This is a genomic window from Methylobrevis pamukkalensis (assembly GCF_001720135.1).
In the GTDB taxonomy this organism is placed as follows: Bacteria; Pseudomonadota; Alphaproteobacteria; order Rhizobiales; family Pleomorphomonadaceae; genus Methylobrevis; species Methylobrevis pamukkalensis.
The window spans coordinates 1-115,343 of sequence record NZ_MCRJ01000001.1 but is presented as its reverse complement, the minus strand read 5'-3'; the positions used below and the strand labels follow the sequence as shown (position 1 = coordinate 115,343).

93 protein-coding genes, 2 tRNA genes and 16 pseudogenes (1 of these 111 running past the window's edge) are annotated in these 115,343 nt (G+C 69.8%); 68 read left to right on the top strand and 43 right to left on the bottom strand.

Translation table 11 applies throughout. From position 1 onward, the window contains the following. The 6 genes and pseudogenes from A6302_RS00535 to A6302_RS00510 all read left to right on the top strand — a co-directional run. Positions 1-1,059: the 3' portion of a sensor histidine kinase gene (locus A6302_RS00535; RefSeq protein WP_069305387.1), read on the top strand. 789 nt of this gene lie to the left of the window's left edge; 1,059 of the gene's 1,848 nt are visible here — the last part of the coding sequence; its start codon lies beyond the left edge, outside the window; the stop codon is at positions 1,057-1,059. Next, entirely contained in the window at positions 1,052-2,431 is a 1,380-nt protein-coding gene (locus tag A6302_RS00530; RefSeq protein WP_069305386.1) for a sigma-54-dependent transcriptional regulator, read from the top strand. Before A6302_RS00535 ends, A6302_RS00530 begins: the two co-directional genes overlap by 8 nt. A gap of 539 nt (positions 2,432-2,970) precedes the next feature. Continuing rightward, positions 2,971-4,266 carry an oxalate/formate MFS antiporter gene (gene oxlT, locus A6302_RS00525; RefSeq protein WP_069305385.1) on the top strand — a complete coding sequence of 432 codons (1,296 nt, stop codon included), beginning with the start codon at positions 2,971-2,973 and terminating at the stop codon, positions 4,264-4,266. A 448-nt stretch (positions 4,267-4,714) separates the two neighbouring features. Then, positions 4,715-5,388 (top strand): annotated as a pseudogene (gene mtgA, locus A6302_RS00520) (monofunctional biosynthetic peptidoglycan transglycosylase). A 170-nt stretch (positions 5,389-5,558) separates the two neighbouring features. Then, on the top strand, positions 5,559-5,744 hold the full coding sequence (rpmF, locus tag A6302_RS00515; RefSeq protein ID WP_069305384.1) for a 50S ribosomal protein L32: 186 nt from the start codon (positions 5,559-5,561) through the stop codon (positions 5,742-5,744). A 167-nt stretch (positions 5,745-5,911) separates the two neighbouring features. Next, positions 5,912-6,331, top strand: coding sequence for a hypothetical protein (locus tag A6302_RS00510; protein ID WP_069305383.1), 420 nt, complete (start codon positions 5,912-5,914; stop codon positions 6,329-6,331). Between the two features lie 45 nt (positions 6,332-6,376). On the opposite strand, the gene A6302_RS00505 is transcribed toward A6302_RS00510, so the two are convergent. Together A6302_RS00505 and phaR are read right to left on the bottom strand one after the other, a co-directional pair. After that, complete coding sequence (locus A6302_RS00505) at positions 6,377-6,748, bottom strand: hypothetical protein (protein ID WP_141703342.1); 372 nt, start codon at positions 6,746-6,748, stop codon at positions 6,377-6,379. Positions 6,749-7,146: 398 nt separating this feature from the next. Then, the gene (phaR, locus tag A6302_RS00500) at positions 7,147-7,728 is read right to left on the bottom strand and encodes a polyhydroxyalkanoate synthesis repressor PhaR (protein ID WP_069305381.1); all 582 of its coding nucleotides are present in this window, start codon (positions 7,726-7,728) and stop codon (positions 7,147-7,149) included. A gap of 416 nt (positions 7,729-8,144) precedes the next feature. Between phaR and A6302_RS00495 the strand changes: the two are divergent. Both A6302_RS00495 and phbB read left to right on the top strand, forming a co-directional pair. Then, positions 8,145-9,315 (top strand): annotated as a pseudogene (locus A6302_RS00495) (acetyl-CoA C-acetyltransferase). Positions 9,316-9,466: 151 nt separating this feature from the next. Next, complete coding sequence (gene phbB / locus A6302_RS00490; RefSeq protein ID WP_069305380.1) at positions 9,467-10,192, top strand: acetoacetyl-CoA reductase; 726 nt, start codon at positions 9,467-9,469, stop codon at positions 10,190-10,192. Positions 10,193-10,283: 91 nt separating this feature from the next. On the opposite strand, the pseudogene A6302_RS00485 reads toward phbB, so the two are convergent. Beyond that, positions 10,284-11,763, bottom strand: a pseudogene (locus tag A6302_RS00485) (methyl-accepting chemotaxis protein). A 244-nt stretch (positions 11,764-12,007) separates the two neighbouring features. Here A6302_RS00485 and A6302_RS00480 point away from each other — a divergent pair. Further along, positions 12,008-13,057 (top strand): PAS domain-containing protein, encoded by a 1,050-nt coding sequence (locus A6302_RS00480; protein WP_083255371.1) that lies wholly within the window; start codon positions 12,008-12,010, stop codon positions 13,055-13,057. Between the two features lie 36 nt (positions 13,058-13,093). Here the strand turns inward: A6302_RS00480 and A6302_RS00475 are convergent, their stop codons facing one another. Then, complete coding sequence (locus A6302_RS00475) at positions 13,094-14,320, bottom strand: ATP-binding response regulator (RefSeq protein WP_069305378.1); 1,227 nt, start codon at positions 14,318-14,320, stop codon at positions 13,094-13,096. A gap of 257 nt (positions 14,321-14,577) precedes the next feature. On the opposite strand from A6302_RS00475, the gene A6302_RS00470 reads away from it, so the two are divergent. The 4 genes from A6302_RS00470 (at position 14,578) to A6302_RS00455 (ending at position 20,846) form a co-directional block, all read left to right on the top strand. Continuing rightward, positions 14,578-16,509, top strand: a complete 1,932-nt coding sequence (locus A6302_RS00470; protein WP_141703341.1) for an autotransporter assembly complex protein TamA — start codon at positions 14,578-14,580, stop codon at positions 16,507-16,509. Next, positions 16,506-17,480, top strand: a complete 975-nt coding sequence (locus tag A6302_RS00465) for a translocation/assembly module TamB domain-containing protein (RefSeq protein ID WP_069305376.1) — start codon at positions 16,506-16,508, stop codon at positions 17,478-17,480. Before A6302_RS00470 ends, A6302_RS00465 begins: the two co-directional genes overlap by 4 nt. 763 nt (positions 17,481-18,243) lie before the next feature. Further along, complete coding sequence (locus A6302_RS00460) at positions 18,244-19,464, top strand: translocation/assembly module TamB domain-containing protein (RefSeq protein ID WP_069305375.1); 1,221 nt, start codon at positions 18,244-18,246, stop codon at positions 19,462-19,464. Continuing rightward, the gene (locus A6302_RS00455) at positions 19,461-20,846 is read left to right on the top strand and encodes a translocation/assembly module TamB domain-containing protein (RefSeq protein ID WP_069305374.1); all 1,386 of its coding nucleotides are present in this window, start codon (positions 19,461-19,463) and stop codon (positions 20,844-20,846) included. Before A6302_RS00460 ends, A6302_RS00455 begins: the two co-directional genes overlap by 4 nt. A gap of 151 nt (positions 20,847-20,997) precedes the next feature. On the opposite strand, the gene A6302_RS00450 is transcribed toward A6302_RS00455, so the two are convergent. The 3 genes from A6302_RS00450 to A6302_RS20840 form a co-directional block, all read right to left on the bottom strand. Next, positions 20,998-21,082 (bottom strand) — tRNA-Leu (locus tag A6302_RS00450). Beyond that, positions 21,061-21,195: a hypothetical protein gene (locus A6302_RS25055; protein ID WP_280938793.1), complete on the bottom strand. Its 135-nt coding sequence runs from the start codon at positions 21,193-21,195 to the stop codon at positions 21,061-21,063. Before A6302_RS25055 ends, A6302_RS00450 begins: the two co-directional genes overlap by 22 nt. Next, on the bottom strand, positions 21,192-21,335 hold the full coding sequence (locus A6302_RS20840; protein ID WP_210183230.1) for a hypothetical protein: 144 nt from the start codon (positions 21,333-21,335) through the stop codon (positions 21,192-21,194). The genes A6302_RS25055 and A6302_RS20840 overlap by 4 nt, the downstream gene beginning before the upstream one ends. A gap of 110 nt (positions 21,336-21,445) precedes the next feature. Here A6302_RS20840 and A6302_RS00445 point away from each other — a divergent pair, with 110 nt between their 5' ends. Then, a complete protein-coding gene (locus A6302_RS00445; protein WP_069305373.1) occupies positions 21,446-22,255 on the top strand; it encodes a CE1 family esterase in 810 nt (269 codons plus the stop codon). Between the two features lie 52 nt (positions 22,256-22,307). Here A6302_RS00445 and A6302_RS00440 read toward each other — a convergent pair whose 3' ends face one another. The 4 genes from A6302_RS00440 to A6302_RS00425 all read right to left on the bottom strand — a co-directional run bounded on the left by A6302_RS00440 (position 22,308) and on the right by A6302_RS00425 (position 27,034). Then, positions 22,308-23,426 carry an OpgC family protein gene (locus A6302_RS00440; protein ID WP_245293838.1) on the bottom strand — a complete coding sequence of 373 codons (1,119 nt, stop codon included), beginning with the start codon at positions 23,424-23,426 and terminating at the stop codon, positions 22,308-22,310. Positions 23,427-23,466: 40 nt separating this feature from the next. Next, entirely contained in the window at positions 23,467-25,104 is a 1,638-nt protein-coding gene (locus tag A6302_RS00435; protein ID WP_210183224.1) for a thiamine pyrophosphate-binding protein, read from the bottom strand. A gap of 66 nt (positions 25,105-25,170) precedes the next feature. Continuing rightward, entirely contained in the window at positions 25,171-25,650 is a 480-nt protein-coding gene (locus tag A6302_RS00430; RefSeq protein ID WP_425349089.1) for a hypothetical protein, read from the bottom strand. Between the two features lie 52 nt (positions 25,651-25,702). Beyond that, on the bottom strand, positions 25,703-27,034 hold the full coding sequence (locus A6302_RS00425; protein WP_245293837.1) for a tetratricopeptide repeat protein: 1,332 nt from the start codon (positions 27,032-27,034) through the stop codon (positions 25,703-25,705). Between the two features lie 280 nt (positions 27,035-27,314). Here A6302_RS00425 and A6302_RS00420 point away from each other — a divergent pair, with 280 nt between their 5' ends. The 7 genes from A6302_RS00420 to A6302_RS00395 all read left to right on the top strand — a co-directional run bounded on the left by A6302_RS00420 (position 27,315) and on the right by A6302_RS00395 (position 30,885). Next, entirely contained in the window at positions 27,315-28,019 is a 705-nt protein-coding gene (locus A6302_RS00420; protein ID WP_069305369.1) for an SDR family NAD(P)-dependent oxidoreductase, read from the top strand. A 10-nt stretch (positions 28,020-28,029) separates the two neighbouring features. Next, positions 28,030-28,245 (top strand): hypothetical protein, encoded by a 216-nt coding sequence (locus tag A6302_RS00415; protein WP_069305368.1) that lies wholly within the window; start codon positions 28,030-28,032, stop codon positions 28,243-28,245. Between the two features lie 2 nt (positions 28,246-28,247). Further along, a complete protein-coding gene (locus tag A6302_RS22570; RefSeq protein ID WP_169833457.1) occupies positions 28,248-28,409 on the top strand; it encodes a hypothetical protein in 162 nt (53 codons plus the stop codon). Beyond that, entirely contained in the window at positions 28,406-29,482 is a 1,077-nt protein-coding gene (locus tag A6302_RS00410) for a Rieske (2Fe-2S) protein (RefSeq protein ID WP_069305367.1), read from the top strand. Before A6302_RS22570 ends, A6302_RS00410 begins: the two co-directional genes overlap by 4 nt. Before the next feature lie 163 nt (positions 29,483-29,645). Further along, the gene (locus tag A6302_RS00405) at positions 29,646-30,251 is read left to right on the top strand and encodes a hypothetical protein (protein WP_245293836.1); all 606 of its coding nucleotides are present in this window, start codon (positions 29,646-29,648) and stop codon (positions 30,249-30,251) included. After that, positions 30,248-30,457, top strand: a complete 210-nt coding sequence (locus tag A6302_RS00400) for a hypothetical protein (RefSeq protein WP_069305366.1) — start codon at positions 30,248-30,250, stop codon at positions 30,455-30,457. The genes A6302_RS00405 and A6302_RS00400 overlap by 4 nt, the downstream gene beginning before the upstream one ends. A gap of 14 nt (positions 30,458-30,471) precedes the next feature. Further along, complete coding sequence (locus A6302_RS00395) at positions 30,472-30,885, top strand: CopD family protein (protein ID WP_169833456.1); 414 nt, start codon at positions 30,472-30,474, stop codon at positions 30,883-30,885. Positions 30,886-30,939: 54 nt separating this feature from the next. On the opposite strand, the gene A6302_RS00390 is transcribed toward A6302_RS00395, so the two are convergent. The 3 genes from A6302_RS00390 to A6302_RS00380 all read right to left on the bottom strand — a co-directional run bounded on the left by A6302_RS00390 (position 30,940) and on the right by A6302_RS00380 (position 33,531). Beyond that, positions 30,940-31,575: an NrsF family protein gene (locus tag A6302_RS00390; RefSeq protein ID WP_069305365.1), complete on the bottom strand. Its 636-nt coding sequence runs from the start codon at positions 31,573-31,575 to the stop codon at positions 30,940-30,942. Then, positions 31,572-32,129: a sigma-70 family RNA polymerase sigma factor gene (locus A6302_RS00385; protein ID WP_069305418.1), complete on the bottom strand. Its 558-nt coding sequence runs from the start codon at positions 32,127-32,129 to the stop codon at positions 31,572-31,574. Before A6302_RS00385 ends, A6302_RS00390 begins: the two co-directional genes overlap by 4 nt. Positions 32,130-32,601: 472 nt before the next feature. Further along, positions 32,602-33,531, bottom strand: a complete 930-nt coding sequence (locus A6302_RS00380) for a LysR family transcriptional regulator (RefSeq protein ID WP_069305364.1) — start codon at positions 33,529-33,531, stop codon at positions 32,602-32,604. 243 nt (positions 33,532-33,774) lie between these two features. Between A6302_RS00380 and A6302_RS00375 the strand changes: the two are divergent. From A6302_RS00375 to A6302_RS25050, 4 genes and pseudogenes are all read left to right on the top strand, one after another. Continuing rightward, positions 33,775-34,976 (top strand): annotated as a pseudogene (locus A6302_RS00375) (MFS transporter). 101 nt (positions 34,977-35,077) lie between these two features. Continuing rightward, on the top strand, positions 35,078-36,142 hold the full coding sequence (locus A6302_RS00370; protein WP_069305363.1) for a siderophore-interacting protein: 1,065 nt from the start codon (positions 35,078-35,080) through the stop codon (positions 36,140-36,142). Between the two features lie 93 nt (positions 36,143-36,235). Then, positions 36,236-37,983 (top strand): annotated as a pseudogene (locus tag A6302_RS00365) (ABC transporter ATP-binding protein). A 133-nt stretch (positions 37,984-38,116) separates the two neighbouring features. After that, positions 38,117-38,761, top strand: a pseudogene (locus A6302_RS25050) (DedA family protein); the annotation flags it as partial. A 60-nt stretch (positions 38,762-38,821) separates the two neighbouring features. Here the strand turns inward: A6302_RS25050 and proB are convergent. From proB to rplU, 7 genes and pseudogenes are all read right to left on the bottom strand, one after another. Continuing rightward, a pseudogene (proB, locus tag A6302_RS00350) lies at positions 38,822-39,933 on the bottom strand (glutamate 5-kinase). A gap of 47 nt (positions 39,934-39,980) precedes the next feature. Continuing rightward, a complete protein-coding gene (gene obgE, locus A6302_RS00345; protein WP_069305360.1) occupies positions 39,981-41,024 on the bottom strand; it encodes a GTPase ObgE in 1,044 nt (347 codons plus the stop codon). Positions 41,025-41,185: 161 nt separating this feature from the next. Further along, positions 41,186-41,740 (bottom strand): GNAT family N-acetyltransferase, encoded by a 555-nt coding sequence (locus A6302_RS00340; protein ID WP_069305359.1) that lies wholly within the window; start codon positions 41,738-41,740, stop codon positions 41,186-41,188. A 142-nt stretch (positions 41,741-41,882) separates the two neighbouring features. After that, the gene (locus A6302_RS21825) at positions 41,883-42,170 is read right to left on the bottom strand and encodes a GNAT family N-acetyltransferase (protein WP_425349092.1); all 288 of its coding nucleotides are present in this window, start codon (positions 42,168-42,170) and stop codon (positions 41,883-41,885) included. Beyond that, entirely contained in the window at positions 42,113-42,571 is a 459-nt protein-coding gene (locus tag A6302_RS21820; RefSeq protein ID WP_141703338.1) for a GNAT family N-acetyltransferase, read from the bottom strand. The genes A6302_RS21825 and A6302_RS21820 overlap by 58 nt, the downstream gene beginning before the upstream one ends. 130 nt (positions 42,572-42,701) lie before the next feature. Continuing rightward, positions 42,702-42,977 (bottom strand): 50S ribosomal protein L27, encoded by a 276-nt coding sequence (gene rpmA, locus A6302_RS00325; protein WP_069305356.1) that lies wholly within the window; start codon positions 42,975-42,977, stop codon positions 42,702-42,704. 95 nt (positions 42,978-43,072) lie between these two features. Then, on the bottom strand, positions 43,073-43,387 hold the full coding sequence (gene rplU, locus A6302_RS00320; RefSeq protein WP_069305417.1) for a 50S ribosomal protein L21: 315 nt from the start codon (positions 43,385-43,387) through the stop codon (positions 43,073-43,075). Between the two features lie 452 nt (positions 43,388-43,839). On the opposite strand from rplU, the gene A6302_RS00315 reads away from it, so the two are divergent. The 13 genes and pseudogenes from A6302_RS00315 (at position 43,840) to pyc (ending at position 60,070) form a co-directional block, all read left to right on the top strand. Continuing rightward, positions 43,840-43,929: transfer RNA gene (locus A6302_RS00315), tRNA-Ser, on the top strand. Positions 43,930-44,080: 151 nt separating this feature from the next. Then, the gene (locus tag A6302_RS00310; protein WP_069305355.1) at positions 44,081-44,308 is read left to right on the top strand and encodes a hypothetical protein; all 228 of its coding nucleotides are present in this window, start codon (positions 44,081-44,083) and stop codon (positions 44,306-44,308) included. A gap of 325 nt (positions 44,309-44,633) precedes the next feature. Further along, positions 44,634-45,902, top strand: a complete 1,269-nt coding sequence (locus A6302_RS00305) for an ROK family transcriptional regulator (RefSeq protein WP_069305354.1) — start codon at positions 44,634-44,636, stop codon at positions 45,900-45,902. Further along, positions 45,886-47,462 (top strand): annotated as a pseudogene (locus tag A6302_RS00300) (sugar ABC transporter ATP-binding protein). Before A6302_RS00305 ends, A6302_RS00300 begins: the two are co-directional and overlap by 17 nt. Before the next feature lie 27 nt (positions 47,463-47,489). Then, positions 47,490-48,506 (top strand): ABC transporter permease subunit, encoded by a 1,017-nt coding sequence (locus A6302_RS00295; RefSeq protein ID WP_083255367.1) that lies wholly within the window; start codon positions 47,490-47,492, stop codon positions 48,504-48,506. A 123-nt stretch (positions 48,507-48,629) separates the two neighbouring features. Further along, a complete protein-coding gene (locus A6302_RS00290) occupies positions 48,630-49,568 on the top strand; it encodes an ABC transporter substrate-binding protein (RefSeq protein WP_069305353.1) in 939 nt (312 codons plus the stop codon). A 447-nt stretch (positions 49,569-50,015) separates the two neighbouring features. After that, positions 50,016-50,642 carry a bifunctional nicotinamidase/pyrazinamidase gene (gene pncA, locus A6302_RS00285; RefSeq protein WP_069305352.1) on the top strand — a complete coding sequence of 209 codons (627 nt, stop codon included), beginning with the start codon at positions 50,016-50,018 and terminating at the stop codon, positions 50,640-50,642. Between the two features lie 336 nt (positions 50,643-50,978). After that, the gene (locus A6302_RS00280; protein WP_069305415.1) at positions 50,979-52,535 is read left to right on the top strand and encodes an OpgD/OpgG family glucan biosynthesis protein; all 1,557 of its coding nucleotides are present in this window, start codon (positions 50,979-50,981) and stop codon (positions 52,533-52,535) included. After that, entirely contained in the window at positions 52,523-54,685 is a 2,163-nt protein-coding gene (mdoH, locus tag A6302_RS00275) for a glucans biosynthesis glucosyltransferase MdoH (protein WP_245293834.1), read from the top strand. Before A6302_RS00280 ends, mdoH begins: the two co-directional genes overlap by 13 nt. Positions 54,686-54,941: 256 nt before the next feature. Beyond that, positions 54,942-55,664, top strand: a complete 723-nt coding sequence (locus A6302_RS00270; protein ID WP_069305351.1) for an autoinducer binding domain-containing protein — start codon at positions 54,942-54,944, stop codon at positions 55,662-55,664. Between the two features lie 148 nt (positions 55,665-55,812). Then, entirely contained in the window at positions 55,813-56,499 is a 687-nt protein-coding gene (locus tag A6302_RS00265) for an acyl-homoserine-lactone synthase (protein WP_069305350.1), read from the top strand. Between the two features lie 125 nt (positions 56,500-56,624). Beyond that, entirely contained in the window at positions 56,625-57,095 is a 471-nt protein-coding gene (locus tag A6302_RS25950) for a biotin carboxylase N-terminal domain-containing protein (RefSeq protein WP_425349088.1), read from the top strand. Further along, positions 57,095-60,070, top strand: a complete 2,976-nt coding sequence (gene pyc / locus A6302_RS00260) for a pyruvate carboxylase (RefSeq protein ID WP_425349091.1) — start codon at positions 57,095-57,097, stop codon at positions 60,068-60,070. Before A6302_RS25950 ends, pyc begins: the two co-directional genes overlap by 1 nt. A 215-nt stretch (positions 60,071-60,285) precedes the next feature. Here the strand turns inward: pyc and A6302_RS00255 are convergent, their stop codons facing one another. Further along, positions 60,286-60,786, bottom strand: a complete 501-nt coding sequence (locus A6302_RS00255; RefSeq protein WP_245293833.1) for a TspO/MBR family protein — start codon at positions 60,784-60,786, stop codon at positions 60,286-60,288. A 325-nt stretch (positions 60,787-61,111) separates the two neighbouring features. Further along, a pseudogene (locus A6302_RS00250) lies at positions 61,112-62,787 on the bottom strand (acyl-CoA dehydrogenase family protein). A gap of 241 nt (positions 62,788-63,028) precedes the next feature. On the opposite strand from A6302_RS00250, the gene A6302_RS00245 reads away from it, so the two are divergent. Further along, positions 63,029-63,976 carry a YihY/virulence factor BrkB family protein gene (locus A6302_RS00245; protein ID WP_083255366.1) on the top strand — a complete coding sequence of 316 codons (948 nt, stop codon included), beginning with the start codon at positions 63,029-63,031 and terminating at the stop codon, positions 63,974-63,976. Between the two features lie 4 nt (positions 63,977-63,980). Here the strand turns inward: A6302_RS00245 and A6302_RS00240 are convergent, their stop codons facing one another. Beyond that, a complete protein-coding gene (locus A6302_RS00240) occupies positions 63,981-64,898 on the bottom strand; it encodes a DMT family transporter (protein ID WP_245293832.1) in 918 nt (305 codons plus the stop codon). 220 nt (positions 64,899-65,118) lie between these two features. After that, positions 65,119-67,098, bottom strand: coding sequence for a protein meaA (locus tag A6302_RS00235; RefSeq protein WP_245293831.1), 1,980 nt, complete (start codon positions 67,096-67,098; stop codon positions 65,119-65,121). 320 nt (positions 67,099-67,418) lie between these two features. Here A6302_RS00235 and ccrA point away from each other — a divergent pair. The 4 genes and pseudogenes from ccrA (at position 67,419) to A6302_RS00215 (ending at position 70,168) form a co-directional block, all read left to right on the top strand. Then, positions 67,419-68,695, top strand: a pseudogene (gene ccrA, locus A6302_RS00230) (crotonyl-CoA carboxylase/reductase). A gap of 347 nt (positions 68,696-69,042) precedes the next feature. Further along, the gene (locus tag A6302_RS00225) at positions 69,043-69,264 is read left to right on the top strand and encodes a SlyX family protein (RefSeq protein WP_069305348.1); all 222 of its coding nucleotides are present in this window, start codon (positions 69,043-69,045) and stop codon (positions 69,262-69,264) included. A 109-nt stretch (positions 69,265-69,373) separates the two neighbouring features. Then, on the top strand, positions 69,374-69,730 hold the full coding sequence (locus tag A6302_RS00220; RefSeq protein WP_069305347.1) for a hypothetical protein: 357 nt from the start codon (positions 69,374-69,376) through the stop codon (positions 69,728-69,730). Positions 69,731-69,805: 75 nt separating this feature from the next. Next, positions 69,806-70,168 carry a cupin domain-containing protein gene (locus A6302_RS00215; RefSeq protein ID WP_069305346.1) on the top strand — a complete coding sequence of 121 codons (363 nt, stop codon included), beginning with the start codon at positions 69,806-69,808 and terminating at the stop codon, positions 70,166-70,168. A gap of 25 nt (positions 70,169-70,193) precedes the next feature. Here the strand turns inward: A6302_RS00215 and A6302_RS00210 are convergent, their stop codons facing one another. After that, the gene (locus tag A6302_RS00210; protein WP_069305345.1) at positions 70,194-70,598 is read right to left on the bottom strand and encodes a DUF2177 family protein; all 405 of its coding nucleotides are present in this window, start codon (positions 70,596-70,598) and stop codon (positions 70,194-70,196) included. A 212-nt stretch (positions 70,599-70,810) separates the two neighbouring features. Between A6302_RS00210 and A6302_RS00205 the strand changes: the two genes are divergently transcribed. Continuing rightward, complete coding sequence (locus A6302_RS00205) at positions 70,811-71,419, top strand: cobalt-precorrin-6A reductase (RefSeq protein ID WP_342586177.1); 609 nt, start codon at positions 70,811-70,813, stop codon at positions 71,417-71,419. A gap of 29 nt (positions 71,420-71,448) precedes the next feature. Here A6302_RS00205 and cbiB read toward each other — a convergent pair whose 3' ends face one another. Beyond that, positions 71,449-72,426, bottom strand: a complete 978-nt coding sequence (gene cbiB, locus A6302_RS00200; RefSeq protein ID WP_069305344.1) for an adenosylcobinamide-phosphate synthase CbiB — start codon at positions 72,424-72,426, stop codon at positions 71,449-71,451. Between the two features lie 121 nt (positions 72,427-72,547). Further along, entirely contained in the window at positions 72,548-72,967 is a 420-nt protein-coding gene (locus tag A6302_RS00195) for a VOC family protein (RefSeq protein ID WP_069305411.1), read from the bottom strand. Positions 72,968-73,110: 143 nt separating this feature from the next. Between A6302_RS00195 and A6302_RS00190 the strand changes: the two genes are divergently transcribed. Then, a complete protein-coding gene (locus tag A6302_RS00190; RefSeq protein ID WP_069305343.1) occupies positions 73,111-73,899 on the top strand; it encodes an alpha/beta fold hydrolase in 789 nt (262 codons plus the stop codon). 364 nt (positions 73,900-74,263) lie between these two features. On the opposite strand, the gene A6302_RS25045 is transcribed toward A6302_RS00190, so the two are convergent. Both A6302_RS25045 and A6302_RS00185 read right to left on the bottom strand, forming a co-directional pair. Next, positions 74,264-74,635 carry an HAD-IC family P-type ATPase gene (locus tag A6302_RS25045; protein WP_342586176.1) on the bottom strand — a complete coding sequence of 124 codons (372 nt, stop codon included), beginning with the start codon at positions 74,633-74,635 and terminating at the stop codon, positions 74,264-74,266. Then, on the bottom strand, positions 74,581-76,506 hold the full coding sequence (locus A6302_RS00185) for a heavy metal translocating P-type ATPase (protein ID WP_342586175.1): 1,926 nt from the start codon (positions 76,504-76,506) through the stop codon (positions 74,581-74,583). The genes A6302_RS25045 and A6302_RS00185 overlap by 55 nt, the downstream gene beginning before the upstream one ends. A 246-nt stretch (positions 76,507-76,752) precedes the next feature. Here A6302_RS00185 and A6302_RS00180 point away from each other — a divergent pair, with 246 nt between their 5' ends. Then, positions 76,753-78,099: an 8-oxoguanine deaminase gene (locus A6302_RS00180; protein ID WP_069305342.1), complete on the top strand. Its 1,347-nt coding sequence runs from the start codon at positions 76,753-76,755 to the stop codon at positions 78,097-78,099. 253 nt (positions 78,100-78,352) lie between these two features. After that, positions 78,353-79,128: pseudogene (locus A6302_RS00175) on the top strand (creatininase family protein). Positions 79,129-79,571: 443 nt separating this feature from the next. Here the strand turns inward: A6302_RS00175 and A6302_RS00170 are convergent. After that, positions 79,572-80,738: a M20 aminoacylase family protein gene (locus A6302_RS00170; RefSeq protein ID WP_069305341.1), complete on the bottom strand. Its 1,167-nt coding sequence runs from the start codon at positions 80,736-80,738 to the stop codon at positions 79,572-79,574. Positions 80,739-80,989: 251 nt separating this feature from the next. Here A6302_RS00170 and A6302_RS00165 point away from each other — a divergent pair, with 251 nt between their 5' ends. From A6302_RS00165 to A6302_RS00100, 14 genes and pseudogenes are all read left to right on the top strand, one after another. After that, positions 80,990-81,562 (top strand): CAP domain-containing protein, encoded by a 573-nt coding sequence (locus tag A6302_RS00165; protein ID WP_083255365.1) that lies wholly within the window; start codon positions 80,990-80,992, stop codon positions 81,560-81,562. A 138-nt stretch (positions 81,563-81,700) separates the two neighbouring features. Continuing rightward, entirely contained in the window at positions 81,701-83,350 is a 1,650-nt protein-coding gene (locus tag A6302_RS00160; protein WP_069305340.1) for an AMP-binding protein, read from the top strand. A 146-nt stretch (positions 83,351-83,496) separates the two neighbouring features. Then, a pseudogene (locus tag A6302_RS00155) lies at positions 83,497-84,585 on the top strand (methyl-accepting chemotaxis protein); the annotation flags it as partial. A gap of 418 nt (positions 84,586-85,003) precedes the next feature. Continuing rightward, a pseudogene (locus A6302_RS00150) lies at positions 85,004-85,502 on the top strand (methyl-accepting chemotaxis protein). A gap of 121 nt (positions 85,503-85,623) precedes the next feature. Then, complete coding sequence (locus tag A6302_RS00145; protein WP_069305337.1) at positions 85,624-86,907, top strand: glutamate-5-semialdehyde dehydrogenase; 1,284 nt, start codon at positions 85,624-85,626, stop codon at positions 86,905-86,907. Between the two features lie 23 nt (positions 86,908-86,930). Continuing rightward, positions 86,931-87,572, top strand: a complete 642-nt coding sequence (locus tag A6302_RS00140; RefSeq protein ID WP_245293830.1) for a nicotinate-nucleotide adenylyltransferase — start codon at positions 86,931-86,933, stop codon at positions 87,570-87,572. A 147-nt stretch (positions 87,573-87,719) separates the two neighbouring features. Next, positions 87,720-88,103, top strand: a complete 384-nt coding sequence (gene rsfS / locus A6302_RS00135) for a ribosome silencing factor (RefSeq protein ID WP_069305408.1) — start codon at positions 87,720-87,722, stop codon at positions 88,101-88,103. A gap of 89 nt (positions 88,104-88,192) precedes the next feature. Next, positions 88,193-88,675, top strand: a complete 483-nt coding sequence (rlmH, locus tag A6302_RS00130) for a 23S rRNA (pseudouridine(1915)-N(3))-methyltransferase RlmH (protein WP_069305336.1) — start codon at positions 88,193-88,195, stop codon at positions 88,673-88,675. 88 nt (positions 88,676-88,763) lie between these two features. Further along, entirely contained in the window at positions 88,764-90,068 is a 1,305-nt protein-coding gene (locus A6302_RS00125; RefSeq protein WP_069305335.1) for a murein hydrolase activator EnvC family protein, read from the top strand. Next, entirely contained in the window at positions 90,065-91,393 is a 1,329-nt protein-coding gene (locus A6302_RS00120; RefSeq protein WP_245293828.1) for a S41 family peptidase, read from the top strand. The genes A6302_RS00125 and A6302_RS00120 overlap by 4 nt, the downstream gene beginning before the upstream one ends. Before the next feature lie 345 nt (positions 91,394-91,738). After that, the gene (locus tag A6302_RS00115; RefSeq protein ID WP_069305334.1) at positions 91,739-92,902 is read left to right on the top strand and encodes a divergent polysaccharide deacetylase family protein; all 1,164 of its coding nucleotides are present in this window, start codon (positions 91,739-91,741) and stop codon (positions 92,900-92,902) included. Between the two features lie 21 nt (positions 92,903-92,923). After that, complete coding sequence (locus A6302_RS00110; RefSeq protein ID WP_069305406.1) at positions 92,924-93,463, top strand: RNA pyrophosphohydrolase; 540 nt, start codon at positions 92,924-92,926, stop codon at positions 93,461-93,463. Beyond that, positions 93,460-94,035 carry an RNA pyrophosphohydrolase gene (locus A6302_RS00105; protein ID WP_083255363.1) on the top strand — a complete coding sequence of 192 codons (576 nt, stop codon included), beginning with the start codon at positions 93,460-93,462 and terminating at the stop codon, positions 94,033-94,035. Before A6302_RS00110 ends, A6302_RS00105 begins: the two co-directional genes overlap by 4 nt. 58 nt (positions 94,036-94,093) lie before the next feature. Beyond that, positions 94,094-95,371 (top strand): DUF2254 domain-containing protein, encoded by a 1,278-nt coding sequence (locus A6302_RS00100; protein ID WP_069305333.1) that lies wholly within the window; start codon positions 94,094-94,096, stop codon positions 95,369-95,371. A 158-nt stretch (positions 95,372-95,529) separates the two neighbouring features. Here the strand turns inward: A6302_RS00100 and A6302_RS00095 are convergent, their stop codons facing one another. The 6 genes and pseudogenes from A6302_RS00095 to A6302_RS00070 form a co-directional block, all read right to left on the bottom strand. Beyond that, positions 95,530-95,937 (bottom strand): F0F1 ATP synthase subunit epsilon, encoded by a 408-nt coding sequence (locus A6302_RS00095; protein ID WP_069305332.1) that lies wholly within the window; start codon positions 95,935-95,937, stop codon positions 95,530-95,532. A gap of 104 nt (positions 95,938-96,041) precedes the next feature. Beyond that, a pseudogene (gene atpD, locus A6302_RS00090) lies at positions 96,042-97,474 on the bottom strand (F0F1 ATP synthase subunit beta). Between the two features lie 102 nt (positions 97,475-97,576). After that, entirely contained in the window at positions 97,577-98,449 is an 873-nt protein-coding gene (locus tag A6302_RS00085; protein ID WP_069305331.1) for a F0F1 ATP synthase subunit gamma, read from the bottom strand. Between the two features lie 122 nt (positions 98,450-98,571). Beyond that, positions 98,572-100,100, bottom strand: a pseudogene (gene atpA, locus A6302_RS00080) (F0F1 ATP synthase subunit alpha). Beyond that, positions 100,100-100,660, bottom strand: coding sequence for a F0F1 ATP synthase subunit delta (locus A6302_RS00075; protein ID WP_069305330.1), 561 nt, complete (start codon positions 100,658-100,660; stop codon positions 100,100-100,102). Before A6302_RS00075 ends, atpA begins: the two are co-directional and overlap by 1 nt. A 465-nt stretch (positions 100,661-101,125) precedes the next feature. Beyond that, positions 101,126-103,328 (bottom strand): annotated as a pseudogene (locus A6302_RS00070) (primosomal protein N'). 412 nt (positions 103,329-103,740) lie between these two features. Between A6302_RS00070 and pdxY the strand changes: the two are divergent. The 3 genes from pdxY to A6302_RS00055 all read left to right on the top strand — a co-directional run bounded on the left by pdxY (position 103,741) and on the right by A6302_RS00055 (position 106,198). Next, positions 103,741-104,631: a pyridoxal kinase PdxY gene (pdxY, locus tag A6302_RS00065; protein WP_069305329.1), complete on the top strand. Its 891-nt coding sequence runs from the start codon at positions 103,741-103,743 to the stop codon at positions 104,629-104,631. 30 nt (positions 104,632-104,661) lie between these two features. After that, complete coding sequence (locus A6302_RS00060; RefSeq protein ID WP_069305328.1) at positions 104,662-105,384, top strand: DUF429 domain-containing protein; 723 nt, start codon at positions 104,662-104,664, stop codon at positions 105,382-105,384. Positions 105,385-105,544: 160 nt separating this feature from the next. Further along, a complete protein-coding gene (locus tag A6302_RS00055) occupies positions 105,545-106,198 on the top strand; it encodes a carbonic anhydrase (protein WP_069305327.1) in 654 nt (217 codons plus the stop codon). 34 nt (positions 106,199-106,232) lie between these two features. On the opposite strand, the gene A6302_RS00050 is transcribed toward A6302_RS00055, so the two are convergent. From A6302_RS00050 to ccmA, 6 genes are all read right to left on the bottom strand, one after another. After that, positions 106,233-106,775, bottom strand: coding sequence for an NUDIX hydrolase (locus tag A6302_RS00050; protein WP_069305326.1), 543 nt, complete (start codon positions 106,773-106,775; stop codon positions 106,233-106,235). Continuing rightward, entirely contained in the window at positions 106,772-107,467 is a 696-nt protein-coding gene (locus A6302_RS00045; RefSeq protein WP_083255361.1) for a DsbE family thiol:disulfide interchange protein, read from the bottom strand. Before A6302_RS00045 ends, A6302_RS00050 begins: the two co-directional genes overlap by 4 nt. After that, positions 107,464-107,694, bottom strand: a complete 231-nt coding sequence (gene ccmD / locus A6302_RS00040; RefSeq protein WP_069305325.1) for a heme exporter protein CcmD — start codon at positions 107,692-107,694, stop codon at positions 107,464-107,466. The genes A6302_RS00045 and ccmD overlap by 4 nt, the downstream gene beginning before the upstream one ends. After that, positions 107,691-108,428 (bottom strand): heme ABC transporter permease, encoded by a 738-nt coding sequence (locus A6302_RS00035; RefSeq protein WP_069305324.1) that lies wholly within the window; start codon positions 108,426-108,428, stop codon positions 107,691-107,693. The genes ccmD and A6302_RS00035 overlap by 4 nt, the downstream gene beginning before the upstream one ends. Positions 108,429-108,515: 87 nt before the next feature. Next, a complete protein-coding gene (gene ccmB / locus A6302_RS00030) occupies positions 108,516-109,184 on the bottom strand; it encodes a heme exporter protein CcmB (protein ID WP_069305323.1) in 669 nt (222 codons plus the stop codon). Further along, positions 109,181-109,900, bottom strand: coding sequence for a heme ABC exporter ATP-binding protein CcmA (ccmA, locus tag A6302_RS00025; RefSeq protein ID WP_245293827.1), 720 nt, complete (start codon positions 109,898-109,900; stop codon positions 109,181-109,183). Before ccmA ends, ccmB begins: the two co-directional genes overlap by 4 nt. Positions 109,901-110,311: 411 nt before the next feature. Here ccmA and acnA point away from each other — a divergent pair, with 411 nt between their 5' ends. From acnA to A6302_RS00005, 4 genes are all read left to right on the top strand, one after another. After that, on the top strand, positions 110,312-113,011 hold the full coding sequence (gene acnA, locus A6302_RS00020; RefSeq protein WP_069305321.1) for an aconitate hydratase AcnA: 2,700 nt from the start codon (positions 110,312-110,314) through the stop codon (positions 113,009-113,011). 427 nt (positions 113,012-113,438) lie between these two features. Beyond that, positions 113,439-113,936 (top strand): L,D-transpeptidase family protein, encoded by a 498-nt coding sequence (locus tag A6302_RS00015; RefSeq protein WP_169833455.1) that lies wholly within the window; start codon positions 113,439-113,441, stop codon positions 113,934-113,936. A 95-nt stretch (positions 113,937-114,031) separates the two neighbouring features. Continuing rightward, positions 114,032-114,871, top strand: coding sequence for a diaminopimelate epimerase (dapF, locus tag A6302_RS00010; protein WP_425349090.1), 840 nt, complete (start codon positions 114,032-114,034; stop codon positions 114,869-114,871). A gap of 76 nt (positions 114,872-114,947) precedes the next feature. After that, positions 114,948-115,268: a hypothetical protein gene (locus A6302_RS00005; RefSeq protein ID WP_069305319.1), complete on the top strand. Its 321-nt coding sequence runs from the start codon at positions 114,948-114,950 to the stop codon at positions 115,266-115,268. Positions 115,269-115,343 lie beyond the last annotated feature (75 nt).

The following is a 115,343-nucleotide window of genomic DNA, read 5'->3' as shown; positions in this document are numbered from 1 at the left end:
GAACCCGGCGGCACAAGCACCTATCTCGTCCAGCACACCCGCCTGTTCGAGCATGGCTGGACCGTGCGCCGCCTGACCGACGTCGGTCCGCTGCAGACCACCGAGCGCGACGGCGCGATCATCGGCGGCACCCTGGCCGCGCTCGCCGTGATGCTGGCGCTCTACGTCGGCCAGCGTCAGCGGGCGCTGTCGATTTCGCGCCGGGCCCAGGCCCGGCTGCAATGGGCGGTGGAGCTGCGCACCCGCGAGCTGCGCGAGGCCAACAAGACGCTGCATGCCGAGTTCACCGAGCAGCGCCGCATGGAAGCCCAGTTGCGCCAGATCCAGGGCGAACTGCTGCAGGCCGGCAAGATGGCGGCGCTCGGCCAGATGTCGGCCGCGCTCGCCCACGAGATCAACCAGCCGCTCACGGCCATTGCCACCTTCACCGCCAGCGCCCGGATCCTCGACACCCGCGGCGACCGCACGGCCGTGCGCGCCAATCTCGACGAGATCGCCGGGCTGACCGAGCGGATGGCGCGGATCACCAGCAACCTGAAACGGTTTGCCCGCAAGGGCCAGGGCGACCCGGCCGTGCCGCTGCACCTGCGCGACGCGGTCGATCGCGTGCTGATCCTCGTCGGGCCGCAGGCGCGCAGCGCCGGCATCGCCATCGAGAGCCGGATCGATGCCGACGCCGAAGTGATCGCGACCCCCGTGCTGCTCGAGCAGGTCATCCTCAACCTGCTCCAGAATGCCATGGATGCGCTGTCCGGCGCCCCGGACCCGCGCATCCGGATCGAGGCCGCGGCCCGCGGCGAGGAGGCCGTGCTGCGCATTGTCGACAACGGCGCCGGCATCGCCGAGGACGTCCTCGACCGCCTGTTCGAGCCCTTCTTCACCACCAAGCCGAGCGGGGTCGGCCTCGGCCTCGGCCTGTCGATCTCCCACGGCATCATCGAAAGCTTCGGCGGCAGGCTCACCGCCGCCAACCTTGCCGGGGGCGGCGCCGAAATGGTGATCGTGCTGCCCCGCCATGTCCGGCGGCCCACCCGGGCGGAGACGCTCGCCCATGCCTGACCTGAAGGAAAACGTCCCGATCCTGCTGGTCGACGACGAAGCGCCGATGCGCCAGGCCGTGGAGCAGTGGCTGCAGATCGCCGGCCACACGGTGGAGGCCTTTCCCGCCGCCGAGCCGGCGCTGGCCGCGATCCGCCACGACCATCCGGGCATTCTCGTCACCGACCTGCGCCTCGGCGGCATGGACGGCATGGAGCTGCTGCGCCGCACGCTGGCGATCGATCCCGACTTTCCGGTGGTGGTGATGACCGGCCACGGCGACGTGTCGACCGCCGTCGAGGCGATGCACATCGGTGCCTACGACTTCGTGGAAAAGCCGTTTTCGCCGGAGCGCTTCACCGACATCGTCCGCCGCGCCTGCGAGAAGCGCCGCCTGACCCTCGACAACCGCATGCTGCGCCGGGCCGTGGCCGAGGATTCGCTGGAATCGCGGATCATCGGCACCTCGCAGGCGGCCCGGTCGCTGCGCGCCGCCGTCGCCGAGGTCGCCGCCAGCGACGCCGCCGTGGTGCTCTACGGCGAGACCGGCGCCGGCAAGGACCTCGTTGCCCGCTGCATCCACGATTTCGGCCGCCGCGCCCGCCAGCAGTTCGTCGCCATCAACTGCGCGGCGATCCCCGAGACCATGGTCGAGAGCGAGTTGTTCGGCCACGAGGCCGGCGCGTTCACCAGCGCCGTCGCCCGCCGCATCGGCAAGTTCGAGCATGCCCACCGCGGCACCCTGTTCCTCGACGAGATCGAGAGCATGCCGGCCGCCGTGCAGGCCAAGCTGCTGCGCGCCCTGCAGGACCGCACCATCGAGCGCCTCGGCTCCAACCAGACGATCCAGGCCGACACCCGCACCATCGCGGCCAGCAAGGTCGACCTGCGCGTCGCCAGCGAGGACGGCCGCTTCCGCGCCGACCTCTACTACCGGCTCTGCGTCGTCGAACTGCACATCCCGCCGCTGCGCGAGCGGGCGGAGGACATCGTCCTCCTGTTCGAGCATTTTGCCGCCTCCAGCGCCGAACGCCACGGCCGCGAACCCCGCCCGCTGCGGGCCGCGACACTCTCGGCCCTGCGCGCCCATTCCTGGCCCGGCAACATCCGAGAACTGCGCAACGCCGCCGAGCGCTACGCTCTCGGCTTCGGCGAGGCGCTGGAACCGAGGCTCGCCACCCCCGCCTCACCCGCCAGCCGGCGCCTGTCGCTCGCCCGCGAACTGGAAGAGGCCGAGCGGCGGATCATCGAGCAGGCCCTCGCCGAATCCGGCGGCAACATCGCCGCGGTGATGGAGCGGCTCGACGTGCCGCGCCGCACCCTCAACGAGAAGATGGCCCGCCTCGGCATCGACCGCGCCGCCTTCGCCGCCGGCGAGAACGCCGGCCGCTGAGCCGCGCTCTCGGGGCTGGCGGCGGCACCCATGCCGGGCGCAGCTTCCGGTGCCCTTGCCGACGCCCGGTCGTCCCCCGCCCGGTCCGGCCGTCCCCGCGCCCCTGAGCTGCCGCCCGCCCCAGGTTGCCTTGCTGCAGGGACACCTCGCGCGCCTTCGCATGGCCCCATCGCATGGCTTGGACACACGACATGCGAGTGATGCATGACGCATGGGGCGACGACGCCGGGACCGCCGTCAGGGCGCCTCGCGCCCTTCGGCAAGATCACGCCGAGCGGACCTTCGCCGATCGGCGTGATTCCGCCGAGCCGGATTGTGGCTTTCTCCGGACATTCGGATGACGGAATTATTTTCTGCTTTCCGATCAATAGTTTGCTCAAAAATTTGCGCCCGCTCGCCGCTTGGCACGCAGCTTGCCATCAAGGGTCCACAGCTCGGAACAGCTACGGGAGAGCCCGCCGACCTCGCATATCAATCGATTCAAGTCTCAAGACACCAAGCCCACGAGAAGCCGAAGTTTTGAAATAAGGAAACGCTCAATGTCTGCTCAGATGTCTGCAGCGCCGGCGGTAGCCCCGTCGGCCAACCGCTGGATGCAACTCGTCGTCGGTGTGATCTGCATGGTCGCCGCCGCCAACATCCAGTACTCCTGGACCCTGTTCGTGCCCGAGATCCAGGCCGTCCACGGCTGGACCCGCGCCTCGATCCAGGTCGCCTTCACCATCTTCGTCGTCGTTCAGACCTGGGCCTCGCCCGTCGTCGGCTACTTCATCGACCGTTACGGCCCCCGCAACGTCGTCATGTTCGGCGGCCTGATGACCGGCGGTTCGTGGGTGCTCGACAGCTACGCCGGTTCGCTGACCGGCTTCTACGTCGCCTCGATCATCGGTGGCATCGGCGTCGGCTGCGTCTACTCGACCTGCATCAACAACGCCCTGAAGTGGTTCCCGGATCGCCGCGGTCTCGCGGTCGGCATCACCGCCGCCGGCTACGGCTCGGGCACCGCGCTCACCATCATCCCGATCGCGTCCGTGATCGCCGCCAGCGGCTACCAGACGGCCTTCTTCTGGTTCGGCCTGCTCCAGGGCGCCGTGATCCTGATCGCCGCCATCGGCCTCAAGGGCCCGCGCAAGGGTGAAGTGTCCTTCTCCTCGACCGTCATCCAGAGCCGCCGCGACTACACCCTGGGGGAAGCCCTCCAGACCAAGGTGTTCTGGGTCATGCTGGTCATGTTCACCTGCACCGTGACCGGTGGTCTGATGGCCGTCGCCCAGCTCGGCGTCATCGCCGAAGACCTCGGCGTCAAGGAGTTCGAGGTCAACCTCTACTTCTTCGCCATGGCCGCCCTGCCCTTCGCCCTCATGCTCGACCGCATCCTGAACGGCATCTCGCGTCCGCTGTTCGGCTGGGTGTCCGACCATATCGGCCGTGAAAAGACCATGTTCATCGCCTTCTCGCTCGAAGGCCTCGGCATCGTCGCGCTCGGCTACTTCGGCAGCAACCCCTGGGCGTTCATCATCCTCTCGGGCGTCGTGTTCCTGGCCTGGGGCGAGGTCTACAGCCTCTTCTCCGCCACGGCCGCCGACACCTTCGGCAGCGCCCACATCGGCAAGATCTACGGCGTCCTCTACTGCGCCAAGGGTATCGCCGCGCTCCTCGTCCCGATGGGCAACATCCTGATGGAAGCCACCGGCACCTGGAACTCGGTGCTCTACACCGTGGCCTGCATGGACATCCTCGCGGCGGTCCTCGCCATCACGGTGCTCCGTCCGATGCTGGTCAGGCATCACGAGAGCAACGGCGTGGTCTACAACTCCAAGGCCGCCCACGCCTGATCGGCGACTTCGCCGCCGGCGCCATCCACGGGGACGACGAAGCCCCCTGGATCGGCGCCGATGGCTCCCGCCTCGGAAGGGCAGCGGCACCTCGCCTCTGCCCTTCTGTCCCGGATGTCCATCTCCCCCGGACATCCGATCTCCGCCGGACGGGTTCTCTTGCGCGGGCCCGGACGGCACCCTCCCAGACTTGCGCCCCGTCCGGACCTCCGGTCGGGGTGCTTTTTTTGCGCGCCATCCTGCACCGGCAGGCCCTGCCTCCACGCCCCGGCGAACCGCACCCATGGGAAAGTGGCTTCGTATCCGCGAGCCCTGTTGCTATGGTTGCCCGAGCCTGGCCGACGGGCCGCCACACTGTCCGGGGACCCCATGCCGAGGCACGCCGCGTGGATGACGCCACCGATCCCTCCGACGTCCGCCCCGGCGCCCGCCCGGCGCGCGCCCGCTCCTGCTCAGGATCGTCTTCGGCGCGGCCAGGCTGCTGCTGCTCGCGGTCGTGGTCGTTGCGGCGCTGGTGCCGGTCTACGCGGTCGTGCCGCCGCCGGCCTCCACCCTGATGCTGCGCGACCTCGTGCTGGCCGGTGGCTACGAGCGTGACTGGGTGGCTTCGACGAGATCTCCCCCTATCTCGTGCGCGCCGTGATCATGAGCGAGGACGGCCGCTTCTGCGAGCACGGCGGCGTCGACTGGGACGCGCTCACGCTGGTGCTCGACGGCGCCGGCGACAGCGGTCCGGCGCGCGGGGCCAGCACGATCCCGATGCAGACCGTCAAGAACCTCTTCCTCTGGTCCTCGCGCTCCTATGTGCGCAAGGGGCTGGAGATCCCGCTGGCGCTCTACGCCGACCTCGTCTGGAGCAAGCGGCGGATGATCGAGATCTATCTCAACACCGCGGAATGGGGCGCCGGCATCTACGGCGCCGAGGCGGCGGCCCGGCACTATTTCGACAAGCCGGCCGCCAAGCTCAGCCGCAAGGAGGCCGCGCTGCTGGTCTCGGCGCTGCCGAATCCGTTCCTGCGCAACCCGGCCAAGCCCGGCCGCGGCCAGCGCTCGATCGCCCGCGTGATCGAGCGGCGCGAGCGCCAGTCGGGCGCCTATGTCGCCTGCGTCTTCGAGAGCTGAGCCGCCGGCTCGGCGTTTCTGCCGGCATTCGGCGGGATTTTCTCAAGATCGCTCTGGCCAAAACCGGCCGGGGACTGTATAAGCCGGCCCATTCACGTGAATATGCGCCTGCAACGTCCGCCCGTGACGATCAAGGTTCGGGCGTTGGACAGACGATGGAGTTTTGACCGATGGCAGTGCCGAAAAGGAAGACCTCGCCTTCGAAGCGTGGCATGCGCCGCTCTGCGGACGCGCTGAAGGCTCCGACCTACGTCGAGGACAAGACCTCGGGTGAACTGCGCCGTCCGCATCATGTCGATCTGAAGACCGGCATGTACCGCGGCCGCCAGATCCTGGAGCCGAAGGACGCCGTCTGAGGCGTATCCCTTCCGGCCCCGCGCAGGACTGAACGAAGGAAGGTCGGCCATCAGGTCGGCCTTTTTTCATGGAAGATCCGCCCGCGCTCCCCTCCAGAGCATCGGCTTTTCCGAAAACCGCAACCCCCGTTTCGGACCGATGCTCCAGCCCCCGCCGAGGCGCCGACATGATCGCCAACATTCCGCTGACGCTGATCCCGCTGGTCGTCTTCAACCTGTTCGCCTTCGATCTGGCCGGCCAGGCCGGCGGCGGCGATCCCTGGCTGGTGCCGCTGTTCACCATCGAGATGCTGTCGGGGGCGCGGTTCACGCCGACCTCGGGCGACATGATGATCGTTGCCGGCATCGTCTGCCTGTTCGTCGAGATCCTGAAGGCGACGCGGTTCGGCACCGGCGCGCTCGCCGACCACCTGATGTCGATGCTGGTGTTCGTGATGTATCTGGCGGAATTTCTCACCATCGCCGCCGCCGCCCACTCGGTGTTCGTGATCCTGACGGTGATCGCCTTCATCGACGTCGTCGCCGGATTCTCGATCTCGATCGCCGGCGCCCGCCGCGACGTCAGCTTCGGCGCCGACGACCGCTGAGCGCGGGCCTCGATCAGGGAGACTGGTCCGGGAGAAACGGTCCGCTCAGCAGCTGCGGGCGAGCAGGAAGCCGGGCTCGATGGCCGTGGAAAGCCGGCCGGCCCGGCCATAGGCTTCATTGGCGCGCGGCGCGACGGCGCCGTTGGCCCGGCTCGCGCGACGTTCGCCGCCGGCCGGCGTGGTCTCGCGGTTGGCGATCAGCTGGGCGATGAACGGGGCGCCGGCGCGGTAATGGCCGCTGCTCTCGCGCGGCGACACCGGCTCGAGCAGGACGATGTCCCGCCCCTCCGACATGGCCTCGCCCCGGGGCTCGTGGCGCTCGTCCCGGTCGGCGCCGCTGCCCGCCGACGCGGACGCCACCCGGCGCGGGGAGACCCGCGCGGTGCCTGTCCTGTCGATGGTTCGGCCGATGTCCAAGATCCGCATCCTCGTCGTCCCGTTCCGGGACACAAGCGCGCCGCGCCCTGCCCCTTGCCCGAGACTCAGCAAGTCGCGGGCCGCAGAGGCCCTCGCCTGGCTGTGCCACCGCGAAACGACGCAGGTCTTAACGAATGGTTAATGCTACGCCCTTCGCATTAACCTTTCAACGCCGGACAGGGCGGATCGGTCCCGGACATGACAATGCCGGGTTGGCGACCGTCGGAATTTGAAGAAAGGGGGGATCGAGCGCCGCCCCCCAGCGCTGCAAGGCGCGGAGAAGGCCCGCGAGCCGGAGATTTGGCGACCTGTAGACGCAGCCGGACCGAGGACCGGCAGGTGCGGCGCGCCGAAGCCGCCACCCTCCGCCAGCCCTCGCGAGTCCCTCGCCGGACCCCTCAGGCCTTTTCGGCGCCGAGCTTGTCCAGCCGGCGCTGCATGGCCTCGATCTGCTCCTTGAGACCGTCGATGTCGGCGCTGCGCGCTTCGGGCGCCTCGGCCGGCTTCGGGGCGCCCTCGCCCGTCTCGCCGGCGGCGAAGGGGATGAACATCCGCATGGCCTTCTCGAACATCTCGGCGTTGCGCCGCACCTGCTCTTCCATCGCCTCGAGGCCCGTGCCGCCGAAGGTGTGGGTCATCGTCTGGCGGAACTTCTCCTGCTCGCGGGTCAGCGAGGCGATCGACTGCTCCAGGTATCCCGGCACGAGCGTCTGCATGCTGTCGCCGTAAAAGCGGATCAACTGCCGCAGGAAAGTGACCGGCAGCAGGTTCTGCCCCTTGCCTTCCTGTTCGAAGATGATCTGGGTGAGCACCGAGCGGGTGATCTCCTCGCCGGACTTCGCATCGTGCACGATGAAGTCCTCGCCGCCCTTCACCATCTGGGCCAGATCCTCGAGGGTCACGTAGGTGCTGGTGCCGGTGTTGTAGAGACGCCGGTTCGCGTATTTCTTGATGATGGTTGGTGTGTCGTTCTTTGCCATTGAGATCGTCGTCCTCCCAGACCACGCGCGGACCGCATACCCGGTGCCCGGCGCTTGTCGCGCCGTGTGACCGTCCGCTGCCGTGCGCCGAAGGTCCTCCCCGACACGGCGCGGACGGCCGGAGCCGTCCCACACATCGGAAGACTAGGCGGTTTTCGCAGCCGCGACCACAGGTTTTCGCCCTGCAGCACGGGCCATCTGCGGTGCACGCGGCCCGAGGGGCAAAGGAGCGTCCGCAGGGGCGCGACCGCAGGTCGCGTCACGACGAAATGCCACCCTTCCCGCGGTTGACAGAGCCCGCGCGAAACTTCTCTAGTGCTGGTCAGGCATCGGTCCCGCATGGGCGGTGCACCGCCGGCTGCGGGCGGAACCAAGAGACGGGCGGGCGAGGCACACCGCCAGACCGGGAGAGCACCATGTCAGACATCGTCATCGTTTCGGCCACCCGCACGGCGGTCGGCTCCTTCAACGGCGCCTTCGCGAGCGTCGCCGCCCATGACCTTGGCGCCGCGGTGATCCGGGCCGTCCTCGACAAGGCCGGCGTCGAGGCGGCCGAGGTCGACGAGGTGATCCTCGGGCAGGTGCTCGTCGCCGGCCAGGGCCAGAACCCGGCGCGCCAGGCCGCGATCAACGCCGGCGTGCCGATCGAGGCCACCGCCTTCGGGCTCAACCAGCTCTGCGGCTCCGGCCTGCGCGCGGTCGCCCTCGGCATGCAGCAGATCGCCAGCGGCGACGCCTCGATCATCGTCGCCGGCGGCCAGGAGAGCATGTCGATGGCGCCCCATTGCGCGCATCTGCGCGGCGGCGTGAAGATGGGCGACTTCCAGATGGTCGACACCATGATCCGCGACGGCCTGTGGGACGCCTTCAACGGCTACCACATGGGCACCACCGCCGAGAACGTCGCCCGTGAATTCCAGATTACCCGCGACGAGCAGGACGCCTTCGCCGTCGCTCCCAGAACAAGGCCGAGGCCGCCCAGAAGGCCGGCCGGTTCAAGGACGAGATCACCCCCTTCACCATCAAGGGCCGCAAGGGCGACATCGTTGTCGACCAGGACGAATACATCCGCGCCGGCACGACCCTCGACACCGTCGCCAAGCTGCGGCCGGCCTTCTCCAAGGACGGCTCGGTCACCGCCGGCAACGCTCCGGCATCAACGACGGCGCCGCCGCCGTGGTACTGATGTCGGCCGCCGAGGCCGAGAAGCGCGGCCTCACCCCGCTCGCCCGCATCGCCTCGTGGGCGACCGCCGGCGTCGACCCGGCCGTGATGGGCACCGGCCCGATCCCTGCCTCGAAGAAGGCGCTGCAGAAGGCCGGCTGGTCCACCGACGACCTCGACCTCGTCGAGGCCAACGAGGCCTTCGCCGCCCAGGCCTGCGCGGTCAACAAGGGCCTCGGCTGGGACACCGGCAAGGTCAACGTCAACGGCGGCGCGATCGCCATCGGCCACCCGATCGGCGCCTCCGGCGCCCGCGTGCTGGTGACCCTGCTGCACGAGATGGCGCGGCGCGATGCGAAGAAGGGCCTTGCCACGCTCTGCATCGGCGGCGGCATGGGCGTCGCGCTCACCGTCGAACGCTGAGGCGCCTGACACGTCCCGCAGCCCGCGACCTGTCGTCCCGCCATCGCCTTCGGGACGACAGGTCGCGGCGCCCCGCGCCGCCGGGCAGATAAGAAGAAGACGGCAACCGCGCGCCGGGGGGCGCTGCGGCATCCAGAACAGGGAGAGAATCATGGGCATTGCAGTCGTCACCGGCGGCACGCGCGGCATCGGCGCGGCCATCTCGATCGGCCTCAGGGACGCCGGCCACACCGTGGCCGCCACCTTTGCCGGCAACGTGGAAAAGGCCGAGGCCTTCAGGGCCGAGACCGGCATCGCCGTCTACCAGTGGGACGTGGCCGACGCCGAGGCCTGCGCCACCGGTCTTGCCAAGGTCGAGGCGGAGCTCGGCCCGGTCGACATCCTCGTCAACAACGCCGGCATCACCCGCGACGCCATGTTCCACAAGCTGTCCTTCGACGCGTGGAAGGCGGTAATCTCCACCAACCTCGATTCCATGTTCACGATGACCAAGCCCGTGATCGAGGGCATGCGCGCCCGCAGCTTCGGCCGGATCGTCAACATCTCGTCGATCAACGGCCAGAAGGGCCAGATGGGCCAGACCAACTATTCGGCCGCCAAGGCCGGCGTGATCGGCTTCACCAAGGCGCTGGCCCAGGAAAGCGCCTTCAAGGGCATCACCGTCAACTGCATCTGCCCCGGCTACATCGACACCGACATGGTGGCGGCGGTGCCCGAGGAGGTGCTGAAGGGCATCATCAAGGGCATCCCGGTCGGCCGCCTCGGCAAGGCCGAGGAAATCGCCGCCCTCACCGTCTACCTCGCCTCCCCGGCGGCCGGCTTCATGACCGGCGCGGTGCTGACGATCAACGGCGGCCAGTATATCGCCAACGGCTGAAGGCGGACCCACGGCTTGAAACGAAAAGGACCCGGAGGCGACGTCCTCCGGGTCCCTTTTCGTCCTGCGGCGCGGGCCGGGACGACGCCGGTCAGGCGACCAGCGCCATCGACGCCTCGCGCACCCGGCGCGTCGCCGCGTCGACCTGCCCGGTCGAGTCCGCGATCGTGCCCATGTTGCGGGTCACCACGTCGACCCCGTGGGCGGCGGTGTGCATGTTCGACGACATGTCGCGGGTCACGGCCGACTGTTCCTCGACCGAGGCGGCGATGCTCGCCGAGATGTCGTTGATCTGCGAGATGGTCATCGCGATCGACTCGATCGCACCGACCGCCTCATCCGTGGTCGTCTGCACCGCGCCGATCTGGGCGCGGATCTCCTCGGTCGCCTTCGACGTCTGCGAGGCGAGGCTCTTCACCTCGCTGGCAACCACCGCGAAGCCCTTGCCGGCCTCGCCGCGCGCGCCGCCTCGATGGTGGCGTTGAGCGCCAGCAGGTTGGTCTGGGCCGCGATCGAGTTGATCAGCGCCACCACGTCGCCGATCTTCTGCGCCGCGCTGGCAAGGCTGGCCACGACGCCGGTGGTGTCCTGCGCCTGCCGCACCGCGCCGGTGGAAATCACGAGCGCCTGGCCCACCTGGCGGCTGATCTCCTCGACCGACGCGACGAGTTCCTCGGCCCCCGAGGCGACCGCCTGCACGTTCGACGACGTCTCCGCCGAGGCGGTGGCGGCATCGGTCGCCTGCCGGCTGGTTTCGGAGATCGCCTTGGCGACCTCGGCGAGTTCGTCGATCATGACGCCCTGCAGGCGATGACGGCGCCGGCGGTCCTCGACCTGCGCGGTGATGTCGGTGGCGAACTTGACGACCTTCAGCGGCCGGCCGGCGTCATCGAGGATCGGATTGTAGGTGGCCTGGATCCAGACCTCGCGCCCGCCCTTGCCGATCCGCTTGCATTCGGCCGACTGGAACTCGCCGCGACGCAGATCGTCCCAGAAGCGCCGGTATTCCGCGCTGTCACGTTCGCCCGGCTCCATGAACATGCGGTGGTGCTGGCCGCGGATCTCCTCGATCCGGTAGCCGAGCGCGTCGAGGAAATTCTGGTTGGCCTCGGTGACGGTGCCGTCGAGCGTGAAATGGATGACGGCCTGGGCCCGGTTGATCGCCGCGATCTGGCCCGCCGACTCGAGCGCGGCCAGCTTGCGCTGCGTGATGTCCGTGGCAAGTTTCACCACCTTGATCGTGCGGCCCCCACGCCCGAACACCGGGTTGTAGGTGGCCTCGATCCAGACATGGCGTCCATCCTTCGTGATGCGCTTGAACGCGCCGACATGCACCTCGCCGCGCTCCAGCTTCTTCCAGAATTCCCTGTAGACGGCACTGTCGCGGTCTTCCGGCGTCACGAACAATGAGTGGTGGCGCCCGCGAATCTCGTCCAGCGAATAGCCGAGGGCGTCAGAAAATTGGCATTGGCGGCCAGGATCTTTCCCGTCGGATCGAACTCGATCATCGCATAGGACCTGTCGAGGCCCCTCATGAGCGCGTCCGTCTCGCTGCTGCGGAAAAAGGACATCCGATCCTCCGTCTACTTGTCTGTCCTGCGGTCCTCGCCGTGGTGGGCGTTTGATGAAAATACGCCACTCACACTTGAGGATGTTTGAACGAAAGACTGGACCGGACGGCGCTGTCTGGAGACGAAAGTGCTCACGAGGGCGTGGATCGAGAGAGGGAGCGATTGATCCGGAGCACATTCTGCTCCAGATCAAGAGTTCCCGACCGGGATTCGACCGCGACGACCTCACAACGAGTAGGATGACATGCCGAACAGGAAGAGAATGACCCGATGGTCATCATACGAACTTCTGCGAAGCATCGAAATGCGTGGCAAGGTCGGTACCTGGGTCTGGGATGTTCCAACCGGGGCGGTGGAATGGTCGCCCGGGCTTTACCGCATCTTCGGCGTCGATCCGGCCACTCCGGCCTCGCTCGAACTGTACCAGCGGCTGCTGCATCCGGACGATCGTCTCGATCTCGACACGACGACGATGATCCGGGACAGCGGCACGATCTTCGACCGCGAACTGCGGATCATCCGGCCCGACGGAACGATGCGCTGGCTGCGCGGCTACGGGGACGTGCTCGTCGACGGCGACGGCGAGGTCCGCCAGGCCGCCGGGGTCGTCTTCGACATCACCACGGAACGGGCGATGACCGACGCCCTCAAGCGGACCAGCCTGCGCAATGCCAGCCTTTCGGCCCGACTCGGCGGCGTGATCTGGGTGGCCGACCCGGCCGGCATCGTCACCGATCTCCATGGCTGGAGCGAGCTCACCGGCCAGGGCCTTGCCGATGTCCAGCGCAACGGCTGGCTCGACGTGGTTCATCCGGAGGACCTGGTCGCGACCCGGCAGACCTGGCTCGGCGCGCTGGAACAGCGGACCGGCTTCACGATGCGCTACCGGATCCGCTGCCAGGATGGCGCCTACCGCCGCTTCGAGGCGACGGCGACGCCGGTGCTCAATCGCGACGGCCAGATGGTGGAACTCGTCGGCATCTGCCTCCCGGTTCCGGAGACAGGGGGCAAGGAGGCCGGCGGCAGGGAAACCGCCTCCGCCGCGACCGCCGAGCAGGGCCTCACGCCCGGCCAGCTCCGCGCGGCGCGCGCCGCCCTCGGCTGGTCGATCGCGGACCTCGCCGCCGCGAGCGGCGTGTCGGTCTCGACGATCCGGCGCATGGAAACCGGCCATCCCGACCGGCAGGTCAATGTCGGCTTCACCGAGACGATCCGCGGGATCTTCCGCCGCGAGGGCGTGGTCGTCGCGCTCGCCAACGGCCGGGTGACGGTGAGCTTCGACGCCGGCCGCTGACGGACGGCAACCCGGCTGCGCGGCGGCAGTCCTCGCTCAGCCCGCGCTCGGTGCCAGGCCGAGCCGGTGACCAAGCACGCCGGCCAGCAGGTCGAACACCTCGTGCGGCGCAAACGGCTTGCGCAGCAGGCCGGAGAACAGACGCTCGGCCGGCATCCGCTCCTGGCCGGTCACGCAGACCACCGGCGGCCGTTCGCGCCCGAAGGCCTCGTCGAGGCGGCGCACCACGTCGGCGCCGGTCTCGCCGGCGAGCGTCCAGTCGGTCAGCACCACGTCCGGGCGGCGCAGCGCCACCGCCGCCTCGGTCTCGGCCGACGACCGTGCGACGGCGACGGCGAAGCCGAAGTCGCGCAACAGCGTCGTCATCAGCACGATCGAGATCTGGCTGTCGTCCACCACCAGCGCGGTCCGCCCGTAGAAGGGCCGCTCGGACGGCGGAATACCCTGGGGAAGCCCAATCACGGGTCGGCCAGGAACGGGCGGCGCAGGGCGCGCCGGCAGGGCCTCGACGACCTGCGGCCGCGCTCCGGCATCAACGGGCTCACGATCCTGCAGCGACGGATCGGCGACGGTCTCCTGCGGCATCGGACCGATCTCGAGACGGGCGACCGTGCCGCCGGAGCGGCCGGCCAGAATCACGATGGCGCCGCCGATCGCCCGCGCCACCCGGTCGGCGATGAACAGGCCGAGGCCGGCGCCATGCACCGGCGGGCGTCCGGCGGCGGGGGCGCGGAAGGCGGTGAAGGACGCGGCGGCGCCGGGCCCCGGGCCGTCGTCGCAGACCTCGAAACAGACCCGGTCGCCGCGCATCGACACCATCAGCCGGATCGGGCTGCCCGGCGCGTGCTTGAAGGCATTGCCGATGAACCCCGTGAGGATCTGGCGGATGCGGCGCTCGTCGGAGATTACCGCGGCCGGAACGTCCGGATCGACGTCGGCGGTCACCCGCGCCGCGCCGCCGCTGGCGAGCGGCGCATAGAGGCGGACGAGATCGGCGGCCAGCACCGCCGGATCGAACGGCCCGGGGACGACCCGCAGCCCGGCGCCGGCGCCGACGCTGCCCCGATCGACCAGATCGTCGGCGACGGCCAGCGCCTGCGAGGTCGCAAGCCGGATCAGGTCGGTCAGCCGGGCCGCCTCCCCGTCCGGGCCGCAGCGGGTCGCAAGCAGGTCGGCCAGCGCCGCCACCACGCCGAGGGGGCCGCGGATCTCGTGCCCGGCCATGGCCGCGGCGTCGGGCTCGTTGCTCGTGTCCTGATGCATCGTATCCACACTTCATCGGCACGCGCGTGCCACGCATCGGAGATATCTCGCAATCGTGAACCGGTATCGTTAAGGTGCGTTTAAGGCAGGGAGGCCAAGGTGTTCAGAGGACCGATCCAGGCTCGCGGGGCAACCGGCGGGTCGTGGCCACGGCGGACCGAGGCCTGGACGACGTCCGGCAAAGCCGCTGCCGGTTCAGGGCGCGGCTGGCACCGGCCCGGTCCGCGGGCACAGGAACAGAGGCCGGCGACAGCGTAATGCGTAGCGACGACAGACGATCCGGACGACGACCCCCGCAGCTTCCCTTGCGCGCCTGCCGTGCGCTGGCGATGTCGGCCGGGCTTTTCGCCGCCGCGGCGCCGGGTCTGATCGCCCCCGCCCATGCCCAGCAGGCCACCGCCGAGGCGGCGCCGGCCACACCGGCCGTTCTCGCCGTCGAGATCGTCGTCGAGGGCGGCGACGAGGCGATCCGCGCGGAGATCGAGACCGCGTCCCAGCTCTACGACGTTGCCGAGGACGAGATCGAGAATCCCGACGACGTGTTCCGCCGCGCCCTCGTCGACAAGGACCGCCTCGTCGCCGTGCTCTATGGCACTGCCCGCTACGGCGCCCTCGTCGACGTCACCATCGCCGGAACCTCCGTGCTCGACGAGAATGCCGGCGCGATCATCGAGCGCGCGGCCGCCGCCGGCGGAACGCTGACGGCGACGATCACCGTCACGCCCGGCCCGGTGTTCCGCTTCTCGGAAATCAACATCGTCGGCGTCGGCGACGAGCCCGTGCCGGTCGAGGTCGGCACCACCGGGCTCACCATCGGCGCGCCCGCCAATTCCGGCGACATCATCGCCGGCGAGAGCCGGATCGTCGCCCTGCTCAAGCAGCGCGGCCATCCGCTCGCCGCCGTCGTCTCGCGCGACGTCGTCGCCGAACATGCCGACGACACCGTCGAGGTCACCTATCTGGTGGCCCCGGGCGGCGTTGCCGACCTCGGCGAGATCCGGGTGTCCGGCGCCGAGAACGTCGACACCGGCCTGATCCTGAAGAAGGCGCCCTTCGCGGCCGGCCAGCGCTATTCGCCCAAGGCGCTCGACGACTATTCGAAAGAGCTCAATGCCCTCGGCGTCTTCTCCTCGGTCCGTGTGCGCCCCGGCGAGGCGATCGGCCCCGACGGAACGATCCCGGTGGTGGTCGAGCTGGAGGAGCGCAAGCCGCGCTACATCGGCTTCAACGTCGCCTATGGCACCGACACCGGCGCGCTGGTCTCCGGCTACTGGGGCCATCGCAACCTGTTCGGCGGTGCCGAGAAGCTGCGGATCGACGCCGAGGTCTCGGGCATCGAGGCCGCCGACCCGGAGGATTTCACCTATCTGCTGGGTGCGACCTTCTCCAAGCCCGCCGTGCTGACCGCACGCGACGACCTGATCGCCAGCGCCAAGATCCTGCGCGAATCCACCGACGCCTACATCCGCACCGGTGCCGAGGCGAGCGTCGGCCTCGAACGCAAGATCACCGACCAGCTTTCGGTGTCCGGCTCGCTTGCCGTCGAGGCCTCGACCATCGACGACGTGTTCGGCACCAACGAGTATCTGTTCGCCAGCGTGCCGCTGACGGTCGCCTATGACACCACCGACAACAAGCTGGACCCGGCCACCGGCATCCGCGCCACGGCGAAGTTCGAGCCGGCCGCCGGCCAGATCGGCGACACCGGCTTCATGCTGATCGGCGAGGCGAGCCTGTCCGCCTACCAGAAGATCGATGACGACGCGCGCTTCATCCTCGCCGGCCGCGTCTCCGCCGGCGGCATCTTCGGCCCCTCGCTCGCGGACGTGCCGGCCAACCGCCGCTTCTTTGCCGGCGGCGGCGGCTCGATCCGCGGCTACGCCTTCCAGAGCGCCAGCCCCAAGACCGCCGACGGCGAGATCATCGGCGGCCGCAGCTTCCTCGAAACCTCGGTCGAACTGCGCGCCAAGGTGACCGACACCATCGGCATCGTGCCCTTCATCGACGCGGGCAGTTCCTTCGCGAAAGAGTTCCCGGACTTTTCCGAGGACATCAAGGTCGGCGCCGGCATCGGACTGCGCTATTATACACCCATCGGCCCGCTTCGCGCCGACGTGGCGGTGCCGCTCAATCCTGATGAGGGCGACGATGCGTTCGCGCTCTACATCAGTCTGGGACAGTCCTTTTGACCATCATTCTGCGGCTTGCGCGCATCTTTCTCGCCACCGTGCTGGCGCTCGTGCTTCTCGTGATCATTGCCGCATCGGTCCTGATCTTCACGGGCCCCGGCCGCGCGACCTGGCCCGCGCTTGCCGCCTTCGGCTCCGATCTTGCGGGCGTGCCCGTGCGGATCGCCTCGGTCTCCGGTCCGCTGGACGATCTGGAGATCACCGGCGTCACGGTGGCCGACGCCGAGGGCGTGTGGCTGGACATCGACCGCATCGGTCTCGCCTGGAGCCCGTCCTCGATCTTCTCGGGCACGCTGGCCGTCGAACGCCTGGGCGTCGGCACCGTCGACGTCGCCCGCCTGCCGGCCCCCTCCGCCGAACCCGCGCCGGAAACCACCTCCACCACCTCGCTGTCGCTGCCGATCGGTCTTGACCTCAAGGCCGTCGACGTCGGCCTCGTGCGTCTCGGCCAGCCGGTGCTCGGCCAGGAGGAACGGCTGACCTTCGCCGGCGCCGCGCTGGTGCCGGCCGATGCCGCCACCCGCGGCGTCAACCTCAGCCTCGACCTCACCCGCCTTGCCGAGGCCGAGGCCCATGTGCGCCTCGTCCTTGCCTATGTGCCGGAGAGCGGGCGCCTCACCGTCGATCTCGACGCCCGCGAGCCGCCGGGCGGCACGCTGCAGCCGCTGGCCGGCCTGCCCGCCGACACCGACATTGCCATCGCCGTGCAGGGCGAGGGCCCGATCGGCGACTGGACCGGCCGGATCGATGCCGCCGCAACCCGCGCCGGCGCCGACCTTGCCCGCATCGGCGGCGAGGCAACCATCACCCGGCTCGGCGACAACGCGCCCGGCTACCGCCTTGCCGCCAACCTCGACGCGGCCGTGGCCGAAGCCCTGCCGGCCAACATCCGGCCCCTGCTGGCCGGCACGGTACAGGTGGCCGCCACCGCGATCTACGGCGACGACGGCGCCGCGCGCTCGACGCCCTGACCGTCTCGGGCGAGAACCTCTCCGTCGACGCCACCGGCACGCTCGGCGCCGACGGCCAGACCGTGACCGCGAAGGCGGATCTGCGCGTCACGCCGGCCGGCCTTGCCGGCCTTGCCCCGCCGGACATCCAGATCTTCGGCGACGTCTCCGCCACCACCACCGTCACCGGCACCATCGCCGAACCGCAGGTCGTGCTGGACGCCACGGCCGGCAGCCTGATCGCCTCGGGCATCTCGGTGCCCTCCGCGACCCTTGCCGCCACGGTCCGGCGCAGCGCGGGCGGCCTCGTCAGCACCGCCGGCACCGCCTTCGATGCCACCATCACCGCGCCTTCGGTGACCCTGGCCGACGGCCGCGCGCTCGGCGCGGTCGAGGTCGCCGCCCGCGGCTCGGCCGCCGACACCGGCGCCCTCACCCTCGACGAAGCGGTGGTCACCCTGCCCACCGGCCGGATCGAGGCGACGGCCGCGACCGACCCGGAAGCGAGCACCTTCACCGCGACCCTGCGGGCGCTTGTCGCCGATCTCGGCCCGGTGGCTGGCCTCGGCGGCATCGAAGCGCCGGCGGCAAGCTCGACCTTTCCGCCGACCTCTCCGGCTCGCTCGACGGCAGCCGCATCGAGGCCCGGCTGGACGGCGCCGGCGACGGCCTCTCCACCGGCATCGCCGTCGCCGACGGCCTGCTCGGCGCCGCGCCGCGCCTGTCCGGCACCGTGGTCGCCGAAGGCATCGGCAGCCAGCTGCGGATCGGTGCCGACAATCTCGTGCTCGATGGCGCCGCGATCCGGCTCGACGCCGATGGCGGCGCGGCGGCCGACGGGGCCGCCCTCGACGTCACCCTCGCTCTCTCCGATCTTTCGCGTCTTGCCCCGACGCTGGCCGGCAGCACCAACGCCGGGCTGCGGATCGAGGGACCGCTCACGGCGCCGCGCGTCTCGGGCCGGGTGACGACCGAGAATGTCCGGCTCGAAGGCCGCGTGCTCTCGCCCTTCACCGCCGATCTCGACGTGACGCCGACCGCGGCCGGCGCGGTGTCGGGCACGGTGCGCCTTGCCGGCGCCCTCGACGGCGCCCCGATCGACGTCGATGCCGAAATCGCCCGCGGCGAGGACGGCGCCCTCTCCCTGAAGATCCTGCGCGGCGCGCTCGCCAGCGCCACCCTGTCCGGCGCGCTGCAGGCCGCCGCCGACGGCGCGCTCGCCGGCAATCTCGACGTCAACGTCCGCGATCTCGGGCCCCTTGCTGCGCTCGGCGGCGTCAACGGCGCCAGCGGCACGCTGACGGCCACGGTCTCGCTCGGCGCCGAGGGCGGCGTGCCCGTCGCGAATGTGAATGTCACCAGCCCCAACCTTTCGGCCGCCGGCGCGGCGGTCGGCACGCTGGCGCTCACCGCCAAGATCCGCGAGCCGATGACCGCGCCGGCGCTCGACGCCCGGCTGACACTGGCCCGCGCCTCCACCTCGGGCGTTGCCGCCCGCGACGTGACGCTCACCACGACGGGTCCGCTGACGGCGCTCGGCTTCACCCTCAAGGGCGTCGTCAACGAGATCGCCCTCGACGGCCGCGGCGAGGTGGCGCTTGCCGAGACGACCCGCCTGCGCCTCGACGCGCTGTCGGCCCGGCGCGGCCGCGCGGTCGCAACCCTGCCCCGGCCCGCGACCGTGACGGTCGACGGCGGACGCACCACCGTCGATCTTGCGGTCGATGCCGCCGGCGGCTCGCTGACCGTCGCCGGCACCGTGGCCGAACGGCTGGACCTGCGCGTGGCAACCCGCAATGTCGGCTTCCAGATCCTCGACCTCGTCGCGCCCGACGCCGGCGTCGCCGGCACGCTCACCGCCACCGCCACCGTCTCGGGCACCCCGGCCAAGCCGGAGGTGACCTACGACGCCTCGGCGAGCGGCATCACGCTCGCCGCCGCCCGCGACCTGCCGGCGCTCGCCCTTGCCGTCAACGGCCGGTTCGACGCACCCGCGCCGGCTTGAACGGCACCCTGCGCGGCGGCGAGACGATCAACCTGCGCCTCGACGGCAGCGTACCGGCCGGCGCCGGCAATCTCGATCTCGGCCTCAACGGCACGGTCGATCTGGCGCTGCTGCGCCCGTTCATCGCCAATCCCTCGCTGGTCGTCACCGGCCGCACCACGCTGGCCGGCCGGGTGACCGGTCCGCTGGCGACCCCCGGCTACACCGGCACCATCGCGCTGTCGAACGGGCGCGTCGCCGACATCACCTCCGGCGTCGACGTGCGCGATCTTGCCGGCACGATCCGGCTTGCCGGCCGCAACGCCAGCTTCGGCAGCATCGATGGCAACGTGGTCGGCGGCGGCACGATCTCGCTCTCCGGCGACGTCGAGGGCGATGTGGCCGGCGGCCTGCCGGTCAATCTCAAGGTCACCGGCCGCGACGTGCGCGTGCGCCAGCAGGGCGTGCTCGACACCACCGCCGACCTCGACATCACGGTTGCGGGCCGGGCCACCACGGCGCCGACCATCGGCGGCACCATCACGCTCGGCCGCGTCGACGTGACCATTCCCGACCGGCTGCCGCTCTCGGTCTCCACCATCGACGTCATCCACAAGAACCCGCCGCGCGCGCTCGCCGCACGGCTGCCGCCGCCCGATCCGCGCCGGCCCCCGGGCGAGCCGGCCGCCCCCGCCGGACCCGGCTTTGCCGCGCCGCTGGACCTGACCGTGAAGGCCGCGCGTATCTTCGTGAAGGGCCAGGGCATCGACGCCCAGTTCGGCGGCAGCCTGCAGGTGCGCGGCACCACCGCGGCGCCGCAGATCCTCGGCGGCATCGAGCTTGTCCGCGGCACGCTGACGATCCTCACCCAGCGGCTCGAGTTCAGCCGCGGCAACGTCACCTTCCAGGACGGCCTCGTGCCGGTGCTCGACCTTGCCGCCTCCACCACCGCCGGCGACGTCACCGCCACCGTCAACGTCACCGGCCCGGCGGCCCAGCCGCAGATCACCTTCACCTCCTCGCCGGAGCTGCCGCAGGACGAGGTGATCTCGCGGCTGCTGTTCAACCGCGCCTCCCAGGAGCTGTCGGCGGCCGAGGCGATCCAGCTCGCCCAGGCGGTCGCCCAGCTCGCCGGCCTCACCGGCAGCGGCCCCGGCGTCATCGACGGCATCCGCGAGAAGCTCGGCCTCGACCGGCTCGGCGTCGAGCCCAACGAGAGCGGCGCCCAGCTCGAGGTCGGCAAATACATCACCGACAACGTCTATGTCGGCGTCGAGCAGGGCACGGAGGCCGGCTCGTCGCGGGTGAAGGTCGACATCGACATCACCGACAACGTGAAGGTGCAGGGCAGTGCCGGATCGGACGGCTCGCGCGTCGGCATCGGCATGGAATGGGACTACTGATCCCGGGCCGTGTCGGGGCGGTGGCCAGGCTGCCCGCAGCGTGCCGACGGCGGCAGCGGTGCGCTCCCGCGCAGATGCCGCCACGCGTCTTGGGCAAGGCCGCTTTGCCGTAGGACGCCGGCGGGAAAACAGGCGTCCGGAAGAGAGACAGTGGTGCGGGTGGTCGGAATCGAACCGACACTCCTTGCGGAACCGGATTTTGAGTCCGGCGCGTCTACCAGTTCCACCACACCCGCACGGTGCCGAACCCCGGCGCAGACGACGCCGGGAGAGCCGGGCGGTGATACAGCACCTGCCGCAGGATTTCCAGATGGCGTGTGCTGTTCGGCTTCATCGATCCGCCGGTCATGGCGCCTTCCGCGCCGCCAGCTTTCCCGGCGCCGTGCAGAAATCAAGAAAGGCGCGGACCTTGGCCGCCGGATGGCGCCGGGACGGATGAATGGCGTAGAGCGGAAAGGTCTCGTCCGGCCAGTCCGGAAAGAGATCCACCAGGGCGACGCTCTCGCAAGTGTGATGGTCCGGCAAATTGCCGAGGCGGCGCCATGCCCCTAGGACTGTCGTCGGCAGTTGCGGCCACGTTCACGGCGAGGTCTCCATCGATGTTGGTCCGGTCACTTGCAGCGGGCGTCCTCCTCGGCATCGCCGCCTGCACCGCCACCCTCGCCGCCGACTGCGGCGGCGGGACGGTCTGCTCGATCCGGGGCGGCGACTATCGCATCGAACTGCCGGCCGACGGCGACGTCCGCGGCGCCTACGTCTTCTTTCACGGCTACAAGAGCTCCGCCGCCCTGCAGATCGGGCAGCGGGGCCTCGTCGACACCACGCTGGCCCACCATCTCGCCTTCGTCGCCGTCGACGGCCTCGCCGGGCGCTGGTCGTTTCCGGGCAACCCGCAGCAGGGCCGCGACGACCAGGCGTTCGTCGCCGATGTCCTCACCGACCTTGAGACCCGCTTCGGGATCACCGGGCCCAGCACGGTGATCGGAGGCTTTTCGATCGGGGCGTCGATGGCGTGGTACACGGCCTGCCTGCAGGGCGACAAGGTCGCCGGTCTCGTCACCTTCTCCGGCGTCTTCTGGAACCCCCTCCCGCAGGCCGGCGACTGCACCCGGAACCTGCCGCCCATGGTCCATTTCCACGGCACCGCCGACCGGACCTTCCCGCTGTCCGGCCGGGCCATCGGCTCCCGCCTGCACCAGGGCGACACCTTCAGGAGCATCGCGATCCTGCGCGAGCAGGCGCGCTGCGACATCGAGCAGCCGCGCACCGCCACGCTGGACGGCCTCGCCTGCGACGAGGCGCCCGGCTGCGTGCGCGGCGCCAGCCTTCTGTGCATCCATGACGGCGGCCATGTCGTCAGGTCCGGCGACGTCGACGCCGGGCTGTCGGCGGTCGGGTTCCCGAGGTGACTCCGCATCCCGCGGCAGCGCAGGCGGCCCAACCCCTTTCGGCGCCCGCGGATCACGCCTTCCAGGGCGAGGCCTTGAACCAGCGCACCAGATAGGCGACGGCGATCAGCACGCCGATGCCGAAGAGGTTGCCGATCACCTCGTCGAGAGCGGAGCGGCCCGCGAGATCGAGGCCGATGCCGATGATCTGGGCGACCACCATGCCGGTCATGAACACGGCGAGGGACTGCTGGCCCACCACCTTCATCACCTCCACGACGCGTCCGCGCAGCCGCGATCCGCGCTCGCCGACGACGTTGGCGGCGATGTAGCCGAGTGCCAGGAAATGGACGAACCGCAGCAGCCCGAAATCGGTCTTCTGGGTCAGCCAGCCGATGTCGGCGGCAGCCGCCCCGAAAAACGGATGGATCTGGTGAAAGGGGCCCCAGGCGAAAGGCACCGAGGCGAGGACGAGGACGACCGAAAGCAGCATCAGCAGCGGGTTGGGGCGCGGCACGGGCAGGCTGCCGCGCATGAGGAAGAAGCCGGTGAAGAACAGCAACTGCCAGCCGAAGGGATTGAAGAACCATGGCCGGTCAGACCAGGGCTCGGCGGGCAGCGCGGTGAGCCCGACCTGGCTTGCCAGCCAGAGCAGGATCATCAGCGCGAAAGATGCCCCCCGATGCAGCCGCTCGGCCAGCAGCATCACCGGCATCAGCGCGAGGATGACGATGTACATCGGCAGGATGTCGAAATAGTTCGGCACATACACAAGCGCCAGCAGCGCCGCCAGCAGATGGCCGGGATCCTTGATGAAGGGCATGAGGTTCAGGCTGGCGACGTAGGACACCCCGTCATACCGCGTTCCGGCGGTCACCATGATCGCCGTGATGGTGACGAAGATCGCGACATGCGCCCAGTAGATCTGCCAGATGCGATGCGCAACCCGGGCGACGAGCGCCACCGTGCCGTGCCGGTCGAACGTGGTTCCGAAGGCAATGGCCGACGCCATTCCGGACAGGAAGACGAACATCTCTGTCGCGTCGGAAAAGCCGAACCTTGCGGGAATCCACAGCGTCCAGCTGTTGCCCGGGATATGCGCGAGAAGGATGATGACCATCCCGACACCGCGGAAGAAATCGAGCCGCGGATCGCGCGGCCGCTTCACCCGCGCCGGCTTCGCGGTCTCCACGCTGGTTCCTCCCGTGGGCCCGGCCGGTGCCTCGACCGGGCTAGAATGCGCCGTCATAGGCCCGCTTGTCGAAGGTGCAACTGATGAGCGTGAAGCCTCCGCGCTGTCCTGCGGCCTCCAGTTCGTCACGGAAGTCATCCGCCGTCTCCACATTTGCGCCATGGCCGCCAAACCCGCGTGCCACGGCGGCAAAGTCCGTGTCGCCGAGCGTGACGCCCGCGGACGCAAGTCCGGCCGACGCCTGCTTGAGGGCGATCAGCGCCAGGCTCCGGTCCTTGAACACGACGATGGTCAGTCGCAGCCCGAGATCGCGGACCGTCGCAAGCTCGCCGATCCCCATCTCCAGGCCGCCGTCTCCCATCACGGCGAAGACGCGCCGCGCCGGGTCGGCGACCTTCGCGCCGATCGCGAGCGGCAGGGCGGCGTTCATCGTGCAGAAGCCGGCCGACTGCAGCAGCGACATGGGGCGTCGCGCCACCCATTTCTGCGACAGCAGGATGCGGTGCGCGCCGCTGTCGACCGTGACGATCGCGTCATCGCCCGCCACATCGTTGAGAACGTCGATCAGGGCATGAGGCCCGACGCCCGCCGGCGTCTCGAAGATGGCGCGCAGGGCCGCCTTCGCGGCGGCCGGCTCGCCGCCGGTCCAGCCGGGCGCCGGCGCGACCTCCCCGGCCAGAGCCTCCAGCAGCATCGCCGGATCCGCCACGACCCGGGTGCCTGCGTGGTGCATGGCATGGTCGGGCAGCCACCGGCCGATTTCCACCGTCCTCTCCGGCGCGCCCCCGGCGTCCATCCATCCGATCCGCATCTCGATCGGATCGTATCCGACCATCAGGACGAGATCGGCGCGGCCGACCAGATCGAGAAGGACCCGGTCGGCAAGCGGGGACAGGCCCGCGCCGCCGAGGGCGAGCGGATGGGTCTCCGGCAGGATGCCCTTGGCCTTGTAGGTGGAGAGGACCGGCGCGCCGATGGCTTCGGCAAGACGTTGCAGCGCAGGTCCGGCGCCGCCGCGTGCCGCCTCGAGCCCGGCGATGACCAGCGGTCGCCGCGCCGCCGCGATCCGTCCGGCCAGCACCCTCACCGCGCGGTCCCCGGGGGCGATCTCCGTCCGGACAAGGACCGGCGGACTGACCGGCAACGCGGCTGGCGCCCGCGCCGCGGCGATGGCCGGTGACAAGTCGAGATGCACCGGCCCCATCGGGTCGGCCGTCGCCAGCGCGATGGCGCGCGCCACGGTCGCGGCCGCACTCTCCGGCTCGATCTCGAAGGACGCCTTGACCAGCGGTCGCAGCATCTGGGCGTGGTCGATCACCTGATGGGTGTAGCGCGCCCGCGTTCCGCGATCGACGATGCCGGACAAAACGAGGAGCGGCACCCGCTCCTGGGAGGCATCGGCGATGCCGTTGACCGCATTGGCCAGCCCCGGACCGACGGTGGTGACCAGAAGCTCCGGCTGGCGCGTCAGGGTGCTGGCGCCAGCAGCCATGATCGCCGCCGCCGTCTCGTGGCGCGCCAGATGGAAAGCGATGCCGGCCGCCTGCAGGGCATCGATGAGGGTCACGACCTCGCCGCCCGGCATGCCGAAGGCATGGCGGACGCCGTGGCTGTGAAGGGTGCGCGCGACGGTGTCGGCGACCCGGGTCATGGGCTGCTGCGGATCGGGATGACTCATGAAACCGGCTTCTCGGGACACGGGACGGCCTGCGCGCGGCGCGCGCCTTGCTCGGTCGGCCGGCGCTTACGCGCGCTCCATCCGGCGAACGACAAAGGCGACGACGACGCCGAACAGGATGTGTCCGACCAGCGACGCCCAGGTCAACGGAATAAAGCCGAGGAAGGCCGGCAGCCCCGCGAAAAGATGGGCCATGACGTAGAGCGCGAACACCCAGAGCCCGGTCCCGAAGCCGATGCCGGTCAGCAGCCACGGCAGGCCGGGCACGATGAGCCGCTGCAGCGGACGGGCGATGAACAGGTAGCCGATCGGGTAGAACACGATCCCCACCACCGCATGGATGGCTTCGGCGAGGAGGAGGTTGTTGAGGCCGAAGACCGACTGGACGAGGGCGGCCGGCTGAAGCGGGCCGCCGACCAGCAGCGGCGTGATCAGGCGGGCCCAGACCTCCCACGCGATGTCGGCGGCAAGGCCGGCCGCAAGGATGATGCTGGCCAGACCTGGCCGGAGCATCGGAAACACCTGTTGTTTCGGCACATCGCTCATGGACATTCGTTCAGACCTTCGGAATGGAGGGGCACGCGACCGGGAGGACGGATCAGGCCGAAAGGCTGAGGCCGTCCGCCCGCTGGATGGACTGGAACAGACGGTCCTCGGCCTTCAGCCGCTGGCGGACGCTGCGAATGCGGCTGACACCCACGGTGTCGCCGACGTTGCCCACCGCCTTGGCGAGGGCGAGAACGAAGAAATCCCGCTGGGCATTGCTGCCGCCGACCTTCGGCAGGTTCGCCACCATCCGGTCGAGCATCTGCCGGTCGGCCGGCGCGCCGAGCCCGGCCAGCACCCGCGCCATCGGGACGCCGATCTCGGCGGCGATGCGGGCCTGGTCGTCCGTGCCGGTCGCCCTGGTCTCCAGCGCCTCGACGAGATCGGCGACACCGGTCCAGTCGCCGACCGCGACGAGGGCCGCGAGGTTGTGCAGGACGGCAAAGACCAGCGCCGTGTCCTTGCGACGCCGGGAGGCGATCTCGGCAATGTCCGTCCACCGGTCGCCGACATGAAGGCCCGACTGCTCCAGCCGCCACAGCAGGGAAATCGCATTGGCCATGTCGCGGAAGTCGTCGGTCTGCTGCGGGCGGACCTCGTCGTCGTAGATCTGCAGCACACGCTCGTGGTCGCCACGCTCCAGATGCAGGAGCCCGAGGTGCCAGGCCATGTGGAACGAGAAGTTGTTGCAGCGCGACCATGCCTTGCGGCTGTTCTCCAGCCAGTCGATGCCGGCGCTGGTGTCCCCGCGCATCTCGTGGACATGCGAGACTGCGTGCAGCCCCCAGGAATCGTCGGGTGCGAGCGTCACGGCCCGTTGTCCGACCTCCATGGCCTCCCGATACCGGCCATGTTCCTCGAGGGCGAAGGCATGGCATCCGAGCAGGTAGCCGGCCGCGGCATGACTGCTGTCGATCGCCGCGACCGCCCGCTCGCTCGCCACCAGCATGCCCGCCGCGTCCCCCACCATGAAGCGGAGCGCATGCGACAGCTTGAAGGGAAGGAAGGTCGTCGGCCTGTCGGCAAATCCCTGGTCGAGGATTTCTGCGGCCCGTCCGAAATGCCCGGCGAGGGCTGCCTCTAGCGACTGGACGAGGATGCGTTCGTCGGCCGTTCCCCCGTCCTTGCGCGCCAGCGCCCCGCGGGCGGATGACAAGGCCGCGGCGGCCGTCTCCACCAGTTCGGATTTTGCAAGGATCAGGTTCGCGAAACCCTTCAGCGCAAGCGCCGGCACATGGTCGGGGTCCGCCGACAGGGCGGCCTGCAGCGAAACGCCGGTGGTGGGCAGATGAGCCGCAACGCCATGGACGGCATGCTCGAAGGCGCGGGTCGCCTCCGCGTTGCTGGCGCTCGCCGACAGGCCATAGACGTCGCGTGTCATCATCTCGCTCCTTGAGAAAGAGCGCCGCACGCGCGCCGGGAGGGGAGCGCCCGACACGCCCCATGGCGTTCCGTTGCCGGGAGAGGCCCGACAAAGATCAATTCGCCGGCGGGGCGTGTTTCGTTACATCGCGGCGCCATTTTTTTCGCAGACGCAGCATGTCCGGCCCTCAGGCGGGACCCGCCCGGAAATTTTCGGGAGGCTGTAACATTCGTCCACCCGGGCCCGAATACATGACGAGCCTCCGCTGCGGGGCTGCTTCAATCGGACGGAGGGGGCCGCAATGGAGCCACAGGTGGTGATGGTGACCGGGGCGGGCGGCAATCTGGGCCGTGCCGTCGTTGCGGAACTGGCAGCCGCGGGTGCCCGTCTCGCCTGCGTGGAGCGGGAGATGGCCCCGCTCGATGCGCTGCAGGCAGAGCTGCCGGCCGATCAGGCCTGTCTCAAGCTCGCCGGCATCGATCTGACCGACGCGGCGTCGTGCCGCCTCGCCGTGGAGAGATGCCTTGAGGAATTTGGCCGGCTGGACGCTCTCGTCAACACCGTGGGCGGCTTTCAGACCGGCCCGGTCGAGGAGGACGGTCTCGACGGCTTCGACCGGATGATCCGGCTGAACGCCCGGTCGGCCTATGCGATCAGCGCCGCCGTCCTCAAGCCGATGCAGGCCGCGGGATACGGGCGCATCGTCCACATCGCCGCCGCCCCGGGCCTGAAGGCGACGGCCAACCAGGCCGCCTACGCCGCCTCGAAAGGGGCAGTCCTCCGGCTCACCGAGGCGATCGCCGCCGAGAACCGCGCGCGGCGCATCACTGCCAACTGCATCCTGCCGGGCACGATCGACACCCCGGTCAATCGCGCGGCCATGCCGAACGCAAAGGCCGACAGCTGGATCCCCCCGCAGGCCATCGCGCGCCTGATCGGCTTCCTCGTCTCGCCCGGCGCGGGCGTCGTCACCGGCGCCGCGATCCCGGCCACAGGCCTCGTCTGACGGAGGACCCATGCCCGACGCGTCCGATCCGGTCTCGGCCGCCCTGATGCTGTGGGGCCTCGCCGGGCTGTGCGTGGCAGGCGCCTTCCTGCTCTACGGCTTCGATCGCCTCGATCCGGGCGCCGAGGACGCCTATGCCGTCCGCCCCCTGCTGGTCGCCGGGATCGTCCTGCTGTGGCCCCTCGTCCTCTGGCGCTGGGTCGTGCGGTCGAGAGAGGAGCGCTAGGCATGCAGCGCCGCCACCGCCGGGCCCACGCCGCCATCTGGACCGGTCTTGCCGTCGTCCTGCCGCTCGCGGTGGCGATCATCTTCACCACCCTGCCGAAACCCGCGCCCGACGCACCCGCCGTGCGGCTCGATGCGGCGCCGGCGGCGGAAGGGCAGCCATGAGCGTTTCCTACAAGCCCGTCATCTGGAACCGGACGAAGCTGATCTACGACGCGGTCCTGCTCGCGGGCATTGTCCTCTACATCCTGCTCTACCTGAACGTCGGGCCGCAGATCTCGACGGCCCTGCAGGAGGTCGACCCGCCGATCCGGCGCATGCGGGCCTTCGGATCGCTGGCCCTGCTGCTGCTGACCTTCGTGCTCGCCATCGGCCCGCTGGCCAGGCTCGACACACGCTTCATGCCGCTGCTCTACAACCGCCGGCACTTCGGCGTGATCACGGCGGTGGTGGCGGCCACCCACGCCGCCTACGTGCTGGCGTGGTATTTCGCCTACAGCCCGACGCCGCAGATGACCGCGCTGTTCACCAGCAACACCAGCTTCGGCAGCATCGCCGGCTTTCCCTTCGAGATCTTCGGCATCCTCGCACTGCTGATTCTCGGCATCCTCGCCGTCACCAGCCACGACTTCTGGCTCTCCTTCCTGTCTCCCCCGCTGTGGAAGGGCATCCACATGAGCATCTATGCCGCCTATGCGGCCGTGGTGCTGCATGTGGCGCTGGGGGCGCTGGCCAGCCGCCGCGACATGACGCTCGCCCTTCTGACGCTCGGCGGCCTCGCGCTGCTGTGCACGCTGCATCTGGTCACGGGACGCCGCGAGCGCGTGGCCGATGCGGAGGGCTCGCCGGTCGATCCGGACGACGGGTGGATCGTCGTCGGTGATGTCGCCGAAATCGCCGAGGGCCGGGCGATCCTCGGCGCCGGTCCGGGCGGCGAGCGCATCGCCGTCTTCCGGTCGAACGGCGCGCTCTCGGCCTTTTCCAACGTCTGCTCCCATCAGAACGGCCCGATCGGCGAGGGCAAGGTCGTGCGCGGCCTGGTGACCTGCCCCTGGCACGGCTACCAGTACCGGCTGGAGGACGGCTGTTCGCCGCCGCCCTTCCGCGAGCGCATCCGCAAGTATCGGGTGCGGCTTGCGGGAACGACGGTGCTGGTCGACCCCGATCCCCTGCCCCTCGGCACGCGCCTCGAGCCGCTGCCGATCCCGGCCGCGCCCGCAAGGCAAGGAACCGCGTGATGCTCAAGCCCGCCGACCGCGGATTCTTCGTCGGCTATTTCCGGAAGGTGCCGCCGGACGTGCGGGCCGTGGCCTTCGCCTTCGCCGCCTTCTTCCTGGCGAGCCTTGCCTGCGCGTCGCTGCTGCTGTCCGCCGGCACGGACAGCCCCGCGCCGGGCGCTATGTGGACGAGTTGCGCGGCGGACGGCTCACCGGCATCCTCGAAACGCGGCCCTATCCGATCCTCCGGGTGCCCGCGGCGGGCGACGCGCCGGCACGGGCGATCATGCTTGCAGGCTCGGGAAAGTTCGGCGTGGCGGACCGGGCGCAGCCGCTCGCCGGCACCGCCGTCGAGGCCGGCGGCATCTTCGTCAGGCGCGGCGATCTCGACATGCTGCTGGTGGGCGGCGGCCGCAACGACCTGAGGGCGGCCGAGGCGCCGGCCGCCCCGCCGCCCCCGCCGGCCGCCGAACCGCTGGGCAGGTGGCGCCTCACGGGCGAGATCTGCGACGGGAAATGCCTTGCCGGCGCCATGAAGCCGGGCACCGGCCTTGCCCACAAGGCCTGCGCCAACCTGTGCATCTCCGGCGGCGTACCACCGGTGTTCGCCTCGACCGCACCGGTGGCCGGACACCTCTTCTTCCTGCTGGCGTCCGAGGATGGCGGCCCCATGCCCGCGGCCCTGCTGGACAGGACCGGCGTTCCGGTCGTTCTGGAGGGAACCGTCGAACGCCGCGACGACCTCCTGATCTTCAGGGTCTCGGGCCTTGCCGGCGAGGAACGGTCATGAGCCACCCCCACCCGCGGCGCGGCCGCCATCTCCTCGGCCTTGCCGTCGCCGCGGCAGCGGCCCTCGCCATCGTCCTGTCGTGGCGCCACGGCCTCGGGCTGCTTGATCCGACGCCCTTCCGGGATCTGCGCTACCTCGCCTTCGCCGCCTATGTGTTCGTGCTGCTGTCGGCGATCCATGCGCTGCTGTCGCGCCTGATGCGCTGAGGGCGGGGACGAGCGTGTACGTCTACATCAAGGCCCTGCACGTCTTCGTGGTGGTGACGGCGGTCGGCGGCATGCTGGCTGTTGCCCTCACCCTGCGCCTTGCCGAGGCGCCCGTGGACGACCGGCTCCGGCGCTTCCTCGTCGGCCTTCGTGCATGGGACGGGCTGGTCACGACACCGGCCCTCGCCGTCGTCTGGATGGCCGGCTACACCATGGCCTTCGGCGGCGGATGGGACACCGCGCCGTGGCTGCTGGTGAAGCTCGGGCCGGCCACGCTCCTGACCGGGCTGCATCTAGCCCAGGGCGCGGCGCTCGCGCGCTGTCTCGCGGACGGCCTGCCCCCGCCGGCGGTCCTGCGGACCGCACCCGCCGTCATCCTCGGGAGTCTCGCCGCGATCGCCTGGCTTGCCGTGGTCAAGCCGCTCTGACCGGCCCTTCGCCGGAGGCACGGCCGCCGGAGGCGGGCCGCGCCCGTCAGCTCCTCACCACTGCAGCAGGCGCCGGCCCGCAAGCCATCCCGCCACCGTCACGAGGGCGATCGCCATCGGATACCAGAGCAGGATGAAGAGCGGACTGTCGTCGGTGCAGCTCGACGCATAGAGGGTCGCCGCGATGCCCGAGGCGAACAGGCCGGCCACCGCCCCGGCAAGGCCCGGCCGCTCCGGGGCGCCGTAGCGCAGCGCATGGAGAAGGCAGGCAAGCGGCACGATCGACAGCAGCGGGATCATGGTCAGGCAGTGGCTGGCATTCTCGCCGATCATCCGCGCGCCCCATGCGTCGGAGGGCACGGCGAGGAGTTCGGCCAGGGCCGCTGCGACAGCCAGCACGAGCGGGCTCAGCAGCCACCAGGCAGGGACGCGCAGCGGCACGCCCGGGCGCCCGATCCGGAACACGAGAATGCCCGCGCTGACGGTCAGCGCGATCGTGACGACGAACTTGAAGAGGAAGCGGTCGCTCGCCATCGCCGCGCCGAGATCCGGACGCACGCCGATCGCGGCCCCGAACAGCAGACCGGCCAGCAGCAGCGCCGCAAGGACGCCGAGCCGCAGCCTGTCGCCGAGGCGCGCGGTCAGCGGTGCATCCTGGGCCAGCAGCGCGATCAGGTCATCGGTTTTCAAGCGTTCTCACTCCGGTAGAAGGTCGCGAGTGATTTCAGGGCGCGGTGGAGGGATACACGTACTGCGACTTCCGTCATTTTCAACCGGGCCGCCGTTTCCCGTACACTCGTACCTTCGATCGAAATGGAATGCACGATCGTGCGCTGCGGATCCCCCAGCCGCGACAGAATGTGTTCCACATCGATGCGGTCGGTGGAGTCGGCGCGACCCTCGCTCTCGAGGACGGCGACGACGTCTTCGAGAGGAACGTCGATGTGCCGTCCCCGCCGCCGCAGGATGTCGACCAGCTTGTTGCGGACGATGGCGGAAATCCAGGGCCGGAGCGGGCGGGCGGGATCCCAGCTCGACCGCTTGAGGTGGATGGCCAGCAGGACCTCCTGAACGACGTCCTCCGCCTCGCTCGGCGGAAGGCCGAGCTGGCTGCAGCGCCGGCGCGCGATCGTCCTCAGATGCGGCGTGAGCGCGGTCAGGAACCGATGATAGGCCCGGTTGTCACCCGCGATGGCGGCGCGCATCCAGCGGTCCCATTCCTCTTCACGTTCCACGTTGGTCATCAAACCCATCCCAGGTCCTCGCAGGGAGATCGGCGCGCCGATCATCTCCGGGGGCAAGTGGCATCGCGCGTTGCGCTGGTCGGATCGAAGGGACGGCGCGGGCCGCAGGCGGTCCGGCGCGGACGGGATCGCAGGCGAAGGGACCGACCCGGGCGGGCGAGGGACAGGCGCCCATCGCACATCCGGAGCACCGCGCCGCGCGCACCGGACATGTCGGCGGCCCCGGGGCCGCGCTCGATGACCATCTTCAAGCCCCTTCCCCAGACGCCTTGCCCATACCCCTTCCCGAGGCCTCTTCCCGAGGCCTCGGCAGAAGCATCCCGCCGCCTCTGCCATCGCCGCCATGCCGAAGCGAGGGGCGCGAGAGGCGGGTGTCGGGATCATTCTAGAAGGGGCGGATACAAACTCAATGACGCAAGCCGCGCGCTCCGGAGAGTTGATGTCGGCAGCTCCGCCGGTGACGGCACCGAGATCACGCCGTGATGTCTGCGGCCGCATCACGACCTTCCAGCAGCGCCTGCAGCGGCGGGACCATGAAGTCGAGGAAGGCGCGCACCCGGCGCGGCAGGCCGGGGCCGGAGCGGCAGACCGCGTGGATCGGCTCCTCGTCGCGCTCCACCACATCCGCCAGCACCTCGACCAGCCGGCCGGCGGCGATGTCGTCCCGGGCATGATAGTCGCCGAGCCGGGCAAGGCCGGCGCCGGCCACGGCGAGGCGTCGGACGATCTCGCCGCTGTTGGCGATCAGCGGCCCGGTCACGGCCCGGTCGACGGTCCGGCTGCCCTGGCGCAGCGGCCAGACCGGGGCCGAGCGGCGGAAGTTGAAGCCGAGACAGGCGTGATGGTTGAGGTCCTCGACCGTCTGCGGCACGCCGCGCCGCTCAAGATAGGCGGGGGCTGCGACGATCTTGCGATGCGCGACGCCGATCTTGCGCGCCATCATCCCCGAATCCGCCAGCGGCCCGGTGCGGAAGGCGACATCCGTGCGGTCGAGGAACAGGTCGACGATCTCGTCGGACAGCGACAGGTCGACGACGATGTCCGGATAGGCCAACCAGAAGGCCGGCAGCAGCGGCTCGATGCCGATCACGCCGAAGGCGACCGAGGCGTTGACCCGCACCGTGCCGCCCGGGCGGGCGGCGCCGCGCGACACGCTGCGCTCGATCTCCTCCAGGTCGCCGAGCAGCGCCTCGCTGCGCTCGTAGTAGAGCTGGCCCTCCGCCGTCAGCGACAGCCGCCGGGTCGAGCGCTCGATCAGCCGCACGCCGAGCCGGGCCTCCGTGCGCGCGATCAGCTTGCTGACGGTCGACGGCGTCATCCGCATCCGCCGCGCCGCCTCCGAGAAGCTGCCCGCCTCCACCACCCGCAGGAACACCTGCATCTCGCCCGCCCGGTTGTCCATGCGCCCCGATCCATGAAACGAATTCACGGATGATGTGGGATTCGGCCGGATTATCAAGAGAGCTCTGCGCACGTATCTCTGGGACCGAGACCCGGCAGCGCCGGGACAACATCCACCACCAACGGCGGACGCCGCACCGGACCTGCTTTCCGGGGCGGATCCGCATGTCCGCGAGCGGGACAAGGACATCCCCATGACCACGACGGTTTCTCCCTCCGGGCCGGCTGCCACGCCCGCGCCCGGATCAACTGGCCGCTGCTTGCCCTTGCGGTCGGCGCCTTCGCCATCGGCACCACGGAATTCTCGCCGATGGGGCTGCTGCCCGTCATCGCCGCGGGGGTCGACGTGTCGCTCCCGGCCGCCGGCCTGCTGGTCAGCGCCTATGCGATCGGCGTGATGATCGGCGCGCCGCTGATGACGCTGGCGCTCGCCCGGCTGCGCCGCCGCAGCGCGCTGATGCTGCTGATGGGCATCTTCACCGCCGGCAACCTTCTCTCCGCCATCGCGCCGGACTACGGCACGCTGCTGGCGGCCCGCCTCGTCACCAGCCTCAACCACGGCGCCTTCTTCGGCCTCGGGTCGATCGTCGCGGCGAGCGTGGTGCCGCCGGAGCGGCGGGCGAGCGCGGTGGCCGCCATGTTCATGGGCCTCACCATCGCCAATGTCGGCGGCGTGCCGGCCGCCACCTGGATCGGCCAGCAGGTCGGCTGGCGCATGGCCTTCGCCGGCACCGCCGGCCTCGGCCTGCTGGCGATCGCCGCCCTGTGGCGCGCGCTGCCGAAGGGAACGCCGGGCGAGATGCCGGATCTGAAGCGCGAGCTGCGGGTCCTGGCACGCCCCGCCGTGCTGATCGCCATGGCGACCACGGTGGCCGGCGCCGGCGCGATGTTCACGCTCTACACCTTCATCGCCCCGGTGCTGGCCGATCTCACCGGCGCCGGCGCCGGCTTCGTCACCCTCGCCCTGGTGCTGATCGGCGTCGGCTTCACCCTCGGCAACGGTCTCGGCGGCCGGCTTGCCGACTGGTCGCTGGACGGGGCGACCCGGATCTTCCTCGCCGCCCTCGCCGTGATCATGCTGGCCCTGCCGCTGGCGCTCACCACCGAGGCCGGCGCGATCATCGGCCTCCTCGTCTGGGGGGCGGCCGCCTTCGCCATCGTGCCGCCGGTGCAGATGCGGGTGATGCAGGCCGCCGCCGAGGCGCCGGGCCTTGCCTCCTCGATCAACGTCGCGCCTTCAACCTCGGCAATGCGGTGGGCGCCGCCCTCGGCAGCGCCGTCATCGGCCTCGACCTCGGTTCCGGGGCGATCCCGGTCGCCGGCGCGGGCCTTGCCGCGGCCGGCCTCGCCCTGGCCTTCCTCGGCCGGGCGCCGCGTGGCAAGAAAGGGAGCACGGAAACCGGAGGAGCAGGGCACGACGTGGCGGCGGGCGTCTGCCCGTCCTGAGACAGACCCGCGACTTGATCCGCCCGGCACGATCCCATAAACATGCATCCAATAGTCATGTTTCACCGGCGGCCCCGCGCCGCCCCTGACCGGACCCTTTCATGAGCGATCTCGCCCTCAGCGCCACCGGCCGCGTCACCTTTCCCGGGGCCGGTGACGTGTTCGAGAAGATGTGCGCCCATCTGGAGGAGCACATCGACCTGCGCCGGGACGGGTCGACCGCGCGGGCCGAGACGGCGGACGTCCGCATCGACTTCTCCTGGCGGCGCGAGACCTTCGAGATCGTCGCCCGCGCCGCCGACGACGCCAGCATGGTCGCGGTGCGCGAGATGGTGGTCTCGCATCTGCGCGAGTTCGGCGGCGAGGCGGCGGGAAAGGTCGACTGGACCGGCGCGGCCCTCACCGCCGCCGCCCCGAAGCGCAGCTACCGGCGGCTGACCGTCACCGGCGTTGCCGACATCACCCCGCACATGCGCCGGCTGACGCTGGCCGGCGACGATCTTGCCGTGTTCGCCCGCGGCGGCGTGCATCTGCGCCTGCTCCTGCCGCACACCCCCGGCGCCGACGTCGGCGAACCCGTGATCACCGATGCCGACCGCATGATCTGGCCCCAGGAGGCAGAGCAGCCGCAGGTCCGCGTCTACACCATCCGCCGCATCGACGTGGCCGCCGGCACGCTGGCGATCGATTTCCTGCTTCACGGCGAGGACGACCACTGCCCCGGCGCCGGCTTTGCCCGCCGCGCCCGCGCCGGCGACCGGCTGGCGGTCTACGGCCCGGTCGGCCGCGACGTGCCGCCGGCGCGGCGCTATGTGCTGGCCGGCGACGAGACCGCGCTGCCGATGATTGCCCGCATGCTGGAAGAGATGCCGGCCGAGGCCCGCGCCGAGGTCCTGCTCGAATGCGATGGCCCCGACGACGAACTTGTCCTTGCCGCCCCCGGCAATGCCACGATCCGCTGGGTTCACCGCCGGCCCGCGCCGGCGCCCGCCTCGGCGGCGCTCGAAGCGGCCTTCCGGGCGCTGCCGATCGCCGGCCCAGCCGAGGACATCTACGTGATCTTCGCCGCCGAGGCCGCCGCGGCCCGCAGGGTGCGCGGCTACCTCCGCGCAGACCTCGGCCTGCCGGTGGCCCGCTACATGTCCGCCGGCTTCTGGGACGCCTGATCCGGAAGGGAGCGCGGACACGCCCTCCCGTCCGTGATAAGGGAGCCGCACGATCCCGCGTCGACGCCCGCCGCGCGCAGAAAGACCCAGACGTTGCTGAAAGACTTCATCTCCTACTACCGGCCCCACCGCAGCCTGTTCCTCCTCGATTTCGGCTGCGCCGTCCTCTCGGGTCTGCTCAACCTCGGCTTTCCGCTGGCGGTGACCGTGTTCGTCGACCGGCTTCTGCCCGGTGGCGACTGGAAGCTGATCATCCTCGCCCTCGTCGGCCTGTTCGCGATCTACGTGGTCAACGCCGGGCTGATGGCGGTCGTCACCTACTGGGGCCACGTGCTCGGCATCAGCATCGAGACCGAGATGCGCCGCCGCGCCTTCGACCACCTGCAGAAGCTCTCCTTCCGTTTCTTCGATCGCCAGAAGACCGGCCACCTGATCGGCCGCCTCACCAAGGATCTGGAGGAGATCGGCGAGGTCGCCCACCACGGACCGGAAGACCTGTTCATCGCGGTGATGACCTTCGTCGGCGCGCTGGCGGCGATGTTCTGGGTGCATGCGCCGCTCGCCGCCGTCACCCTCGTGATCGTGCCGCTGGTGCTGGCGCTGGTGCTGCGCTACGGCAAGGACATGACCGCCAACTGGCAGGCGCAGTTCGGCCAGGTCGGCGCCTTCACGCGCGCATCGAGGAAAATGTCGGCGGCGCCCGCGTGGTGCGCGCCTTTGCCAACGAGGATCACGAGCGCGCGCTGTTCGCCCTCGACAACCGCGCCTACATGGCGACCAAGCTCGGCGCCTACCGGATCATGGCGACCAGCCTGACGCTCAATTTCCTCGGCCTGCGCCTCGTCCAGCTGCTGGTGCTGCTGACCGGCGCCTGGTTCGTCTCGGCCGGCAGCCTCACGGTCGGCGGCTTCGTCGGCTTCCTGCTGCTGATCAACGTCTTCTACCAGCCGCTGGAGAAGATCGCCGCGGTGATCGAGACCTATCCGAAGGGCATCGCCGGCTTCCGGCGCTACCGCGAACTGCTCGACACCGCGCCGGACGTGACCGACCGGCCCGAGGCGGCCGAGGCCGGGCGCCTTGCCGGCGACATCGTCTTCGACGGCGTGCGCTTCGGCTACGATCCGGCCCGGCCGGTGCTGAAGGGGCTCGATCTCTCGATCCGCGCCGGCGAGACCATCGCCTTCGTCGGCCCGTCGGGCGCCGGCAAGACCACGCTGCTCTCGCTGGTGCCGCGCTTCTACGACGTCGATGCCGGCGCGATCCGCATCGACGGCCGCGACATCCGCGACCTGACGCTGGCCTCGCTGCGCCGGAGCATCGGCATCGTCCAGCAGGACGTGTTCCTGTTTGCCGGCACGATCCGCGAGAACATCGCCTATGGCCGGCTGGACGCAACGGAAGCCGAGATCCTCGATGCCGCCCGCCGCGCCCGGCTCGGCGGACTGCTCGCCGAACTGCCGGACGGGCTCGATTCCATCGTCGGCGAGCGCGGCGTGCAGCTGTCCGGCGGCCAGAAGCAGCGCGTCGCCATCGCCCGGATCTTCCTGAAGAACCCGCCGATCCTGATCCTCGACGAGGCGACCTCCGCGCTCGACACCGAGACCGAGCGGGCGATCCAGGACGCGCTGCAGGAGCTGGCGCGCGGGCGCACCTCGCTGGTGATCGCCCATCGCCTCGCCACCATCCGCCATGCCGACCGCATCGTCGTGGTCGAGGACGGCCGGATCGTCGAGACCGGCGATCACGCCAGCCTGCTGGCCACCGCCGGCGTCTATCGCCGGCTGGTGCGGGCGCAGGCGCTGAACGACACCGGCGAGGCGGACATCGCCGCCGCCGAGTGAAACAATCCGGTTGCCTTGATGCGGCCGTTCCCCGGCCCCACTCTATCCGTCGCGGCAGGTCGCGTGCCCCTCATCAGGGGAACAACCGGCAGCGCGCCCGGTTGATGGGCGGCAGCAGAGTTCAGGAGCCGGAATGGAAAGCCTCACCGCCGAGATCGGCGCCTTCGTGCAGCAGAACCAGGGCTGGGCCGGACCGATCATCGGTCTGCTTGCCTTCGGCGAATCGCTGGTGCTGATCGGTCTGGCGATCCCGGCCACCGCGATCATGATCCTCGTCGGCGGCCTGATCGGCGGCGGCGTGGTCGAGCCGGTTCCGGTGGTTGCCTGCGCCATCCTCGGCGCGGTCACAGGCGACGTCGTTTCGTATTTTCTCGGCCGCTACATGGGTCCGCAGGTGGTCTACAGGCCACCCCTGAACCGCTTTCGCGGGCAAGTGGCGCGGGCGCGCCTGTTTTTCCGCAATTACGGCTTTGCCGCCGTGTTCTTCGGCCGCTTCCTCGGACCGATCCGCTCGACCGTGCCGCTGGTGGCCGGCATGATGGCCATGAGCCAGCGCCGCTTCCAGATCGCCAACATCGCCTCGGCCGCCCTCTGGGCGCCGGTGATGCTCGCCCCGGGCTGGCTGATCGGCAAGGGCGCGGGGGCGGCCGGACCCACCGGAGAATCCCAGATCGCCATCATGGCCGGGGTCGCCGGCGTCGCGACCATCGGCGCGATCTTTCTGGCCAGGAAGCTGATGATGCCGCCCGGCCCCGGCGCGCGGACCGCGCCGCCGCCCGGCGCTGATCCGCGTCGGGCTTCGGACCGGGCTGTCGGACCGATCCGGCTCCGGACCGGGTCAGCCTTCGCCCTTGAGGCTGAGGTCGTCGCGGTGGATCATCTCCGCCCGGCCGGCGTAGCCGAGGATCATCTCGATCTCGCCGCTGTTGCGGCCCGTGAGCCGTTCGGCGTCGGCGCTGTCATAGGCGATCAGGCCGCGGCCGAGCTCGCGCCCGGCCTCGTCGCGGATCGACACCGCGTCGCCGCGGGCAAACCGCCCCTCGACGCGCCTGACGCGGCCGGCAGCAGGCTCTTGCCGGAGGCGAGCGCGCGCACCGCGCCGGCATCGACCACCACCGAGCCCTTCGGCTCCAGATGCCCGCCGATCCACGCCTTGCGCGCGGTCGAGGGATTGGCCTCGGCCCTGAACAGCGTGTAGGTGCCGCCGGCGTCGATCACCGACAAGGGATGCAGCACCTTGCCCGACGCGATGATCATCGCCGTGCCGGCGCCGGTCGCCATCTTGCCGGCCTCGATCTTGGTCTTCATGCCGCCGCGCGACAGTTCGGAGCCCGCGGCCCCGGCCATCGCCTCGATCTCCGGCGTGATCCGCTCGACCACCGGAATGTGCCGGGCGGCGGGATCGTCATTGGGCGGCGCCGTGTAGAGCCCGTCGATGTCGGAAAGCAGGATCAGCAGGTCGGCCGAGGTCATGGTCGCGACCCGGGCGGCGAGCCGGTCGTTGTCGCCGTAGCGGATCTCGGTGGTGGCCACCGTGTCGTTCTCGTTGATTACCGGAACGGCCTTGCGTTCCAGCAGCGTGCCGATGGTGGCCCGGGCGTTGAGATAGCGCCGGCGCTCCTCGGTGTCGCGCAGGGTGAGCAGGATCTGGCCGGCGGTGAGGCCGTGGGCGCCGAGCATTTCCGAATAGATCCGCGCCAGCGCGATCTGGCCGACGGACGCCGCCGCCTGGCTTTCCTCCAGCCGCAGCTTGCCGCCGGGAAGTCCGAGCACGCCGCGCCCGAGCGCGATCGAGCCGGAGGAGACGATCAGCACGTCGGCGCCGCCGGCAATCAGCCGGACCACGTCCGCGACGAGCGCCTCCAGCCAGGCGCGCCGCAGCACGCCCGAGCGGCCCTCGACCAGCAGCGCCGAGCCGATCTTGACGACGATGCGCCGATAGGGCGCCAGCACGCCGGCCGTTGCGACCTCTTCCCTCACCGCTGTCGTCTCGCTGGTCACGGGCGCCACTCCCCCTCGCCGCTCACCGGGGACACGTCTTCCGGGCCGGCGCGCGATTCCTCGATCGCCCGCCAGATCATCCGTAGCGCCTGCTCGACGCCGGTGCCGGTCGCGGCCGAAAGCTGCAGCGGCAGGCGGCCCGACGCCTTCTTCAGCGCCTTGACCTTGGCCGTGCGCTCCTCCTCCGGGATTGCGTCGACCTTGGACAGGGCCACGATCTCGGGCTTCTCGTCGAGACCGGCGCCATAGGCGGCCAGCTCGCCGCGCACCACGCGATAGGCCTCGGCCACGTCGTCCTGGGTCGCGTCGACCAGATGCAGCAGCGCGCCGCAGCGCTCGATATGGCCGAGGAAGCGGTCGCCGATGCCGACACCCTCATGGGCGCCCTCGATCAGGCCCGGAATGTCGGCCAGCACGAACTCGCGGGTCGAGACCCGCACGACGCCGAGGTTCGGATGCAGCGTGGTGAAGGGATAGTCGGCGATCTTGGGCTTGGCCGCCGTGGTACGGGCGAGGAAGGTCGACTTGCCGGCATTGGGCAGGCCGACGAGGCCGGCATCGGCGATCAGCTTCAGCCGCAGCCAGATCCACTTTTCCTCGCCCGGCAGGCCCGGATTGGCCCGGCGCGGCGCCTGGTTGGTGGAGGTCTTGAAATAGAGGTTGCCGAAGCCGCCGTTGCCGCCGGCGAGCAGCCGCACCTTCTGGCCGACCTCGACCATGTCGGCGATCAGCGTTTCCTGGTCGTCCTCGAGGATCTCGGTCCCGACCGGCACCTTCAGCACCACGTCGGCACCCTTGGCGCCGTTGCGCTGCTTGCCCATGCCGTGACCGCCGGTCTTGCCCTTGAAATGCTGGGTGTAGCGATAGTCGATCAGCGTGTTGAGGCCGTCGACGCATTCGATCCACACGTCGCCGCCGCGCCCGCCGTCGCCGCCGTCGGGGCCGCCGAACTCGATGAACTTTTCACGGCGGAAGGAGACGGAGCCGCCGCCACCGTCGCCGGACCGGACGTAGACCTTGGCCTGATCGAGGAACTTCATGGTATTTCGTCACATCTTCGGTCCCGCTCAAGGCCGTCGTGGCCAGGCGGGAGGGCGCCCTCGCGGGCAGGGTGAGCTATGGGCCAATGCCGCAGAAAGTGCAACATTCGGCCGTGCTGGCACGTGTTCGCAAGCCCGAGCGAACCCGCCTTCGATCCTGTTCAGGCGCCGGGCTGCGGCGCCTGCGCCACCCCGTCGCGCGACAGGATCGTGTCGATATGCGGCAGCGCGCCGCCCTTGGCCTCGCACACCCGCAGCGACTGGCCGGTGATGGTGAAGCCGAGCTTGGTCTGCACCCGCATCGAGGCGTCGTTGCCGAGAAACACCCCCGAGCGCACGACCCTCAGGCCGAGATCGGCGAAGGCGAAGGCCAGCACCTCGCGCACGGCCTCCGTGGCGTAGCCGTTGCCCCAGTGCGCCTGCGCCAGCCAGTAGCCGACCTCGGCGTTGCCCGGCAGGCCCTGCAGCCCGACGAGACCCAGAAAATCCGTCCCGGCCCGCTGCCGGATCGCGAAGACATAGGCCTCGCCGCTGCGCCGCGAGCGCTCCGCATGGGCGAGGAACATCCGCGCATGCGCCAGTTCGTAGGGAAACGGCACCCGTGCCAGCCAGCCGGCGACCGCCGGGTCCGACAGCGCCGCCGAGATCGCCGGCGCGTCGGCGTCCACGGTGGCGTCGAGCCGGAGGCGCGGCGTGGCGAGGGTCGGCATCCGCATGCGTGGCAGCCCTTTCACGGCTGATCGGCGCGACCCTGCCCGCGGACCCGACGGTGACGTCGGGAGGGGCCTGGATCCCGCAAGGTGCCCCCGGCGACCGCGGGCGAAGAGACGACATCGCGCCGCAGGACGACGCGCCGGATCAGCTGGCCGCGCGCAATCCCACGCCTGGCTCGGGGTCGGGCGGCGGCGCGCCGTCCCGATCCTCGCCGATCCGCACCGGCTGCCAGCGCCGCAGGCTCTCCCAGGTCCGCCGGTCGAGCGAGAAGCGGTCGATCGCCACCACGGTCCGGAAGTAGGCGGACGGGGAGAGATCCTGGCCGGTGAACTGGAAGCCGCACTTCTCGATCACCCGCCGCGAGGCGCCGTTGGTCACCCGGCACGAGACGTTGACGCGGGCGTGGCGATGCACCTCGAAGGCGAAGTCGATCGCCGCATGCGCCGCCTCGGTGGCATAGCCCCGGTCCCAGAAGCTTCGCCCATCCAGTAGCCGAGTTCCGGCACCGGCCCGCGCCGGAAATCGAGCGAGATCGCGCCGACGAGTTCGGGCAGGTCGTCGCCCTGCTTGCGGTAGACGAGGTGCTTGAGACCGTCGGCCGGGCAGGCATCGGCGATGTAGTCCTCGGCGTCCGCCAGCGTGTAGGGATGCGGCATGCGCGTGAGGTTCTGGGCGATCTTCGGGTTGTCGGCGAGCGTGGCGAGCGCCGCGGCATCGGCGAGCGTCGGCGCGCGGATCACCAGCCGCCGGGTTTCCAGCACCGGGCGCAACGGCGCGACGGCTGGGCTGGATGGGCCGGGCGCGCCCGGACTATCGTCCTCGTCTCCAGTCATGATCTTGGTCTCCGGTCGCGAAAAATCGAGGGGAGGCGGCGCCCCACCTCCCCTCGGGATCTTTCGACCGTGACCTTGGCCGATCCTCCGGGTCCGTGGGACGCCGGAGGGTCGACTTGACCATTCGGCGTTACTCTGCTGCTTCCATCGTGGCTGCCGGCAGTACCGACACCACAACCTTGCCGTTCGACTTGGAATCGTAGGACACGTTGCCTTCGATCAGCGAAAAGATGGTGTGGTCGCGGCCGAGGCCGACATTCTTGCCGGGATGCCACTGCGTGCCGCGCTGGCGCAGGATGATGTTGCCCGGGATGACGGCTTCGCCGCCGAACTTCTTGACGCCGAGGCGACGACCAGCCGTATCGCGGCCGTTGCGCGAGGAGCCACCCGCTTTTTTGTGTGCCATCGTGCTTCTCCTTCAGTTTCCTGCTGCGCCGGTCCGGGGAGCGTTACGCTCGCATCGCGGACGGCGGAAATTCCGATTGAACCCGCGAACGTCGATCAGACGCCGACGATGCCCGTGATCCGCACCACGGTCTGGTGCTGGCGGTGGCCGATCTTGCGCTTCGAGTTCTGGCGGCGGCGCTTCTTGAAGGAGATGACCTTCTTGGTGCGCGTCTGGCCGACGACCTCGGCGGTGACGGTGGCGCCGGCAATCGTCGGGCTGCCGAGCGTGGTGCCGGCCTCGCCGCCGACGAGGAGAACCTCGCCGAAGGTGATCGCCGCACCGGCATCGCCCTCGAGCTTCTCGATGGCGAGAACGTCGTTGGCGGCGACCTTGTACTGCTTGCCGCCGGTCTTGATGACTGCGAACATCTCGTGCTTCATCCTTCTTGTTCGGCGCTTTCGGCGCCATTCTTGGCACCGGGTCGTCCGCCCTCGGGCGGCCGGACCCCGGCTACGGGTTCGCGTCCTGCGGCGCCGCCCGGCGGCACATGGCCTCGGGCGAACTTGGGGGGCATGGGCTTATGCACATGCCGGCAACGACAAAAGACACCGTCGCGTCCACATCGCTCCCGGTCGGGAGCTGGGGCGCGGGCGATGTCCCGTTGGTGTTGCGGGGCCTCGGACGGCGGCGCACGGGCGGTTTCCCGCCATTTCATGCGATCGGAGCCTTTTACATGCGGGGCCCGCGCGCGTCAACGAAGAGATCGCCGGAATCGGGATGCATGCCATGCATGAAAAATCGCCCTCCGCCCTTGCGCCCCGGGAATTCCGTTTGTATGTTCCGCGCCGCTTTCGACCGTTACCGAAGCACCCCTTTTTGCGGAGAGGTGGCAGAGTGGTTGAATGCACCGCACTCGAAATGCGGCATGCTCGCAAGGGCATCGGGGGTTCAAATCCCTCCCTCTCCGCCACTTGGTTTTTCGCGACACACCTCGCCCACACCTCGTATTGCAAGCGCCGCTCCGAACGAGCGGAGGCGGCTTCGACGGCCAGACGCATCCGCCAGACGCGATGCCCGCGCCGACCCGAAGCACCGCTGTCCGGCGCCCTGGTTGACCCGAATTGACCCCGCTGACCATTTCCGAGCTCAATGCCCGCCGCATGCGGCTTGCGATCTACTGCACCAGTTGCGGCCGCCAGCGCTACCTGCGCGGCCCCTTCCCCGAGGCCGCCGTCATCGCCGACCTCGCCGCAGGCATGACCTGCACCCGCTGTCGCTCCCGCGAGGTCGAAGCCCGCGCGATCGACCGCGACGCCCGCACCGGCTTCTGGCCCGCCGAAGCCGGCTGACGCCGCGGCCCTGTCCGTCGTCACGGAATCAACACGCTCCTGCAGGAGTGTGAACACGTCGCCGCGTCAAGCACTTGCCTCGGCACACCCGGCCTTTCGCCGCAACGCAGCGACGATTTCGGCGGGATTTTCCGGGCGCGACGCTTGACGCACCGGTCGGGCCGTTTTATTATTTCACCGTGAATTAATAATAACTCGCTCATACAGATGGCGAGATTGTGGTCACGCCTGCCTGCGATGCGTGCAGCATTGCCGGCGAACGGAGGATGTCCGGTCAACGGATGCGCCGTCGGCATCGGCCACGCACAGGGTGGGGAAACAAGCCGTGACGCCTCGCGCAACCCGCACCGGGCAGGGCACCAATTCGGCCCAGGTCCGACAGTTCAACGAACGGATCGTGCTGCGGGCGCTGCGCCGTCTCGGCGAGGCCTCGAAGTCCGACCTTGCCCAGGCCGCCGGCCTGACCAGCAACGCCATCGGCGAGATCATCCGCGAACTGGAGACCCTCGGCCTCGTTCGCGAACTCGGCAAGAAGCGCGAAGGCCAGCGCGGCCAGCCCGCCAGCATCTACGAACTCGATCCGGCCGGGGCCTTTGCCATCGGCGTCCGCCTCGACCGCGTCGCCACCGAGGTGGTCCGGGTCGATCTCGCCGGCCGTGTCCAGTCACGGCGCAGCCACGACAGCCTGCTGCCGCCGCCCGACGAGATGCTGGAAATCCTGGCCGCCGACATCGCCTCGCTGCGCGCCGAACTCAGTCCCGCCGAACAGACCCGCCTCACCGGCGTCGGCCTCGCCCAGCCGTTTCATCTCGCAAGCTGGCTGCGCGAACTGGAACTGCCGCCGAGCTCCTTCCGCCTCTGGCAGGACGTCGATTTTGCCGCCGCCCTGTCGCGGGCCTGCGGCCTGCCGGTGTTTGCCGAGAACGACGGCAACGCCGCCGCGATCGCCGAACTCTTCTACGGCTGCGGCCGCGAGATCGACGACTTCATCTATCTCTTCGTCGGCGGCGCCGTCGGCGGCGGCATCGTCAAGTCCGGCGATTGCGTGCACGGGGTCAACGGCAATGCCGGCGACTTCGCGATGATGCCGGTGGCCGCCTCCGGCCTTGCCTCCGCGCCCCGCCCCGACAAGCCCTTCGACGTGCTGCTCACCCGCGCCTCGCTCACCGCCCTGAAGCGCCATCTGCGCTGGCATGGCCATGACGTCACCAGCGTGTCGGCGCTGTCGGGCGTGCTGCGCGAGGACCGCGCGGCGGGCGCCATCGACGAATGGCTCGACGACTGCGCCGACGCGCTCGCCGCCGCGGTGCTGTCCTCGGTCGCCCTGCTCGACATCCAGACGGTGGTGATCGACGCCGGCGTCGACCACGGCCTCGTCCGCCGCCTGATCGTGCGCCTCGACGCGCGGCTTGCGGAGGCGACCCCCGAGAGCATGCGGCCGCCGGTGCTGCGCTCGGGCAGCTTCGGCGCCGATGCCGGCGCCCTCGGCGCGGCGACCCTGCCGCTCTTCTTCAACTTCTCGCCGCGGTCCTCGATTCTCACCAGCGCGGGCGCGGCCATCCGGGAGGCACGAGACCATGCAGCAGCCGAGTGAGCAGCGACCGGTCCTCCAGCCGGTTCACAAGCCCGTCCTCGAAATGGAGGCCATCTCCAAGACCTTCCCCGGCGTGCGCGCGCTGTCGGACGTCAGCCTCACCGTCTACCCCGGCGAGGTCCATGCCCTGATGGGCGAGAACGGCGCCGGCAAGTCGACGCTGATGAAGATCCTCTCCGGCGCCTACATCGCCGATCCGGGCGGCGAGATCCGCATCGACGGCACCCCGGTCGTGATCGACGGCCCGATGGCGGCCAAGCGCCTCGGCGTCGCGGTGATCTACCAGGAGCTGTCGCTCTCGCCGAACCTGACGGTGGCCGAGAACATCTATCTCGGCCGCGAGCCGAAGAAGGCCGGCCAGGTCGACCGGGCAACCATGAAGGCCGGCTGCGGCGACGTGCTGGAGCGGCTCGGCGCCAGCTTCGGCCCGGGCACCATCGTCGAGAGCCTGTCGATCGCCGAGCGCCAGCTGGTCGAGATCGCCCGGGCGATCCACGCCAACGCCCGCATCCTGGTGATGGACGAGCCGACCACCACCCTGTCCTCGCGCGAGACCGACAAGCTGTTCGCGCTGATCCGCCAGCTGCGCGCCGACGGCCTCGCCGTCATCTACATCTCGCACCGCATGGCCGAGGTCTACGAACTTTCGGACCGCTGCTCGGTGCTGCGCGACGGCAGCTATGTCGGCACCCTCGACCGCGAGCAGCTCTCCGCCGACGCCTGGTGCGCATGATGGTCGGCCGCGATCTGTCCGGCTTCTACAAGAAGGACCACGACGCCCACGGCAGCCGCGGGCCGGTGATCCTCGAGGTCGAGAATGTCTCCGACGGCGGCCGCGTCCGGCCCTGCTCGTTCCAGCTTCACGAGGGCGAGGTGCTCGGCATCGCCGGCCTCGTCGGCTCGGGCCGCACCGAGCTCGCCCGCCTGATCTACGGCGCCGACCGCCGCGCCTCGGGCACGATCACCCTCGACGGCCGGCGGATCGACCCGAAGCAGCCGCTCGACGCGATCGAGGCCGGCCTCGTCTATCTCACCGAGGACCGCAAGGGCCAGGGCCTGTTCCTCGACATGTCGGTCGCCGACAACGTCAACCTCGGCGTGATCGGCCGCGACGCCCGCCGCTTCGGCTTCCTCGACCGCGGAAGGGCCCGGTCGCGGGCGGCCGACGCCATCAAGGCGCTGTCGATCCGCGTCGCCAGCCCCGCGGTCAACGTCGGCGCGCTGTCGGGCGGCAACCAGCAGAAGGTGCTGCTGTCGCGCCTGCTGGAGACGAAGCCGAAGGTGCTGATCCTCGACGAACCGACCCGCGGCGTCGACATCGGCGCCAAGTCCGAGATCTACCGGATCATCGACGAACTGGCGAAATCCGGCGTCGGGGTGATCGTGATCTCCTCCGAACTGCCCGAAGTGGTCGGCGTCGCCGACCGCGTGCTGGTGATGCGCGAAGGCGCGCTCGCCGGCGAGGTCGGCGGTGCCAGCGGCACCCCCGCCACCCAGGAGAGCATCATCGCGCTCGCGACCGGCGCCGGAACCGCGCCTGCCGCCGTGTCCGTCCACTGACCGAACCGCCTCGAAAGGACAAGACCGATGGCTGAAGAGACCACCGCCGCCGGGGCCTTGCCGGACAAGAACGCCGAGCGGGCCGCCGCCAACCGCAAGATGCGGGTCCAGGGCCTGATCCGCACCGTCGGCATGCTGCCCGTGCTGATCCTGCTCGCCATCGGCTTCCAGCTGATGTCCGGCCGCTTCATGTCGACGCAGAACCTGTCGATCGTCGCGCAGCAGGCCTCGATCAACACCGTGCTCGCCGCCGGCATGACCGTGGTGATCCTGACCGGCGGCATCGACCTGTCGGTCGGCTCGATCCTGGCGGCCGCCGCCATGGTGGCGGTGATGGGCTCGCTCATTCCCGATGCCGGCATGCTCGGCATTCCGCTTGCGCTCGGCATCGGCCTGCTGTTCGGCCTCGCCAACGGCGTGCTGATCGCCTTCATCCGCCTGCCGCCGTTCATCGTGACGCTCGGCTCGCTCACCGCCGTGCGCGGCGTCGCCCGGCTGCTCGGCGGCGACACCACGGTCTTCAACTCGTCCCTGCCCTTCGCCTTCATCGGCAACGGCACCCTGTTCGGCATCCCGTGGCTGGTGATCATCGCCTTTGCGACCATCGTCGTCACCTGGCTGATCCTGCGGCGCACCGTGCTCGGCGTCCACATCTACGCGGTCGGCGGCAACGAGAGCGCGGCGCGCCTGTCGGGCATCAAGGTCTGGGCCGTGCTGCTGTTCGCCTACGGCTTCTCCGGCCTGATGGCCGGCCTCGGCGGCGTGATGAGCTCGGCGCGCCTGTTTGCCGCCAACGGCACCCAGCTCGGCCAGTCCTACGAACTCGACGCCATCGCCGCGGTGATCCTCGGCGGCACGTCCTTCGTCGGCGGCATCGGATCGATCTGGGGCACGCTCGTCGGCGCGCTGATCATCGCGGTGCTGACCAACGGCCTCGTGCTCGTCGGTGTCTCGGACATCTGGCAGTACATCATCAAGGGCCTCGTCATCATCGGCGCCGTCGCCCTCGACCGCTACCGCTCCAAGGGCTCGGCCAGGACCTGACCCCGCCCCACCCCGAATTCCCGACCGGCGCATCCCGACAGACCCGGACGCGCCGGCACGAGGAACCAAGACCGCCGGAAAGAACTCGTCACAACCGGCGGAACCCACCAGGAGGAAAGACGCATGAACGCCAGGACCCTGCTGCTCGCCACCGCCGCCACCCTCGCCCTGACGGGCGCCGCCGGCGCCAAGGATCTCACCCGCATCGGCATCTCGCTCGGCTCGATGGGCAACCCCTTCTTCGTCGCGCTGGCCCAGGGCGCCACCGACAAGGCCAAGGAGATCAATCCGAACGTCGAGGTCACCGCGCTCGGCTACGACTACGACCTCAACAAGCAGTTCACCCAGATCGACAACTTCATCGCCGCCGGCGTCGACCTGATCCTCCTGAACCCGGCCGATCCGAAGGCCGTCGGCCCGGCGATCGCCCGTGCCCAGGCGGCCGGCATCCCGGTGGTCGCGGTCGACACCGCCGCCGACGGCGCCGACGCCACCGTGACGACCAACAACGTGCAGGCCGGCGAGATCGCCTGCCAGTACATCGTCGACAAGCTCGGCGGCAAGGGCAAGGTCGTGATCCAGAACGGCCCGCAGGTCTCGGCCGTGATCGACCGCGTCGACGGCTGCAAGAAGGTGCTCGAGGCCAACGCCGGCATCGAGATCCTCTCCGCCGACCAAGACGGCAAGGGCTCGCGCGACGGCGGCATGAACGTGATGCAGGGCCACCTGACCCGCTTCGAGCAGATCGATGCGGTGTTCACGATCAACGACCCGCAGGCGATCGGCACCGACCTCGCCGCCAAGCAGGCCGGCCGCAACAACATCATCATCACCACGGTCGACGGCGCCCCCGACATCGAGGCCGCCCTCAAGGACCCGAACTCGCCGATGATCCACGCCTCGGCCAGCCAGGATCCCTATGCCATGGCCCAGCTCGCCACCGAGATCGGCGCCAAGCTGATCAACGGCGAGAAGCCGGCCGAGCCTGTGACGCTGATGCCCTCGACCCTCGTCACCCGCGACAACGTCAACGAATACAAGGGCTGGGCAGCCGCGCGCTGAACCGGAACCCGATCGACCGCAACCCCGCGGCCCCGGATGCGCGTCCCGCATCCGGGGCCTTTTCTTGCGCCGCAGCCGTGCCGCCAGGCGCGTCCGCACCGCTTGCGCCCAGGCGGGCGAAACTGAATGTCGCGCGTGGAGAGACCGGCGCGACCGGCCCGTACCCCGGCGGCGCACGCCCCGCCCCACAACGGCCGGGTTTGCCGGCCAAGCTCCTGCTCCATGCACCGCGCGCGGATCGTTCCGCGCGGCACGGCACAGCCTCTGCCGCGGACACGCCCCTTGGCGACGCGCGCCACCCCGCAGCGAATTTGCACTGCAGCGTGATTTTGCGACTGGTTGAACGCATGGAAAACAATATGTTGGTGTCAGATGCAGGAGACGGTGCGGCGCGTTTGACCGACGGTCCGCCGCGGCGCACTGCGCCGATCCGATCCGGGAGCCGACATGCGGACTGACCTGACCGAGCGCGGGACCCTCATCATCGTCGACGTGCAGATCGACTTCTGCCCCGGCGGGGCGCTGGCCGTCGACCGCGGCGACGAGGTGGTCGGCCTGATCAACGGGCTGTCGGCGCGCTTTGCCCATGTGGTCGCCACCCAGGACTGGCATCCGGCCGGCCACCTGTCCTTTGCCTCCTCGCACGCGGATGCTGCGCCCTTCTCCGTGATCGAACTCGGCTACGGCAGCCAGACGCTGTGGCCGGACCACTGCATCGCCGGGACCCCGGGCGCCGACTTCCATCCCGGGCTCGACCTGACGCCGGTGGATCTCGTCATCCGCAAGGGATTCCGGCCGACGATCGATTCCTATTCGGCCTTCTTCGAGAACGACCGGTCGACGCCGACCGGGCTTGCCGGCTATCTGCGCGAGCGGGGACTGACGGAGCTGGCCTTCGCCGGCCTTGCCACCGACTTCTGCGTCGCCTGGTCGGCAATGGACGCAGTCCGCTGCGGGTTTTCCGCGTCGATCCTGATGCCGGCCTGTCGCGCCATCGATCTGTCCGGCTCGCTGGAGGCCGCGGTCGCCGCGCTGAAAGGTGCCGGCGTCACCGTCATGGAGGAGCTGCCATGACCCTTCGCCGAAGCGGCGGCATCGTGCCGCCGGAACGATTTCGTCCGTCATGCGTTCAGGCCGGAGCATCTTTTCCGGCCCCCGCATCCACCCACTATGAAAGACCCCGATCAGCCGCTATCTCTTGGCGACATCGGAGAGGGTGAGACGTAATCCGGCATCGGAAAGCCGCCGCAGCACGCATCATTCGGCGTGTCGCGGCGGTTTCCCGATGCCGGACGCATGGCCCGACGGAGCCGTGCGCGAATCCCGAGCGACATCCCTTGCGGAGCCTTGACCTTGGATCTGACGAACGAGCCCACGACCACCGACGACACCGCGCTCACCCGCCGGCAGATGCTGTCGAAAAGCCTTGCAGCGATCGGCACCGTCACGGTGGCCGCCGGTGCCGGCCTGCCATCGCTGGCCTTCGCCCAGCAGCAGGCGGCCACCCAGGCGCAATTTGCCGTCAACGGGCCCTTCCGCCGCTCCACCGTCGCGGAGATCGCGCGCAAGCTCGCCGCCAGCGCCTATGTGGCGCCCGACGACAGCCTGCCGGAGGTGCTGCAGAACCTTTCCTACGACCAGTATCGTGACATCCGCTTCCGGCCCGAACGCTCGGTCTGGTACGACCGCAAGCTGCCGTTCCAGCTGCAGCTGTTCCATCGCGGCCTCTACTACAACCAGCCGGTCGAGGTGGCCCTCGTCGCCGACGGACAGGCGACCCACCTGGCCTACGATCCGGAGCTGTTCACGGCCGGGCCGCTGATTCCGGGTCCGATCCCCAAGGAAGACATCGGCTTTTCCGGCATCCGCATCCACGGGCCGATCAACAGTCCCGACTATTACGACGAGATCGCGGTCTTCCAGGGCGCCAGCTACTTCCGCTCGCTCGGCAAGGGCGAGGTCTACGGCCTCTCGGCGCGCGGCCTCGCGATCAAGACCGCCGATCCCGAGGGCGAGGAATTCCCGGCCTTCCGCGCCTTCTGGGTGGAGACCCCGTCCGAGGCCGCCGACACCATCGTCGTCCATGCCCTGCTCGACAGCCCGTCGACCACCGGCGCCTACCGCTTCACCCTGCGGCCGGGCATGCCGACGCAGATCGATGTCGAAGCCCAGCTGTTCCCGCGCGTCGACCTCGTCAAGGTCGGCCTGGCGCCCGGGACCAGCATGTTCTTCTTCTCCAGCAACGACCGGCGCGACATCGACGATTTCAGGCCCAAGGTGCACGATTCCGACGGGCTGCTGATGGTGACGGGTCGCGGCGAACGGCTGTGGCGGCCGCTGGCCAATCCGCAGGAACTGCAGATCAGCGCCTTCGTCGACACCGCCCCCCGCGGATTCGGCCTGATCCAGCGCGATCGCGACTTCAAGTCCTACGAGGATCTCGAAGCCGCCTACGAGCGGCGGCCGAGCCTGTGGGTCGAGCCGCTCGGCGACTGGGGCACCGGCGCTGTCACGCTGATCGAGATCCCGACCGATTCGGAAGTCCACGACAACATCGTCGCCTACTGGGCCCCGCGCGAGAAGATTCCGGCCGGCTCCGAATACAGCTTCTCCTACCGGATGGCCTGGGGCGGCGACCCGGCCGCGGCGCTCGGATCGGCGACGGTGGCCTCGACCATGTCCGGCCGGGCGCTCGGCTTCGGCGACACCGACATCCGCCTGTTTGTCATCGACTATGCCTTCGCCCCCGGCGTCGACCGGGCCGCGCTCGGCGAGGCGAAGGCGACGGTGAACTCCTACAAGGGCGCGGTGCGCAACGTGGTGGTGCGGGAGAACGCGATCACCGGCGGCATCCGCCTGTCGTTCCAGCTCGACCCCGCCGGCGAGGCCCTGATCGAACTGCGCGCGCTGCTCACCTTCGAGCAGGGGCCGCCGGCTGAAACCTGGGTGTTCCGATGGACGTCGTGACGGCCCGCGGCGCGCACCTCCAGACGGAGGCGGGCCCGCAGCCGGATGCCGCCGCCCGTATCGACGACGCGAAGGCGTTCCCGCCGGGCATGCCGCCGGAGGTTGCCGGCGCGATGCCGCCGCAGCGGCTCGACCGCTTCGACCCGTCCACCCGCCGCAAGCTGGTGTCACCCGCGGCCCGATCCTCCGCCTTCCGGCGCATCGCCGTGCTCGGCTCGGCGCTCGCGCTCACGGCCTTTGCGATCTACGAGATGTATCTCGTTCTCGCCATCGGCGACCTGACGCCGGTGGAACAGGTCGTGCTCGGCCTGTTCGCACTGACCTTCGTCTGGATCGCCGTGGCGATGACCAGTTCGATTGCCGGCTTCTGCGCGATCCTGCGCCGGCGCTTCACCCGCAAGCCCGCGGCGACCGGCCCACTCACCCGGCGCACCGCCGTGCTGATGCCGACCTACAACGAACAGCCTGACCGGGTGTTCGGCGGGCTGGAGGCGATGATCCGGTCGGTCGAGGCGCTCGGCCACGGCGACGCCTTCGACTGGTTCGTGATCGCCGATACCACCGATCCGGAGATCGCGCTGGAAGAGGAGACCGCGCTGGCGCTCGCCCGCGCGCGGCTCGGCGGCCGGCTCCGGCTGTTCTACCGCCGCCGCCGCCACAACACCGGGCGCAAGGCCGGCAACGTCGCCGACTTCTGCCGCCGCTGGGGCGCCGCCTACGACCATCTGCTCGTCCTCGACGCCGACAGCCTGATGGAAGGCGGCACGATCGTCGAGCTGGCCCGCCGCATGGAGGCCGATCCGGACGCGGGCCTGATCCAGACCATCCCGATGCTGATCGGCGGCACCACGCTGATCGCCCGGCTCCAGCAGTTCGCCGGCCGGGTCTACGGGCCCGTGGTCGGCACCGGCCTGTCGTGGTGGGTGCAGAAGGAAGGCAACTTCTGGGGCCACAACGCGATCATCCGCAGCGAAGCCTTCATGGCCTGCGCCGGCCTGCCCGAACTGCCCGGCCGCCCGCCCTTCGGCGGCCACATCATGAGCCACGACTTCGTGGAAGCCGCCCTGATCCGCCGCGGCGGGTGGAACGTGATCATCGCCGACGACCTGCCGGGTTCCTACGAGGAGAGCCCGCCGTCGCTGATCGACCTTGCCATCCGCGACCGGCGCTGGTGCCAGGGCAACCTGCAGCATTCCAAGGTGCTGTTCGCGCGCGGCCTGCACTGGGTCAGCCGCAGCCACCTTCTCACCGGCATCCTGTCCTACTGCACCTCGCCGCTGTGGCTGCTGCTGCTGCTCGCCGGCCTGACGCTGGCCCTTCAGGCCCACTTCATCCGTCCGGAATATTTCGTGGACGAATTCCAGCTGTTCCCCTCCTGGCCGCGCATCGACCCGGAGCGCGCGCTGGGCCTGTTCGTGCTGACCATGGGCGTGCTGTTCACGCCGAAGATCCTCGGGTTGATCGCCTTCCTCGCCAGCGGCCGCGAGCGTCGCCCCGCCGGCGGCTTCATCGGCGTGATCGCCAGCTTCCTGTTCGAGGTGATCCTGTCGGCGCTGGTGGCGCCGATCATGATGCTGATCCACACCGGCGCGATCGTGCAGATCCTGCTGCGCCGCGACGCCGGCTGGAACCCGCAGCGCCGCGACGACGGCGGCGTGCCCTTCCGCGATCTCGTCCGCCGCCACAAGTGGCACATGGTGTCCGGCATCGCCCTCGGCGCCGCGGCACTCGCCGATTCGCCGATCCTGCTCGCCTGGCTCGCCCCCGCCGTCACCGGCCTCGTCCTTGCCATTCCCCTGTCCGCCGTCACCGGCTCCTATGCCGTCGGCCGGGTGTTCAAGCGGATCGGCCTGCTGCGGATTCCCGAGGAGCGGCTGACCATCACCGAGCGCGACCTGATGCTGGAGGCACGCCCCGCCTATGCGGCCGCTGTCGCGGCAGCGCCCGGCCTTGCCGAGGTCGTCGCCGATCCGGACCGGGTCAGCGCCCATGTGGCGGTCACGGACCGTGTGCTCGACCGCCGCCGCGGCGCCGTCGATCCGGTCGAGGCGGTGGCCACGGCCAAGATCGCCGAGGCCCAGACCCAGGGCGAAGCGTCGGCTTCCTCGATCGCCGCGAACGGGCGATTGTACTGGCGACCCCTGCGCTGATGCGCGCGCTCGCCGCGCTGCCACGCTCCGGCGCCCACCGCGGCTGATCCGTCCCGACCTGACAGGACGCCACAACGGCCGATTTCCGGCTTTTGTCGATTTTTTTGACCCTCGTTTCATTCAAGTGCTGGAAATCCTCGTGTTTCGGATTGTATCCTGATCCGATCGACTTTCGATCGGACGACTCGGCACGGCCAGACCCCTCGCCCCGCGGCGTCAGGTGTCCGGCGGCGGCGCGAGCCGGTGGAACCCGCCCATGACCGACTACCAGCGCGCCCTCGATGCCATCGAACGGATCAAGTCCCTCGGCACCGCCGACGAGATCATGGCGGAGTTGCAGGAGGTCGCACGCTCGGTCGGCTTCGACGGCTTCATGATGACCGGCCTGCCCGACCCCGGCGATCGCATCGACGGCTACCTGATGCTGCGGGGCTGGGATCCGCGCTGGACCGAGCACTATCTCGCCCGCGACTTCGTGCAGCATGACCCGGTGGTGGCGCGGATCCGGGCCACCAGCAAGCCCTTCATGTGGGACGAGGCGGTGACCGGCCAGCCGCTGTCCGGCGAGGCGTCGACGGTGATGCACGAGGCGGCCGACTTCGGCCTGCGCGCCGGCTTCTCGGTGCCGATCTATTCCACCAGCGGTTTCCAGGCGGTGATCTCCTTTGCCGGCGGTCCGGTCGACCTGCGCGAGCAGCACAAGGGCCTGCTCCATCTCGTCGGCATCTACGCCCACAACCAGGCCCGCGAATGCCTCGCCCGCGGCGTGCCGATGCGACGGCCGCCCAAGCTCTCGCCGCGCGAGATCGAATGCCTGCGCTGGGCCGCCGACGGCAAGACCTCCTGGGAGATCGCGCAGATCCTGTCGATCTCCAATCACACCGCCGACGGCTATCTCACCTCGGCGACCCGCAAGCTGCGCGCGGTCAACCGGGTACAGGCCGTCGCCGAGGCGTTCCGCCACGGGCTGATCCACTGAGACGGTCACGGACGCGGGGCACATCGGCCTGTGAATTGCGGGCAAAGCCTTTGCGTGTATAAAATATCCGCGGCACGCCCTGATTTAACATCCTCACGGCGCTCCGACCTCTTCCTATCATCGGCCCCTTCACTCCAGGAGGCCTCCGATGATCCACGTCCTTTCCGCCGACAACGCCCATCTCCATCAAGACACGCTCGACGCCTGTTTCCGCCTGCGTCACCGCGTCTTCGTCGAGACCCGCGGCTGGTCCGACCTTGCCCGGCCGGATGGCCGCGAGATCGACCAGTTCGACACCGCCAGCGCCGTCCACTTCGTGTCGACCGACCGGCACGGCTGCATCCTCGCCTATGCGCGCCTCTTGCCCACCACCGGCCCGCATCTTCTGGCCGACGTCTATCCGCAGCTCTGCGCGCGGGCGGAGATCCCGCGCGGGCCGCAGATCGCCGAATGGACCCGCCATCTCGTCAACCCCGACGCGGTGCGCGGCGCGGCCGCCGTGCAGGCCAGCAACGCGCTGATCCTCGGCATCCTCGAATGGTGCCACGCCCGCGGCATCACCCACGCCACCTGCCAGGGCGATCCGCTGTGGATCACCCGCACGCTGCAGCTCGGCTTCGGCGTCGAACCGCTCGGCCTGCCGCTTGAGATCGGCGGCGAGACCGTGATCGCGCTGCTGTTCGAGATCGGCGAGCGGGCAATCCGCCGCACCCGCGCGGTCTGCGCCCGGGGGGTGAGGGCGATGCCGGCTCACGAAGGGCGGCGCCCGGCGGAAAGTCCGGCCGACCTCCCGGTCGTCCTCCCGGACGGGCGTTCCGGCGACCTGCGCGTCTGACGAAAACTGCCCTGTTTGCCGGCCGGCCGGTGCCGGCCGGCGGCCTGCCGCATCGCGGCTGGCGCTTTTCGCACCCGCGAAAACGCGCTACCAATGATCCATCGAGGCGAGCGAGGGAGGCGGGCGTGGCGATCCGAAAGATTCTGGTGGCGAACAGGTCGGAGATCGCGATTCGCGTCTTCCGCGCGGCCAACGAACTGGGCCTGAGGACCGTCGCGGTCTTCGCCGAGGAAGACAAGCTCGCGCTGCACCGCTTCAAGGCCGACGAGGCCTACCAGATCGGCAAGGGCCTCGGGCCCATCGAGGCCTATCTGTCGATCCCCGAGGTGATCCGCGTCGCGCTCGAAAGCGGCGCCGACGCGATCCACCCCGGCTACGGCCTCCTGTCGGAAAGCCCGGAATTCGCCGAGGCCTGCGCCGAGGCCGGCATCACCTTCATCGGCCCCTCGCCGGACACCATGCGCAAGCTCGGCAACAAGGTCGCCGCGCGCAACCTGGCGATCGCCGCCGGCGTGCCGGTGATGCCGGCGACCGACCCGCTGCCCGACGACATGGAGGTGGTGAAGGCCGAGGCCAGGCGCGTCGCTACCCGGTGATGCTCAAGGCCTCCTGGGGCGGCGGCGGACGCGGCATGCGCGTCATCCGCGACGAGGAACAGCTGCTGAAGGACGTGATCACCGCCAAGCGCGAGGCGAAGGCCGCCTTCGGCAAGGACGAGGTCTATCTGGAAAAGCTGGTGGAGCGCGCCCGTCACGTCGAGGTGCAGATCCTCGGCGACAAGCACGGCAACGCGGTCCACCTGTTCGAGCGCGACTGTTCGGTGCAGCGCCGCCACCAGAAGGTCGTCGAGCGCGCCCCCGCGCCCTACCTCGACCAGGCCCAGCGCGACGAGCTCACCGGCTACGGCCTCAAGATCGCCCACGCCACCGACTATTACGGCGCCGGCACGGTCGAGTTCCTGATGGACGCCGACACCGGCGCCTTCTACTTCATCGAGGTCAACCCGCGCATCCAGGTCGAGCACACCGTCACCGAGGAGGTGACCGGCATCGACATCGTCAAGGCGCAGATCCACATCCTCGACGGCGCGGTGATCGGCACCCCGGAATCCGGCGTGCCGAAGCAGGAGGACATCGTCCTCAACGGCAACGCCCTGCAATGCCGCATCACCACCGAGGACCCGGAACAGAACTTCATTCCGGACTACGGCCGCATCACCGCCTATCGCGGCGCCACCGGCTTCGGCATCCGCCTCGACGGCGGCACCGCCTATTCCGGCGCGGTGATCACCCGTTTCTACGATCCGCTGCTGGAGAAGGTGACCGCCTGGGCGCCGACCCCGGAAGAGGCGATCATGCGCATGCACCGCGCCCTGCGCGAGTTCCGCATCCGCGGCGTCGCCACCAACCTTGCCTTCCTCGAAAACATCATCACCAACCCGAAATTCCAGGACAACAGCTACACCACCCGCTTCATCGACGAGACGCCCGAGCTGTTCGATCAGGTGAAGCGCCGCGACCGCGCGACCAAGCTGCTCACCTACATCGCCGACGTCACCGTCAACGGCCATCCGGAAACCCGCAACCGGCCGCAGCCAGCGGCCCATGCCCGCGTGCCGGTCGCGCCGTCCTACAAGGTGCCGATCCAGAAGGGCACGCGCGACCTCCTCAAGGAGCTCGGGCCGAAGAAGTTCGCCGAGTGGATGCGCGCCGAGAAGCGCACCCTGATCACCGACACCACCATGCGCGACGGCCACCAGTCGGCGCTCGCCACCCGCATCCGCACCTTCGACATCGCCGGCGCCGCCGACGCCTATGCCCGCGGCCTGCCGGGCCTGTTCAGCCTCGAATGCTGGGGCGGCGCCACCTTCGACGTGTCGATGCGCTTCCTCACCGAGGATCCGTGGGAGCGGCTGCATCTGATCCGCGACCGGGCGCCGAACATCCTGCTGCAGGCGCTGGTGCGCGGCGCCAACGGCGTCGGCTACATGAGCTATCCCGACGATGCCGTCGCCTTCTTCATCAGGCAGGCGGCCGAGAATGGCGTCGATCTCTTCCGCGTGTTCGACTGCCTCAACTGGGTGGAGAGCATGCGCGTCTCGATCGACGCGATCCTCGAGACCGGCAAGCTGTGCGAAGGCGCGATCTGCTACACCGGCGACATGCTGGACCCGGCCCGGTCGAAATACGACCTGAAGTATTACCTGAATCTGGCCAGGGAACTCGAAGCGGCCGGATGCCACATCCTCTGCATCAAGGACATGGGCGGCCTGATGAAGCCGAACGCGGCCAGGGTGCTGTTCAAGGCGCTGCGCGAGCAGACCGACCTGCCGCTGCATTTCCACACCCACGACACCTCCGGCATCTCGGCGGCAAGCGTTCTGGCGGCGGTGGAAGCCGGCGTCGACGCGATCGACGCGGCGATGGACGCGATCTCCGGCATGACCTCGCAGCCGGCGCTCGGCTCGCTGGTGGCCGCCCTCGAGCGGACCGAGTTCGACACCGGCCTCGACCAGAAGGTGATCCGCGACATCTCGGTCTACTGGGAAACCGTGCGCCAGCAGTATGCGGCCTTCGAGAGCGACCTCAAGGGCCCGGCCTCCGAGGTCTATCTCCACGAGATGCCCGGCGGCCAGTTCACCAATCTCAAGGAACAGGCCCGCTCGCTCGGCCTCGACGCCCGCTGGCACGAGGTGGCCGAGACCTATGCGGACGTCAACCGCATGTTCGGCGACATCATCAAGGTCACGCCGTCGTCGAAGGTCGTCGGCGACATGGCGCTGATGATGGTCTCCTCGGGCCTGACGGTGGCCGACGTCGAGAACCCGGACAAGGACGTCGCCTTCCCCGACAGCGTGGTCATGCTGCTGCGCGGCGAGCTCGGCCAGCCGCCGGGCGGCTGGCCGCCGGCGCTGCAGAAGAAGGTGCTGAAGGGCGAGCCGCCGGTCACGGAGCGGCCGGGCAAGAACCTGCCGCCGGTCGACTTCGAGGCCGTGAAGGCCGAGCTTGCCACCAAGCCCGGCGTCGAGGGCCCGACCGGCACCGAGATCGCCTCCTACCTGATGTATCCGAAGGTCTTCACCGACTACGCGGCGCTCGCCGACGTCTACGGCCCGACCTCGGCGCTGCCGACCCCGGTCTACTTCTACGGCCTGCCGGTCGAGCAGGAGATCCAGGTGGCGATCGAGCAGGGCAAGTCGCTGGTGATCCGCTGCCAGGCGATCGGCCGCACCGACGAGGACGGCATGGTCCGCGTCTTCTTCGAGCTCAACGGCCAGCCGCGCATGGTCAAGGTGCCCGACCGGGCGGCCGCCGCCGCCGGCATCGGCGCCAAGCGCAAGGCCGACCCGACCAACGCCAACCACGTGGCGGCTCCGATGCCCGGCGTCATCTCCACGCTTGCGGTCAAGGCGGGCCAGGCGGTGAAGGCCGGCGACGTGCTGCTGTCGATCGAGGCGATGAAGATGGAAACCTCGATCCACGCCGAGCGCGACGGCACCATCGCCGAGGTCGCGGTCGCCCGCGGCGCGGCGATCGATGCCAAGGACCTTCTGGTCGTCTACGAGGGGTGAGAGCCGCCGCGCCGATGAACAGGCTCGATCGGCCTCATCCTGAGGAAGCCGCGCCAGCGGCTGTCTCGAAGGACGAGGCCGCCCCCGCCCTTCGAGACGGCCCGTTCCGGGCCTCCTCAGGGTGAGGGCGGAGAGAGGTCGGTTCATTCGCGCGCTGGGATGAGATCGGCCTCCGTTGTCGTCGGGTCTGCCCGGCGACAACGGGGGCCGGGCTGTCAGGAGTTGAGCACGGCCACCGAGATGTTCAAGAGCGCCGCGAAGGCGACCCAGGCGAGATAGGGCAGCAGCAGCAGGGCCGCGACACGGTCGAGCCGCCGGAAGACGCGGATCGTCGCGAGGAGCGCCGCGATCAGCAGCGCGATCACCGCCACCCCCGCCCACGGCGCCTGAAGCCCGAAGAAGGCCACCGACCAGCCGGCATTGAGCACGAGCTGGACGAGGAACAGGCCGATGGCGCGGCTGCGCCCGGGCGTCTCCGCCGGCGTGCGCACCACCCGCCACAGCGCGATCGCCATCAGCACGTAGAGCGCCGTCCACGCCGGCCCGAACACCCAGTTCGGCGGCGTGAAGAACGGCTTCTCGAGACCTGCATACCAGCCCGGGATCGCCGGCAGCGTCGCCGCCGATCCGATCGCCCCGGCCAGCGCCACCAGCACGAGACAGCCCGCGAGCATGAGGATGTCACGGTGCGAGAAGACGGGCTGGAATGGCGTCACGATGGGATTTCCTGAGTGGATGGCGTGACGTTCAGATAGGGCGGGGCGGGGCGACTGGTTAGGGGGCGATGGTCGAATGTCCGCGACACGCAGCCGGCGGAGCTCCCCCTCATCCGGCCCTTCGGGCCACCTTCTCCCCCGAGGGGAGAGGGTAACTCGCGGATGGGTTTGGGCCACCCAACAGTTCCCATAGCACGGAGACAGCTCCGCATTACCCTTCTCCCCCACGGGGAGAAGGTGGCCCGCAGGGCCGGATGAGGGGGCCGCGGAGCCCCAAGGGTCCTTGTGCCCCACCCATCCCTCGACCCCACCAGCTCCCCTACCCTCACGCCTCGTCCAGCAGCCGCCGGGCGATCACCTGGGCCTGGATCTCGGCCGCACCCTCGAAGATGTTCAGGATGCGGGCGTCGCAAAGAATCCGGCTGATCTGGTATTCGAGGGCAAAGCCGTTGCCGCCGTGGATCTGCAGGGCGTTGTCCGCCGCCGCCCAGGCGACGCGGGCGCCGAGCAGCTTGGCCATGCCGGCTTCCAGATCGCAGCGCTTGCCCTCGTCCTTCTGCCGCGCCGAATAGTAGGTGAGCTGGCGGGCGATGTGCACCTCCACCGCCATCATCGCCAGCTTGTCGGCGACACGCGGAAATTCCACCAGCGCCTTGCCGAACTGGATGCGCTCCTGCGCATATTTCAGGCCGACGTCGAGCGCCGACTGGGCGACGCCGACCGCGCGCGCCGCCGTCTGGATGCGGGCGCTCTCGAAGGTCTGCATCAGCTGCTTGAAGCCCTGGCCCGGCACGCCGCCGAGCAGGTTTTCCGCCGGCACCGCGAAGCCGTCGAAGGCGATCTCGTATTCCTTCATGCCGCGGTAGCCGAGCACCTCGATCTCGCCGCCGGACATGCCCTGCGCCGGGAACGGATCGGCGTCCGTGCCGCGGGGCTTCGGCGCAAGTAACATGGAGAGGCCCCGGTATCCCGGCTCGTCCGGATTGGTGCGCACCAGCAGCGTCATCAGGTCGGCGCGCACCGGATGGGTGATCCAGGTCTTGTTGCCGGTCACCTTCCAGACGCCCTCCTCCTGCACCGCGCGGGTGCGCAGGGACCCGAGGTCCGAGCCGGTGTTGGGCTCGGTGAAGACGGCGGTCGGCAGCACCTCGCCGGAGGCGATCCTCGGCAGCCACTCGGCCTTCTGCGCGTCGGTGCCGCCGCCGAGAATGAGTTCGGCGGCAATCTCCGAGCGGGTGCCGAGCGAGCCGACGCCGATATAGGCGCGCGACAGCTCCTCGGAGACGACGCACATGGATTCCTTGCCGAGGCCGAGACCGCCGAACTCTTCCGGGATCGTCAGGCCGAACACGCCGAGATCGGCGAGCTTGGCGATCACCTCGAGCGGGATGTAGGCATTCTTCAGGTGCCACTCGTGGGCATGCGGCAGCACCTCTTCCTCGGCAAAGCGGCGCATCTCGGCGCGAAAGGCCTCCATGGTCTCGTCGAGGCCGCTGTCGCCGACGATCTCGCGTCGGTCTTTTGGCGCATGGCGGCGACCAGCGCGGCGCGCGGTTCCGGCGCGCAGCCCTCCGCCATCAGCATCTCCACGTCCGCGGTGCGGGCGGCCGCGATGTCGCGGGCGGGGATGCCGAGATCGGCGAGCCGGACGATCTCGCCCTGGTTCATCGGGATGCCGCCGAACACCTGCGCCAGATACTCGCCGGCGCCGATCAGCACCAGCAGCCGCTCGGTCTCGCCGAAGCGGCCCTCGGCCTCCATCCGCGTCCGGTAGGCGCCAAGCTCGCGCAGGGATTCGCCGTAGGTGGCAAGCCAGGCAAGGCCGTGGGCGGCGCGCTGCTCGCGGTCCATCGCCTTGCCGTCGATCCGGCCGCCGACCGAGACCCGGTCCTTGACGGCGACGGTGGCCGCACGGATCAGGGCGTCGATCGCAACAATTGCGCCGGCAAGGGCGGCAAGGGGATCGGAAGGGGCTTCGATGCGTTCAGCCAGTGTGGTCATGTCGGCGGTCCCGGATTGCGCATGAGGGCTGCGTCGGTGGCAGGAGCAGGCACCGATCGGCCCCGCGTCTCTCCACGTGTCGTTCCGGCACGTTTTCCAATTCGCCGGAATGGTGCAATGCGCGTTTCGTCACGGGGCAAGCCCGAAAAGCCCTTCCTGTCGTACAGACTCGATGAAAATCCTCGTGTTATGGGTCGATGCACGCATGACCGTCCCGGACGAAAGAAGGAGTGCCGCACACATGGACACCCCGGCCCTTTCGACACACGCCGTCTACCTGTTCGTGAAGGGCTTCATCCGCTCCACCTGGCGCGCGGTCAACCGTTTCAACGACACCGACGGCTGGGCGATCGCCAGTCACATGGCGATGACCGCGCTGATGGCGCTGTTTCCGTTCCTGATCTTCCTGACCGCCTTCGCCGGCTTTCTCGACCTCGGCGACCTCGGCCGCAGCAGCGTGTCGCTGCTGTTCGAGGCCTGGCCCACCTCGGTGGCCGGGCCCATCACCCGCGAGATCAACACGGTGCTGACCGTGCCGCGCGGTGACCTGCTCACCATCGGCATCCTGCTGGCGATCTATTTTGCCTCCAACGGCGTCGAGGCGATGCGCCTCGGCCTCACCCGCGCCTATGGCTCGGCCGAACACCGCAACTTCGTCATCCTGCGACTGCAGAGCATCGTCTTCGTGCTGATCGGCACGCTGGCGATCCTGACGCTGGCGCTGCTGGTCGCCGTCGGCCCGGTCGCCTGGACCTTCGTGCAGGAGCGCACCGTCGTCCACGACCTGTCGGGCCTGGCTGAAAGCTCCGGCCTGTCGTCGTGGTCCTTCTACGGGTTCGTGACGTCGAAGCTCGGCGTGTTCGTGCGCTATGTGGTCACGATCGCGGTGCTGGGCGGGGCGCTGATCGTCGCCCACAAGTGGCTGCCGGCGGGGCACCGCAGCCTGCGCGACGTGCTGCCCGGCATCGTCGTCACCCTGCTTGCCTGGATCGTCGGCGCCATCGGCTTTGCGACCTATCTCGGCCGCTTCGCCAATTACGCCTCCACCTACGCCGGCCTCGCCGGCGTGATGACGGCGCTGGTGTTCCTCTACCTGCTGGCGGCGATCTTCCTGTTCGGCGCCTCGCTGAATGCGGCCCGCATCGAGCACCGGCTGACCAAGGCGATGACCGAGCCCGAACCCTCCTGAGCGCTCAGCGCCGCCGTGTTGCCAGCGCGACGGCCACGGCGACCACCACCGTGCCGGCGATCTGGATCAGGCTCAGCGTCTCGCCGAAGACGACGAAGGCGAGCGCCGCCGTCACCGGCGGCACGAGATAGAACAGCGCCGCCACCTTCGACACCGCGCCCTCCCGGATCATCAGCAGGAGCAGCAGCACGGTGACGATGGACAGCACCACCACCAGCCAGCCGAGCGCGATCGCCAGCTGGACGCCGGGCACGAGCCGGAAGCCTTCCAGCGCGGCCAGCGGCGTCAGCAGCAGCGCCGCGCCGACATATTGCAGCACCGTGGAGGTGAGGAGGTCGCCGCCGCTGGCAAAGCGCTTCTGGTAGACCGTGCCGACCGAGATCGCCGCCACCGCGCCGACGGCGAGCGGAACCAGCCACAGGTCGAGCGCGCCGACCACCGTGGGATCGAGCTTCGGCGCCAGCACCATGGCGACGCCGACCAGCCCCAGGCCGAGACCAGCGAGATGCGCCCGCGTCAGCCGCTCGCCGAGCAGTCCGCGCGCGAAGATCGCCGTCAGCATCGGCTGCAGGCCGACGATCAGCCCGGCAAAGCCGGACGGCAGGCCGCGGCTGACAGCGAAGAAGATGCCGCCGAGATAGACCGCGTGGATCAGGATGCCCGCGACCATGGCATGCAGCGCCAGCTGCCGCGACGGCCAGGGCCGGCGCAGGAGCAGCGCGATCCCAGCCAAAAGCGGCACGACGAAGATCATCCGCACCGCGAGCAGCGAGAACGGCCCCGCGACGGGCGCGGCATATTTGGCGGCGAGAAAGCCGGTCGACCACAGGAAGACGAAGGCGAAGGGCGCCACGCGCAGCAACAGCGGATTGACCGGCTGTCCCGCCCTGCCCCCGGTCTCGACCGCCTGCCCCATGACCATGACCCTTCCCGTATGAAGGGCGCAGTCATAGCCGCGTCAGACGGCCTTTGGAATCCCGGACAGGTTGCGGGCTGCCATGCGCATTTCAGGCCTTCCCGCAAAAGCCTGACCGGCAGGTCGGCTTTGCGGGAAGGCAAGCGCCCGAACGGGCGCCGGCCGGTCAGGCCGTAACCTCCATACCTCCTGACCTGTCAGGGGATATGGAGCACAGGACACGCCCTCAGGCGGCGGCGGCGCTCCCCCCGCCGACGATCCGCACCACATCGGCCATGATGTCGGTGAGCTGGAAATCCTTCGGCGTGTAGACGGCGGCGACGCCGATCGCCTTCAGCGCCCGCGCATCCTCCGGCGGGATGATGCCGCCGACCACCACCGGCACGTCGGCAAGGCCGTTCTCGGCCATGCCCTTCATCACCTCGCGCACCAGCGGCAGGTGGCTGCCCGACAGGATCGACAGGCCGACCACGTGGACGCCCTCTTCCAGCGCCGCGTTGACGATCTCGGCCGGCGTCAGGCGGATGCCCTCGTAGACCACCTCCATGCCGCAGTCGCGGGCACGCACGGCGATCTGCTCGGCGCCGTTGGAATGGCCGTCGAGGCCCGGCTTGCCGACGAGAAACTTGATCCGCCGCCCGAGTTTTTCCGAGACCGCGTCCACCGCGGCGCGGACCTTGTCGATCTCGCCGGCCGAGGCGGAGGCCGCCGCGCCGACGCCGGTGGGCGCCCGGTATTCGCCGAACACCTCGCGCAGGCAGCGGCCCCATTCGCCGGTGGTGATCCCGGCTTTTGCCGCCGCGATCGAGGGTTCCATGATGTTGCGGCCTTCCGCCGCGGCGCTCCTCAGGGCGGCCAGCGCCGCCTCGACCGCGCCGGCGTCGCGGCTCTCGCGCCAGGCGCGGATCTTCGCGATCGCCTCGGGCTCCACGTGTTCCGGCACCGTGAGGATGCCGCCGTCGGCACCGGCCGCGAGCGGCGAGGGCTCGGTCTCGGTGAAGCGGTTGACGCCGACCACGATCTGCGCGCCGCCCTCGATGGCGGCAAGGCGGCGGGTGTTGCTCTCCACCAGCGCCCGCTTCATGTAGCCGCTCTCCACCGCGGCGATCGCCCCGCCCATCGCCTCGATCCGGGCGAGCTCGGCGCGCGCCTCGTCCTTCAGCGCCTCGACCTTGGCGGTCATCACGTGGCTGCCGTCGAAGATGTCCTCGTGTTCTAGCAGGTCGGTCTCGAAGGCCATGATCTGCTGCATGCGCAGCGACCACTGCTGGTCCCACGGGCGCGGCAGGCCGAGCGCCTCGTTCCAGGCGGGAAGCTGCACCGCGCGGGCGCGGGCATTCTTCGACAGCACCACCGCCAGCATCTCGATCAGGATGCGGGTGACGTTGTTTTCCGGCTGCGGCTCGGTGAGGCCGAGCGAATTGACCTGCACGCCGTAGCGGAAGCGGCGCATCTTCGGATCGTCGACGCCGTAGCGCGTCTCCAGCAGCTCGTCCCAGAGCTCCGTGAAGGCGCGCATCTTGGCGATCTCGGTCACGAAGCGCAGGCCGGCGTTGACGAAGAAGGAGATGCGGCCGACCGCGGCGGGAAACTCGGCCGCCGGCACCGCGCCCGACGCCTTCATGCCGTCGAGGATGGTCATCGAGGTCGCGAGCGCGAAGGCGAGCTCCTGCACCGGCGTCGCGCCCGCCTCCTGCAGGTGGTAGGAGCAGACGTTCATCGGGTTCCACTTCGGCATCGCCTGGTAGGTCCAGGAGATCATGTCGATCGTCAGCCGGATCGACGGCGCCGGCGGGAACACGTAGGTGCCGCGCGAGAGATATTCCTTGATGATGTCGTTCTGGGTGGTGCCGTTGAGGGCGGCCCGGTCGGCGCCCTGCTCGTCGGCCACCGCGACATAGAGCGCCAGCAGCCAGGCGGCGGTGGCGTTGATCGTCATCGAGGTGTTCATCCGCTCCAGCGGAATGTCGCGGAACAGCGCGCGCATGTCGCCGAGATGGGCGACCGGCACGCCGACCTTGCCCACCTCGCCGCGCGCCAGCGCGTCGTCCGGGTCGTAGCCGGTCTGGGTCGGCAGGTCGAAGGCGACCGACAGGCCGGTCTGGCCCTTGGCAAGGTTGGAGCGATAGAGCTCGTTGGACGCCGCCGCGGTCGAATGACCGGCATAGGTGCGGATGATCCAGGGCTTGTCCTTCGTCGGGCTCATCGGCAGATCCTCGCGCATGCGCCGTCACGCGGGCGTGCTGCACCGCGGGACCCAAGTTCTTCTGCTATAGGCCGGCGCGGGGGCCGGGTAAAAGCCCTTCCATCGGCCAGCAACAATTGGACGCACCCCGCCCGCGACTGCCGCGACTTGGTGCCTGCACAATTGAAAAGCATCCGCACGGAAGCATTTGGTCTTTCGCCGCATGCGACGTGTTGCCCACTACGCAAGCCCGAAGGCCCGTGCGCATGCTGGGAAAACCGACCGCGCCGCAGCAACGACAGCCGCGGCGCGCCGATCCGACCCCAACGAGAGACCAAGCCATGAACGCCGTTGCGAAGCGACAGTCGGGGCCCGAGACCAAGGACCTCTACGACATCGGCGAGATTCCGCCGCTCGGCCACGTGCCGGAGAAGATGTGGGCCTGGTGCATCCGCAAGGACCGCCACGGCCCGCCGGACACCGCCATGCAGCTGGAGGCCGTGCCGACCTGGAGCCTCGAGAGCGACGAGGTGCTGGTGCTCGTGATGGCGGCCGGCGTCAACTACAACGGCGTGTGGGCCTCGCTCGGCCAGCCGATCTCGCCCTTCGACGGCCACCGCCAGCCGTTCCACATCGCCGGCTCCGATGCCTCCGGCATCGTCTGGGCGGTCGGCTCGCGCGTCACCCGCTGGAAGGTCGGCGACGAGGTGGTCGTCCACTGCAACCAGGACGCCGGCGACGACGAGGAGTGCAACGGCGGCGACCCGATGCTCTCGCCCACCCAGCGCATCTGGGGCTACGAGACCAACGACGGCTCGTTTGCCCAGTTCTGCCGGGTGCAGAGCCGGCAGCTGCTGCCGCGGCCCAGGCACCTCACCTGGGAGGAATCGGCCTCCTACATGCTGACGCTCGCCACCGCCTACCGCATGCTGTTCGGCCACCAGCCCCATGCGCTGAAGCCGGGCCAGAACGTGCTCGTCTGGGGCGCCTCCGGCGCCTCGGCGTGTTCGCGGTGCAGATCGCGGCCGCCGCCGGCGCCAACGCCATTGGCGTGATCTCCGACGAGACCAAGCGCGACTACGTGATGAGTCTCGGCGCCAAGGGCGTGATCAACCGCAAGGACTTTTCCTGCTGGGGCCAGCTGCCCAAGGTCGGCTCGCCCGACTACGACACCTGGTTCGCCGAGGCCCGCAAATTCGGCAAGGCGATCTGGGACATCACCGGCAAGGGCGTCAACGTCGACATGGTGTTCGAGCATCCCGGCGAGGCGACCTTCCCGGTCTCCTCCTTCGTGGTGAAGCGCGGCGGCATGGTGGTGTTCTGCGCCGGCACCTCCGGCTTCAACATCACCTTCGACGCGCGCTACGTCTGGATGCACCAGAAACGTATCCAGGGCTCGCATTTCGCCCACCTCAAGCAGGCGTCCGAGGCCAACCGCTTCGTGCTCGACCGCCGGGTCGATCCCTGCATGTCCGAGGTGTTCGGCTGGGAGCAGATCCCGCTCGCGCACATGAAGATGTGGAAGAACCAGCACGCCCCCGGCAACATGGCGGTGCTGGTCAATTCGCCCCGCGCCGGCCTGCGCACGCTGGAAGACGTCATCGAGGCCGGCCGCTGACAAGGCGCCGTCGCCGCAGGGCGGCGACGGCGGTCACCCGAGTGTCCGAGAGCGAGGCGGGCGAGCCCCGAGCGCACAGGATCGCGCAAGGGCGGGGCCTTTCCGCCGTCACTGCCGGGTTTGCCCTGCCAGGACGATGGGAGGGCAGTGCGTTCCTATTCCCCCATGGCGTGACGTCTCACAGAACCATACGCGCAATGGGATCAGCTTCAGGAAACCCGCGTCCTGGACACAGACCCGTCGGCCCCCATCATCAGGATCGCCTCTGCCCTCGTCCGGCGCTATAAGCGGACCGCTGCCCGGCGAGACCGCGGCAGGGCCGACGCCGGCGAGGGCACGGACGGGACATGACGACAGGGACAGGCGACACCGCACGGCTGGACGACCTGGAGGCGAAGGTCGCCTATCAGGATCTTGCGATCGAGGATCTCAACCGCACGATCACGGCGCAATGGGCCGAGATCGACACGCTGAAACGGCTGGTCTCCACCCTGTCGGAGCGCCTGGCCGCAGCCGAACAGGGCGCGCCCGGCGATGGAGCGCCGGAACCGCCGCCGCCGCACTGGTAAGGTCGCCGAAGAGAATTTTCGCGAGGGGGGAACGATCGACCCTCCCGCGCGTCGAGGGAGGCCCCCAGCGACGCTGCCGCCGGCAACGCCCATGCCCCGAGGATCGCCGATGTCCCGCACGCGCACGCCGCATATCGCCAGCCAGATGATGAGCCTCGCCCTCGCGCCCTATGTGGCGGCGATGCGCATGCCGAGCTTCATGGGTGCCGGCACCTCGCCGGCCGCCACCCGCGAAGTGATGCAGGCCATGCAGGAAAAATCCGACGCGGTGATGGAAAGCTCGCGCGCCATCCAGGACGCGATGTGGGGCATGGCCTTCGGCTCTGCCCGGGCCATGGGCGCCGGCACCTTCAATCCGATGCGCTTTGCCGCCGGCCACGAGAAGGCGATCGCCCGCGTCCTGCATCCCGTCTCGCGCCGCGTGCAGGCGAACGCCGTGCGCCTGTCGCGAAAGTCGAAGGGCTGAGATCCGGCCCCGGCTGGACCTTCCGCGGCGCGGCGCCTATCCTCCGGGCATGATCCGCAAGGGAGCCCACCCCAGATGTCCGACCCGTCCCGCTTCGTCCCCTTCGACCTCACCAACATCGTGCCCGAGGACGGCGAGCCGGAGGCGGACCGCGTGGTCAAGGGCGCGCCGCGCTTCCGAACCTGGAACGTCGAGGAATCGGCCGACGGCAAGACCTTTTCCGGCATCTGGGAGGCCACGCCCGGCATCTGGCGCGTCTCCTATGACGAATGGGAGTTCTGCTCGATCCTTGCCGGCATCTCGCTGCTGCACGAGGACGGCGTCGACGCGCCGCACCGGCTGAACGCCGGCGACAGCTTCGTGATCCGCCCCGGCTTCACCGGCCTGTGGGAGGTGGTGGAGACCACCCGCAAGCTCTACGTCATCCGCATGCCGTGAGCCGCAGTTCACGAGGCGCGGGGCCTCAGACGAGGCCGAAGCGGCGGGCGATCCAGAAGCCGGCCAGCGCCGAGAGGCCGCCGAGCACGGTGCCCCAGGCAAGATCGGCCACCACCACCAGCCGGCTCCAGCCGGCGATCACCGCGTAGCTGGTCATCTCGTAGGTGAGATAGGTGAAGAAGCCGTAGAGCGCTCCGTCGCGCAGCGCGTGCAGGGCCACGCCGGAGCGGGCGGCCGGCACCACGGCGAAATACAGAAGGCCGACGACGAACAGCACGTAGAACAGCGCCGCCGCGCCGAGCTTGGGCTCCGGCGAAACGAGGGCGCCGAGTTCGGGGCGATAGAGCCGCGAGGTCATCGTCGACAGCCAGACGAAGTCGAGCGCGAGGAAGACGGCGAGCGTCGAGAGATGCAGGTAGACGAGGCGCATGGGGCGATGACGGTCCGGTCCGGCCAGAGGGTTTTGTCTCAATACGCCGCGGGCGACGCCGCGGATCCCCGGCCGGACGGGAAAATCGCCCGCGTGCTGCTGCTCGGCGGCACCCAGGAGGCCACCGCGCTTGCCGGCCTCCTCGCCGCAACGCCTGAGATCGCCGCCACCATCTCGCTTGCCGGCCGCACCACGCGCCCGCGCCCCTGCCCTTGCCGACCCGGATCGGCGGCTTCGGCGGCGTGGCGGGACTTGCCGAATTCCTCGGGGCCGAGGGCTTCACCCACCTCGTCGATGCCACCCATCCCTTCGCGGCGCAGATCTCGGACAACGCGGCGACGGCGGCGCGCCTCACCGGCCTGCCCTTCGCCGTGCTCACCCGCCCGCCGTGGCAGCAGCGGCCCGGCGACCGCTGGACCGAAGTGCCGGACGCCGCTGCCGCCGCGATGGTTCTGGGCGAATTGCCGCGCCGCGTGCTGCTCACCATCGGCCGGCAGGAGGTCGGCGCTTTTGCCGCCGCGCCCCATCACGACTATCTGGTGCGCAGCATCGATCCGCCGGAGGCGCTGGCCGCCCTGCCCCGGGCAAGGCTGCTGCTGGCGCGCGGCCCGTTCACGGTGGCCGGCGAGACGCGCCTGCTGCGCGAGGCGGCGATCGAGGTGGTGGTGTCCAAGAACAGCGGCGGCCCGGCGACCTACGCCAAGATCGACGCCGCCCGCGACCTCGGCCTCGACGTGATCATGGTCACGCCCCCGCCACGGCCGGAAGCGACCACGCTGCACGATCCGGCTGCGATTCTGGACTGGATCCGCGGGACATAGCGCCGCGCGACAAACGAGTCTTTGCCGGCTCAGAACACCAGCAGGGCGATCACGACCGTGGCCAGCACGATGCCCTCCACCAGCAGCGCCCGGCGATAGAGCGTCAGCGACCGGTCGATGTCGTCCGCCGTCGCCTCGCGCCGGCCGTCGCCCATGTAGGCGTCCTCGGTGTGGACGGTGCCGTAGACCTTCGGCCCGTTGAGCTGCAGCCCCAGCGCCCCGGCAAAGGCGGCCTCCGGCCAGCCGGCGTTGGGCGAGCGGTGATGACGCGCATCGCGCCGCACCGCGCGCACAGCCCCCTGCGCGGACATGCCCGGCAGGGTCAGCGCCGCCAGCACCACGAACAGCGCCGACAGCCGCGAGGCCGGCAGGTTGACGAGATCGTCGAAGCGCGCGGCGGCCCAGCCGAAGGCGCGGTGCCGCTCCGTCCTGTGGCCGATCATGCTGTCGGCGGTGTTGACCGCCTTGTAGGCGATCCCGCCCGGCAGGCCGAGCACGGCCGTCCAGAACAGCGGCGCCACCACCCCGTCGGAATAGTTCTCGCCAAGACTCTCGATCGCGGCCCGGGCCACCCCGGCCTCGTCCAGAAACGCCGGATTGCGCCCGACGATCATGCCCACGGCCGCCCGCCCCGCTTCGAGATCGACGCGAAGCCCGTCCGCCACCGCCTTCACATGCATGTCGAGACTGCGTTGCGCCGGCAGGGTCGCGGCAAGGATCGCCAGCAGCGCAAGGCCGAACGGCCCGGACCCGAGCAGCGCGTGCAGCCCGACGCCGACCGCCGCCGACAGGACCAGCAGGATCAGCAGCGTCACGACACCCCCGGCCCGGCGCGCGCCGTCGGACAGGTCCGCGCGGTTGAGCCGCGTGTCGAGGACCGCGATCAGCGCGCCGATCCACGTCACCGGATGGCCGATTCGTCGATAGACTGCGTCCGGATAGCCGGCGAAGGCCTCGACGACCAGTGCGAGAAGGGCGAGCAGGGCAAGAAGCGCGGGATCGGGCATCACGGGTTCCGGAGACGGACGGCGGCGACCTGCGGGGAGTGCCCGGATTCTGCTCGCCTGTAAATGCGGCACGACGGGCGCCGGACGGCCGATGCGCAGCCCGCCGTCCATGCTCCGCCGCTCAGGCACCCCAGGGATCGTAGCTGCCGAAGCTCCAGATCTGCCCTTCCGGGTCGCGGCAGGTGAAATCGCGGCCGCCATAATCCTGATCGGTGAGTGGCAGCAGGATCTCCGCCCCGGCCGCAACCGCAGTGGCATGGACCGCGTCCGGATCGGCCACCACCACATAGATGCCGGCCGTGGCCTTGCCGACCTCGGCGGGCACGCCGACGAAGGCGCCGAAGCCCTCGTCCCGCGCCGGTCCGACCATCACCATCGCCCCGCCGAGCACCAGTTCCGCATGGGCAATGCCGCCGTCCCCGTCCGCCGCCACCAGCCGGGGCTCGAAGCCGAAGGCACGGGCCAGAAACTCCACGGCCGCGCGCGGATCGCGGTAGAGCAAGGCCGGCATGATCGCGGGCCGCGGCATCGTCTGCGTCATCTCTGCCTCCCTGCCGGACATTGGGGGGTCCGGGCGGAATGGAGATTATGCCGGTTGGGCGCGGGCGGCCAGATGCTCGAGGCTTGCGCTGGCTGCAGGAGGCGCTATCGAGAACCGTCCTCGCCCCCGCCATCGAGCCCCGCATGACCTCCGAAGCCCCCTCGCCCTTCCTCCTCCCGCATGTGACGCGCGGCACCATGGACCATCGCCCGCCGGTCGTGCTGCTGCACGGCTTTGCCGGCAGCGCGCAGGGGTGGACCAACCTGCAGATCGCGCTGGAGCGCCGCCGCGCCTCGATCGCCTTCGATCTGCCCGGCCATGGCCGCGCGCTCGCCGTGCGGCCGATCGGCCATGCGGGGGTCTCGGCGGCGGCGGTGCTGGCGAGCCTCGACGGCCTCGGCCTGCCGCGTGTCCACCTCGTCGGCCATTCCATGGGCGGGGCGACGGCGATGATCATCGCCCTGAAGGCGCCAGACCGGCTGGCGAGCCTGACGCTGCTCGCCCCCGGCGGCTTCGGCACCGAGATCGACACCGGCCTGCTGCGCGCCTATGCCCGCGCCACGAGCGCCGAAGAGGTCGCCCCGCTCGCCGCCCGTTTCTTCGGCCCCGAAGCCCGCCTGCCGCGCCGCATGGCCGAGGAAATCGCCCGCGAGCATGCCGAACCGGGGCGGGTGGAGGCGCTGGCCACGATCGCCGAGGCGATCCTCGGCGAGGACACCCAGAAGACCCTGCCGCGCGAGGCGCTGGCGACGATGCCGTTTCCGGTGAAGGTGATCTGGGGCCTCGAAGACCGCGTCCTCCCGCCCCACCAGGCCGACGGCCTCCCCGGCACCGTCGCCCTCCACCGCTTCCCCGCCATCGGCCACATGCCGCATCTGGAGCTCCCGCGAGAGGTGGCGCGGCTGACCGGCGAGCAGATCGAGCGGGAGTGAGGGGGCTTTCGCGCCGCGTTTTCTAAGCCTATCCCGCGTCTTACACGCGGCCGGTCGGCACTTATTCCGATGGCCTTTCCGCCGCCACTCCCTCGGCCCCTTCATCGTCATTCCCGCGAAAGCGGGAACCCATCGCTCCGCGGGAGTAGCCCCTCGGAAGAGATCGAGACCTCACCACAAACGTGCCGAATTCCTCACCCGCCGGCGCCACCCTTGCCGACTGCTGGGTTCCCGCTTTCGCGGGAATGACGGCGATGGAGAGGCGGAGAGGCGGCAAGTTTGCCCCTTCCGAAGCAGCATCCGGCGCTGCCGGAACCAACGCTTCGCATCCCCGACTCAAGCTCCAGCCATAACGCTCGCCCCCTCAAAACTTCGCCCGCCACCGCGTCAGCAGCGCCGCGTTGGTCACCACCGTCACGGAGCTCGCCGCCATGGCTGCGCCGGCCAGCGCCGGGGTGAGGAGGCCGAAGGCGGCGACGGGAATGCCGACGAGGTTGAAGGCGAAGGCCCAGAACAGGTTGGTGCGGATCCGCCACCAGGTGGCCGCGGCGATGTCGAGGGCGGCGGGCACCAGCCGCGGATCGGGGCGCATCAGGGTGATGCCCGCCGTCTCCAGCGCCACGTCCGAGCCGGTGCCGATGGCGATGCCGACGTCGGCGCCGGCCAGCGCCGGGGCGTCGTTCACCCCGTCGCCGACCATGGCCACATGGCGGCCGGCCTTGCGCAGGGCGGCCACCTCGCGCTCTTTTCCTCCGGCCGCACCGGGCCGCGCCAGCCGGAGAGACCCACCTTGTCGGCAATCGCCTTTGCCACCGCCGCGCTGTCGCCGGTCAGCATCCGCGCCTCGATGCCCTTCGCCTTCAGCATCAGGACCGCCTCGGCCGCCTCGGGCCGCAGGGTGTCGGCGAGGGCCAGCAGGCCGATGGCCACGCCGCCCCGCGCCACATGGGTCACCGTCTTCGCCTCGGCTTCCAGCCGCGCGAAGTCCTTGTCGAACCGCCCGACGTCCACCCCGAGTTCGGCCATCAGCGCCGCATTGCCGATCGCGATGGTCTCGCCCTCGACGGTTGCCGAAACGCCCCGCCCCGTGTGGCTGCGGAATTCGCTCACCGGGAGGAGGACGAGGCCCCTGCCCCCCGCCGCCTCCACCACGGCGCCGGCCAGCGGATGGCGGCTTTCGCCCTGCACGGCGGCGGCGAGTGCCAGCAGTCCGTCCGTGTCGCCATTCGCCGCCACCACGTCGGTGACCGCCGGCCGGCCGACCGTCAGCGTGCCGGTCTTGTCGAAGATCACCGTGTCGATCCGGTGGGCACGCTCCAGCGTGTCCACATCCTTGACGAGGATGCCGGCCCGCGCCGCCGCCCCCGTGCCGGCCACCAGCGCGGTCGGCGTGGCCAGCCCCAGCGCGCAGGGGCAGGCGACCACGAGCACGGAGACGGCGGCAACCAGCGCCGCCTCCAGCCCCGCCCCGGCGATCATCCAGCCGGAAAACGCCAGAAGGGCGATCACCACCACCACCGGCACGAACACCGCCGAGATCCGGTCCACCAGCTTCTGCACCGGCGCCTTGCCGGTCTGGGCGTTTTCCACCATGCGGGTGATGCGGGCGAGCGTGGTGTCTTCCCCGAGTGCACTCGTGCGCAGGGTCAGCACGCCCTCGCCGTTGAGCGTGCCGGCGATGACCTTCTCGCCCTCGCCCTTCTCCACCGGCAGGCTCTCGCCGGTGACAAGGCTTTCGTCGAGGCTCGACTGACCGGCAACGACGACGCCGTCGACCGGCACCCGCTCGCCGGGCCGCACCCGCACGAGATCGCCAAGGCCGAGCGCCTCCACCGGCACGGTCTCCTCGCCGGTCGGCGTGACGCGCGAGGCGGTCTCGGGCCGCAGCTTCATCAGCGCGCGGATCGCCGCCGTCGTCCCGGCCTTCGCCCGCGCCTCCATCAGCTTGCCGGCAAGGATCAGGGTCAGGATCGTCGCCGAGCCCTCGAAATAGAGATGGCCGGCGGCGGCATGGCCGCGGGTCAGCACCATCACGGCGCTAAAGACGAAGGCGGTGGTGGTGCCGAGCGCCACCAGCACGTCCATGTTGGCGCTGCCGCCGCGCAGCGCGTGATAGGCGCCGCGATAGAAGCGCGCGCCGGCGATCACCTGCACGAGGCCGGCGAGCACGAGTTGGGTGACCGGCGACAGCAGGTGATGGTTGCCCACCGCCATGCCGGCCATGGCATAGAGGAACGGCGCCGTCAGCAGCGCCGAGACGACGAAGACGACCAGCGTGCTGCGCCACTCGGCCAGCTGCACCGCCTCGGCTTCCTCGCGTGCCCGCCGCCGCGCCGCCGGATCGTCGGCCCGCAGGATCGCCTCGTAGCCGGCGAGATCGACGGCCTCGACGAGCGCCGCATCCGCCGTGCCCGGCCGCAGCACCACGTCGGCCCGCTCCAGCGGCAGGTTCACATGCGCCTCGATCACGCCGTCGACCCGCGACAGCACCTTCTCGACCCGCGCCGAACAGGCCGCGCAGGTCATGCCGCGGATGTCGAGGGTCCGGCGCAGGGGCGCGGCAGCAGGCGCGGCGGCCGATGGCGCGGAGGAAAGGGGGGCGGTCATGGCGGCGGCTCCGTTTTTCGGGCTCGAGGGGGTGTCGAGGCCTGATGTGGGGCTTCCAGTCACTGGAAGGTCAAGGGCCGATCTGCGCCGGCCGACGCTGCCTTGCCCCCGGGCGGAGCCTGCGCATCTTTTGCACTCGCGTCCGTGCGATGCCCGTTGCTATGCTCCGGCCCGACCGTTGCCCGCCCGTGACTCACCGGGAGGCAACCGCATTCCTGCCGCAACCTGCTGAAAAGGCTGTCCCTCATGAGGCTCTGGATCAAGAACCCGCTGGCGATTCTGGCCGAGGGCGACGCGGGCGGCGGCGTGGTGGTGGACGGCGCGAAGATCGTCGAACTGGTGGCGAGCGGCCGTTCGCCGTCGGCGCCGGTCGACGAGACCTATGACGCCTCCCGTCATGTGGTGATCCCGGGCCTCGTCAACACCCACCACCACATGTTCCAGACGCTGACCCGCGCCCATCCGGCCGCGATCAACAAGGAGCTTTTTCCCTGGCTGGACGCGCTCTATCCGATCTGGGCGAAGAACGTGCGGATCGACGCCTTCCGCCTCGCCACGCGCCTGTCGCTGACCGAACTGCTGATGTCCGGTTGCACCACCGCCTCCGACCACCACTATCTCTACACGCCGACCATGGACAACGCCATGGACGTGCAGGCCGAGGAGGCCGGCAAGCTGGGCATGCGCATGACGCTGACCCGCGGCTCGATGAACCTCACCGTCGAGGAGGGCGGCTCGGCGATCCCCGGCACGGTGCAGGACACCGACACGATCATGGCCGACTGCGAGCGGGTGGTGGGCAAGTATCATGACGCCTCGGAGGGGGCGATGCTGAAGGTGGCGCTCGCCCCCTGCGCGCCCTTCAACGTCAAGAAGGAGGTCATGGTGCTCTCGGCGCAGATGGCCGAGAAATACGACCTGCGCCTCCACACCCACCTCGCCGAAACCCGCGACGAGACCGCCTATTGCCTGGAGCATTTCCAGTGCCGCCCGGTCGATTATCTCGAAGAGGTCGGCTGGATGAACCATCGGGTCTGGCTCGCCCACGGCATCCACTTCAACGACGACGAGGTGAAGCGCCTCGGCCATGCCTGCGTCGGCGTCTGCCACTGCCCGACCTCGAACATGGTGCTCGCCTCCGGCCAGTGCCGCACCAAGGAGCTCGACGCCGCCGGCTCGCCGGTCGGCCTCGGCGTGGACGGCTCGGCCTCCAACGACAATTCGAACCTGATGGAATCCCTGCGCCACGCTCTGATGATCGGCCGCCTCACCTATGATGCGGCCTCGGTGACCCATTTCGACGTCTACAAATGGGCAACCGAAGGCTCGGCCCGCTGCCTCGGCCGCGATGACATCGGCAAGCTCGCCGCCGGCAAGCAGGCGGACATGGCGATGTTCACCCTCGACGAACTGCGCTTTTCCGGCGCCGGCGATCCGCTCGCCGCCCTCATCCTCTGCGGCGCCCACGCCGCCGACCGGGTGATGGTCGCCGGAAAGTGGCGCGTCACCGACGGCGCCCCCCTCGGCGTCGACGTCGCGCGGCTCCGTTACGAGCACGGCGAGGCCGCGAAGAAGTTCCTCGAGGCGCTGTAAGGGGGATGGGTCCTGCCGTGTGGCCTGCCCCTCTCCCTGACCCTCCCCCACAAGGGGGGGCGCCGGACTCGGCGTTTTTGCTCTCTTCGACCTTTCGTCGCAACGCGGCGCCGGAATGATCAATGAAGCCGCCTCTTTCGTCCCCTCCCCCCTTGCGGGGGAGGGTCAGGGCGAGGGGTAGCGGCGCCGGCCCGGATCACGGGCGTTTCAGGATGACCACACCATGACCCTCCCCCGCCGCCACTTCGCCGAGATGCGCGCCCCGGAGTTCCGCACCGACACTTCGGCGTGGATCGCCGTGCTGCCCGTGGCGGCGATCGAGCAGCACGGGCCGCATCTGCCGGTGTCCACCGACACGACGATCGCCGAGGGCCAGATCGCGCGGACGATCGAGCTGCTGCCCGATCATCTGCCCGTCACCTTCCTGCCGGTTCAGGCGGTGGGAAAGTCCGACGAGCATATCGACAGCCCCGGCACGCTGACCCTGTCGTGGGAGATCGTGACCAAGGCGTGGATCGAGATCGGCGACAGCCTCGCCCGCGCCGGCATCCGCAAGCTGGTGATCGTCACCTCCCACGGCGGCAACGTGCCGATCATGGACATCGTCGCCCGCGAGATGCGCATCCGCCACCGCATGCTGGCGGTGGCGACGAGCTGGCTGCGCTTCGGCCAGCCGGACGGCCTCTACACCGACCGCGAGCGCGCCTTCGGCATCCACGGCGGCGACATCGAGACCTCGATCCTGCTGCACCTGCGCCCGGATCTTGTCGACATGGCCGTGGCGGAGGATTTCCGCTCCGCGCAGGAGGATCTGGTGAGGCAGGCCCGGCACCTGCGCGCGCACGGCCCGGCCCAGTTCGGCTGGAAGGCCCAGGACCTCAACCCGGCCGCACCGTCGGCGACGCCGCCTCGGCCACCGCCGAGAAGGGCCGGCTCTCGGTCGACCACGCCGCACGCGGTTTTGTCGAACTTCTCCACGATATCCACAGCTTCCCCGTGGAGCAGCTCGACGCCACCGATCAAGTTTAGCCGGCATAGGATCCGGCAAAGCCACCGCATCAAGGGGATCACGGCTGCTCAAGCGGGCCGCCGCATCTTGCGGCAGCGGACGCGGCCTTGACAGGCCGGCGCAAGGCGCGGCCCGTCGATCCTCCCATAAGCACATGTTCATGTTCGGGTTTTGCAGCGCGACGGCGCCCAGGCGGCCGGCCTTGCGAGGTGCCAGCTATCGTGCGGACGGGACACGGCTTTCGGAGCCGAGCCGTCTGGCATATCTTTTCGCCGCCGCGAGAGGCTCCGGGACATATCCGGAACGACAGGCTCGTTGCCCTGAACGGAAGCAATACGCATCATGACGGGCGCTGTCGCAGTGAAGACAGCCGAGCAGCCTTATCCACAGGCTATCCACCGCCGGAGGCGGGTTTTCCACAGACGCGGACGACTCCAGTCCCGGTCGCTCGAACGCAGGATCGTCAGCCGGGCAGCAGGGTCTCCGCGAGGGTCACCCAGTAGGAGACGCCGTGGGGGATCGCCGCGTCGTCGAAGTCGTAGGCTGGATGATGCAGCCCGGCGCTGGCGCCGTTGCCCACGAAGATCATCGCCCCGGGCCGCCGCTCGAGCATGTAGGCGAAGTCTTCCGCGCCCATCAGCGGCGCGCGGTCGTCGTCGACCATGCCGTCGCCGGCCACCCGCCGGGCGATGCCGGCGGCAACCGCCGCCTCGTCCGGGTCGTTGACGGTGACCGGATAGCCGCTGCGGAAGGTGAAGCGCGCCTCGACGCCGTGGGCGCTGGCAATCCCGGCGATGACCGCACGGGTCCGCGCCTCCAGCTGCGCCCGCACGGCCGGATCGAGGCTGCGGATCGTGCCGGAGATCCGCGCCGTCTGCGGGATGACGTTGTTGGTGGTGCCGGCGTTGAAGCAGGTGACCGAGATCACCGCGGCCTTGAGCGGATCGACGTTGCGGGCCACCACCTGCTGCAGGGCCAGCACCATCGCCGCCCCGGCCAGCACCGGATCGAGACATTCGTCGGGCTTGGCCGCATGGCCGCCGCGGCCCTCGATCTCCACCGCGAAGACATCCGCCGAGGCCATGAAGGCGCCCGGCCGCAGCGCGAAGCGGCCGACGCCAAGCCCCGGCATGTTGTGCATGCCGTAGACGCGCCCGACCGGGAAGCGCTCGAACAGCCCGTCGTCGAGCATCGCCTTCGCCCCCGCCCCGCCCTCTTCGGCCGGCTGGAAGATGAAGGCGATGCTGCCGTCGAAATTGCGGGTCGAGGCGAGATGCTCCGCCGCGCCCAGCAGCATCGCCATGTGGCCGTCATGGCCGCAGGCGTGCATCTTGCCCGGATGCACCGAGCCGTGCGGCCGTTCCACCGCCTCCTCGATCGGCAGCGCATCCATGTCGGAGCGCAGGCCGATCATCGGGCCGCCCGCGCCGTTGCGGCCGTGCAGCACGCCGACGACGCCGGTGCGACCGATGCCGGTCGCCACCTCGTCGAGCCCGAAGCTGCGCAGCTTGTCCGCCACGAAGGCGGCGGTCTCGTGCACGTCGTAGAGAAGCTCGGGATGACGATGGAGATGCCGGCGCCAGGCGGCGATCTCCGGCGCGGTTTCGGCGATGCGGTTGATGAGCGGCATGCGGACGGAGGGCTCCGGGCGGCAGGATGACTGCACGACACTAGGCCACGTCGGAGCTGGCCGAAACGGCTTTCTTGCATCGCGGCATGGCCGTTCGGCCGCAGGGCCGCAAGACGCCGCACTTACGCTGCATTCCGGTGGCGCGATCGGGCCAGCCGGTGGCGACTCGCGGGCATTAACCGAATCTCGACGCGTCGCCGCCATCTTCCCGTCTTCGTCCGGCATCGGCCGGACCTGTTCCTGGACTTGTCATGACGATGTTCCGCGCCTTCCTCGCGCCGCTCGCCGCCGCGCTTCTTCTCGTCGTGTCCGGCTGCAGCAGCACCGCGCCGACGACGACGGCCGCACGGCCGAGCTTCTACGACGATCTCGCCCGCCCCGGCGCCCGCGTCGACCAGCAGAAGATGACCGAGATCATCAGCCAGTACCGCGTCTCCAACGGCGGCCAGCCGCTGGCGCTCGATCCGGAACTGTCGCGCATCGCCCAGCAGTATGCCGAGAACATGGCGCGCTCCGACAAGATGTCCCACGCCCTCAATCCCTACGGCACGCTGCTGAAGCGCCTGCGCGACGGCGGCTACGCCTATCTCACCGCCGGCGAGAACATCGCCGCCGGCCCGCGCACGATCGCCAACGTCTTCTCCGAATGGCGCGCCTCGCCGCGCCATGACGCCGGCATGAAGGATCCGGAGATGACGGTGATGGGCATCGGCGCTGCCTACAATCCGGACTCCAAATACAAGGTGTTCTGGTGCCTGATCGTTGCCCGGCCGAAGCCGCCGGAGATGCAGGCGGCCGTGTCGGGGCCCTTCGCCGCCCAGTGAGGGGAACGGTTACGGCGACGACCTGAACCCGCGGCGCGACGCACGGCCAGATGTCCTGGCGATGTTGCGCCGCACACAAGAATTGCTTTGTGCACTGCAAAGGAGCAGACTGCCCGTCCAACACCACAGGCCGCAAAGATGTTGACCAGACCCGCCAGTGACTTCGATCTTGCCCGGCGTTTCGCCTTCGAGATTCCGGGGTTCTACAACATCGGCGTCGATGTGATCGACCGCTGGGCCGCGGTCGAGCCGGACCGGCCGGCGCTGATCATCCATCGCGAGGCGGGTCCGCCGCGCTTTGCCACCTACGGCTTTCTCGCCCGCCGCGCCAGCCGCCTTGCCAACCTGCTCGCCGCCGAGGGCGTCGGCCCCGGCGACCGCGTCGGCATCCTGCTGCCGCAGTCGGCCGAGGCGGTGATCGCCCATGTGGCCGTCTACAAGCTCGGCGCCATCGCCGTGCCGCTGGCAATCCTGTTCGGCGCAGACGCCCTGAAATACCGCCTCGCCGACGCCGGCGTGAAGGCGCTCGTCACCACCGTCGAGGGCGCCGAGAAGGTGGCGCCGCTGCGCGCCGACCTGCCCGCGCTCGCCCTCATGCTCAGCGTCGGCGGCCCCGGCCCCGGCGCCGAGGACTTCAAGACCGCCCTTGGCCGCGCCTCCGACCGCTTCGAGCCGGTCGAGACCCGGCCCGACGATCCGGCGCTGATGATCTACACCTCCGGCACCACCGGCGCACCCAAGGGGGCACTGCACGGCCACCGGGTGCTGCTCGGCCATCTGCCCGGGATCCAGCTCTCGCAGGAGATGATGCCCCAGCCCGGCGACGTGATGTGGACCCCGTCCGACTGGGCCTGGGCCGGCGGCCTGCTCAACGCGCTGATGCCGGCGCTGCATTACGGCGTGCCGGTCGTCGCCTTCCGCTTCACCAAGTTCGACCCCGCCCGCGCCCTCGACCTGATGGCGCGCCACAGGGTCACCAATGCCTTCCTGCCGCCGACCGCGCTGAAGATGATCCGTGCCGAGGGCATCGCCATCGACCGCGACCGCCTGAAGCTGCGCGCCATCGGCTCGGCCGGCGAGAAGCTCGGCGCCGACACGCTGCTGTGGGCGCGCGAGGCCTTCGGCGTGCCGGTGAACGAATTCTACGGCCAGACCGAGTGCAATGCCGTGATCGGCTCCTGCGCCGGGCTCGGCGTCAGCCGCCCGGGCGCGATCGGCAAACCGGTGCCCGGCCATGACGTGGCGATCCTGCGCGACGACGGCAGCCGCGCGGCGCCCGGCGAGACCGGCCAGATCGCCATCGCCCGCCCCGACCCGGTCATGTTCCTCGGCTACTGGAACCAGCCGGAGGCAACGGCGGCAAAATTCGTCGGCGAGTTCATGACCACCGGCGACCAGGGCGTGATGGACACGGACGGCTACATCACCTTCATCGGCCGCGACGACGACCTGATCACCTCCGCCGGCTACCGAATCGGCCCCGGCGAGATCGAGGACTGCCTCGCCGCCCATCCGGCCGTGCGCTTTGCCGTCGCGGTCGGCAAGCCCGACCCGCTGCGCACCGAGATCGTCAAGGCCTTCATCGTGCCGCAGCCGGGCGTCGTCACCGACGCCGCGCTCGTGGAGGACATCAAGGCCTTCGTCCGCGCGCGGCTGTCGCCGCACGAATACCCGCGCGAGATCGATTTCGTGGACGAGATCCCGCTGACGACCTCCGGCAAGGTGATCCGACGTCTGTTCCGGGACCGGGTCCGTACGGAAGCCGCCGACAACGGCGCGCCTGGGTGAACAGTGGGTTTTGCGGGCATATGTGCGACTGCGTATGCCTGTCCAAAAGGCAGGCTGCCCAGCATTTCCGCGATATCCATCAATATCTTATAAACAGGTATGACATATTTTGACGCAAGAGTAGCAACCATGCGGAATCACATCCAATGGCCGTCGCCGCGTCTCCCCGTATCGCTTCCCTGTTCTCAGGGCGTTCCCTGCGTTTTCGCCTCACCCTGTCCAGCCTCGTCTGGGTCACGGGCCTGATCCTGATCGCTGCGGCCGCGATCTACGGCCTTCTCGACATCCGCAAGGCCGACGACGCCCTGGCGAGGGCCTCGGCCGTCGCCGTCGCGGCCCTTGGCGTCGAGGCCGACACCGCCGACCTGATCGTGATCGAGCAGACTTTCGTGGCCGCACCGACCGCGGCCCGGGCGGCCGAGATGCGCACCGCCGCCGACGCCGCCGTGCTGCGTGCCGATGCGCTGGCCGGCGCGGTCGGCGACCTCGGCCTGCCGACCGACGACGTCGCGGCGCTCGCCGACGCGCTGCGCACGATCGTCACCTTCTTCGGCGAGCTCGACAGCCGTCAGGCGGCGATCGGCTACGACGCCGACAGCGGCCTGCACGGCGACTTCCTGGCCGCCGAAGGCGCGCTTGGACGCCATATCAACAAGATCTCGAAAAGCGGGATGAACGAGGCCACCGTCCGCATCGTCCAGGGCTTCGCCCAGCTCAGCTTTGCCCGCAGCGAGTTCCAGCGCGTGGTCGATGCAACGACCCACGGCTCGGTCGAGGCGGCGATCGGCCGCCTTGGCCGCTATGTCGGCAAGGCCGCGATCGGCGACGCCGACAAGGCGGAGATCCAGCGGCTGAGCGACAGCTACGCCGCGACCTTCTCCGCCTGGTCGGATGCGCTGGTCGCCCGCACGCCGGTGGTCGACAAGCTGCGCCTGAACTTCGACCTCGTCCCCGCCATGGTCGACACCATCGTCGCGGCCGCCGACGAGCGCCGCGCTGCCGCGGCCGCCCATGCCGACGCGGTGGCCCAGCGCACCATGATGGTGCTGCCCGCCGTCGCCCTCGTCACCCTCCTCGTCGGCGTCTCGCTCAACACCGCCATCGCCCGCGGCATCACCGGTCCGCTCGGACGGCTGAAGGCCGTGATGACCGCGCTCGCCGAGGGCGGCGCGCCGGAGGTGCCCGACACCCACCGCGCCGACGAGGCCGGCGACATGGCCCGCGCCGTCGCCGTGTTCCGCGACAACGCGCTGGAGCGCCGCCGCCTTGCCGACGACGCGCGGCAGGAGACCGAAACCCGCCTTGCCCGCCAGACCCGCGTCGACGACCTGATCGCCGGCTTCCGGGCCGAGGTGCGCGACACGCTGCACATGGTGGCCGTGTCGATGGAGGAGATGGAAGGCACCGCCGGTGCCATGATCGCCATCGCCGAGGAAACCGCCGAGCGGACCGGCACCGCCGCCACCGCCTCGGCCTCGACCCGCAGCGGCGTGCAGACCGTCGCCAGCGCCGCCGAGGAACTCAGCGCCTCGATCACCGAGATCGAGACCCAGGTCGCCCAGACCAACGACGTCGTCACCCGCGCCGCCGAGCGCCCGGGCCTCCGACGACAAGGTCCGCCGCCTCACCGACGCCGCCCGCCAGATCGGCGACGTGGTGGCGCTGATCCAGGCGATCGCCGCCCAGACCAACCTGCTCGCCCTCAACGCGACCATCGAGCGGCGCGCGCGGCGAGGCCGGGCGCGGCTTTGCCGTGGTCGCCTCCGAGGTGAAGTCGCTGGCCAGCCAGACCGCCAAGGCCACCGAGGAGATCGCCGGCCACGTCGGCGACATCCAGTCGTCCACCACCGAGACGGTCGAGACGATCCGCGAGATCACCGGCATCATGGAGACGGTCTCCGCCTACACCGGCGCCATCGCCTCGGCCGTGCGCCAGCAGGGCGCGGCCACCAGCGAGATCAGCGCCACGGTGACCTGGGTCTCCTCCGGCGCGGTCGAGGTCGACACCAGCATCGAGAGCGTCGGCCGCGCCAGCGGCGAGACCTCCCGCTCCGCCGCCCGGGTCTCCGCCTCGGCGCGCGACGTCGCCGAACGGACCCGCGACCTCACCGGGCGGATCGACCGCTTCCTCGGCGAGGTGACCGCAGCCTGACCCGGACCCGGGCGTCGCCATGACGCCGGACTTGGCCGCGGGCCGGCGCGGGTCTATGTAGAGCGACCCGGCCCTGCGCGCCAAGCGCAGGCGGCCGATGCACGATCAGACGACGGGTCCCATGCTTCAGCGTATCGAACAGGGCGGCGACGTGGCCGCCGTCATGGCGGAGATCGGCCGGCGCGCCCGCGCCGCCGCGCGCCGCCTTGCCCTTGCCTCCGCCAACGACAAGACCGCCGCGCTCCGCGCCATGGCGGAGGCGGTGCGCCGCGCCGCCCCGGCGATCCTTGCCGCCAACGCCGGCGAGGTCGCGGCCATGACCGCCGCCGGACGCCTTGCCTCCTTCCTCGACCGCGGCACGCTGACCGGACCCCGCGTCGAGGCGATCGCCGTCGCCCTCGAGGAGATCGCCGCCCAGCCCGACCCGGTCGGCCGCGTGCTCGCCGCCTGGACCCGGCCGAACGGCCTCGCCATCGAGCGCGTCGCGACCCCGCTCGGCGTGATCGGCATCATCTTCGAGAGCCGGCCCAACGTGACGGCCGACGCCGGCGGCCTTGCGCTCAAGGCCGGCAACGCCGCGATCCTGCGCTGCGGCTCCGACACCTTCGCCACCTGCGCGGCGATCCACGCGGCGCTGGCCGAGGGGCTGGTGGCCGCCGGCCTGCCCGCCGACGCCATCCAGCTCGTGCCGACCCGCGACCGCGCCGCCGTGGGCGAGATGCTCACGGGCCTTGGCGGCAACATCGACGTGATCGTGCCGCGCGGCGGCAAGAGCCTCGTCGCCCGCGTCCAGTCCGAGGCGCGCGTGCCGGTGTTCGCCCATCTGGAGGGCATCTGCCACGTCTACATCGACGGCGAGGCCGACCTCGACATGGCCCGGGCCATCGTCGTCAACGCCAAGACCCGCCGCACCGGCGTCTGCGGCGCCGCCGAGACCCTGCTGGTCGATGCCGCCGTGGCGGGCACCCATCTCGTGCCGATCCTCGACGCGCTGGCCGCGAAGGGCTGCGAGATCCGCGGCGACGACGCCGTCCGCGCGCGCTGGCCCGCCGCCCTGCCCGCGACCGAAGACGACTGGTCGACCGAATATCTCGACAACATCCTGTCGGTGCGGATCGTCGACGGCGTCGACGCGGCGATCGCCCACATCGAGACCTACGGCTCGCACCACACCGAGGCGATCGTCACGGCCGATCCCGACACCGCAGCCCGCTTCATGAACCACATCGATTCGGCGATCGTGATCTGGAACGCGTCCACCCAGTTCGCCGACGGCGGCGAGTTCGGCATGGGCGGCGAGATCGGCATCGCCACCGGCAAGATGCATGCGCGCGGCCCCGTCGGCGCCGAACAGCTGACGAGCTTCAAGTATCGCGTCACCGGCAGCGGGCAGGTCCGGCCCTGAACCGCCCGCCTGCCCGACCGGCGTTGCCACGCCCCGCTTCCCGCCCGGCGCTGGCGCGCCTGCCCGTCACCCGGCCGGGCCTGCGCGTCGGCCTGTTCGGCGGCTCCTTCGACCCGCCGCATGCCGGACACCTGCATGTGGCGGCGACCGCCCTGCGCCGGCTCGGGCTCGACCGGGTCTGGTGGCTGGTCACCCCCGGCAATCCGCTGAAGGCGACCGGCGGCCTTCCGGCACCGGAGACGCGCATGGCCGCCGCCCGGCGCCTTGCCCGCGATCCGCGCATGATCGTCACCGACGTCGAGACGCGGCTCGGCACCCGCTACACCATCGATCTCGTGCGCCGGCTCACCCGGCTGCGGCCGGGCGTGCGCTTCGTGCTGGTGATCGGTGCCGACAACTGGGCGACGATCCACCGCTGGGGCCACTGGCAGGAGATCTGCCAGACGCTGCCGATCGCCGTGGTCGACCGCCCCGGCGCCAGCCTCAGGGCCCTCGCCGCGCCGGCCGCGCGCCGCTATGCCGCCCGCCGGATCGCCTCCGACGCCGCCGCCGGGCTGGCCGATGCGAAGGCCCCGGCGTGGGTGTTCCTGACCGGTCCGCGCTCGTCGCTGTCGTCGACGGCGCTGCGCGGCGGCGCGCGGCAGGCCAGCCCCGCGGAGGGCTGACTTGAAAAAGTCACCCGCAAGGCGCACAATCAGGGCATGTTCCGTCATGTGGCGGAGCGGGCCGGGCGCCTGGAGACTTCCGCCCCGGTGTTGATTCCATCGGAGGTCAAACCCCTGAGCATGCCGCATATGTCCGAAGGCGCTCGCCTGCCAGCGCCGCTCGCGTCGGTTTCCGTGACCGACACGGACCGGTCGGCCGCACTTCTGGCCGCCATCATCTCGAGCCTTGAAGACAGCAAGGCCGAGGAGATCGTCGCCATCGACATCGCCGCCAAGACGCCGATCGCCGACCACATGGTCGTCGCCTCGGGCCGGTCGCACCGCCATGTCGCCGCCATTGCCGAACACCTGCTGTCGAACGTCAAGGATGCCGGCTTCGGCAACGCCGCCGTCGAGGGGCTCACCGCCAGCGACTGGGTGCTGATCGATGCCGGCGACGTCATCGTTCACGTGTTCCGCCCCGAGGTTCGCACCTTCTACAACATCGAGAAGATGTGGGCGGATCCGGACGGCGGACGCCGGCTCGGCTGAGGCAGTTTCCGTGAATACCGGCGCGGCCGCCTGACCGGCCGCGGTCGGTTCGCGATGTGAGAGCCGGCCAGGCCTGCGGCGTTCCGACCATGCGCATCGTCATCCACGCCGTCGGCCGGCTGAAAGCCGGCCCCGAGCGCGACCTTGTCGCCCGCTATCTCGACCGGGCGGAAAAGGCCGGCCGCGCCGTGGGCTTCACCGGCGTCTCCGTGCGCGAGATCCCGGAAAGCCGCGCCGCCCAGGCCGCCGCCCGCAAGGACGAGGAAGCCGCCGCCCTTCTCGCCGGCCTTGCCGACCGCAGCCTCGTGATCGCCCTCGACGAGCGCGGCGAAACCCCCTCCAGCGAGGCCTTTGCCGCCGAGATCGGCACCGCGCGCGACGCCGGCCAGGGCGAGCTCGCCCTGCTGATCGGCGGCGCCGACGGCCACGGTCCTGCCGTGCTGCAGCGCGCCGCGCGCCGCATCGCCCTCGGGCGCATGACCTGGCCGCACCAGATCGTCCGGATCCTCGTCGCCGAGCAGATCTACCGGACGGTGACGATTCTTTCCGGCCACCCCTATCATCGTGCCTGAATTCCGACACGAGCCCATGGTGAATCAAGCTGCCGCTTCGGCGCCCCCCGACGCCGCGTCGAACGGGCGCCCCCAGACGACGACGCCCATGACCCGTGCCCCGAGGCATCTTCCTGTCGTGCTCGGCCTGCTGGCCGGGCTGTGCCTGGCGCTGCCCGCCGCCGGACAGGGCACCTCCGTGCCTGCCGAGGGCGCACCCGACACCGGACGCATCGCCACGGAACGCTCCTCCCGCGCCGCCGAACTCGAGGCCGTCTCGTCGGACCTGCGCCTTTCGGCGGAGCGTCAGAAGGAGCTCGAGGCCGAGATCGAGGCCCTCGACAAGGACCGCGCCGCCCTCAACGACCAGCTGGTCACCACCGCCGCCCGGATCCAGACGCTCGAGGGCCAGCTCTCCGACAGCGAGGACCGGCTGGCCCGGCTCGATCGCAACGCCGGCGACATCCGCAAGAGTCTGAATGCCCGCCGCGACGTGCTGGCCGACGTGCTGGCGGCCTTGCAGCGGATCGGCCGCCGTCCGCCGCCGGCGATCATCGTGCGACCGGAGGATGCGCTGGGCGCGGTGCGCTCGGCGATCGCCTTCGGCGCGGTGCTGCCCGAACTGCGCGCCGAGGCCGATGCGCTGGCGTCCGACCTCGCCGCCCTCGTCGGCGTGCGCGACGAGGTGGCCGCCGAAAGCGCGCGCCTCGGCGAGGACCGCCGCGCCATGGCCGAGGAACAGGCCCGCGTCGCCCTGCTCGTGGAGGAAAAGCGCAAGCTCGGCGAGACGTCCTCCGCCTCGCTGGCCGACGAGCGCGCCCGCGCCGGCGAACTTGCCACCCGCGCACGAAGTCTTGAAGACCTGGTGGCCAGCCTCGGCAAGGATCTCGACGCGGCGCGCCGGACCGAGGCGACGGCCCCCGCCGACCGCCCCGCCGCCAGCGACAGCGGCCGGCTTAGCCCGGCGGTCGCCTTCGCCGAAACCCGCGGAACCCTGCGTCTTCCGGTGCGCGGCGTGGAGCTGCAGCCCTTCGGCAAGGACAACGGCTTCGGCACGCTTTCGCAGGGTCTGTCGATCGCCACCCGGGCCGGCGCGCGGGTGATCGCCCCCTGCGACGGCTGGGTCGCCTATGCCGGCGACTTCAGATCCTACGGCCGACTCTTGATCCTCGACGCCGGAGACGGGTATCATGTGGTTCTGGCAGGAATGGAAAGCACCGACGTGGAGCTCGGCCAGTTCGTACTGACGGGAGAACCCGTCGGCGTCATGGGTGACCAGAGGCTGGTAAGCGCGATGGCACCGGATTCGAACGTGGCGCAGCCTGTTCTCTATATCGAGTTTCGCAAGGATGACACGTCGATCGACCCGTCTCCGTGGTGGGTCGCCTCGGAAGATCGGAAGGTTCGCGGATGATCAGGAAATTCTCTCTACTCGCCTCCGGCGCACTGCTGGGCGTGGCTGCGTCCGTCGGCATCCAGCACGTGGACCTCTCGTCGACCGGCGTCGCCAACGCGGCCAGCCCCGACACCTATCGCCAGCTGACGCTGTTCGGTGACGTGTTCGAGCGCATCCGCGCCGACTATGTGGAGGTGCCCGACGACGCCAAGCTCGTCGAATCCGCCGTCAACGGCATGCTGACCTCGCTCGACCCGCATTCCAGCTACATGAATGCGAAGAGCTTCGAGGACATGCAGGTCCAGACCAAGGGCGAATTCGGCGGCCTCGGCATCGAGGTCACCATGGAGGAAGGCGTCGTCAAGGTCGTGACCCCGATCGACGACACCCCCGCCGCCAAGGCCGGCATCCTCGCCGGCGACCTGATCATCGCCCTCGACGGCGAGCAGGTGCAGGGCCTGACCCTGCAGCAGGCCGTGGAGAAGATGCGCGGCCCGGTGAATTCGCCGATCACGCTGACCGTGATGCGCGCTAACGGCACCAAGCCGATCGAGATCTCGGTCAAGCGCGACATCATCAAGATCCAGTCGGTGCGCTCGCGCGTCGAGACCGATGTCGGCTATGTGCGCATCACGCAGTTCACCGAGCAGACCTTCGACGGCCTCAAGGCCGCGATCGAGAAGATCGAGAAGGACGTGCCGAGCGACAAGCTGAAGGGCTTCGTCATCGACCTGCGCAACAACCCCGGCGGCCTGCTCGACCAGGCGATCGCCGTGTCGGACACCTTCCTCGACAAGGGGGAGATCGTCTCCACGCGCGGCCGTCACGAGGAGGAAACCCGCCGCTACAGCGCCCGGGCCGGCGATCTGGCCACCGGCAAGCCGGTGATCGTGCTCGTCAACGGCGGTTCGGCCTCGGCCTCCGAGATCGTGGCCGGCGCCCTGCAGGATCATCGCCGCGCGACGATCCTCGGCACCCGCTCCTTCGGCAAGGGCTCGGTGCAGACCATCATCCCGCTCGGCGAGAACGGCGCGATCCGCCTGACCACGGCCCGCTACTACACGCCGTCCGGCACCTCGATCCAGGCCAAGGGCATCGTGCCCGACATCGAGGTGAAGCAGGAACTGCCCGAGGAGCTGAAGGACCAGCTCGAGACCCGCGGCGAGGCCAGCCTCCCCGGCCACCTCTCCTCGCAGGACGGCGCGGAAGAGACCGGATCGGGCGCCTACGTGCCGCCGGACGCCAAGGACGACCAGCAGCTCAACACCGCGCTGGACCTTCTGCGCGGCCTGCAGGCCAACAGCGCCTTCCCGCCCAAGACCGGCGAGCCGGTGCCGAACTGATCGCGCCCACGGCGCGCTCCCGTTGACAGGCGCGTGTCCGACGCGGTTGCCGTCGCCCCTGAAGCGCGGTTCGCGAACCGACGACAGACCGATGGCCGGGCGAAAGCCCGGCCATTCGATTCGAGAGGCTGCAGGTCGGCCGTGCCGCATCGCGGCCGGGTCCTGCGATCTGTCCACAGATGAATGGCGCAAGCCCGCCCGCAGACGGCGAATCTGGCGTATCGTGGCGCGGAGGCCGTGCGGCGCCATCGCCGCCGCCCGCCGCAGCCGCGTCTCCGGGCCTGACCGCCAGGCGGGCGTCACACCGCCTGCGGACCTGAAACGCAGAGGAATGATCCGGCCCAGATGAACGATCTCTCGTCGCCCCTCGGACTGCAGCTGCCCAGGAAGTCCCGCCGACACGTGCCCGTGGTGATGGCCGTCGTCGCGGCCCTCGCGCTGCTCGTCACCGCGGCGCTGATCTGGGTGATCGTCGTCGAGGATCCGCTCGGCGGCGAGCCGGTGGCGGTGGCGTCGATCGATTACGGCCAGACCGACGCAAGCAGCGAGCGCGTGGCGGTCGTGGGCGTCAAGTCGGGCGCGGGCGAACTGCTGGCCCCGGTGGGCCCGGCCGCAGACCCGGCGGACGAGGTCGGCATCGACAGTGTCGGCCGCCCCGGTGAGGGACCGGCCGAGGACACCGCTGCCCCCGCCGGCCCGGAAACCGCGGTGGCGATGCCGGTGCAGGCCCTTGCCGAACTGACCGAGGAAGGTCCGTTCGGCCCGCTGCCGAAGATCGCCGCCGACGGCCTGCGCCCGATGGAGGCCTACGCCCGCCCGGTACCGTCGATCATCGGGGCCTCGCCGAAGATCGCGCTCGTGATCGGCGGGCTCGGGCTCAGCCAGACCGGCACGCAGGAGGCGCTGCGCCTGCTGCCGCCCGAGGTGACGCTGGCCTTTGCCCCCTATGGCAACAGCCTGGACCTCTGGCAGCGCCGCGCCCGCCAGGACGGCCACGAACTGCTGCTGCAGCTCCCGCTCGAGCCCTTCGACTTTCCCGACAACGACCCCGGCCCGCACACGCTGCTGACCTCCAACACGCCGGAGAAGAACATCGAGCGGCTGGAATGGCTGCTCGCGCGTCTGTCCACCTATGTGGGCGTGATGAACTACATGGGCGCCCGCTTCACCTCCGACACGGCTGCCTTCGAGCCGATGCTCGCCGAGCTGTCACGCCGCGGCCTGATGTATTTCGACGACGCCTCGTCCTCGCGCAGCAAGTCCGGCGCGATCGGCAAGCGCCGCTCGGTGCCCGTCACCCAGGCCGACCTGATCGTCGACACGACGCCGGATGAGGGAAGTATCGATGCGCGCCTCGTGCAGTTGGAACAGATTGCCCGTACGCGGGGTATTGCTGTGGGCTATGCCTCCGCCCTGCCCGTGACCGTCAACCGGGTGGTCGACTGGGCACGCGGCCTCGAAGACCGTGGCATCACGCTGGTGCCCGTGTCCGCTTCCCTGCAAAGATGACTGTGTGACCGGACCATGCCGATGACCTCGATCTCAGACCTGCCCTACCGTCCCTGCGTCGGGATCATGCTGCTCAATCCGGCCGGAAAGGCCTGGATCGGCCAGCGCCGCACCGAGGGCGCGCAGAAGCTGCTGGCGAAGTCGTCCGACGGCCGGCCGCGGCCCGGAACCTTCACCTGGCAGATGCCGCAGGGCGGCATCGACGACGGCGAAACCCCGCTGGCGGCGGCGCTGCGCGAACTCTGGGAAGAGACCAGCATCCGCAATGTCGAACTCCTTGCCGAAGCGCCGGGCTGGTATTCCTACGACCTGCCGATCGAGACCGGAAAACCCTGGCGCGGTCGCTATCGCGGCCAGACCCAGAAGTGGTTCGCCTTCCGCTTCACCGGCAAGGAGCGGGAGATCGACATCCACAAGCCCGGCGGCGGCGCCCACAAGCCGGAATTCCGCGCCTGGCGCTGGGAGGACATGGAACAGCTGCCGCACCTGATCGTGCCGTTCAAGCGGCCGGTCTACGATCAGGTCGTCACCGCCTTCCGCCATCTCGCCGTGCCTGCATGAGCGCGCGCCTGCCGGCGGCCACCGTGCCGCCCGCCCCCGGGGAGCGCGAGCCGCTGGACCCGGCTCTCCCCTACCGTCCGAATGTGGGCATCTGCCTGTTCAACCGCGACGGCCTCGTCTTCGCCGGACGGGCCTTCCCCAATCCGTTCGGCTGGCCGGACCCGGAGATCTTTTCGGACGGCGCCGACTGGGGGCTGCCGCAGGGCGGCATCGACCCCGGCGAGGACATCGAGACCGCCGCGCGGCGCGAACTGCACGAGGAAACCGGCGTCGTCTCCGCCGACCTTCTCGGCCTGACGGCCGACTGGTGGAGCTACGAATTTCCGGTGCGCGGTTCACGCGTGCACAAGCTTCATCCCTTCCGCGGCCAGACCCAGCGCTGGGCCGCCTTCCGCTTCACCGGCGCGGACGACGAGATCACCATCACCGCCGAGCACACCCACGAGCCGGCGGAATTCCTCGAATGGCGCTGGCGTCCGCTCGCCGATCTGCCGCGGATCGGACCGCTGCACCGGCGCGCGACCTATGCCCGCGTCGCCGGGGCGTTTTCGGACTTCGCCAGGCCGGCGTGATCGACCGGATGCCGGGCGGCGGCTTTTCACGTCCGCCAGATCAGGAGACAGTCCGCCGATGGTCAGCCGCTTCTCGTTCCTTGTCGGCACCATCCTGCGGCGGCTGTGGCTTCGGGCCGCGCTGTTTGCCGGCCTGTCGCTGGTGACCGTCGTCGTCGCCTACATCCTCGACCCGTATCTCGCCGATCTCCTGTCGCTGCACGTCGACCGCGCCGCGACCGAGGCGCTGCTGCAACTGCTTGCGACCAGCATGCTGCCCGTGACCACCTTCTCGCTCTCGACCATGGTGAGCGGATTTTCCGCGGCGACCAGCAACGTCACGCCCCGGGCGACGCCCCTCGTCACCGAGGACCGGACGGCCCAGAACGCCATCTCGATCTTCCTCGGCTCGTTCATCTATGCGGTGATGGGCCTCGTGACGATGCATCTCGGCTTCTTCGGCGACGAGGGCAGCATCTCGCTGTTCTGCGTGTCGCTGGCGATGATGATCTGGATCGTCGTCACCTTCCTGCGCTGGATGGACCATCTCTCCACGCTCGTGCGCGTCGACGAGACGACGAAGCGGGTGGAGGATGCGGCCGATGACGCCTTCGGCCGCTGGATCGAACATCCTTTCCTCGGGGCGCGGCCGCATCAGGACTGGGGTCCCGACGCCGGCTTTCCGATCCTCTCGGGCCGGGACGGCTATCTCCAGCATGCCGACATGGGCGCGCTCCAGGCGGTGGCGACAGCGGCCGGTACAGAGATTCGTCTCGACATCGTGCCGGGCGCCTATCTGCACAAGCGTCTTGCGGTCGCGGCCAGCCGCAAGCCGCTGGACGCGGGCGCCCAGGCGGCTCTGATCGATGCGCTGTCGCTCGGCGATCGCCGCACCTTCGAGAACGACCCGCGCTTCGGCCTGATCACCATCGCCGAGATCGCCTCGCGGGCGCTGTCGCCCGGAATCAACGATCCGGGCACCGCGATCGCGGCGCTCAACGCCGGCGCCCGCGTTCTGGGGCGCTGGATCGACGCGGAAGAGTGCCACGAGACCTGCGAGGTCGTGCATCCCGCGATCTTCGCGCGACGGCTCGGGACCGCCGACATGTTCGACGATCTGATCCGCCCCGTGGCCCGGGACGGCGCGGGTCTTCTGGAGGTGGCGATCCGGCTGCAGAAGATCCTCGGCATCCTCGCGCTCGCCGGCGATGGCCGCCACGCCGAGCTCGCCCGCCGTCACGCGCAATCGGCGCTGGAACGCAGTCTGGCGGCTATGGACCGCCCGGAGGATGCCACTCTCATCACCGACGTGGCGCGCGGTTGCGGAGTGGACACAGTTCCGGTCCGCGCATCCTGAAGTCCTGCTCGGCAGCGTGCCTGCGCGGGTGATCGGCCGGGCAACCGGCGCTGCCACCTTGCCCGGCAAACGAAAAACCCGGCCGCAGGGGCCGGGTTTGAAGAAATCCAGGGATGTCGCTGAGGGACGGACAGCCAGTCCGCGTCAGAGAAGATCGCTCAGGCGGCCTTGAGCGCGCCGGCGAGGTCCTTCATCTGCGCGAGGCGGAGGGCGGCGGCCTGGCGGGCGCTTTCGCTCGCCGCGTCAGTCACGTCTTCCTCGGCATTGCGGATCTCGGCGGCGATCTCGTCGGCCTTGAGGTCCGACAGCGGCATCGCCTTCTCGGCGAGCACGGTCAGGCCCGTGGCCGACACCTCGGCAAGGCCGCCGCGCACGAAGATCTTCTGCACGGCGCCGCCCGGCATGGTGATCGTGGCAACACCCGGCCGCAGCGTCGAGATGAACGGCGAATGGCCCTCGAGGATGCCGAAGTCGCCGTCGGTGCCCGGCAGGTCGACCTGGACCACCTGCTCGGAGAGCAGCAGGCGCTCGGGGCTCACCAGCTCGAATTTGAAAGGTCCGGCCATCAGCGGCTCCAGCTTTACTCTGTCATGGAAACGCCGGCGGGGCCGGCACCTTCAACCGAAGGCAGGCCGCCGGGGCGGCCCGCCATGTCATATACAGCCGAAGATCAGGCCGCCTTGGCGGCGAGCTTCTCGGCCTTTTCCATCGCCTGCTCGATGTGCCGACCATGTAGAAGGCCGACTCCGGCAGGTGGTCGTAGTCACCGGCGCAAAGGCCCTTGAAGCCCTTGATGGTGTCTTCGAGCTTGACCTGCACGCCCGGCGAACCGGTGAACACTTCGGCGACGTCGAAGGGCTGCGACAGGAAGCGCTCGATCTTGCGGGCGCGGCCGACGGTGAGCTTGTCCTCTTCCGACAGCTCGTCCATGCCGAGAATGGCGATGATGTCCTGCAGCGACTTGTACTTCTGCAGGATCTCCTGCACCTGGCGGGCGACCGCGTAGTGCTCGTCGCCGACGATGCGCGGGTCGAGCATGCGCGAGGTCGAGTCGAGCGGATCCACCGCCGGGTAGATGCCCTTCTCGGCGATCGAGCGGTTGAGCGTCGTGGTCGCGTCGAGGTGGGCGAAGGAGGTGGCCGGCGCCGGGTCGGTCAGGTCGTCCGCGGGAACGTAGATCGCCTGGATCGAGGTGATCGAACCCTTGGTGGTCGACGTGATGCGCTCCTGCAGCGCGCCCATGTCGGTGGCGAGCGTCGGCTGATAGCCCACCGCCGAGGGAATGCGGCCGAGAAGCGCCGACATTTCCGAACCCGCCTGGGTGAAGCGGAAGATGTTGTCGACGAAGAACAGCACGTCCTGACCCTTGTCACGGAAATGCTCGGCAATCGTCAGGCCCGAGAGCGCGACGCGGGCGCGGGCGCCCGGCGGCTCGTTCATCTGGCCGTAGACGAGGGCGCACTTGGAACCGGCGGACGAACCGCCATTCTCGTGCGGGTCCTTGTTCACGCCCGACTCGATCATCTCGTGATAGAGGTCGTTGCCCTCGCGGGTGCGCTCGCCGACGCCGGCGAACACCGAGTAGCCGCCGTGCACCTTGGCGATGTTGTTGATCAGTTCCTGGATCAGCACGGTCTTGCCGACGCCGGCGCCGCCGAACAGGCCGATCTTGCCGCCGCGGGCGTAGGGCGCCAGCAGGTCGACGACCTTGATGCCGGTCACGAGGATCTGCGCCTCGGTCGACTGGTCGACGTAGGACGGGGCTTCCTGGTGGATGGCGCGCATGTCCTCGCCGACCACCGGGCCGCATTCGTCGACCGGCTCGCCGATGACGTTAAGGATGCGGCCGAGGCAGGCCTCACCGACCGGAACGCGGATCGGCGCGCCGGTGTCGGTGACTTCCTGGCCGCGCACGAGGCCCTCGGAGATGTCCATGGCGATGGTGCGCACCAGGTTCTCGCCGAGATGCTGGGCCACCTCGAGAACGAGGCGGTTGCCGTTGTTGGTGGTTTCCAGTGCGTTCAGGATCGCCGGCAGATGATCGTCGAACTTCACGTCGACGACGGCGCCGATGACCTGGGTGATGCGTCCGACATTCGCCATCCGTTTGCCCTCGTCACTTTCCGTTTTCAGGGGTCGCACCCGGACTGTTCCGTCGGTACGCCGCCCGCCATTTTGAGCGTTCGTAGTCAGAGCCTTGCGGGATCAGAGCGCCTCGGCGCCCGAGATGATCTCGATCAGTTCCTTGGTGATCATCGCCTGGCGGGTACGGTTGTACTCCAGCGACAGCTTCTTGATCATATCGCCGGCGTTGCGCGTGGCATTGTCCATCGCGCTCATCCGGGCGCCCTGCTCGGACGCGGCGTTCTCGAGCAGAGCCGTGAAGATCTGCATCGCGATCGCCCGCGGCAGCAGGTCCTCGAGGATTTCCGGCTCGCCGGGCTCGTATTCGTAGAGCGCCGCCGACGACGCCTCGCGCACCGGAAGCTCGGCCGGGATCAGCCGGGCGGCCGTCGGGATCTGCGAGATCACCGACTGGAAGCGCGAGTAGAACAGGGTGCAGACGTCGAACTCGCCGGCAGCATAGAGCTGCATGACCTTCGACTGCACCGAGGAGGCGTGGTCGAAGCCGACCGACTTCACGCCGCGCAGTTCGATGCGGTCGACGATCAGGTGGCCGTAGTCGCGGCGCAGCGAATCGGCGCCCTTCTTGCCGACGGTGACGATCTTCACCGTCTTGCCGGCCGCCAGCAGCTTGCGGATATGCTCGCGGGCCAGACGCGCGATCTGGGCGTTGAAGCCGCCGCAGAGACCGCGCTCGGCCGTGCAGACCACGAGCAGGTGCACGTGGTCGCGGCCCGTGCCGACGAGGAGCTGCGGAGCTCCGTCGCGGCCGGCCACGCCGACGGCGAGATTTTCCAGAACCGCCGTCATCCGCAGCGCGTAGGGGCGCGCGGCCTCGGCGGCCTCCTGGGCGCGGCGCAGCTTCGCCGCGGCGACCATCTGCATCGCCTTGGTGATCTTCTGCGTCGCCTTCACCGAGGCGATACGGTTCTTCAGATCCTTGAGGCTCGCCATCCCGGCTCCTCTTCCCTCGCCGCACCAAACCGGATCTTCGTCCGGCCCGGGGCGCCGATGCCAAAACGATCACACGAACCGGGCGGTGCGGCAAAAGCCCACCGCCCGTCAGGATTTCACGATCAGGCGAAGGACTTCGCGAAGGCGTCGACCGCCGACTTGAGCCGTGCCTTGAGATCGTCGGTCAGCGACTTCTGGGCCCAGATGCCGTCGAGGATGTCGGCATGCTTGTCGCGCAGGAAGCGGAGCAGGCCCTCTTCGAAGGCCCGGACCTTGTTGACCGGGATCGCGTCGAGGTAGCCGTTCACGCCGGCATAGATCACCGCGACCTGTTCCTGCGTCTTCAGCGGCGAGAACTGCGGCTGCTTCAGCAGTTCCACGAGGCGGGCGCCGCGGTTGAGCAGCTTCTGCGTCGCGGCGTCGAGGTCGGAGCCGAACTGGGCGAAGGCGGCCATCTCGCGATACTGGGCGAGCTCGCCCTTGATCGTGCCGGCCACCTGCTTCATCGCCTTGATCTGCGCGGCCGAACCGACGCGCGAGACCGAGAGGCCGACGTTCACCGCCGGGCGGACGCCTGGTAGAACAGGTTGGTCTCGAGGAAGATCTGGCCGTCGGTGATCGAGATCACGTTGGTCGGGATGTAGGCCGACACGTCGTTCGCCTGGGTCTCGATGACCGGAAGGGCGGTGAGCGAACCGAGGCCGTTGTCCTCGTTCAGCTTGGCCGCGCGCTCCAGCAGACGGGAGTGCAGGTAGAACACGTCGCCCGGGTAGGCTTCGCGGCCCGGCGGGCGGCGCAGCAGCAGCGACATCTGACGGTAGGCGACGGCCTGCTTGGACAGGTCGTCATAGGCGATCACGGCATGCATGCCGTTGTCGCGGAAGTATTCGCCCATGGCGCAGCCGGCGAAGGGCGCGATGAACTGCATCGGCGCCGGATCGGAGGCCGTGGCGGCCACGACGATCGAGTACTGCAGGGCGCCGGCTTCCTCGAGTGCCCGGACGAACTGGGCGACGGTCGAGCGCTTCTGACCCACGGCGACGTAGATGCAGTAGAGCTTCTGGCTTTCGTCATCGCCGAGGTTGAGCGGCTTCTGGTTGAGGAAGGTGTCGAGGATGATCGTGGTCTTGCCGGTCTGGCGGTCACCGATCACCAGCTCGCGCTGGCCGCGGCCGATCGGGATCATGGCGTCGATCGCCTTGATGCCGGTCGCCATCGGCTCGTGCACCGACTTGCGCGGGATGATGCCGGGGGCCTTCACGTCGACGCGGGCGCGGGTCTCGTAGACGATCGGACCCTTGCCGTCGATCGGGTTGCCGAGCGCGTCGACGACGCGGCCGAGCAGGCCGCGGCCGACCGGCACGTCCACGATCGAGCCGGTGCGCTTGACGGTGTCGCCTTCCTTGATGTCGCGGTCGGAGCCGAAGATCACGACGCCGACGTTGTCGGTCTCGAGATTCAGCGCCATGCCCCGGATGCCGCCGGGGAACTCGACCATCTCGCCCGCCTGGACGTTGTCGAGACCGTAGACGCGGGCAATGCCGTCACCGACGGAGAGAACCTGGCCGACCTCGGTAACCTCGGCCTCCTGGCCGAAGTTCTTGATCTGCTCCTTGAGGATGGCGGAAATTTCCGCGGCCCGAATATCCATCAGCCGACCTCTTTCAGGGCTATCTTGAGCGCATTGAGCTTGGTTTTCAGCGAGCTGTCGATCATCCGGCTGCCAAGCCGGACGACGAGGCCGCCGATGAGCGAGGGATCGACGCTCGCGTCGATGATCACCGACTTGCCGGCCATCTTCGACAGCGTCTCGCGAAGATCGGCGAGCTGGGCGTCGGTGAGCGGCGTCGCCGAGGCGACTTCGGCGGTCGTCTCGCCGCGATGGGCGGCGAGCAGCGAGCGGTACGAACGGAAGATCGACGGCACGGCGAACAGGCGCCGGTTGCGCGCGGCGACCTGAATGAAGCTGGCGGTGATCCCGCCGATGCCGGCGCGATCGAGAATGGCGCTGATCGCGCGCACCTGATCGTCCGCGGTGAACACGGGCGACCGGACGAGGCGGCCGAGATCGTCGCTGTCGGCCAGCATGGCCTCGAAGCGCGCGATGTCGGCGGAGACCTGGTCGGTCGCGTCCGTTTCCACGGCGAGCTCGAACAGGGCGGTCGCGTAGCGGATGGCTACACCTGATACGGCGTCTGCTTGCTCGCTCACGGGCGAAATGCCTCTCCAATCCGGTGACCAGACCATTGCCGGGACCGGCAAAAATCTGAAATCATTGAAATTTCCAGGCCACGGACGAAGGAGGAAAGCCGCCTCGGCCATGAATTGGGCTTCGTCTAGCACAAGGATTACGGCCACGCAACATCGCGGCAGGAGCCATCCGGCGCCGATTTCCTGAGCTTTCGGCGCAGTGTCGCGGGCCTGACGAGAAAAAGGGCAGAAACCGACTGGCACGCCGCCAGGGTCGCCACCGGTTCGACTCGGCGCGCGCTCCGCTCGATTCGCGGAGCTTGCGGAATTTCCTCGGCTTTGTCCGGTTTCTCTCGCACGTTCCCCGCAGCCCCGCCATCAATTGGCTCGTCCCGTGAAGCAGGACGAATGCGCGGGCCTGCGATTCCGGCACAGCATTGTTTCCGCCACGGCGGCGATCGGGTCATGCGGCCCGGACAGGTGGCGTCACAGGAAACTCTGCGGGTCGATGTCGACCGCCACCTGCACGTTGCCCCGGGGCTTGGGCGCCGCCTCGATCCACGCCCGGCAATAGGCCGAAAGGTCGGTGTCGCGGCCGGAGTGGGCAAGAAGTCGCAGGCGGTGCCGGCCGCGCACCAGCGCCAGCGGCGCGTCGGCCGGCCCCAGCACCTCGACATCCGGATCGGACGGCGCGGCCCGGACCAGCGCCCGGGCGTGGTCCTCGGCCGCGTGGCGGTCCTCCGCCGAGATGACGAGGCCGGCAAGGCGGCCGAAGGGGGGCATCCGCGCGGCGCGGCGCTCCTCCATCTCGGTCGCATAGAACCGCTCCGGATCGCGCGAGACCAGCGCCGCCATCACCGGATGCTCCGGCGCGTAGGTCTGGAGGATGCCGCGGCCGGGCCGGGCATTCTCGCCGCCCATCCGCCCGGCCCGGCCCGTCACCTGTACCAGCAGCTGGAAGGTGCGCTCGGCGGCGCGCGGGTCGCCGTGGGCAAGGCCGAGGTCGGCATCGACGACGCCGACCAGCGTCAGGCGCGGAAAGGTGTGGCCCTTGGCGACCAGCTGGGTGCCGATGACGATGTCGCAGTCGCCGCGCGCGATTCCGGCCAGTTCCGCGCGCAGCCGCTGCACGCCGCCGAGAATGTCGGAGGAGAGCACCACCGTGCGCTTGCCGGGAAACTGCGCCTCCACCTCCTCGACGATCCGCTCCACCCCCGGCCCGCAGGCAACCAGCGAATCCACCGTGCCGCAGGACGGGCAGCTGTCCGGGCGGGGCATGGTGAAGCCGCAGTGGTGGCAGGCGAGCGTGCCGCGGAAGCGGTGGTCCACTAGCCAGGTCGAACAGTTGCGGCACTGGAAGCGATGGCCGCAGGAGCGGCAGAGGGTGAGCGGCGCATAGCCGCGCCGGTTGAGGAACAGCAGCGCCTGGTCGCCCTGGTCGATGGTCGCCCGCACGGCGTTGATGAGGCCGGGCGCAAGAAACTTGCCCTTGTCCGGCCCGGCCCTGCGCATGTCGATCAGCGCCAGATCGGGCAGCGAGGCGCCGGTGGCGCGCAGCGGCAGGACGATGTGGCGGTAGCGGCCGCGCTCGACATTGGCGCGCGTCTCCAGCGAGGGCGTCGCCGAGGCGAGGATCGCCGGCACATTTTCCAGCCGCGCGCGCATCACCGCCATGTCGCGGGCGTTGTAGCTGCCGCGCTCCTCCTGCTTGTAGGCGGTGTCGTGTTCCTCGTCGACGATGACGAGGCCGAGGTCGCGGAAGGGCAGGAACAGCGCGGAGCGCGCGCCAACCACCACCTTCGGCTCACCCTCGGTCACCCCGCGCCAGAGCCGGCTGCGTTGGCGGGGCGGCACGTCCGAATGCCACTCGCCGGGGTTGGCGCCGAAGCGCACCGAGAATTTTTCCAGAAGTCCCGGGTCAGCGCGATCTCCGGCACCAGCACCAGCGCCTGGCGCCCGCGCCGTACCGTCTCGGCGATCGCTCCATGTAGACGTCGGTCTTGCCGGCGCCGGTGACGCCGTCGAGCAGCGTCACCGAAAAGCCGCCCTCCAGGGTCCGGCGCAGTTCGGCCGCCGCCCGCGCCTGATCCCTGGTCAGCTCACGCGGGTTGAAGTCCGGGTCGGGCGCATGCGGCAGACGGCCGGACGGCAGGTCGACGAGTTCCAGCGTGCCGGCGGCGATCAGCCCGTCGACGACGCCGGCACTGACCCCGGCGCTCGCCGCCAGCCCGCTGCGGGTCCAGGCAAGGCCGTCCTCCAGCAGCGCAAGCACCCGCCGCCGCGCGTCGGTCAGCCGCTGCGGCGCCTCGCCGGCCCGCCGCACGCCCGGCACCGGCGGCTCCGGCTCCAGCGCCTCGGGCACGCGTAGCACCATCCGCAGCACCATGCCGCGCGGGGTCAGCGTATAGCGGGCGACCCGGTCGACAAGGTCGCGCAGGGCGTCGGCGAGCGGGGCGACGTCATGGACCCGGTCGATCGGCCGCAGCCGGTTGTGCGAGACGGCACTGTCGCCGCCGATCGACCACACCGCGCCGATCACCTTGCGCGGCCCGAGCGGCACGGTGACGATCGAGCCCGGCCGCAGGGTCATCCCCGGCGGGATCGCATAGGTGTAGGTCTGGTCGAGGGCAACCGGCGTCAGCACCTCCGCCACCGCCGGCGCACCGCCCATGGCGTCGATCAGGTCCATGGGGGGGAGACCGGGCGGGGGGTGGTGCCCGGGTGCTTTCGGGTGATGTCGGCGTATTTGGAAAGGCCGCGCCCCCTCATCCGGCCCTTCGGGCCACCTTCTCCCCGATGGGGAGAAGGGCACTGCGTGGCCGATTCCGAATGCCGGTGCATGTTTCCCGAGCAGGGACCAGGCTCCGGGTTACCCTTCTCCCCCCCGGGGAGAAGGTGGCCGGAAGGGCCGGATGAGGGGGCCGCAGCCCGTCCACCCGGCAGACCCTTGCCGAAATCCCCCCGCCGAACGGAGGGGACAACGCATGCGGACATCTCACCCTCCCTTCCCGTCACCGGACCCGTCCGGCCGAATCGGCATGACCCATTTCAGCGATTGCGCTAGGAGAAGGCAAACCCTCGCCACCGGAGATGGCCGCAGCATGACCGAGCAAGGCACCCCAGCCGCCGCCGAAGCCGGAGAGATCCTGGTGATCTCCTCCCATGTGGTGCGCGGGGCGGTGGGCGGCCGCGCCGGCTTCGCGTTCGAGCGGCTCGGGCGGCCGGTCTGGTTCCTGCCGACCGTGACGCTGGCCTACCATCCCGGCCACGGCCGCTCCACCCGCATCCTGCCCCCCGCCGACGCCTTCGCGGCCATGGCCGCCGACCTTGCCGCCGCCCCATGGCTGCCGCGCATCGCCGCCGTCGTCTCCGGCTATCTCGGCGAGGCCGGACAGGCGGAGGCGGTCGCCGGGCTCGTGCGCGCGGTCAAGGCCGCCAATCCGGCCGCACTCTACCTCTGCGATCCGGTGATCGGCGACCACGGCGGGCTCTATGTGCCCGAAGCGACCGCGCGCGCCGTGCGCGACACGCTGCTGCCGCTGGCCGACATCGCGACGCCCAACCTCACCGAACTTGCCTGGCTGACGGGCACGGCGGTGAACGATGCCACATCTGCGGCACTCGCCGCCCGCGCCCTCGGCCCGGCCCGGGTCGCCGTCACCTCGGTTCCCGGGATGATGCGCGGCAAGATCGGCACGCTGCTGGTGACGGAGACGGCGGCGATCATCGCCGAGAACCCGCTGGTCGACACCCGCATCCACGGCACCGGCGATCTCTTCGCCAATCTGCTGCTCGATCGGCTGCTGGCCGGCGCCTCGGACGAGACGGCGCTGGCCGGCGCCGTGGCCGCCACCTTCGAGGTGCTGGCCCGCTCGGCGCGGGAGGGCGCGGACGAGTTGCGGCTCGGCGCGCATCAGGCCAGCCTCGTGCGGCCGATGGCGCTGGTCGATGTACGGCGCCTCGCCGTCGGCCGAGCCGCGCGGTCATCATGAAAGGCAGAGCACGATGAGCGGAGAGGCATCATGAATCGCGTGGCCGGCGTCGACGGCTGCCCGGGCGGATGGTGCGTCGTTCTGGTCGATCCGGACGGCGTTCTTGCCCCCGAAGCGATGGTGCTGCCCCGCTTTACCGACATTCTCGCGCTCCAGCCGGCGCTGATTGCCGTCGACATGCCGATCGGCCTGCCCGACCGCGCCGGCCCGGGCGGACGCGGCGCGGAGGCGGCGGTGCGGCCGCTGCTCGGCGCGCGGCAATCCTCGGTCTTCTCCGTGCCGTCGCGCGAGGCCGTGGCTGCCACCGACTATGGCGAGGCCTGCGCCGCCGCGCTCGCCACCTCCGATCCGCCGCGCAAGGTGTCGCGGCAGGGGTTCCAACTGTTCCCGAAGATCCGCGAGATCGACGCCCTGCTGGTCGCGGACGTGGGCCTGCGCAGCCGCGTCTTCGAGGTCCATCCGGAGGTCGGCTTCTGGCGGCTGGCCGGCGGCAAAGCAATGACGCTGCCCAAGAAGGTCAAGAGCGCGTCGAACCTCGCCGGCCTCGACGAGCGCCGGGTGCTGCTGGAGGCCCACGGCCTGCCGCGCACGCTGCTGGACTCGCGCCCGCCGAAGGGCGCCGCTCGCGACGACCTCATCGACGCCTGCGTCTCCGCGCTGATCGGTCTGCGCATCCTGCGCGGCGAGGCCCAGCCCTTTCCGCCGGAGGTGGTCACCGACCGGCACGGGATTCGCATCGCGATCTGGGCTTGACCCGCAGCGGTTCCGGCGACGGTCTCGCATCGTGAGGGGTCCGGCGCAGCGACGCGACGGCGCAGGACCGCCATCTTGCCGCTGTCCGTGAAAATCCCTACACCTCCCCGCGGCGGCCGCGGCCGCCCGCATTACCAGCCGCGCACCGAGAGATCCCGAAATGAGCGAAGCCCTGCCTTCCGCCTTTCCCGACCGCCTGCTCTCCGGCTACAAGGCCTTTCGCGACACGCGATTTCCCACGGAACAGAGCCGGTTCCGCTGCCTTGCCGAGAGCGGCCAGCAACCCGAGGTGATGATCATCGGCTGCTGCGACAGCCGCGTCTCGCCGGAGGTCATCTTCGACGCCGGCCCCGGCGAGATCTTCGTCGTGCGCAACGTCGCCAACCTGATCCCGCCCTATCAGCCCGACCGCGTGCACCACGGCACCTCGGCGGCGCTGGAATTCGCCATCGTCGCACTGCGGGTCAAGCATGTGGTGGTGATGGGCCATGGCCGCTGCGGCGGCGTGCATGCCGCCCTCACCAATCCCGATCCGCTGACCACGACCGACTTCATCGGCCGCTGGATGTCGCTGGTGAAGGACGAGGCCGACCGGGTCCGCTCCGACGAGGCGATCGCCGAGGCCGACAAGCAGACGCAGCTGGAGCACGACGTGGTGCGCCGCTCGCTGAAGAACCTGATGACCTTCCCCTGCGTCCAGACCCGCACCTCGCGCGGCAACATGAAGCTGCACGGGGCGTGGTTCGACGTCGGTCTCGGGGAACTGCACGTGCTCGACCCGGAAACCGACGTCTTCGGCCCCTACACCGGCTGACCGGCCGCCGGTCCCGGCGTCGGAACCCCGAAGGTCACAGACCTTCGGGCGGATTGACGAAGGGACCGGTTGCCTCGCCGGCGTGCCAGCGGGCTTCCTGGGTCAGCGCCCAGTGCACCGAGGCAAAGGCGAGTTCCGCCCACGGGATCTCGTCCGGTGCAAACAGCGCCACCTCGAGGCTTTCCTCGCCGGGCGCAAATCCGCCGGAAAGGCCGGCGCGGTAGATCAGCTGGACCTGGCTGATGCGCGGGATGGTGTAGACCGCGAGCAGGTCGCGGATCTCGATCTCGGCCAGCGCCTCCTCGCGCGCCTCGCGCCGGGCGCCGCCCTCCGGCGTCTCGCCCAGTTCCATGAAGCCGGCCGGCAGGGTCCACAGCCCGTGCGAAGGCTCGATCGCCCGGCGGCAGAGCAGCACCTTCTCCCCGACCCGTACCACCGAGCCGACCACGATCTTGGGATTTTCATAGGCCACGAAGCCGCAGCGGGCGCAGACGTCGCGCACCACGCTGTCGCCCGGCGGCACGCGGCGCTCGAAGTCGGGCACCGCCGGAGAAGGATCGCCGTCCGACCGGCTCATGAGCCCGCGGCCGGCGCGGTGCCGGGGCCAGCGGCCGGAACCGCCAGCGGCACCTTCGCCTTCTCGATCTCCGGATCGAGCCGGCCGGTGATGCCCTCCGGCGACAGCGGCCCGATGAACTTGAAGCGGATGTTGCCGGCCGCATCGACCACGAAGGTCTCCGGCACGCCGTAGACGCCGAAGTCGATGCCGGTGCGCCCGGTCCGGTCGGAGCCGACGGCGGCAAACGGATTGCCGAGCCCGGCGAGGAAATCGACCGCGTTGCCCGGCTCGTCCTTGTAGTCGATGCCGACGAGGCGGATGTCGTCCCGCTTGGCAAGCTCCATCAGCAGCGGATGCTCGTCGCGGCAAGGCACGCACCACGAGCCCCAGACGTTGACCAGCGTGACCTTGCCCTCCGGCGCGGCGACGAGATCGCCGGTGGAGAGCCCCGGCACCGGCGCGCCGTTGCGCGTCAGTCCCTCGACGGGCGGCAGGTCGAAGGCCGGCACCTTGCGCCCGATCAGCGCCGACGGGATTTCCGACGGATCGCCCGAGAACAGCTGGTGCAGGAACACCGCCGACAGGGCGAGGAACAGCACCAGCGGCAGGAACACGACGACGCCCGGTCCGCGCCGGCGGGCGGGCCCGGTGGTCCCGGTTTCCGCAGGCCCGGCGGTCTCGCTGGTCTTCGGGGGCTCGGATCCGCTCATGAGGTGGCCTCTCGGTCAGCGGCTGTCTGCGCGGCGGACGCGGCCGGCGCCACGGCGGCGCGCGCGGCCGAGCGGCGGCGCAGGCCGCGTGCCTCAAGGTCGGCAAGCCGGCGCTTCTGGGCGCGGTGGTCGGCGATCACCCAGACGATCAGGCCGGCGATCACCGCGACGGTGATCCCGTAGGAGGCGAGAATGAAGCCGGCATGCGGCCCGAGGCTCTCGGTCATGCGACGCCTCCCGCGGCGGCAAGGCCGAGGCTGCGCACGCGGCGGCGCAGGATCTCGTTGCGCATCGCCATCAGATGCAGCGTCAGCATCAGGGCGGTGAAGGCGAGCGCCATCACCAGCAGCGGCCACAGCATCGAGCCGTCGATGGTCGGCCCGTCCATGCGGAACACGCTCGCCGGCTGGTGCAGCGTGTTCCACCAGTCGACCGAGAACTTGATGATCGGCAGGTTGACCGAGCCGACGAGGATCAGGATCGCCGCAAGCTTGGCCGCGCGGGTCGGCTCCTCCACGGTGCGCCACAGCGCCAGCAGGCCGAGATACATGATGAACAGGATCAGCACCGAGGTGAGCCGGGCGTCCCAGATCCACCAGGTGCCCCACATCGGCTTGCCCCACAGCGAGCCGGTGACGAGGGCGAGGAAGGTGAAGGCGGCGCCGATCGGCGCGGCCGCCCGCGCCGCCACATCGGCGAGCGGATGGCGCCAGACGAGGGTCCCGAGCGCCGAGACCGTCATCAGCCCGTAGGTGAACATCGACAGCCACGCCGCCGGCACGTGGATGAACATGATCTTGACCGTCTCGCCCTGCTGGTAGTCCGGCGGGGCGAGCACGAGGGCGCCGTAGAGGCCGACCGCGAACAGGGCCAGCGTCAGGCCGACAAGGACCGGCAGGGCCTTCGCGGTGAAGGCCAGGAAACGGGTCGGATTGGCAAGGTCGGTGACGGACTTGAGCATGCCCCCGCTTTTACGCGCACGGGCGTTCCGCTGCAATCGGCTGTCGCGCCGTGCGGCGAAGGGCGGCGATCAGAGAGTCGTGAGCCTTCAGTCCAGTCCGGCGCGCAGCGCCGCGGCGGCGGCAAAGGGGGCAAGCGCGAGGCAGGCGAGCGACATCGCCGAAAGCAGCAGGAAGGGCGTCAGGAACGACGCGCCCTCCACCGCGGCAGCACCCGCGGCCGAGACGCCGAAGATCAGCACCGGGATGGTGAAGGGCAGGACGAGGATGGCGAGCAGCAGCCCGCCGCGCCGCAGACTCACCGTCAGTCCCGCGCCGATCGCGCCCAGCAGCGTCAGCGCCGGGGTGCCCACCGCCAGCGTCGCCATGGTGGCGAGGATCGCCTTCGGCTCCAGCGCGAGGAACAGGGCGAAGAAGGGCGTCGCCAGCACCAGCGGCAGGCCCGTCGCCGTCCAGTGGGCGAGGCATTTCACCACGACCACCAGTTCGAGCGGCCGGCCGGACATGACGAGCAGGTCGAGCGCCCCGTCGTCGCGGTCGGCCTCGAACAGACGGTCGAGGCCGAGCAGGCTGGCCAGCAGCGCGCCGAGCCACAGCACCGCCGGCCCGATCCGCGACAGGAGGTTCAGATCCGGCCCGACCGCGAAGGGAAACACGGTGACGACGATCAGGAAGAACAGCACCCCCATCATCGCCCCGCCGCCGATGCGCACGGCAAGGCGCATGTCGCGCAGGAACAGGGCCGTGAGCGCGCTCATGCCGGCATCCCGTCGGAGAAGTCGTCCGCGTCCGGCGGCGGCGCCGGCGCGAGCCGCAGTTCGGCGGCGTCCGGCACGTCGATCGGCAGGTGGGTGGCGGCGAGGATCAGGCCGCCGCCGTCCACATGGCGGCGCATCAGGCCGGTAAGGCGGGCCTCCGAGGCGCGGTCGAGCGCCGAGGTCGGCTCGTCCATCAGCCACACCGGCCGGCGCACAACCAGCAGCCGGGCGATCGACAGGCGCCGGCGCTGGCCGGCCGACAGCAGGCCAGCCGGCAGGTCGGCAAGGTCGAGCAGGCCGGCGGCGTCGAGCGCGGCGTCGATGGAGAGGTCGCCGAGGCCACGGTTGCGGCCGGCGGCGGGCGGGGCAAGGAAGTCGCGCCAGAAGGCAAGATTCTCGGCGACGGTGAGCGCCGACTTGATCGCGTCGCGATGGCCGAGATAGTGGCAGGCGGCGGCCGCCTCCGCACCCTCGGCCACGCCGTCGGCAAAGCCGAGGCGGATCCGCCCGCTGTCCACGGCCGCAAGGCCCGCGACCGCGCGCAGCAGCGTCGACTTGCCGACCCCGTTCGGCCCGGTGACGACCAGCGCGGCGCCGGCTTCGCCCCGGGGCGCCAGCGCGAAGGCCACCGCCTCCAGCACCCGCCGCCCGCCGCGCACGACGGTGAGATCCTCGACCACCAGGCCGTTGGCGCGCGCGGGATCCGCCGCGGACACGGATGCCGTCATGCCGCCCTGCCCCCGGCTGTCGTCGTCCGCCCTGCCGCCACGATCGGTCCGCTCCCGTTTCGAGGCGCCTGCTTAGCAAATCGCCCGGCACCGGTCGAGGCGCACGCGGGTCGCCGCGGGCCGCGCACCCGTCGCAGGCGCGAGGCAGGAGACACCTTTGACATGACGATCCGGCGAGAGATTTTTTCCTCGGGCGCGAAAAATGACGTCCCGAGCCCGTTTCAAAGCCCGCGCCGTCTGGCACTGCACTGCAAAATTTCCTATAAGCCAAGGAACGATCCACCGGCTGCCGACGCCAGGACCGCTCCTTGAGATCCGCGCCCGCCCGGCGGGCCCCGCCAAGCGGATCACGCGGCCGGTTCCGTCCTCCGCCGCCGCCACATCAGGGAAAACCCAGCCGTGACAAAGTCGCTCGACAGCTTCAAGTGCCGCAAAGAGCTGAAGGTAGGGGACAAGACCTACACCTACTTCAGCCTTCCCGACGCCGAGGCCAACGGCCTTGCCGGGATTTCGGCGCTTCCCTTCTCGCTGAAGGTGCTGCTCGAGAACCTGCTGCGCTTCGAGGACGGCCGCACGGTCACCGCCGACCACATCCGCGCCGTCGCCGCCTGGATCGACAACAAGGGCAAGGTCGACGAGGAAATCGCCTATCGCCCGGCCCGCGTGCTGATGCAGGACTTCACCGGCGTGCCGGCGGTGGTCGATCTCGCCGCCATGCGCGACGGCATGGCGACGCTGGGCGGCGATCTGGAGAAGATCAACCCGCTGGTGCCGGTCGATCTCGTGATCGATCACTCGGTGGTGGTCGACTTCTTCGGCTCCGCCTCGGCCCTGTCGCAGAATGTCGCCCGCGAATACGAGCAGAACGGCGAGCGCTACAACTTCCTGAAGTGGGGCCAGAACGCCTTCGACAACTTCCGCGTCGTGCCGCCGGGCACGGGCATCTGCCATCAGGTCAACCTCGAATACCTCGCCCAGACCGTCTGGACCAAGGACGAGGACGGCGAGACCGTCGCCTATCCCGACACCTGCGTCGGCACCGACAGCCACACGACCATGGTCAACGGTCTGGCCGTGCTCGGCTGGGGCGTCGGCGGCATCGAGGCCGAGGCGGCCATGCTCGGCCAGCCGGTGTCGATGCTGATCCCCGAAGTGATCGGCTTCCGTCTCGACGGCCGGCTCAACGAGGGCGTCACCGCCACCGATCTGGTGCTCACCGTCACCCAGATGCTGCGCAAGAAGGGCGTCGTCGGCAAGTTCGTCGAGTTCTTCGGCCCCGGCCTCGAGAATCTCTCGCTCGCCGACCGCGCCACCATCGCCAACATGGGCCCGGAATACGGCGCCACCTGCGGCTTCTTCCCCGTGGACGCCGAGACGATCCGCTATCTTGGCTTCTCCGGCCGCGCCGACGACCGGATCGCCCTCGTCGAGGCCTATTCGAAGGCGCAGGAGATGTTCCGCACCTCCGAGTCCGCCGATCCGGTGTTCACCGACACCCTCGACCTCGACCTCTCCACCGTCGTGCCGTCGCTCGCCGGCCCCAAGCGCCCCGAGGGCCGGGTGTCGCTGACCGACGCCAAGGCCGGCTTCACCGCCGCCATGGAGACCGAATACAAGAAGGCGGCCGACATCGCCGCCCGCTATCCGGTGGAAGGCAAGAACTTCGACATCGGCCACGGCGACGTGGTGATCGCGGCGATCACCTCCTGCACCAACACCTCCAATCCGTCGGTGCTGATCGCGGCCGGCCTGCTCGCCCGCAACGCCCTGGCCAAGGGCCTCACCACCAAGCCGTGGGTGAAGACCTCGCTGGCGCCCGGCAGCCAAGTGGTTGCCGAATATCTCGCTCGCGCCGATCTGCAGAAGGATCTCGACGCGCTCGGCTTCAACCTCGTCGGCTTCGGCTGCACCACCTGCATCGGCAACTCCGGCCCGCTGCCCGAAGCGATCTCCAAGTCGATCAACGACAACGGCATCGTCGCCGCCGCCGTGCTCTCGGGCAACCGCAACTTCGAGGGCCGCGTCTCGCCGGACGTGCAGGCGAACTACCTCGCCTCGCCGCCGCTGGTGGTCGCCTATGCGCTGGCCGGCAGCGTGCAGAAGGATCTCTCGACCGATCCGCTCGGCATCGGCAGCGACGGCAACCCGGTCTATCTGAAGGACATCTGGCCCTCGAACCACGAGGTGGCCGATTTCGTCTCCACCTACATCACCGGCGAGATGTACCGCTCCAAATATGCCGACGTGTTCAAGGGCGACGAGAACTGGCAGGCGGTCGAGACCAGCACCGGCCAGACCTACGAGTGGGACCCGGGCTCCACCTACGTGCAGAACCCGCCCTATTTCGACGGCATCACGATGGAGCCCAAGCCCGTGACCGACATCGTCGGCGCACGCATCCTCGGCCTGTTCGGCGACAAGATCACCACCGACCACATCTCGCCGGCCGGCAGCATCAAGGCGGCGAGCCCCGCCGGCCAGTATCTGACCGAGCATCAGGTCCGCCCCGCCGACTTCAACCAGTATGGCACCCGCCGCGGCAACCACGAGATCATGATGCGCGGCACCTTCGCCAACATCCGCATCAAGAACCTGATGGTGAAGGACGAGGCCGGCAACCAGGTCGAGGGCGGCTGGACCCTGCACCAGCCTTCGGGCGACAGGATGTTCATCTACGACGCCGCCATGCGCTACGCCGACGAGGGCGTGCCGCTGGTGGTGTTCGCCGGCGTCGAATACGGCAACGGCTCCTCGCGCGACTGGGCGGCCAAGGGCACCAAGCTGCTGGGCGTCAAGGCGGTGATCGCGCAGTCCTACGAGCGCATCCACCGCTCCAACCTCGTCGGCATGGGCATCCTGCCGCTGACCTTCCTCGACGGCACCTCCTGGGCCAGCCTCGGCATGACCGGCGCCGAGAGCGTCACCATCAAGGGCATCACCGAGGTGAAGCCGCGCCAGATGATGGAAGCCGAGATCACCTATGCCGACGGCACGGTGAAGTCGGTGCCGCTTCTCTGCCGCATCGATACGCTGGACGAGCTCGACTACTACAAGAACGGCGGCATCCTGCACTACGTGCTGCGCCAGCTCGCGGCCTGATCGACGCCGATCGTCCTTCGACATCACGACGGCCGCGGGCATTGCCTGCGGCCGTTGTCGTTTGGGCCGGGCCTCAGGCCAGTGTTTCCGCGATCCATGCGCTGCACATGTGACAGGCAGCAAATGACGAAAAAGAGGGCTTCGCGACACGCCGAATCAGCGCTAGGCTTTCGGTGTCGTCAACGTATCGAAAGGAGGTGATCCAGTGTCTCATTGTTCGTATCCGCAGGTGCTGGTCATCGCGGTTGACACGTTCGCCTCTCGCGAGCGTGCCGTCTGAGCGATTTCCCCGCATCACTGCGGTCGGCAATGGAAGGGCTGCCCGACGACGGGCGGCCCTTCTTGCGTTTTGAAATGATCCCGTCACAGTGACGATCTGCCGGCGCACCACCACGGAGAAAGTCGGATTTCCGGTGATCGCTCTTCCATGATGCCCCTCGCGCGCCTGTCCGGCCTGCTTCTGATCCTGCTGCTTGCGGCCGGGCTGGGCTTTGCCGGCGAGGTGGTCGACGCCGTCCGCGTGCTGAAGGCGGAGCGGCGGCTGGAGCTTCTGCGCGGCACCGACGTCGTCAGATCCTACCCCGTCGTGCTCGGCGGCGATCCGATCGGCCACAAGCGCCGCGAGGGGGACGGCCGGACGCCGGAAGGCCGCTACATCCTCGACTGGCGCAACGCGGAGAGCGCCTACCATCGCTCGATCCACGTCTCCTATCCGGACGCCCGGGACGTCGCCGCGGCGCGATCGCGCGGTGAAGATCCCGGCGGCATGATCATGATCCACGGCCAGCGCAACGGCTTCGGCTGGGCCGGCGGCCTGCTCCAGAGCTTCGACTGGACCGACGGCTGCATCGCGGTGACCAATGCCGAGATGGACGAGATCTGGAATCTGGTGCGCGATGGCACCCCGATCGAGATCCTGCCCTGACGACAGGCTTCTTTTCGGGCGCCGCCGGGATTATATCGGATGACTTACGCTGGAAGATCGGGAGCCTGCAGGTGACCACCGTCCCCTACGCCAAGATGAACGGCATCGGCAACGAGATCGTCGTGCTGGATCTGCGCGCCGGCGGCGTCACCGTCACGCCCGAGGCGGCGCGTGCCATCGGCGCGACGCCGGGCGCGCATTTCGACCAGCTGATGGTGCTCTATCCGCCGCGCGCCGCCGGCCTCGACGCGACGATGAAGATCTTCAACATCGACGGCTCGCTCTCGGCCGCCTGCGGCAACGGCACGCGCTGCGTCGGCCTGCTGCTGATGGCGGCGGAGGCGAAGTCCTCGCTGCTGCTGCAGTCCGATGCCGGATTGCTCACCGTCAAGGATGCCGGCGACGGGATGATCTCCGTCGACATGGGCAAGCCGAAGTTCGGCTGGGCCGACATTCCGCTCGCCGAGCCCTTCCAGGACACCCGCTACATCGAGTTGCAGATCGGGCCGATCGACCGGCCGGTGCTGCACTCGCCCTCGGTCGTCAATGTCGGCAATCCGCACGCGATCTTCTGGGTCGACGACGTTACCGCCCACGATCTCGGCCGCTTCGGGCCGATGCTGGAAAACCACCCGATCTTTCCCGAGCGCGCCAACATCTCGCTGGCAGAGGTTCTCTCGCCGGACCACGTGCGGGTCAAGGTCTGGGAGCGCGGCGCCGGGCTGACGCAGGCCTGCGGCTCGGCGGCCTGCGCCGTCGCCGTCGCGGCGGCCCGCACCAGGCGCACCGGACGCCACGTCCGCATCTCGCTGCCGGGCGGCGACCTCGTGATCGACTGGCGCGACGACGACCGGATCGTCATGACCGGTCCGGCGGAACTGGAGCATGTCGGCGAGCTGCCGGCGGCGATCTTTGCGGGCGTCGCGGCGGCGTGAGGCTGCCTCAAATCTTCCTGCGTCTCTCCAGCATGCATGAGTCACGTCCTTCTCGCCTTTGACGCGGATTTGCCGGATGACCACACGGATCGTTCTGGGCGAGGAGTTCGATGAGGTGCTTCTCAAGCGCGTTGGCAAGGCTCTGCGCAGCCTTGGAGGTGAAGTGCTGGACCACCAGTGGGGAATGGGCGGATCTCAGGAAATCTCGACGTGGCAGGTGCGTGTCGCTGACAGCGTTCTGACGATCGAAAACCGAACCTACATGGGTCTTTCCATCGAAGGGGATGACCAGTTGGTAGTGCGACTTGCCGCGATGGTTCAAGAAAGACCCGGACGGTTGGCAGCCTGGCGCCAGGCAGTGTGGACGTGGTTTGCCACGCGGATTTTACAGCGCTAGGGGCGTCTGAAAGTGCGTGGGCCGAAAGTCATCTCCAGCCGATCGTCGGGACGCGGCGCAAGTCCCCTCTCCCCT

What these genes read in the sequence shown, in the direction of transcription:
- A6302_RS00530 (WP_069305386.1), top strand. Translation starts at nt 1,052, where the DNA reads ATGCCTGACCTGAAGGAAAACGTCCCGATCCTGCTGGTCGACGACGAA.
- oxlT (WP_069305385.1), top strand. Translation starts at nt 2,971, where the DNA reads ATGTCTGCTCAGATGTCTGCAGCGCCGGCGGTAGCCCCGTCGGCCAAC.
- rpmF (WP_069305384.1), top strand. Translation starts at nt 5,559, where the DNA reads ATGGCAGTGCCGAAAAGGAAGACCTCGCCTTCGAAGCGTGGCATGCGC.
- A6302_RS00510 (WP_069305383.1), top strand. Translation starts at nt 5,912, where the DNA reads ATGATCGCCAACATTCCGCTGACGCTGATCCCGCTGGTCGTCTTCAAC.
- phaR (WP_069305381.1), bottom strand. Translation starts at nt 7,728, where the DNA reads ATGGCAAAGAACGACACACCAACCATCATCAAGAAATACGCGAACCGG.
- phbB (WP_069305380.1), top strand. Translation starts at nt 9,467, where the DNA reads ATGGGCATTGCAGTCGTCACCGGCGGCACGCGCGGCATCGGCGCGGCC.
- A6302_RS00480 (WP_083255371.1), top strand. Translation starts at nt 12,008, where the DNA reads ATGCCGAACAGGAAGAGAATGACCCGATGGTCATCATACGAACTTCTG.
- A6302_RS00475 (WP_069305378.1), bottom strand. Translation starts at nt 14,320, where the DNA reads ATGCATCAGGACACGAGCAACGAGCCCGACGCCGCGGCCATGGCCGGG.
- A6302_RS00470 (WP_141703341.1), top strand. Translation starts at nt 14,578, where the DNA reads ATGCGTAGCGACGACAGACGATCCGGACGACGACCCCCGCAGCTTCCC.
- A6302_RS25055 (WP_280938793.1), bottom strand. Translation starts at nt 21,195, where the DNA reads ATGACCGGCGGATCGATGAAGCCGAACAGCACACGCCATCTGGAAATC.
- A6302_RS00445 (WP_069305373.1), top strand. Translation starts at nt 21,446, where the DNA reads ATGTTGGTCCGGTCACTTGCAGCGGGCGTCCTCCTCGGCATCGCCGCC.
- A6302_RS00435 (WP_210183224.1), bottom strand. Translation starts at nt 25,104, where the DNA reads ATGAGTCATCCCGATCCGCAGCAGCCCATGACCCGGGTCGCCGACACC.
- A6302_RS00430 (WP_425349089.1), bottom strand. Translation starts at nt 25,650, where the DNA reads ATGAGCGATGTGCCGAAACAACAGGTGTTTCCGATGCTCCGGCCAGGT.
- A6302_RS00425 (WP_245293837.1), bottom strand. Translation starts at nt 27,034, where the DNA reads ATGATGACACGCGACGTCTATGGCCTGTCGGCGAGCGCCAGCAACGCG.
- A6302_RS00420 (WP_069305369.1), top strand. Translation starts at nt 27,315, where the DNA reads ATGGAGCCACAGGTGGTGATGGTGACCGGGGCGGGCGGCAATCTGGGC.
- A6302_RS00415 (WP_069305368.1), top strand. Translation starts at nt 28,030, where the DNA reads ATGCCCGACGCGTCCGATCCGGTCTCGGCCGCCCTGATGCTGTGGGGC.
- A6302_RS22570 (WP_169833457.1), top strand. Translation starts at nt 28,248, where the DNA reads ATGCAGCGCCGCCACCGCCGGGCCCACGCCGCCATCTGGACCGGTCTT.
- A6302_RS00410 (WP_069305367.1), top strand. Translation starts at nt 28,406, where the DNA reads ATGAGCGTTTCCTACAAGCCCGTCATCTGGAACCGGACGAAGCTGATC.
- A6302_RS00400 (WP_069305366.1), top strand. Translation starts at nt 30,248, where the DNA reads ATGAGCCACCCCCACCCGCGGCGCGGCCGCCATCTCCTCGGCCTTGCC.
- A6302_RS00385 (WP_069305418.1), bottom strand. Translation starts at nt 32,129, where the DNA reads ATGACCAACGTGGAACGTGAAGAGGAATGGGACCGCTGGATGCGCGCC.
- A6302_RS00380 (WP_069305364.1), bottom strand. Translation starts at nt 33,531, where the DNA reads ATGGACAACCGGGCGGGCGAGATGCAGGTGTTCCTGCGGGTGGTGGAG.
- A6302_RS00370 (WP_069305363.1), top strand. Translation starts at nt 35,078, where the DNA reads ATGAGCGATCTCGCCCTCAGCGCCACCGGCCGCGTCACCTTTCCCGGG.
- obgE (WP_069305360.1), bottom strand. Translation starts at nt 41,024, where the DNA reads ATGAAGTTCCTCGATCAGGCCAAGGTCTACGTCCGGTCCGGCGACGGT.
- A6302_RS00340 (WP_069305359.1), bottom strand. Translation starts at nt 41,740, where the DNA reads ATGCGGATGCCGACCCTCGCCACGCCGCGCCTCCGGCTCGACGCCACC.
- A6302_RS21820 (WP_141703338.1), bottom strand. Translation starts at nt 42,571, where the DNA reads ATGACTGGAGACGAGGACGATAGTCCGGGCGCGCCCGGCCCATCCAGC.
- rpmA (WP_069305356.1), bottom strand. Translation starts at nt 42,977, where the DNA reads ATGGCACACAAAAAAGCGGGTGGCTCCTCGCGCAACGGCCGCGATACG.
- rplU (WP_069305417.1), bottom strand. Translation starts at nt 43,387, where the DNA reads ATGTTCGCAGTCATCAAGACCGGCGGCAAGCAGTACAAGGTCGCCGCC.
- A6302_RS00295 (WP_083255367.1), top strand. Translation starts at nt 47,490, where the DNA reads ATGGCTGAAGAGACCACCGCCGCCGGGGCCTTGCCGGACAAGAACGCC.
- A6302_RS00290 (WP_069305353.1), top strand. Translation starts at nt 48,630, where the DNA reads ATGAACGCCAGGACCCTGCTGCTCGCCACCGCCGCCACCCTCGCCCTG.
- pncA (WP_069305352.1), top strand. Translation starts at nt 50,016, where the DNA reads ATGCGGACTGACCTGACCGAGCGCGGGACCCTCATCATCGTCGACGTG.
- A6302_RS00280 (WP_069305415.1), top strand. Translation starts at nt 50,979, where the DNA reads ATGCTGTCGAAAAGCCTTGCAGCGATCGGCACCGTCACGGTGGCCGCC.
- mdoH (WP_245293834.1), top strand. Translation starts at nt 52,523, where the DNA reads ATGGACGTCGTGACGGCCCGCGGCGCGCACCTCCAGACGGAGGCGGGC.
- A6302_RS00270 (WP_069305351.1), top strand. Translation starts at nt 54,942, where the DNA reads ATGACCGACTACCAGCGCGCCCTCGATGCCATCGAACGGATCAAGTCC.
- A6302_RS00265 (WP_069305350.1), top strand. Translation starts at nt 55,813, where the DNA reads ATGATCCACGTCCTTTCCGCCGACAACGCCCATCTCCATCAAGACACG.
- pyc (WP_425349091.1), top strand. Translation starts at nt 57,095, where the DNA reads ATGCTCAAGGCCTCCTGGGGCGGCGGCGGACGCGGCATGCGCGTCATC.
- A6302_RS00245 (WP_083255366.1), top strand. Translation starts at nt 63,029, where the DNA reads ATGGACACCCCGGCCCTTTCGACACACGCCGTCTACCTGTTCGTGAAG.
- A6302_RS00240 (WP_245293832.1), bottom strand. Translation starts at nt 64,898, where the DNA reads ATGGTCATGGGGCAGGCGGTCGAGACCGGGGGCAGGGCGGGACAGCCG.
- A6302_RS00235 (WP_245293831.1), bottom strand. Translation starts at nt 67,098, where the DNA reads ATGAGCCCGACGAAGGACAAGCCCTGGATCATCCGCACCTATGCCGGT.
- A6302_RS00225 (WP_069305348.1), top strand. Translation starts at nt 69,043, where the DNA reads ATGACGACAGGGACAGGCGACACCGCACGGCTGGACGACCTGGAGGCG.
- A6302_RS00220 (WP_069305347.1), top strand. Translation starts at nt 69,374, where the DNA reads ATGTCCCGCACGCGCACGCCGCATATCGCCAGCCAGATGATGAGCCTC.
- A6302_RS00215 (WP_069305346.1), top strand. Translation starts at nt 69,806, where the DNA reads ATGTCCGACCCGTCCCGCTTCGTCCCCTTCGACCTCACCAACATCGTG.
- A6302_RS00210 (WP_069305345.1), bottom strand. Translation starts at nt 70,598, where the DNA reads ATGCGCCTCGTCTACCTGCATCTCTCGACGCTCGCCGTCTTCCTCGCG.
- cbiB (WP_069305344.1), bottom strand. Translation starts at nt 72,426, where the DNA reads ATGCCCGATCCCGCGCTTCTTGCCCTGCTCGCCCTTCTCGCACTGGTC.
- A6302_RS00195 (WP_069305411.1), bottom strand. Translation starts at nt 72,967, where the DNA reads ATGACGCAGACGATGCCGCGGCCCGCGATCATGCCGGCCTTGCTCTAC.
- A6302_RS00190 (WP_069305343.1), top strand. Translation starts at nt 73,111, where the DNA reads ATGACCTCCGAAGCCCCCTCGCCCTTCCTCCTCCCGCATGTGACGCGC.
- A6302_RS00185 (WP_342586175.1), bottom strand. Translation starts at nt 76,506, where the DNA reads ATGACCGCCCCCCTTTCCTCCGCGCCATCGGCCGCCGCGCCTGCTGCC.
- A6302_RS00180 (WP_069305342.1), top strand. Translation starts at nt 76,753, where the DNA reads ATGAGGCTCTGGATCAAGAACCCGCTGGCGATTCTGGCCGAGGGCGAC.
- A6302_RS00170 (WP_069305341.1), bottom strand. Translation starts at nt 80,738, where the DNA reads ATGCCGCTCATCAACCGCATCGCCGAAACCGCGCCGGAGATCGCCGCC.
- A6302_RS00165 (WP_083255365.1), top strand. Translation starts at nt 80,990, where the DNA reads ATGACGATGTTCCGCGCCTTCCTCGCGCCGCTCGCCGCCGCGCTTCTT.
- A6302_RS00160 (WP_069305340.1), top strand. Translation starts at nt 81,701, where the DNA reads ATGTTGACCAGACCCGCCAGTGACTTCGATCTTGCCCGGCGTTTCGCC.
- A6302_RS00145 (WP_069305337.1), top strand. Translation starts at nt 85,624, where the DNA reads ATGCTTCAGCGTATCGAACAGGGCGGCGACGTGGCCGCCGTCATGGCG.
- rlmH (WP_069305336.1), top strand. Translation starts at nt 88,193, where the DNA reads ATGCGCATCGTCATCCACGCCGTCGGCCGGCTGAAAGCCGGCCCCGAG.
- A6302_RS00125 (WP_069305335.1), top strand. Translation starts at nt 88,764, where the DNA reads ATGACCCGTGCCCCGAGGCATCTTCCTGTCGTGCTCGGCCTGCTGGCC.
- A6302_RS00120 (WP_245293828.1), top strand. Translation starts at nt 90,065, where the DNA reads ATGATCAGGAAATTCTCTCTACTCGCCTCCGGCGCACTGCTGGGCGTG.
- A6302_RS00115 (WP_069305334.1), top strand. Translation starts at nt 91,739, where the DNA reads ATGAACGATCTCTCGTCGCCCCTCGGACTGCAGCTGCCCAGGAAGTCC.
- A6302_RS00110 (WP_069305406.1), top strand. Translation starts at nt 92,924, where the DNA reads ATGACCTCGATCTCAGACCTGCCCTACCGTCCCTGCGTCGGGATCATG.
- A6302_RS00105 (WP_083255363.1), top strand. Translation starts at nt 93,460, where the DNA reads ATGAGCGCGCGCCTGCCGGCGGCCACCGTGCCGCCCGCCCCCGGGGAG.
- A6302_RS00100 (WP_069305333.1), top strand. Translation starts at nt 94,094, where the DNA reads ATGGTCAGCCGCTTCTCGTTCCTTGTCGGCACCATCCTGCGGCGGCTG.
- A6302_RS00095 (WP_069305332.1), bottom strand. Translation starts at nt 95,937, where the DNA reads ATGGCCGGACCTTTCAAATTCGAGCTGGTGAGCCCCGAGCGCCTGCTG.
- A6302_RS00085 (WP_069305331.1), bottom strand. Translation starts at nt 98,449, where the DNA reads ATGGCGAGCCTCAAGGATCTGAAGAACCGTATCGCCTCGGTGAAGGCG.
- pdxY (WP_069305329.1), top strand. Translation starts at nt 103,741, where the DNA reads ATGACCGAGCAAGGCACCCCAGCCGCCGCCGAAGCCGGAGAGATCCTG.
- A6302_RS00060 (WP_069305328.1), top strand. Translation starts at nt 104,662, where the DNA reads ATGAATCGCGTGGCCGGCGTCGACGGCTGCCCGGGCGGATGGTGCGTC.
- A6302_RS00055 (WP_069305327.1), top strand. Translation starts at nt 105,545, where the DNA reads ATGAGCGAAGCCCTGCCTTCCGCCTTTCCCGACCGCCTGCTCTCCGGC.
- A6302_RS00050 (WP_069305326.1), bottom strand. Translation starts at nt 106,775, where the DNA reads ATGAGCCGGTCGGACGGCGATCCTTCTCCGGCGGTGCCCGACTTCGAG.
- A6302_RS00045 (WP_083255361.1), bottom strand. Translation starts at nt 107,467, where the DNA reads ATGAGCGGATCCGAGCCCCCGAAGACCAGCGAGACCGCCGGGCCTGCG.
- ccmD (WP_069305325.1), bottom strand. Translation starts at nt 107,694, where the DNA reads ATGACCGAGAGCCTCGGGCCGCATGCCGGCTTCATTCTCGCCTCCTAC.
- A6302_RS00035 (WP_069305324.1), bottom strand. Translation starts at nt 108,428, where the DNA reads ATGCTCAAGTCCGTCACCGACCTTGCCAATCCGACCCGTTTCCTGGCC.
- ccmB (WP_069305323.1), bottom strand. Translation starts at nt 109,184, where the DNA reads ATGAGCGCGCTCACGGCCCTGTTCCTGCGCGACATGCGCCTTGCCGTG.
- A6302_RS00015 (WP_169833455.1), top strand. Translation starts at nt 113,439, where the DNA reads ATGATGCCCCTCGCGCGCCTGTCCGGCCTGCTTCTGATCCTGCTGCTT.
- dapF (WP_425349090.1), top strand. Translation starts at nt 114,032, where the DNA reads ATGAACGGCATCGGCAACGAGATCGTCGTGCTGGATCTGCGCGCCGGC.
- A6302_RS00005 (WP_069305319.1), top strand. Translation starts at nt 114,948, where the DNA reads ATGACCACACGGATCGTTCTGGGCGAGGAGTTCGATGAGGTGCTTCTC.